General features: G+C 29.7%; 124 protein-coding genes, 1 tRNA gene and 1 other annotated feature (2 of these 126 running past the window's edge). Of the genes, 8 read left to right on the forward strand and 117 right to left on the reverse strand.

Features of this window, described 5'->3' with window-relative positions; all coding sequences use genetic code 11:
* The 16 genes from nuoE to OW763_RS03475 form a co-directional block, all read right to left on the reverse strand.
* On the reverse strand, nt 1–352 hold the 5' portion of the coding sequence (nuoE, locus tag OW763_RS03400) for an NADH-quinone oxidoreductase subunit NuoE (RefSeq protein WP_268039650.1). 143 nt of this gene lie to the left of the window's left edge; the window shows 352 of its 495 coding nt (coding positions 1–352); it begins with the start codon at nt 350–352; the stop codon falls past the left edge of the window.
* A gap of 304 nt (nt 353–656) precedes the next feature.
* Nucleotides 657–905 carry a CPF_0552 family protein gene (locus OW763_RS03405; RefSeq protein ID WP_268039651.1) on the reverse strand — a complete coding sequence of 83 codons (249 nt, stop codon included), beginning with the start codon at nt 903–905 and terminating at the stop codon, nt 657–659.
* Nucleotides 906–1,130: 225 nt separating this feature from the next.
* Nucleotides 1,131–2,441 (reverse strand): Na+/H+ antiporter NhaC family protein, encoded by a 1,311-nt coding sequence (locus OW763_RS03410; protein WP_268039652.1) that lies wholly within the window; start codon nt 2,439–2,441, stop codon nt 1,131–1,133.
* A gap of 483 nt (nt 2,442–2,924) precedes the next feature.
* Nucleotides 2,925–4,175, reverse strand: coding sequence for an S-methyl-5-thioribose kinase (mtnK, locus tag OW763_RS03415; RefSeq protein ID WP_268039653.1), 1,251 nt, complete (start codon nt 4,173–4,175; stop codon nt 2,925–2,927).
* A gap of 172 nt (nt 4,176–4,347) precedes the next feature.
* On the reverse strand, nt 4,348–5,379 hold the full coding sequence (locus OW763_RS03420) for an S-methyl-5-thioribose-1-phosphate isomerase (protein ID WP_268039654.1): 1,032 nt from the start codon (nt 5,377–5,379) through the stop codon (nt 4,348–4,350).
* Nucleotides 5,380–5,427: 48 nt separating this feature from the next.
* On the reverse strand, nt 5,428–6,051 hold the full coding sequence (locus OW763_RS03425) for a class II aldolase/adducin family protein (RefSeq protein ID WP_268039655.1): 624 nt from the start codon (nt 6,049–6,051) through the stop codon (nt 5,428–5,430).
* A gap of 47 nt (nt 6,052–6,098) precedes the next feature.
* A complete protein-coding gene (locus tag OW763_RS03430; RefSeq protein ID WP_268039656.1) occupies nt 6,099–7,262 on the reverse strand; it encodes an iron-containing alcohol dehydrogenase in 1,164 nt (387 codons plus the stop codon).
* 20 nt (nt 7,263–7,282) lie between these two features.
* On the reverse strand, nt 7,283–8,050 hold the full coding sequence (locus tag OW763_RS03435) for a DeoR/GlpR family DNA-binding transcription regulator (RefSeq protein ID WP_268039657.1): 768 nt from the start codon (nt 8,048–8,050) through the stop codon (nt 7,283–7,285).
* A 253-nt stretch (nt 8,051–8,303) separates the two neighbouring features.
* Entirely contained in the window at nt 8,304–9,491 is a 1,188-nt protein-coding gene (locus OW763_RS03440) for a trans-sulfuration enzyme family protein (RefSeq protein ID WP_268039658.1), read from the reverse strand.
* 19 nt (nt 9,492–9,510) lie between these two features.
* Nucleotides 9,511–10,542 carry a 2-hydroxyacid dehydrogenase gene (locus tag OW763_RS03445; RefSeq protein WP_268039659.1) on the reverse strand — a complete coding sequence of 344 codons (1,032 nt, stop codon included), beginning with the start codon at nt 10,540–10,542 and terminating at the stop codon, nt 9,511–9,513.
* A 58-nt stretch (nt 10,543–10,600) separates the two neighbouring features.
* Complete coding sequence (locus tag OW763_RS03450) at nt 10,601–11,245, reverse strand: class II aldolase/adducin family protein (RefSeq protein WP_268039660.1); 645 nt, start codon at nt 11,243–11,245, stop codon at nt 10,601–10,603.
* Nucleotides 11,246–11,270: 25 nt separating this feature from the next.
* Nucleotides 11,271–12,815, reverse strand: coding sequence for an FGGY-family carbohydrate kinase (locus OW763_RS03455; protein WP_268039661.1), 1,545 nt, complete (start codon nt 12,813–12,815; stop codon nt 11,271–11,273).
* A 446-nt stretch (nt 12,816–13,261) separates the two neighbouring features.
* The gene (locus OW763_RS03460; protein ID WP_268039662.1) at nt 13,262–13,447 is read right to left on the reverse strand and encodes a DUF4177 domain-containing protein; all 186 of its coding nucleotides are present in this window, start codon (nt 13,445–13,447) and stop codon (nt 13,262–13,264) included.
* Between the two features lie 402 nt (nt 13,448–13,849).
* Nucleotides 13,850–15,853, reverse strand: coding sequence for a glycoside hydrolase family 36 protein (locus OW763_RS03465; RefSeq protein WP_268039663.1), 2,004 nt, complete (start codon nt 15,851–15,853; stop codon nt 13,850–13,852).
* Nucleotides 15,854–16,059: 206 nt separating this feature from the next.
* Nucleotides 16,060–16,953: a DMT family transporter gene (locus OW763_RS03470; RefSeq protein ID WP_268039664.1), complete on the reverse strand. Its 894-nt coding sequence runs from the start codon at nt 16,951–16,953 to the stop codon at nt 16,060–16,062.
* Nucleotides 16,954–17,045: 92 nt separating this feature from the next.
* On the reverse strand, nt 17,046–18,140 hold the full coding sequence (locus OW763_RS03475) for an iron-containing alcohol dehydrogenase family protein (protein WP_268039665.1): 1,095 nt from the start codon (nt 18,138–18,140) through the stop codon (nt 17,046–17,048).
* Between the two features lie 143 nt (nt 18,141–18,283).
* Here OW763_RS03475 and OW763_RS03480 point away from each other — a divergent pair, with 143 nt between their 5' ends.
* Nucleotides 18,284–19,012, forward strand: a complete 729-nt coding sequence (locus OW763_RS03480) for a glycerophosphodiester phosphodiesterase (RefSeq protein ID WP_268039666.1) — start codon at nt 18,284–18,286, stop codon at nt 19,010–19,012.
* A gap of 46 nt (nt 19,013–19,058) precedes the next feature.
* Here OW763_RS03480 and OW763_RS03485 read toward each other — a convergent pair whose 3' ends face one another.
* Nucleotides 19,059–19,658 carry a DUF502 domain-containing protein gene (locus OW763_RS03485; RefSeq protein ID WP_268039667.1) on the reverse strand — a complete coding sequence of 200 codons (600 nt, stop codon included), beginning with the start codon at nt 19,656–19,658 and terminating at the stop codon, nt 19,059–19,061.
* Between the two features lie 175 nt (nt 19,659–19,833).
* Here OW763_RS03485 and OW763_RS03490 point away from each other — a divergent pair, with 175 nt between their 5' ends.
* A complete protein-coding gene (locus OW763_RS03490) occupies nt 19,834–20,706 on the forward strand; it encodes a YitT family protein (RefSeq protein ID WP_268039668.1) in 873 nt (290 codons plus the stop codon).
* Nucleotides 20,707–20,763: 57 nt separating this feature from the next.
* Here the strand turns inward: OW763_RS03490 and OW763_RS03495 are convergent, their stop codons facing one another.
* Nucleotides 20,764–21,642, reverse strand: coding sequence for a DUF6414 family protein (locus OW763_RS03495; protein ID WP_268039669.1), 879 nt, complete (start codon nt 21,640–21,642; stop codon nt 20,764–20,766).
* Nucleotides 21,643–21,844: 202 nt separating this feature from the next.
* Between OW763_RS03495 and OW763_RS03500 the strand changes: the two genes are divergently transcribed.
* Nucleotides 21,845–22,093 (forward strand): hypothetical protein, encoded by a 249-nt coding sequence (locus OW763_RS03500; RefSeq protein WP_268039670.1) that lies wholly within the window; start codon nt 21,845–21,847, stop codon nt 22,091–22,093.
* A gap of 119 nt (nt 22,094–22,212) precedes the next feature.
* On the opposite strand, the gene OW763_RS03505 is transcribed toward OW763_RS03500, so the two are convergent.
* The 23 genes from OW763_RS03505 to cdaA form a co-directional block, all read right to left on the reverse strand.
* The gene (locus OW763_RS03505; RefSeq protein ID WP_336296878.1) at nt 22,213–22,476 is read right to left on the reverse strand and encodes an HPr family phosphocarrier protein; all 264 of its coding nucleotides are present in this window, start codon (nt 22,474–22,476) and stop codon (nt 22,213–22,215) included.
* A gap of 321 nt (nt 22,477–22,797) precedes the next feature.
* Nucleotides 22,798–24,102, reverse strand: a complete 1,305-nt coding sequence (locus OW763_RS03510) for a pyrimidine-nucleoside phosphorylase (protein WP_268039671.1) — start codon at nt 24,100–24,102, stop codon at nt 22,798–22,800.
* 56 nt (nt 24,103–24,158) lie between these two features.
* Complete coding sequence (gene deoC / locus OW763_RS03515) at nt 24,159–24,818, reverse strand: deoxyribose-phosphate aldolase (RefSeq protein WP_268039672.1); 660 nt, start codon at nt 24,816–24,818, stop codon at nt 24,159–24,161.
* Nucleotides 24,819–24,940: 122 nt separating this feature from the next.
* The gene (locus OW763_RS03520; RefSeq protein ID WP_268039673.1) at nt 24,941–26,161 is read right to left on the reverse strand and encodes a NupC/NupG family nucleoside CNT transporter; all 1,221 of its coding nucleotides are present in this window, start codon (nt 26,159–26,161) and stop codon (nt 24,941–24,943) included.
* A gap of 292 nt (nt 26,162–26,453) precedes the next feature.
* Nucleotides 26,454–27,824, reverse strand: coding sequence for an MATE family efflux transporter (locus OW763_RS03525; protein WP_268039674.1), 1,371 nt, complete (start codon nt 27,822–27,824; stop codon nt 26,454–26,456).
* 245 nt (nt 27,825–28,069) lie between these two features.
* Nucleotides 28,070–28,579: an NUDIX hydrolase gene (locus OW763_RS03530; protein ID WP_268039675.1), complete on the reverse strand. Its 510-nt coding sequence runs from the start codon at nt 28,577–28,579 to the stop codon at nt 28,070–28,072.
* Nucleotides 28,580–28,677: 98 nt separating this feature from the next.
* Complete coding sequence (locus tag OW763_RS03535; protein WP_268039676.1) at nt 28,678–29,874, reverse strand: hypothetical protein; 1,197 nt, start codon at nt 29,872–29,874, stop codon at nt 28,678–28,680.
* A gap of 88 nt (nt 29,875–29,962) precedes the next feature.
* Nucleotides 29,963–30,493 carry a permease gene (locus tag OW763_RS03540; RefSeq protein WP_268039677.1) on the reverse strand — a complete coding sequence of 177 codons (531 nt, stop codon included), beginning with the start codon at nt 30,491–30,493 and terminating at the stop codon, nt 29,963–29,965.
* Nucleotides 30,490–30,975 (reverse strand): permease, encoded by a 486-nt coding sequence (locus OW763_RS03545; protein WP_268039679.1) that lies wholly within the window; start codon nt 30,973–30,975, stop codon nt 30,490–30,492. Before OW763_RS03545 ends, OW763_RS03540 begins: the two co-directional genes overlap by 4 nt.
* Nucleotides 30,976–31,047: 72 nt before the next feature.
* Nucleotides 31,048–31,668, reverse strand: a complete 621-nt coding sequence (locus tag OW763_RS03550) for a response regulator transcription factor (RefSeq protein ID WP_268039680.1) — start codon at nt 31,666–31,668, stop codon at nt 31,048–31,050.
* Entirely contained in the window at nt 31,649–32,743 is a 1,095-nt protein-coding gene (locus tag OW763_RS03555) for a sensor histidine kinase (RefSeq protein ID WP_268039681.1), read from the reverse strand. The genes OW763_RS03550 and OW763_RS03555 overlap by 20 nt, the downstream gene beginning before the upstream one ends.
* 126 nt (nt 32,744–32,869) lie before the next feature.
* On the reverse strand, nt 32,870–33,973 hold the full coding sequence (locus tag OW763_RS03560; RefSeq protein WP_268039682.1) for an ABC transporter permease: 1,104 nt from the start codon (nt 33,971–33,973) through the stop codon (nt 32,870–32,872).
* Nucleotides 33,970–35,109, reverse strand: a complete 1,140-nt coding sequence (locus tag OW763_RS03565) for an ABC transporter permease (protein ID WP_268039683.1) — start codon at nt 35,107–35,109, stop codon at nt 33,970–33,972. Before OW763_RS03565 ends, OW763_RS03560 begins: the two co-directional genes overlap by 4 nt.
* Before the next feature lie 11 nt (nt 35,110–35,120).
* Nucleotides 35,121–36,053, reverse strand: a complete 933-nt coding sequence (locus OW763_RS03570; RefSeq protein ID WP_268039684.1) for an ABC transporter ATP-binding protein — start codon at nt 36,051–36,053, stop codon at nt 35,121–35,123.
* A gap of 244 nt (nt 36,054–36,297) precedes the next feature.
* Nucleotides 36,298–37,362: a methyltransferase domain-containing protein gene (locus OW763_RS03575; RefSeq protein WP_268039685.1), complete on the reverse strand. Its 1,065-nt coding sequence runs from the start codon at nt 37,360–37,362 to the stop codon at nt 36,298–36,300.
* A gap of 221 nt (nt 37,363–37,583) precedes the next feature.
* The gene (glmS, locus tag OW763_RS03580; protein WP_268039686.1) at nt 37,584–39,410 is read right to left on the reverse strand and encodes a glutamine--fructose-6-phosphate transaminase (isomerizing); all 1,827 of its coding nucleotides are present in this window, start codon (nt 39,408–39,410) and stop codon (nt 37,584–37,586) included.
* A 655-nt stretch (nt 39,411–40,065) separates the two neighbouring features.
* Nucleotides 40,066–41,223: a M20 family metallopeptidase gene (locus OW763_RS03585; protein WP_268039687.1), complete on the reverse strand. Its 1,158-nt coding sequence runs from the start codon at nt 41,221–41,223 to the stop codon at nt 40,066–40,068.
* A gap of 44 nt (nt 41,224–41,267) precedes the next feature.
* Nucleotides 41,268–42,452, reverse strand: coding sequence for a hypothetical protein (locus OW763_RS03590; RefSeq protein ID WP_268039688.1), 1,185 nt, complete (start codon nt 42,450–42,452; stop codon nt 41,268–41,270).
* Between the two features lie 429 nt (nt 42,453–42,881).
* Nucleotides 42,882–44,231: a phosphoglucosamine mutase gene (glmM, locus tag OW763_RS03595; RefSeq protein ID WP_268039689.1), complete on the reverse strand. Its 1,350-nt coding sequence runs from the start codon at nt 44,229–44,231 to the stop codon at nt 42,882–42,884.
* A gap of 157 nt (nt 44,232–44,388) precedes the next feature.
* Entirely contained in the window at nt 44,389–45,564 is a 1,176-nt protein-coding gene (locus OW763_RS03600) for a dicarboxylate/amino acid:cation symporter (RefSeq protein WP_268039690.1), read from the reverse strand.
* Between the two features lie 363 nt (nt 45,565–45,927).
* On the reverse strand, nt 45,928–47,526 hold the full coding sequence (locus OW763_RS03605; RefSeq protein WP_268039691.1) for an NAD(P)/FAD-dependent oxidoreductase: 1,599 nt from the start codon (nt 47,524–47,526) through the stop codon (nt 45,928–45,930).
* Nucleotides 47,527–47,578: 52 nt separating this feature from the next.
* Nucleotides 47,579–48,883, reverse strand: a complete 1,305-nt coding sequence (locus tag OW763_RS03610) for a CdaR family protein (RefSeq protein WP_268039692.1) — start codon at nt 48,881–48,883, stop codon at nt 47,579–47,581.
* A complete protein-coding gene (gene cdaA / locus OW763_RS03615; protein ID WP_268039693.1) occupies nt 48,856–49,701 on the reverse strand; it encodes a diadenylate cyclase CdaA in 846 nt (281 codons plus the stop codon). The genes OW763_RS03610 and cdaA overlap by 28 nt, the downstream gene beginning before the upstream one ends.
* 195 nt (nt 49,702–49,896) lie before the next feature.
* On the opposite strand from cdaA, the gene OW763_RS03620 reads away from it, so the two are divergent.
* On the forward strand, nt 49,897–50,901 hold the full coding sequence (locus tag OW763_RS03620) for a hypothetical protein (protein ID WP_268039694.1): 1,005 nt from the start codon (nt 49,897–49,899) through the stop codon (nt 50,899–50,901).
* Nucleotides 50,902–50,988: 87 nt separating this feature from the next.
* The gene (locus tag OW763_RS03625) at nt 50,989–51,519 is read left to right on the forward strand and encodes a cell wall hydrolase (RefSeq protein WP_268039695.1); all 531 of its coding nucleotides are present in this window, start codon (nt 50,989–50,991) and stop codon (nt 51,517–51,519) included.
* Nucleotides 51,520–51,686: 167 nt separating this feature from the next.
* Here the strand turns inward: OW763_RS03625 and OW763_RS03630 are convergent, their stop codons facing one another.
* The 7 genes from OW763_RS03630 to ptsP all read right to left on the reverse strand — a co-directional run bounded on the left by OW763_RS03630 (nt 51,687) and on the right by ptsP (nt 58,897).
* Nucleotides 51,687–52,544, reverse strand: coding sequence for an NAD(P)/FAD-dependent oxidoreductase (locus OW763_RS03630; RefSeq protein ID WP_268039696.1), 858 nt, complete (start codon nt 52,542–52,544; stop codon nt 51,687–51,689).
* Nucleotides 52,545–52,628: 84 nt separating this feature from the next.
* Nucleotides 52,629–52,946: a thioredoxin gene (gene trxA / locus OW763_RS03635; RefSeq protein WP_268039697.1), complete on the reverse strand. Its 318-nt coding sequence runs from the start codon at nt 52,944–52,946 to the stop codon at nt 52,629–52,631.
* Nucleotides 52,947–53,142: 196 nt separating this feature from the next.
* Nucleotides 53,143–54,465, reverse strand: coding sequence for a tetratricopeptide repeat protein (locus OW763_RS03640; RefSeq protein WP_268039698.1), 1,323 nt, complete (start codon nt 54,463–54,465; stop codon nt 53,143–53,145).
* A gap of 16 nt (nt 54,466–54,481) precedes the next feature.
* Entirely contained in the window at nt 54,482–55,204 is a 723-nt protein-coding gene (locus OW763_RS03645; protein ID WP_268039699.1) for a DUF4652 domain-containing protein, read from the reverse strand.
* Between the two features lie 26 nt (nt 55,205–55,230).
* On the reverse strand, nt 55,231–56,496 hold the full coding sequence (locus OW763_RS03650) for a DUF4652 domain-containing protein (RefSeq protein ID WP_268039700.1): 1,266 nt from the start codon (nt 56,494–56,496) through the stop codon (nt 55,231–55,233).
* On the reverse strand, nt 56,486–57,055 hold the full coding sequence (locus tag OW763_RS03655; protein WP_268039701.1) for an RNA polymerase sigma factor: 570 nt from the start codon (nt 57,053–57,055) through the stop codon (nt 56,486–56,488). The genes OW763_RS03650 and OW763_RS03655 overlap by 11 nt, the downstream gene beginning before the upstream one ends.
* A gap of 222 nt (nt 57,056–57,277) precedes the next feature.
* A complete protein-coding gene (gene ptsP / locus OW763_RS03660) occupies nt 57,278–58,897 on the reverse strand; it encodes a phosphoenolpyruvate--protein phosphotransferase (protein WP_268039702.1) in 1,620 nt (539 codons plus the stop codon).
* A 331-nt stretch (nt 58,898–59,228) separates the two neighbouring features.
* On the opposite strand from ptsP, the gene OW763_RS03665 reads away from it, so the two are divergent.
* A complete protein-coding gene (locus OW763_RS03665) occupies nt 59,229–61,226 on the forward strand; it encodes a sigma 54-interacting transcriptional regulator (RefSeq protein ID WP_268039703.1) in 1,998 nt (665 codons plus the stop codon).
* Between the two features lie 64 nt (nt 61,227–61,290).
* On the opposite strand, the gene citX is transcribed toward OW763_RS03665, so the two are convergent.
* From citX to OW763_RS03680, 3 genes are all read right to left on the reverse strand, one after another.
* A complete protein-coding gene (gene citX, locus OW763_RS03670) occupies nt 61,291–61,803 on the reverse strand; it encodes a citrate lyase holo-[acyl-carrier protein] synthase (RefSeq protein ID WP_268039704.1) in 513 nt (170 codons plus the stop codon).
* A 180-nt stretch (nt 61,804–61,983) separates the two neighbouring features.
* Nucleotides 61,984–62,541 carry a Fe-S-containing hydro-lyase gene (locus OW763_RS03675; protein ID WP_268039705.1) on the reverse strand — a complete coding sequence of 186 codons (558 nt, stop codon included), beginning with the start codon at nt 62,539–62,541 and terminating at the stop codon, nt 61,984–61,986.
* A 50-nt stretch (nt 62,542–62,591) separates the two neighbouring features.
* Nucleotides 62,592–63,434 (reverse strand): fumarate hydratase, encoded by an 843-nt coding sequence (locus OW763_RS03680; RefSeq protein WP_268039706.1) that lies wholly within the window; start codon nt 63,432–63,434, stop codon nt 62,592–62,594.
* Between the two features lie 349 nt (nt 63,435–63,783).
* Here OW763_RS03680 and OW763_RS03685 point away from each other — a divergent pair, with 349 nt between their 5' ends.
* Complete coding sequence (locus OW763_RS03685; protein WP_268039707.1) at nt 63,784–63,993, forward strand: hypothetical protein; 210 nt, start codon at nt 63,784–63,786, stop codon at nt 63,991–63,993.
* Nucleotides 63,994–64,039: 46 nt separating this feature from the next.
* Here the strand turns inward: OW763_RS03685 and cwlD are convergent, their stop codons facing one another.
* From cwlD to OW763_RS04010, 65 genes are all read right to left on the reverse strand, one after another.
* The gene (cwlD, locus tag OW763_RS03690) at nt 64,040–64,816 is read right to left on the reverse strand and encodes an N-acetylmuramoyl-L-alanine amidase CwlD (protein ID WP_418921782.1); all 777 of its coding nucleotides are present in this window, start codon (nt 64,814–64,816) and stop codon (nt 64,040–64,042) included.
* 136 nt (nt 64,817–64,952) lie between these two features.
* Entirely contained in the window at nt 64,953–66,566 is a 1,614-nt protein-coding gene (locus OW763_RS03695; protein ID WP_268039708.1) for a Na/Pi cotransporter family protein, read from the reverse strand.
* 320 nt (nt 66,567–66,886) lie between these two features.
* A complete protein-coding gene (gene rpsI / locus OW763_RS03700) occupies nt 66,887–67,279 on the reverse strand; it encodes a 30S ribosomal protein S9 (RefSeq protein WP_268039709.1) in 393 nt (130 codons plus the stop codon).
* Between the two features lie 27 nt (nt 67,280–67,306).
* On the reverse strand, nt 67,307–67,741 hold the full coding sequence (rplM, locus tag OW763_RS03705) for a 50S ribosomal protein L13 (RefSeq protein ID WP_268039710.1): 435 nt from the start codon (nt 67,739–67,741) through the stop codon (nt 67,307–67,309).
* Between the two features lie 160 nt (nt 67,742–67,901).
* Nucleotides 67,902–68,636, reverse strand: coding sequence for a tRNA pseudouridine(38-40) synthase TruA (gene truA / locus OW763_RS03710; RefSeq protein ID WP_268039711.1), 735 nt, complete (start codon nt 68,634–68,636; stop codon nt 67,902–67,904).
* A gap of 51 nt (nt 68,637–68,687) precedes the next feature.
* Nucleotides 68,688–69,491, reverse strand: coding sequence for an energy-coupling factor transporter transmembrane component T family protein (locus OW763_RS03715; RefSeq protein WP_268039712.1), 804 nt, complete (start codon nt 69,489–69,491; stop codon nt 68,688–68,690).
* The gene (locus tag OW763_RS03720; protein WP_268039713.1) at nt 69,484–70,350 is read right to left on the reverse strand and encodes an energy-coupling factor transporter ATPase; all 867 of its coding nucleotides are present in this window, start codon (nt 70,348–70,350) and stop codon (nt 69,484–69,486) included. Before OW763_RS03720 ends, OW763_RS03715 begins: the two co-directional genes overlap by 8 nt.
* Nucleotides 70,335–71,177: an energy-coupling factor transporter ATPase gene (locus OW763_RS03725; protein ID WP_268039714.1), complete on the reverse strand. Its 843-nt coding sequence runs from the start codon at nt 71,175–71,177 to the stop codon at nt 70,335–70,337. Before OW763_RS03725 ends, OW763_RS03720 begins: the two co-directional genes overlap by 16 nt.
* A 101-nt stretch (nt 71,178–71,278) precedes the next feature.
* On the reverse strand, nt 71,279–71,620 hold the full coding sequence (rplQ, locus tag OW763_RS03730) for a 50S ribosomal protein L17 (RefSeq protein WP_268039715.1): 342 nt from the start codon (nt 71,618–71,620) through the stop codon (nt 71,279–71,281).
* 13 nt (nt 71,621–71,633) lie between these two features.
* The gene (locus tag OW763_RS03735; RefSeq protein WP_268039716.1) at nt 71,634–72,581 is read right to left on the reverse strand and encodes a DNA-directed RNA polymerase subunit alpha; all 948 of its coding nucleotides are present in this window, start codon (nt 72,579–72,581) and stop codon (nt 71,634–71,636) included.
* 64 nt (nt 72,582–72,645) lie between these two features.
* Nucleotides 72,646–73,266, reverse strand: coding sequence for a 30S ribosomal protein S4 (rpsD, locus tag OW763_RS03740; protein WP_268039717.1), 621 nt, complete (start codon nt 73,264–73,266; stop codon nt 72,646–72,648).
* 27 nt (nt 73,267–73,293) lie between these two features.
* Nucleotides 73,294–73,689: a 30S ribosomal protein S11 gene (rpsK, locus tag OW763_RS03745; RefSeq protein ID WP_268039718.1), complete on the reverse strand. Its 396-nt coding sequence runs from the start codon at nt 73,687–73,689 to the stop codon at nt 73,294–73,296.
* A gap of 16 nt (nt 73,690–73,705) precedes the next feature.
* Complete coding sequence (gene rpsM, locus OW763_RS03750; protein ID WP_268039719.1) at nt 73,706–74,071, reverse strand: 30S ribosomal protein S13; 366 nt, start codon at nt 74,069–74,071, stop codon at nt 73,706–73,708.
* Between the two features lie 144 nt (nt 74,072–74,215).
* The gene (gene rpmJ, locus OW763_RS03755) at nt 74,216–74,329 is read right to left on the reverse strand and encodes a 50S ribosomal protein L36 (protein WP_017753001.1); all 114 of its coding nucleotides are present in this window, start codon (nt 74,327–74,329) and stop codon (nt 74,216–74,218) included.
* 15 nt (nt 74,330–74,344) lie between these two features.
* Nucleotides 74,345–74,563: a translation initiation factor IF-1 gene (infA, locus tag OW763_RS03760; RefSeq protein ID WP_268039720.1), complete on the reverse strand. Its 219-nt coding sequence runs from the start codon at nt 74,561–74,563 to the stop codon at nt 74,345–74,347.
* Nucleotides 74,564–74,570: 7 nt separating this feature from the next.
* Complete coding sequence (locus tag OW763_RS03765; protein WP_268039721.1) at nt 74,571–74,855, reverse strand: KOW domain-containing RNA-binding protein; 285 nt, start codon at nt 74,853–74,855, stop codon at nt 74,571–74,573.
* Nucleotides 74,856–74,869: 14 nt separating this feature from the next.
* On the reverse strand, nt 74,870–75,616 hold the full coding sequence (map, locus tag OW763_RS03770) for a type I methionyl aminopeptidase (RefSeq protein ID WP_268039722.1): 747 nt from the start codon (nt 75,614–75,616) through the stop codon (nt 74,870–74,872).
* Nucleotides 75,616–76,266: an adenylate kinase gene (locus tag OW763_RS03775; protein ID WP_268039723.1), complete on the reverse strand. Its 651-nt coding sequence runs from the start codon at nt 76,264–76,266 to the stop codon at nt 75,616–75,618. The genes map and OW763_RS03775 overlap by 1 nt, the downstream gene beginning before the upstream one ends.
* A 29-nt stretch (nt 76,267–76,295) precedes the next feature.
* A complete protein-coding gene (gene secY / locus OW763_RS03780; protein ID WP_268039724.1) occupies nt 76,296–77,573 on the reverse strand; it encodes a preprotein translocase subunit SecY in 1,278 nt (425 codons plus the stop codon).
* 1 nt (nt 77,574) lies between these two features.
* Nucleotides 77,575–78,015, reverse strand: coding sequence for a 50S ribosomal protein L15 (gene rplO / locus OW763_RS03785; protein WP_268039725.1), 441 nt, complete (start codon nt 78,013–78,015; stop codon nt 77,575–77,577).
* Nucleotides 78,016–78,033: 18 nt separating this feature from the next.
* Complete coding sequence (rpmD, locus tag OW763_RS03790) at nt 78,034–78,213, reverse strand: 50S ribosomal protein L30 (RefSeq protein ID WP_268039726.1); 180 nt, start codon at nt 78,211–78,213, stop codon at nt 78,034–78,036.
* Between the two features lie 13 nt (nt 78,214–78,226).
* Nucleotides 78,227–78,724, reverse strand: coding sequence for a 30S ribosomal protein S5 (gene rpsE / locus OW763_RS03795; protein ID WP_268039727.1), 498 nt, complete (start codon nt 78,722–78,724; stop codon nt 78,227–78,229).
* A 17-nt stretch (nt 78,725–78,741) separates the two neighbouring features.
* Entirely contained in the window at nt 78,742–79,104 is a 363-nt protein-coding gene (gene rplR / locus OW763_RS03800) for a 50S ribosomal protein L18 (RefSeq protein ID WP_268039728.1), read from the reverse strand.
* Between the two features lie 28 nt (nt 79,105–79,132).
* Nucleotides 79,133–79,672 (reverse strand): 50S ribosomal protein L6, encoded by a 540-nt coding sequence (gene rplF, locus OW763_RS03805; RefSeq protein ID WP_268039729.1) that lies wholly within the window; start codon nt 79,670–79,672, stop codon nt 79,133–79,135.
* A gap of 25 nt (nt 79,673–79,697) precedes the next feature.
* Nucleotides 79,698–80,093, reverse strand: coding sequence for a 30S ribosomal protein S8 (gene rpsH, locus OW763_RS03810; RefSeq protein WP_268039730.1), 396 nt, complete (start codon nt 80,091–80,093; stop codon nt 79,698–79,700).
* 32 nt (nt 80,094–80,125) lie between these two features.
* Entirely contained in the window at nt 80,126–80,311 is a 186-nt protein-coding gene (locus OW763_RS03815) for a type Z 30S ribosomal protein S14 (protein WP_268039731.1), read from the reverse strand.
* A 14-nt stretch (nt 80,312–80,325) separates the two neighbouring features.
* Complete coding sequence (rplE, locus tag OW763_RS03820; protein ID WP_268039732.1) at nt 80,326–80,865, reverse strand: 50S ribosomal protein L5; 540 nt, start codon at nt 80,863–80,865, stop codon at nt 80,326–80,328.
* Between the two features lie 22 nt (nt 80,866–80,887).
* Nucleotides 80,888–81,205, reverse strand: a complete 318-nt coding sequence (gene rplX / locus OW763_RS03825) for a 50S ribosomal protein L24 (RefSeq protein WP_268039733.1) — start codon at nt 81,203–81,205, stop codon at nt 80,888–80,890.
* Between the two features lie 16 nt (nt 81,206–81,221).
* Nucleotides 81,222–81,596: a 50S ribosomal protein L14 gene (gene rplN / locus OW763_RS03830; protein ID WP_268039734.1), complete on the reverse strand. Its 375-nt coding sequence runs from the start codon at nt 81,594–81,596 to the stop codon at nt 81,222–81,224.
* A gap of 26 nt (nt 81,597–81,622) precedes the next feature.
* On the reverse strand, nt 81,623–81,877 hold the full coding sequence (gene rpsQ, locus OW763_RS03835; protein WP_268039735.1) for a 30S ribosomal protein S17: 255 nt from the start codon (nt 81,875–81,877) through the stop codon (nt 81,623–81,625).
* 23 nt (nt 81,878–81,900) lie between these two features.
* Nucleotides 81,901–82,113: a 50S ribosomal protein L29 gene (gene rpmC / locus OW763_RS03840; RefSeq protein WP_268039736.1), complete on the reverse strand. Its 213-nt coding sequence runs from the start codon at nt 82,111–82,113 to the stop codon at nt 81,901–81,903.
* Complete coding sequence (rplP, locus tag OW763_RS03845) at nt 82,103–82,546, reverse strand: 50S ribosomal protein L16 (protein ID WP_268039737.1); 444 nt, start codon at nt 82,544–82,546, stop codon at nt 82,103–82,105. Before rplP ends, rpmC begins: the two co-directional genes overlap by 11 nt.
* Before the next feature lie 18 nt (nt 82,547–82,564).
* Nucleotides 82,565–83,239 carry a 30S ribosomal protein S3 gene (gene rpsC / locus OW763_RS03850; protein ID WP_268039738.1) on the reverse strand — a complete coding sequence of 225 codons (675 nt, stop codon included), beginning with the start codon at nt 83,237–83,239 and terminating at the stop codon, nt 82,565–82,567.
* Between the two features lie 15 nt (nt 83,240–83,254).
* Nucleotides 83,255–83,590, reverse strand: a complete 336-nt coding sequence (rplV, locus tag OW763_RS03855) for a 50S ribosomal protein L22 (RefSeq protein ID WP_268039739.1) — start codon at nt 83,588–83,590, stop codon at nt 83,255–83,257.
* Between the two features lie 21 nt (nt 83,591–83,611).
* A complete protein-coding gene (gene rpsS, locus OW763_RS03860; RefSeq protein ID WP_268039740.1) occupies nt 83,612–83,896 on the reverse strand; it encodes a 30S ribosomal protein S19 in 285 nt (94 codons plus the stop codon).
* Between the two features lie 73 nt (nt 83,897–83,969).
* Nucleotides 83,970–84,803 (reverse strand): 50S ribosomal protein L2, encoded by an 834-nt coding sequence (gene rplB / locus OW763_RS03865; RefSeq protein ID WP_268039741.1) that lies wholly within the window; start codon nt 84,801–84,803, stop codon nt 83,970–83,972.
* Between the two features lie 71 nt (nt 84,804–84,874).
* Complete coding sequence (gene rplW, locus OW763_RS03870; protein WP_268039742.1) at nt 84,875–85,168, reverse strand: 50S ribosomal protein L23; 294 nt, start codon at nt 85,166–85,168, stop codon at nt 84,875–84,877.
* Nucleotides 85,168–85,788 carry a 50S ribosomal protein L4 gene (rplD, locus tag OW763_RS03875; RefSeq protein WP_268039743.1) on the reverse strand — a complete coding sequence of 207 codons (621 nt, stop codon included), beginning with the start codon at nt 85,786–85,788 and terminating at the stop codon, nt 85,168–85,170. Before rplD ends, rplW begins: the two co-directional genes overlap by 1 nt.
* A gap of 26 nt (nt 85,789–85,814) precedes the next feature.
* The gene (gene rplC / locus OW763_RS03880) at nt 85,815–86,444 is read right to left on the reverse strand and encodes a 50S ribosomal protein L3 (protein ID WP_268039744.1); all 630 of its coding nucleotides are present in this window, start codon (nt 86,442–86,444) and stop codon (nt 85,815–85,817) included.
* Between the two features lie 72 nt (nt 86,445–86,516).
* Nucleotides 86,517–86,825, reverse strand: coding sequence for a 30S ribosomal protein S10 (rpsJ, locus tag OW763_RS03885; RefSeq protein WP_268039745.1), 309 nt, complete (start codon nt 86,823–86,825; stop codon nt 86,517–86,519).
* Nucleotides 86,826–87,223: 398 nt separating this feature from the next.
* A complete protein-coding gene (tuf, locus tag OW763_RS03890) occupies nt 87,224–88,405 on the reverse strand; it encodes an elongation factor Tu (RefSeq protein WP_268039746.1) in 1,182 nt (393 codons plus the stop codon).
* An 81-nt stretch (nt 88,406–88,486) separates the two neighbouring features.
* A complete protein-coding gene (fusA, locus tag OW763_RS03895) occupies nt 88,487–90,547 on the reverse strand; it encodes an elongation factor G (RefSeq protein ID WP_268039747.1) in 2,061 nt (686 codons plus the stop codon).
* Between the two features lie 134 nt (nt 90,548–90,681).
* Nucleotides 90,682–91,152 (reverse strand): 30S ribosomal protein S7, encoded by a 471-nt coding sequence (rpsG, locus tag OW763_RS03900; RefSeq protein WP_268039748.1) that lies wholly within the window; start codon nt 91,150–91,152, stop codon nt 90,682–90,684.
* Between the two features lie 142 nt (nt 91,153–91,294).
* Nucleotides 91,295–91,672 (reverse strand): 30S ribosomal protein S12, encoded by a 378-nt coding sequence (rpsL, locus tag OW763_RS03905; protein WP_268039749.1) that lies wholly within the window; start codon nt 91,670–91,672, stop codon nt 91,295–91,297.
* A gap of 59 nt (nt 91,673–91,731) precedes the next feature.
* Nucleotides 91,732–91,971, reverse strand: coding sequence for a ribosomal L7Ae/L30e/S12e/Gadd45 family protein (locus tag OW763_RS03910; protein WP_268039750.1), 240 nt, complete (start codon nt 91,969–91,971; stop codon nt 91,732–91,734).
* A 119-nt stretch (nt 91,972–92,090) separates the two neighbouring features.
* On the reverse strand, nt 92,091–95,627 hold the full coding sequence (gene rpoC, locus OW763_RS03915) for a DNA-directed RNA polymerase subunit beta' (protein WP_268039751.1): 3,537 nt from the start codon (nt 95,625–95,627) through the stop codon (nt 92,091–92,093).
* A gap of 20 nt (nt 95,628–95,647) precedes the next feature.
* Entirely contained in the window at nt 95,648–99,364 is a 3,717-nt protein-coding gene (gene rpoB / locus OW763_RS03920) for a DNA-directed RNA polymerase subunit beta (protein ID WP_268039752.1), read from the reverse strand.
* Nucleotides 99,365–99,627: 263 nt separating this feature from the next.
* On the reverse strand, nt 99,628–99,993 hold the full coding sequence (rplL, locus tag OW763_RS03925; protein ID WP_268039753.1) for a 50S ribosomal protein L7/L12: 366 nt from the start codon (nt 99,991–99,993) through the stop codon (nt 99,628–99,630).
* 53 nt (nt 99,994–100,046) lie between these two features.
* Nucleotides 100,047–100,556, reverse strand: a complete 510-nt coding sequence (rplJ, locus tag OW763_RS03930) for a 50S ribosomal protein L10 (protein WP_268039754.1) — start codon at nt 100,554–100,556, stop codon at nt 100,047–100,049.
* 13 nt (nt 100,557–100,569) lie between these two features.
* Nucleotides 100,570–100,712, reverse strand: a sequence feature (ribosomal protein L10 leader region).
* 55 nt (nt 100,713–100,767) lie between these two features.
* Nucleotides 100,768–101,466 carry a 50S ribosomal protein L1 gene (rplA, locus tag OW763_RS03935; RefSeq protein ID WP_268039755.1) on the reverse strand — a complete coding sequence of 233 codons (699 nt, stop codon included), beginning with the start codon at nt 101,464–101,466 and terminating at the stop codon, nt 100,768–100,770.
* Nucleotides 101,467–101,522: 56 nt separating this feature from the next.
* Nucleotides 101,523–101,948 (reverse strand): 50S ribosomal protein L11, encoded by a 426-nt coding sequence (gene rplK, locus OW763_RS03940; RefSeq protein WP_268039756.1) that lies wholly within the window; start codon nt 101,946–101,948, stop codon nt 101,523–101,525.
* Between the two features lie 74 nt (nt 101,949–102,022).
* Nucleotides 102,023–102,544, reverse strand: coding sequence for a transcription termination/antitermination protein NusG (gene nusG, locus OW763_RS03945; protein ID WP_268039757.1), 522 nt, complete (start codon nt 102,542–102,544; stop codon nt 102,023–102,025).
* Nucleotides 102,545–102,592: 48 nt separating this feature from the next.
* Entirely contained in the window at nt 102,593–102,811 is a 219-nt protein-coding gene (gene secE / locus OW763_RS03950) for a preprotein translocase subunit SecE (RefSeq protein ID WP_268039823.1), read from the reverse strand.
* 46 nt (nt 102,812–102,857) lie between these two features.
* The gene (gene rpmG / locus OW763_RS03955; protein ID WP_268039758.1) at nt 102,858–103,007 is read right to left on the reverse strand and encodes a 50S ribosomal protein L33; all 150 of its coding nucleotides are present in this window, start codon (nt 103,005–103,007) and stop codon (nt 102,858–102,860) included.
* Between the two features lie 236 nt (nt 103,008–103,243).
* Nucleotides 103,244–104,425 carry an elongation factor Tu gene (gene tuf, locus OW763_RS03960; RefSeq protein ID WP_268039746.1) on the reverse strand — a complete coding sequence of 394 codons (1,182 nt, stop codon included), beginning with the start codon at nt 104,423–104,425 and terminating at the stop codon, nt 103,244–103,246.
* A 90-nt stretch (nt 104,426–104,515) separates the two neighbouring features.
* Nucleotides 104,516–104,591, reverse strand: a tRNA-Thr gene (locus OW763_RS03965).
* Between the two features lie 163 nt (nt 104,592–104,754).
* Nucleotides 104,755–105,396 carry an RNA polymerase sporulation sigma factor SigH gene (sigH, locus tag OW763_RS03970; RefSeq protein ID WP_268039759.1) on the reverse strand — a complete coding sequence of 214 codons (642 nt, stop codon included), beginning with the start codon at nt 105,394–105,396 and terminating at the stop codon, nt 104,755–104,757.
* Between the two features lie 89 nt (nt 105,397–105,485).
* Nucleotides 105,486–105,995: an NYN domain-containing protein gene (locus OW763_RS03975; RefSeq protein WP_268039760.1), complete on the reverse strand. Its 510-nt coding sequence runs from the start codon at nt 105,993–105,995 to the stop codon at nt 105,486–105,488.
* 8 nt (nt 105,996–106,003) lie between these two features.
* Nucleotides 106,004–106,786 (reverse strand): 23S rRNA (guanosine(2251)-2'-O)-methyltransferase RlmB, encoded by a 783-nt coding sequence (rlmB, locus tag OW763_RS03980; RefSeq protein ID WP_268039761.1) that lies wholly within the window; start codon nt 106,784–106,786, stop codon nt 106,004–106,006.
* Nucleotides 106,787–106,806: 20 nt separating this feature from the next.
* On the reverse strand, nt 106,807–107,547 hold the full coding sequence (thyX, locus tag OW763_RS03985) for an FAD-dependent thymidylate synthase (RefSeq protein ID WP_268039762.1): 741 nt from the start codon (nt 107,545–107,547) through the stop codon (nt 106,807–106,809).
* 21 nt (nt 107,548–107,568) lie between these two features.
* Nucleotides 107,569–107,985, reverse strand: coding sequence for a Mini-ribonuclease 3 (locus OW763_RS03990; protein WP_268039763.1), 417 nt, complete (start codon nt 107,983–107,985; stop codon nt 107,569–107,571).
* A gap of 211 nt (nt 107,986–108,196) precedes the next feature.
* Entirely contained in the window at nt 108,197–109,597 is a 1,401-nt protein-coding gene (gene cysS, locus OW763_RS03995) for a cysteine--tRNA ligase (RefSeq protein ID WP_268039764.1), read from the reverse strand.
* A gap of 108 nt (nt 109,598–109,705) precedes the next feature.
* Entirely contained in the window at nt 109,706–111,409 is a 1,704-nt protein-coding gene (locus OW763_RS04000; protein ID WP_268039765.1) for a proline--tRNA ligase, read from the reverse strand.
* A 457-nt stretch (nt 111,410–111,866) separates the two neighbouring features.
* Nucleotides 111,867–112,568, reverse strand: a complete 702-nt coding sequence (gene ispD / locus OW763_RS04005) for a 2-C-methyl-D-erythritol 4-phosphate cytidylyltransferase (protein ID WP_268039766.1) — start codon at nt 112,566–112,568, stop codon at nt 111,867–111,869.
* A 45-nt stretch (nt 112,569–112,613) separates the two neighbouring features.
* The gene (locus OW763_RS04010) at nt 112,614–113,693 is read right to left on the reverse strand and encodes a PIN/TRAM domain-containing protein (RefSeq protein ID WP_268039824.1); all 1,080 of its coding nucleotides are present in this window, start codon (nt 113,691–113,693) and stop codon (nt 112,614–112,616) included.
* A 341-nt stretch (nt 113,694–114,034) separates the two neighbouring features.
* Here OW763_RS04010 and OW763_RS04015 point away from each other — a divergent pair, with 341 nt between their 5' ends.
* Nucleotides 114,035–114,436 (forward strand): nucleoside triphosphate pyrophosphohydrolase family protein, encoded by a 402-nt coding sequence (locus OW763_RS04015; protein ID WP_268039767.1) that lies wholly within the window; start codon nt 114,035–114,037, stop codon nt 114,434–114,436.
* Nucleotides 114,437–114,474: 38 nt separating this feature from the next.
* On the opposite strand, the gene disA is transcribed toward OW763_RS04015, so the two are convergent.
* Nucleotides 114,475–115,343 carry the 3' portion of a DNA integrity scanning diadenylate cyclase DisA gene (gene disA / locus OW763_RS04020; RefSeq protein WP_268039768.1) on the reverse strand. 196 nt of this gene lie beyond the right edge of the window, so the window shows 869 of its 1,065 coding nt (coding positions 197–1,065); its start codon lies beyond the right edge, outside the window — the gene reads right to left on this strand; its stop codon occupies nt 114,475–114,477.

The raw sequence follows: 115,343 nt of genomic DNA on the forward strand, positions 1-115,343 counted from the left end.
TTTTTCCTACTTTTACATCAAGTACTGAAGATAATTTTTCAATAATAGCTTGAGCTCCTTTAACATAGCAAGCTGTTCCCATACAGACTTTTATTGTGTGCTTTCCTTTAGGCTCTAGTGCAAATTCTGAATAAAATGTTACAACTCCATATATTTCTGACATAGGAATTTTTAATCCCATGCACACTATTTTAAGTGCTTCTTCCGGAAGATATCCATATATCTTTTGAATGTCGTGTAATATAGGTATCAATGCTCCTTTTATATTTTTATGTTTTTCAATAATTTCTCTTGTCTTTTCTAATCTGTCATCATTTTTGCCGCATCCGCAACAGCATTTGTTTTCCTTCAAACTACTCACTCCCTATGCTATTATTTATTAATAACCCTTTCATAATTCAAAATTAAGATTAATTTATTATAATAAAATTGAAGCTACGTTAAGTTTTTTATTCATTTGTTAAAAAATTCTCACATTTTATGAATTTATTTTAGCATATTCACATATGATATTCTAATTGAAATTAGTGGTTTTTTATAAATACTATTCCTTTAATTTTAAATCTTTGTAAATATTCTAAGCTTTAAAATGAATATTAGGATAATAAAACTTCTAAATATAATATTTTAGAGATTTCATTATCCTAATATTTAAATTAAATAACCATTGTATTAACTTTAACACCATCAACCGCTGATAAATCTTCTTTTAACTCTTCCGATTCATCTTCTTTTTCACAAATATGTAGAAGTATTAATCCACGTTGTGAACATGTATTATCTGATATGTCATGAAGTCCTACTCTTGTTTTTATTATGCATCCATGCTTTGTTAAAATCTGCTGTACTTCTGGTGCATTTGCATTTCTAGGTTCAATAGTTATAGCCATTATAGTTTCCTTCATAGTAACCCTCTCCTTTTAACAAAATTTATTACATATTTCTTATGATATCCATCTTCAAAAAAAATAGACCTCCTATTTATCTTACTAAAATAAGCACCTCAGATTACTTTTTTCAAATTAATCTGAGGTGCTTTATTTAACTTTTAATAATTTTAATTATACACATTAATAAATAAAACTATTTATAATTTTTATTTTTTATTAACCTTCTAATAAATCTATTTTTTATTTACTACCTGGTCTTTTTAATCTTGGTATTCCAAATACTATTGCTAATATTCCGAATACAATCATTAACATAGAATATATGCTGTAAGGCACTAATTCAACTGGAGATAATTTAGCTAATCCTGCTGCAACAAGTATTTGACCACCATAAGGAACTATTCCTTGGAATGCAGATGAGAAAATATCAAGCAAACTTGCTGTTCTTCTTGGGTCAATATCATATTGTTTTGTTATATCTTTTGCTAAAGGACCAGCACTAACTATAGCAATAGTGTTATTTGCTGTTGCTATATCTATTAAACTAGCAAGTACTGCAATTCCTAATTCTGCACCTTTTTTAGTTTTAACATTAGAAGTTACTTTTTCAAGTAAAAATCCTATTCCACCATAATACTTCATTAACTCTACTATACCACCAATAACAATAGCTATTAAGCAAAGGTCTTCCATCCATCCAAAACCACGTTGAATAAATCCTAATAATTCAACAAAATTAAATGCACCAATACCTAATCCTATAACTGCACCAGTTGATATACCTACTGCTAACACTGCCATTACATTTAGTCCAGATAAAGCACATATAATTATTGATAAGTATGGCAATATTTTTACTACAGAATATGGTCCAACTTCAAGAGTAGCACTGCCTATTGGGATAAAAGCTAATATTATTAAAGTAACTATAACTGCTGGTAACACTATTAAAATATTCATCTTAAATTTATCTCTAAGTTCTATACCTTGTGTTCTTGTAGCTGCTATTGTAGTATCAGATACAAATGAAAGGTTATCTCCAAACATTGCTCCCCCTACTACTGTTGCAACAATTAAAGGTAATGAAATACCTGTTTGTTGAGACATTCCAACTGCTATTGGTGTAAGGGCAGTAACTGTTCCCATTGAAGTACCCATAGCAAAAGATATTACACATCCAATCATAAATACACCAGGCAAAATTGCTTTAGTTGGTAAAATACTCAAACCTAAATTTACTGTAGATTCAACTGCTCCCATAGCATTTGCTACAGAGTAAAAAGCACCAGCTAATATAAATATTATTACCATAAGTATTATGGTTGGTTCTCCACCACCGCGAGAAAAAATATCTACTTTTTCATCTATAGACAGTTTTTCACCTTTTCTGTTAAGAGTTAAAGAATATGCTAATACAACTATAAATGCTACAAGTACAGGCATATTAGTAAAACTTTTAGTAATTATTCCTGTCGACATAAATATAGCTAAAAATAAAATTAACGGAGTTAAACCTAAAAAACTATTATTTTTGTTATCTTGATTTTTCATTAATAATTCCTCCTAAAATTAAAATAATTTTCATAAAATAAAGACATTTTAGTATAAATTTATTAATCCACTTGCATACTACAAAATATGTTTACGTTTACATTATTTTGTTAATTACATTACTATAATCTTAATTAATCCCAAAACTACATGTTTTATCACACAATAATTGCTTAATACATCTATAGCTATTTTTATTGGCTTAAGATGCTAAATCTGCTGTCTTTACCTTAGTGTTGATATCAAGCATAATTTTTATACCTGCTTGAGAACAAATAAACATTACCTTTAATTCTCTTGTTACAATATTTTTTGTAAGATCACCTCCTTATAATTTATTTGAATAGTTTATGTTAAATAAATATTTGAATAACTAACGCGTAAGTTTTCTTTTGTTCTTCTCTTGATTCATCAGTATCAATTTCGTCTATAGCTTTTAATTTGTAATAATTAAGAAAATTGCATAATTAAAAATTCCTTTAATTAGATACATTTGCTATATTTTTTAAGTGTTTCTACAAATTGCTCTCCTGTTGTGTATTTGCTTCTATTTAATATAAAATCTTTACCTGCTAAAATTAATATTTTCTGAACTTTAGCTCTTTTCTCTTCATCTTTAATACTAGTAATATCTTCAACCGGAGCAACTCCAACAATACGTCTTATCATTTCTAGTCCTACACTTCCAGCTGTATCTTCTAATACACCCTTAAGGTACCAGCTATCAAAGCCTTCACTTTTAGCCATTAAATCAGTAGCTTCCTGTCTAAATTTTTTGATAAATTTATTTTTAAACATATCCACAATATCAACAATACATTTTTCTATATTTAAAATATAACTTGATCTTTCCTGTTCATTTTCAATAGTTGAAAATCCATGTGCCCATGCTAAAAACAAGTTAGCTATTATGTTTCCAACATCATATCCTATTGGACCGAAAAATGCGAATTCAGGATCTATTACCTTTAACCCATCTTCCTTAATAAATATTGATCCAGTGTGAAGATCTCCATGCAATAGAGCTTGTGCATTATTCATAAAGTTAAACTTTAATTTTGCACCTTCAACTCTAAGTGAATTATCATTGTAAAGATTCTGTTCAACAAAATCTTTCATTGAATCAAGAACAATATTTTCGTTAGAAAAGTTACCAAATGGGTCTGTAAAAACTAATTGTTCACTTATTTCACATAAAATTGGATTTATATGTTCTTCTACTAATTGCTTTTTCTCTTTATGATTTAAAATAACATCAGTTGTTGGTAACAAAGTGTCAACCATAAATGTTGTGATATTATCAGCGAAATGAGGAAATGTTTTATTCTGTACTAAAGCAGTACGCATAATTGTATAATCAGAAAGATCTTCCATTGCATAACAATTCATAACCTCATCGTACATATATATTTCTGGAACAAGCTCAGGACAATATTTATTATGAAGCTGTAATACCTTACACTCATCTCCATTTCTATCAACATTTAATTTTCTTCCTGATTTTGCTCTAGTATCTTCACCAGAATGTTTTAAAATCAATGATTTATTAGAATTCTTATCCACAATTTTAAACACATAGTTTAAATTTCCATCACCTATTTCCTTACATTCTAGGTTAGTTGTATCTTCAAAAAAATCTAATTTTTCTTTTGCATATTCAACAGCATCGTTTTCATCCATTAAAAAATATTGATCAAAACGGCTTGATTCTACGTTAACATCTGTTTTACTCATAATTACTCCTCCATCATTTAAATTGATATAAAATTGTTTATTATTTAAAACTTGAGATTTCTTTATATATTCTGTCAATAGTTTTTATAAAAACACATCAAACCAAGTACTACTTCTCTTCTGTTAAAGGAGTACTCTTGAAGGAGTGAGTTTTCCTACTCCTTCAGGTTTTTTATTCATAGTATTTATTCAAATTATAAGGGGAATATATTCCTTTGTCTGTAACAATTCCTGAAATCAATTTAGGTGGAGTTATATCAAATGAAGGATAGAATCCTTTAACTCCCTCCATAGTAGTTTTCACTCCCATAGCTTGTGTCACAAATTCAGGATCTCTTTCTTCAATCTTAACTGAACTAATATCTGGGTGTTTGTGATTAGGTATACCTGTAGTAAAATAAGGTATTCCCCAGTAATGAGCTGCTAAAGCCATCTGGAATGTACCAATTTTATTTACAACATGTCCATCCATTGTTATAGCATCTGCAGCAGAAGTAAATAAATCTACATTTTTTAGTTTCATTACATAACCTGGCATATTATCAGTTATTACAGTAACATCAATTCCCATATCTCTCACTACACTAGCTGTTAAACGAGCTCCTTGAAAATACGGTCTAGTTTCAGTACAAATAACTTTAATATTATTATTATTTTCATTACAAAGCCTCATTAACATTCCAATAACTGTTTCCCCAAAACATTGTGTCATTATTGTTCCATCTTGAGGAATTTTTTCATATAAATACTTAGCTACTTTTTCATATCTTTGATATTTTTTATTCGCTTCGTCAATTGCTGCTTCAAATACAATTTGAACTGCATTTTCACGATTATTAACAACTTCAAGCGCAGTCTTATGACATCTATCCACTGCTTTCAACATATTTGCAACTGTAGTTGGTCTAGCATGACATAAAGTATGAGCTGCATTATTAATGAATTCAATATACTCATCATTTGGTAAAGCTTTTGCCTCATGAACAGCTAAAACCATACCCATATTTACTGCAATATAAGGTCCACCACTTTGAGTTACCATATCTGTTAACGCTTTAGAAACCTCAACATGATCCTTACATTCTACAAATTTTGTTTCTAGAGGATAAATTCTTCTATCTAAAATACGAACCTTTCCATCCTCATACCATGCCACATTTTCATATTGTAATATAAATGCTAATCCTTTATCTGCTCTAAACATTTTTACACCTTCTTTTATATATTCGTAATAAAACCATAATGTTTTAACTTAAGAGTTTTTCATCGCATTTATTTCTTTTTCTGAAAGAATTTTTACATTACCAGCATTTTTAGCAATGTGATATATTTTAGCAGCATCTTCAAGATATATTGAAGTTGTTAACGCTTTATCAATTGTTTCTCCAATTGCTAAAGTTCCATGATTACTTAATAAACAAGCTTTTCTATCATCTAAAACCTTTAAAGCTTCAATTCCAACACTGTCTGTTCCTGGCATTCCAAATTTTGCAACTGGAACATCTCCACCAATAAATGGTACCATTTCAATTAAAATTACTGGTATTCGTTCTTGGCATACAGCAAATCCTGTAGCATATGGTGAATGTGTGTGTAAAACACACTTAATATCTTTTCGTTCAATATAAATTTGTGCGTGCATTCTCCACTCTGAAGAAGGTTGGTTATATCCTTCAAGAATTGTACCATCAAGTTTTAATACAACTAAATCTTCTAAAGTCATTGTATCATAAGGTACACTTGATGCAGTTATAATCATAGAATCTGTTTCCTTATCATAAACACTTACATTTCCGCTTGTTCCAGCTACAAGCCCTAAATTGTAAGAAGATTTTGCAGTTTTTAATAATTCATGTTTTAATTCATTTAAATTCATGTCTAAACTCTCCTAATTTTTTATTAATAAATTCATTTTTATCTGAACTAAATTGCTAATTTTAAAATTTCAACTATATCTTCTTTTTTTAGCTGTTTAAATCTACCTACACACTCCGAATCGCCTACTGCTTTCATTGCCATTTCTTCAAATCTATCCACAGGAACTCCTGCTTCAGTTAAAGTAGTCTTTAGACCTAATGACTTAAAGAATTTTTCTAAGCAAATTATTCCTTTTTCAACTACAACATCTTTATCTTCTTCATCTGCAACTCCAAATACTCTTGTAGCTAACTGTGCAAATAGTTCCATATTTTGATGTTTAACATATTTCATCCACGCTGGGAAAATTATAGCCATACCAGCACCATGAGTTATATCATAAAGTGCACTTATTTCATGCTCAATTCTATGAGAACCCCAGTCTGAAATTCTACCAGCATCTAACATACCGTTATGCGAAACTGTTGCTAACCACATAATTTCTGAACAATTATCATAGTTTTTGGGTTCCTTCTTCATACGAGGTCCAACTTCTAAAACTGCCTTCATTGCACCTTCTAATAGGTGATCACTAAGTATTGCACTTTTTGTAGGAGTAAAATACCTTTCAAATAAATGAGATAAAATATCAGCTATTCCACAAGACATCAAGTATGGTGGTATTGTATAACACATCTCAGGATTTAAAATAGAAAACTCAGGAACAATTAATTCACAATCTATACCACATTTTAAGTTTTTTTCTTCATTAGTAATAATACTGCTTTCTGACATTTCTGAACCAGAACCTGGAATCGTTAGAACTGTTCCAACCTTTAAAGCTGATTTAGGCTCTGTTTTACCAGAATAGAAATCCCAAACATCACCATCATACTTTGTTCCTACTGCAATAGCTTTAGAAGAATCAATAGCACTTCCGCCACCAATTGCTAATACAAAATCAATGTTTTCTTCTTTACAAATCTTAATACCTTTACGTACTAAAGATAATCTTGGATTTGGAACAACACCATCTAAAACAACATATTCTATACCATTTTCTTCAAGAGATTTAGTAATTCTATCAAGAATTCCAAACTCTTTTAGATAATCCCCACCATAATGAACCAATACCTTACGGCTATGTTTTACAACATATTCACCTACAGTTTTTTCAGCACCTTTTCCAAAAATGATTCTAGTACCACTTTTAAACATAAAATTTTCCATACTTAATTTCCCCTCCTATCTTAACCTACAATAACTATTTCTATTTCATTTTTCATTAAAATATCCTTATATTTTTTCGGAATTTTTCTATCTGTTATAATCATGTCTAAATCATTCAGTTTGCAAATTTGATTAACTGACGGTGAATCAAATTTTGTATAATCCACAACCAAACATTTTTTCATTGAATTCGTTAACATGCACTTTCTTACAGTTGCTTCTAACTCATGATTATCTGTTACACCAAAGTCTGCACTTATAGAAGAACAACTTATAAAAGATTTGTCAGCAGATAATCTTTGTAAACTATCAGTTGTGATATATCCAACAAAAGAACTAGTACTTTTTCGAAGAGTTCCACCTAAACAAATTACCTTAACATTTTTGCTGTTCTCAAATTCAGATGCAATCTTTAGAGAGTTTGTAATAACAGTACATTTTTTCTTACTTGTATTTAAATTTTTAGCAATATATAGTGCAGTTGTGCTGCTGTCAAGCATCACACAATCTCCCTCGTCAATCAATTCAATACATTTTTCTCCAATTAATTGCTTTTCTTCTAAAAATATTTTTTCTCTTATCCTAATTGGCACTTCATTGTCTGATGTTTCAGATAAATAAGCACCACCTCGAACACGTTTTAATTTATTTTTTTTTCCAAGCTTCTCTAAATCTCTTCGAATTGTTTCTTCGGAAACATTTAACAACTCGCTTAAATTACTAATTATCACACTACCATTTTCAATTAATAATTCTTCTATTTTTTTCAACCTATCAACTGCTAACATTACTTTTTATCACCTTAACATTCTTTATTTGTTAACAATATCTTATCATAACTTACAACTTTATTCAACATTTAAAAACATATTATCACATTTCGACACATTTATTCACATTTTTTGAGATTCAGCTTAATCCTAGAAATCCTTATCCATGGTTGTAGCGCCACTTAATTTAATTCTTCAAAATCACTATTATAGTAAAATACCTCCGCAATAAGTAACGGAGGTTTTCTTGTGAAATTTTATAAATTGATTTCTACATTTTATCAAACGCCTGGTCTAAATCTGTTATAATGTCTTCAATATTTTCTATACCTATTGAAAGTCTTACTAATCCATCAGTTATTCCACTAGCTCTTCTTTCTTCTACCGGTAAAGATTTATGGGTCATGGAAGCTGGATGTTCTATAAGTGTTCCTACATCGCCAAGACTTACTGCAAGTTCTATCATTTCTAAGTTATCACAAAGCTGTCTAGCTTTATCTAATCCGCCCTTAACTTCAAATGATATTAGTGCTCCAAATCCCTTCATTTGTTTCTTAGCTAACTCATGTTGAGGGAAAGATTTAAGTCCTGGATAAAGAACCTTTTCTACTTTTGGATGAGCTTCTAAATATTCAGCAACCTTCATTGCATTGTTTATATGCTGTTCCATTCTTAAAGGAAGAGTCTGAATTCCACGTTTTACCAAGAAACATGTAAATGGTGAAACTAATGCTCCAATTTTAGTTACGCCTTCATGTAAACCTTTTTCAATAAATTCTTTAGAACCAACAACAACCCCTGCTATACAATCTCCATGACCATTTAAGTATTTTGTTGCACTATGCACAACTATATCTGCACCCAATTCAAGAGGTTTTTGAAGATATGGTGTCATAAATGTATTATCAACTACTAAACTCAAATTATGTGCTTTACAAAATTTTGATACTTCCTTTATATCCGTTATTCTTAGTGTAGGATTTGCTGGAGTTTCTATATGAACTACCTTTGTATTAGGTTTTAAAGCTTTTTCAAGTTCTTCAATCTTTGAAGTATCTACATAAGTTACATCAACTCCAAAAGGTCTTAGCATTTTATCAAATAATCCATATGTTCCTCCATAAACAACATCTCCACAGATTACATGATCTCCCGCCTTAAGTAGAGCCATATGTGCATTTGCTATTGCAGCCATTCCTGATCCAAATACTTTACAAGCTTCTCCGCCTTCAAGCGCTGCTATTTTTTCTTCGAGCTGTATTTCTGTAGGACTATGGTCTCTTCCATAAAGATATCCAAATTTTTCACCTGTAAATATTTTTCCTGCTTCTTCTGTGCTTTCATATGCATAAGTAGATGTTTGATATATAGGGGATACCAAGGCTCCTGTAGCTGGACAAGGTTTACTTCCTACATGTACTGCCTTTGTATTTTCTCCCCATTTTTCTATATTAGTCATTTTGTATTCCTCCTCAGTTCTATTTATATTCGTACAACATTCCTTCACCATTTAAAAATCTCTTAACATCTTCCACAATCATCTTAGTATGATTGTCTATAGCATCATAAGTAGCTCCTGCTAAATGAGGTGTAATAACAATGTTATCAAGTTCTTTTACAAAAGGGTGTTTCTTATATATTGGTTCTGATTCGAATACATCCAATGCTGCCCCTGCTATTTTTCTTTCTCTTAAAGCTTCTATTAAAGCTTCTTCATCAACAATTGCCCCTCTTGATGTATTTATGAAATAAGCTGTTTCTTTCATCTTATTAAATTCTTCTTTCCCCATAAGTCCTCTTGTACTTTCATCAACTTTACAATGACAAGTTATAAAATCTGATTCTCTAAGAAGTTTATCAAATGATACTTTTTCTTGAACAACGTCATTTATCTCTATTTCAGATAAAAATGGATCATAAATATATATTTTCATACCAAAAGCTCTTGCAATATTCCCTACTCTTTTTCCTATACTTCCATATCCAACCAAACCTAAAATATGCCCTTTAAGCTGCATTCCCTTAAATAATACATAAGGAGTTCCTTCACCTAAAGCCCAAGTTACATCTTCTTTTAATCCTGCCTGAACAACATTTTTAACTTTTTCATCTGCTACATGCATTCCATCCTTAAGGCTTTTATAAGCCATAGGAATTTTTCTTCCTATGCTCATCATTAAAGCTATTGTAAACTCTGCAGTACAATCCGAATTTCTCCCTGGTGTATATATAATTGGTATATTTCTATCATTAGCTGCTTTAATGTCAATATTAACTGGATTAGCTCTAGTGCAAGCTATTAATTTTAAATCACTACATTCATCAATAACTTTTTTTGTTATTGGATCATAACTAGTTATTAATATATCTTTCCCTTGCAGAAGTTCAATCATCTCATCTTCTTCAAGTTTTCTAAGTTCCTTACACCAACCAGCAATTTTAATTTCGCAATATTTTTCTAATTCTTTTAACATTTCTTCATTTATTTCAGCAGTTACTAATACCTTCACAACATCACCTACTCTCATTTTTTCTGTATTCAATGCATTACTTTAAATTACACTATAATTATTTACCGTACTTATTTAAGAAAAAATCTCTCATAAAATCAACATCTTTATCATCTAAAGCTACTGGATTTCCCATAGCCTTTGCTAAGCAATAAGATTTAAGTGACACTTCTACTACATTTGTAATTTTAAATGCATCTTGTAAATCTTTTCCTACACAAACGCCACCATGATTTGCAAGTAAAACTGCCATTCTATCGTCTAACGCTTCTACACAGTTACGTGCAAGTTCTGGCGAACCTGGCAATCCATATTTAGCTGTTTTTATTCCTCCACCAACTATTTGAGCCATTTCATCTAATACTGGAGGTACATCTTCCCTTGTAGCTGCTACCGTACAAGTATAAATAGAATGTGTATGAATTACAGCATTTACATCTTCTCTATTTTTATAAATCCCCAAATGAAGGCCTGCTTCTATAGAAGGTTTTTTACCTGATACTAAATTTTCATCCATATCTACTAAAGACATCATTTCTGGAGTAATTTTTTCATAATCCACACCACTTGGTGTTATAACCATGTATTTTTTATCCTTAGTTCTCACACTAAGATTTCCCCATGTTCCTACAGTTAAACCACTGTTTAACATTTTCTTTCCAGCTTCAATTACCATTTTCTTTTCTTCAATATAATTACACATTAACAATCACCTCTACCAAAAATTTTTAATATTCTGAATGAAAAATTTCTTTTCTTACATTCCATAAATTATTTTCAACTTCTCTAAGTTCCTTATAAAGTTTATATATTTTTTCATATTTTTTATTGTTTTTTTCTTCTGGTATAAAACATTTCTTAACCTTTAAAGTATTTAATGATGCATTAACAATATCTTTATAAATACCTATCTCTACTCCAGCAGCAAGTGCAGCTCCTCTTGCTGCAAATTCATTTCCCTTCGAAATTATTACTTCTTTTCCAGTACAATCAGAAATTATCTGTGCCCAATAAAAGCTTTTAGCACCACCGCCGCCTAAATATATTTTCCCTGAATTATTCATTCCTTGTAAACAATCTTTGATTGAGAGGGCTATACCTTCATAAACAGCTTTTAACAAGTGGTACTTTTCTGAATTAGCTGATATACCAAAGAATTGAGCTCTAGCATTTGGATTAGAAAATGGAGCTCTTTCTCCTCCCGTACTTATATATGGATGATAAATAACACCACCAGCGCCAACAGGTATATCCTTGATTTTTTCTTCTAAAATTCTATATAAATTCTTATTTTTTTCCTCTGCTAATTTTTTTTCTTCTATAAAAAAATTATTTATAATCCAATCTAAATTAGGAGTTCCTGCCATAGATGCAATAACGTTTAAATATAGATTGTCTACTGCATGACATTCAAAACCAAAAGCATTATCTGTATTGTTTTTATAAGATGATTTTACAACTTCATTACAGCACGTTGTTCCAAGTATAGTACAAGAATCGCCTTCTTTTACAGCTCCCATTCCTACAGCAGATGCTACTACATCCATCATGCCAGCAGCTACAGGAGTTCCTTCACTTAATCCTGTAAGCTTTGCAATATCTTTGCTTATAGTTCCTGATAATTCATAAGGTTTAATTATATCTGCAAATAAATATTCATATTCCTTTATATCTAAAATTTTCATAAGTTCAGAAGAATTTTTTTTGCTCTCCAAATCCAATATAGAAGTTGAAGCATCTGTAATTTCTAAACTTATATTTCCAGTAAGCTTATATTTAAGCCAATCTTTACAAAAGAAACAGTACGCTGCTTTTCTTAAATCATCAGGCTCATTTTCTTTTAACCATTTTAAAATTATTGATGTTGCTCCTTGAAATGGATAAGAACCTGTAATTTCTTTTATCTTATCTGATTGTTTTTTATCTTTTTTAATCTCTTCAGCAATATTAGAAGCTCTTCCATCAGACCATAAAATAGCATTTCTTACCGGATTACCTTGAGCATCTATAAGCCAGCATCCTTCACCTTGTCCAGTAATACCTATGCCTAATATTGAATCTGAATCTATATTGTTGTTCTCTATAATTTCTTTAATAGCATCACAAAGATCAGCCCACAATAAATTCATATCCTGTTCTGTCCATGTTCTATGTTTTCTTATAATTTTGTTTTTTCTAGATGAAATGAATTTTTCTTCGCCATCAATGCCAAATAATACAGCTTTTACATTTGAAGTCCCTGCGTCAATTCCCAATAAGTATTTTTCTTCCAATCTTATCACCTCCTCTAGCTGTTTTAGGTAACTATGTCACCATTATCATTAGTATTTTTCGAAATATTATTTTAATTTTATTACATTTGCTCAATACCGTTACTTTTGTCATTAAGTATATTATAAAGAATTTTTTTAAAGAATTCAATACTATTTTCTGAAATAATAAAATTTTCTGACGTTAACAGTTGCTAGAATAGTATATATAAATAGAATTTGAGAATTGAGTTTTGCTTAATTCTTTTCTTTACGAGGAAAACACGTCAACTAAGAAAAGTGCGTAGCACTTTTCTTATATGGTAAAAAATTAATTTCTGCTTATATAATAAAATAAGTTTTATTTATATAATTAAAGAAACTCAGTTTATCTATAGAATAAATGGATTAATGTCAAATTAAAAAAGATATGTCTACTGAAATGATAAAAGTCTAAAATAAATTTATTTTTATTCTTCTATTTTTTTTTGAAATATTATTTCATATTCTGTAGGTTGACCGTATGAATCATAATGCATAGGAAGAGCTTGTATCACTTTCCATCCTTCTTTAACATGTTTATCAATTATTTCCTTATGGTCTGCCTCTGAAAAGCCCCCTTCTAAATTCACAGGCACATATTTGTATTTATACATATAAAATTCACCTTTCTTTTTCTTTAATTTCCTTACTTAAATGTGGAAATTGGATAATTCCAAAATTATATAGCATACAAATTTCATTGCTTACTATTTCCAAAATTTCTCGTCTATAATTATACCATATTATAACTTTAATACCATTAAATATTAGATTTAAGGTGTAATAATATTATATCTAAACTATAGGTGAAAATATAACAAAATTACTTTAAAAATTGTTAAAGATTGTGGATATATTATAGCATTCTCCACAACCAGAAGATGATCTGATAAGTCTGATGGAATTTTATACTTAAATAGAGTTTATATAAGTGATTTTTTGATAAAACAGTTAACGCTCATATGCTTAAAATGGCATATGAGCGTCAATTATAATAATATTGCTCCACGATATTATTATAATGTAATTACTAAATATTCTTCTTTTCTTTCATATTCATGTTTTTTTCCATTAACAAATATCTCTACATATTTATCTTTAACCTTAAGATAAATATTATCTCTATTAATAAATTTATCATTAAGTTGTATATATATTCGTCCTTCTTGTTCTTCTAAAATATCAATTTCATATCCTGGCAGCAAGTGTCCTGTAGACCCTAAAAAACATGTGGTTTTACTATCGTTTATTTTATGTAAACATTTTGACTCATAAGGTTTTAATTTAATATTGATACTGCCATTGACAATTAAATCTTTATTATTAGAATCAAAATATTTTCCCTTAGGAAGTTTTACTTTTACTTCTGAACCTTTAAGATTAGATAACACTATATATTTTTTCCCTTTAGCTTCAAACAAGATTTCATAAACATCTTTCTTGCCATTTATATAATTTACATCCCCTTTTATTTTAGGAAACATAGATTTAAAAAGATACATTTCTTCATCATCATATTCATTTATATTGTCTGATAAAAATACTAATCCTCCTAATAAATTATTTAATAGCAGTAAAGAATATTTTTGTTCTTTGTTAAGCTTATTGCTTTGTTTTCTAAGTAAACATCCACTAGAAACATTATAGAAAACATTACCATTTAATCTAAATCTTGCTATAGTATTATTTAATGCTGATATCGTTGATGCTCTTTCTCTACATCTTAAAATCTTTAATTTTTTATCTTCCCAATAAGCAGCTGTATCTGCACCTATTCTGCAAAAATCCACTTTACCAAATGCAGCTGACAAAGGTACCCCTGATGCCAATATAACTGCTCTCTCTCCTATTATATCATTTAAAAATTCTATAACATCTTTCATTATACCAGCTCTAGTTTTACCTTTTCTAGGAATAAGTGCTGCTGCATATAAAAAATCAAGCTTGACCACTTTGTAGCCCCATATGTTAATCATAACATAAAATATATTAGCTAAATTTTCTCTAAACTTTAAATTGTAAAAATCCAAAGCATAGAATTTGCCTCCCCATTTTGAATTATACCCCACTGCAACTGGCTTACCACTTTTATCCTTTAGAAGCCATTCTTTATGATTTTTAAATATTTTAGAATTTTTTTCACATATAAATGGAGCAACCCAAATACCTGGTTGATATCCTGCAGATTTAATTTTATATGAAATAAAATTCATACCTAAAGGAAATTTTTCATTTATAGAAAGCCAATCTCCTACTGCTGTTTGATATCCATCATCAATCTCAATTATATCCATAGGTATATTTTTATTCTTAATATTTTCAATGTTTTCTAATACTATATCCTGAGTTACATCTCCATAGTAATTATATAAGCTAGTCCACCCTATGCCCATATCTGCAGATTCTTTCTTATTCTTAAAAAACGAGAAGTAATTTTTAAAGCTATTCTTATCACTTCCATAGCCCATATAAAGTTTTAGGAAACAAATTTCGCCCGTAGTTTTAAGTCCACTACAATCCTTTGTAATCTTTAATTTATTACTTTTCAAATCTGCTTCAAATATAGTATAACCATATTCTTCATCTACTGAACCTAAAAACAATGTTTTATCATTATTTCCTTTAAAGTAAGTAAAAGTATATGAATGTAATACTCCCTTTTTCCCCTTATAATCATAGAAATAATAATCCCCACACGTCTCCATCTTTGATTTCATAACAGAACTTAAATTTTTAAGTTCATCATTTTTGCTCATTTCGCCACTTTCTGTCCATGATTGATACCCATTAACAAACATATTCTTGTTTTTTAATTCCAAAGAATATTCCATAAAAAACTTTTCTAGTACAATTTCTTTTTTAGTAAGTATTATAACCTCAAGCATACTCTCATCACATTGATGGATATTTTTAAACTCAAGCCTTATGTCATCGTTTTCTATAGCTTCAAACAAATTTAAAGTTATTTCTTTTAATTTATCTTTCTTATAATAAGAAATATATATTTTTTCTATATTCATATACTCCTCCTAGAAATTAATCTTTATAGATAATTTATCCAGTAATATAAATATACTTTCCTTTACATCTAATTAAAACTAAATAGTCTATATTTATATAATATAATAACCATTCTACAAATTAAAGCAAAATTTTGTTACTATATTTTAAATTGTTAATAAAAAAATCACCATTTTAAATGGTAATTTTTAAATAATTACTATATTCATATACTTAATTTAATCTTTTCTTTACTTTTTTCTGTAATAGTAAGAACAAAAACAGAAAAAATTATAAGCATAATTCCAATTATAATAGAAAGGCTCATTTTTTCTTTTAAAATCAATATACCTAACAAAACACTAACAATCGGTTCCAAAGTGCTTAATATTGAAGCACTAGAAGATCCAATTATTTTAATTCCTTTAGCAAAAGTTACCAGAGCCAATATACTCGATATAACAGCTACACCTATAATATCTATAACTGTATGATATGTAAATACTACTTTAATACCAACTGTAAATTTTGCGAAAATAAACATAAATACCGCTGAAACTAAGGTTACATAAAAAGTAAGTATTAAGCTATCCATTTCTCTACCTTCACCTTTATCAATTCCTATAATATATAAAGAATAAAAAACTCCCGAAATAATTGCTAAAACTACTCCTTTAATATTAAGTTGTATATTGCTAGTACATATTAAACAATAAACACCTGCTGCTGATAATATAATGGAAAAAATTTTACCAAAATATATTTTTTCCTTATAAATTAAAACCATTAAAATAGTAACAGCAGCTGGATATATAAAATGAAGAGTTGTCGCTAACCCTGTAGAAATATAGCTGTAAGATAAAAAAAGACAAATTCCTGTACATCCATATCCTATTGTTCCCAAAAACAACATATGAACTAATTGTTTTTTATTTATTTTAAAATTTATTCTTTTTATTAAAAAATACATCAATAATATAGCTGCCGCTACTAATCCTCTAAAAAACAGTATAGTTATAGAATTAGTTCCTCTATTATACGCATCCTTAGTCCAAATTGGTGTAAGTCCAAATGCTGCTGAAGACATCATCGCATAAAAAACCCCATGTATTTTTTTCATATTACTACCCCTCTTATATCAATAATAGTAAATAAATCCCAAACACCATTATAATACATCGTTTGGAATTTGTGTTGAAACTTTTATATTTATTATAAACTTTTTTTATAAATATTAAAAATGTCTTCTTTAGTTACTTTATCAGGATGATTTTTAAGCTTAGCTTTATTGTTTATTATAACTTCAGCATATTCATTCATCTCTTCTTTATTTATTGACTCTTTTCTACCCAAAATCTCCTGTAGAAAACAACCAAACTCATTAAGACTATTTAAATTGATTAATGTTAATATATTATTAACCTTCTTCTTATCATGACATAATTCTAAATATGCTTTTAATAAAAGTCCATTAGCCCTCCCATGTGGAATACCCTTAAAATATGTCAATGAATAGCCCATACCATGTGGAAGAGAAGTTCCTGTTTGAGTAATAACCATCCCACCTAATGTTGACATTAATAGAAGTTTTTCTCGTATTTCATAAGTGAAATCCCTATTCTTCATAGCTTCTATACATTCTCCAAATATCTTAATCCCCTTTTCTGCCACAGCATCACTTAAAAAATTTGCTTTTGTTGTTAAATATCCTTCAATTAAATGTGATAGTGCATCTATAGCTGTATTTATAGTAACGCTCTCTGGTGCTGTCATTAAATATTTGGCATCTAAAAATGCTACTTTAGGAAATACTTTTTGATAAAAATTTCTTTTAGTTTTAACTCTATGATCTGTAAAAATTGCATAAGGTGTTACTTCTGTTCCTGTTCCAGCTGTAGTAGGTATAGCAATTATAGGAATAGACTCTAATTTTGGTTCTGTAAATAAATTTTCAATCTCAGCTTCTTTATTTTTCAACATTATTCCTACAGCTTTTGATGTATCAATAGGAGACCCTCCTCCAATTCCTATTATATAGTCTACGTCTTTCTCTCTTCCAATTTGAGCTGCTTTTTCTACTGTTTCTAACGAAGGATTTTCTTCTACTTCATCAAATATATAGTAATCAACATTTTTTTCTTTTAAAACATTTATTACATCCTCTAATGAGCCATTCTTTTTAGAAGAACTTTTCCCTGTTATAACAAAAGCCCTTTTCCCAAAACTTTCAATCAACTCAGCCTTATTTTTCACAATATTTTTTCCATAAAAAATTTCAGTGGGCATAAAATATCTAAAATCTTTCATTTTCAACTCACTCCTTTGATTTTAATTATCTATAACTATTATATCTTTCAGTTACTAATACTACAATTTTATAGAGTTTTAAAATTTTATAATATATAACTGCATATAATTTATATAATATTAAATTTTAGGGAGATGTATTTATGCTAATAAATTATGCCCACAGGGGTGCTAGTGCATATTATCCAGAGAATACTATGATTGCTTTTGAAAAGTCTATAGAATTGGGTGCAACTGGGATTGAAACAGATGTTCAAATGACAAAAGATGGCGTTTTAATTTTAATACATGATGAAACAATAAATAGAACAACAAATGATAAAGGGTTTGTTAAAGATTTTACTTATGAGGAATTAAGAAATTTAGATGCTGGTTCATGGTTCTCAGATGAGTTTAAAGGAATTAAAATTCCTCCACTTAAAGAACTTATGGATTTTTTACAGGATAAAAAAAATATCAAATTAAATATTGAATTAAAAAATAATATTATTATCTACGACAAAATTGAGGAAAAAGTTATTAAAATGATATATGAATATGGAATGCAGGATAGAATTATACTTTCAAGTTTTAATCATTATACTTTAAGGCAATGTAAAAAAATATCAAAAAAAATAAAGATAGGACTTTTATATACAGCTGGATTATATCAACCTGAAAAATATGCAAGACGCTTAGGTGCTGAAGCACTTCATCCTTATTTCTATGCTGTAAATTCTCATCATATAATTAAAAGAATAAAAAAATCTGGAATAATGTTAAACCCTTATACAATTGATGAAGAAAAAGATATGAAAAGATTTATAGATTTAAATGTGGATGGAATAATAACAAATTATCCTGATAAATTAAAAAATATTTTGCTGAATTAAATCCTTTCTTGTTGTTAAATCAACTTAAAGTGTAAAATAAAAGGAGCTAAATTCTCCTTTTATTTTTTAGTATATCAGGTGTAATAGCCCCCATAGAAATAATCGACTTTATTGCTTCATCTATTGTTATATCAAGCACTTCTACACTATCCTTGTCCACATAAATTAAAAATCCATTTGTTGGATTAGGTGTAGTAGGTACAAAAACAGCAACCCTATCAGAATTTGATATTTGAATATTATCATTAGTTATAAATCCTATACTTTTTATATCTTTATTAGGAAAATCAATAATAACAACTTTATTAAATTTTTTATTATTAACACCTAAATTTGGAATCATTTTGCTTACTTCTTTAACCGATGAATAAATACTTTGAGCTATAGGTATTTTTGAAATAGCTTTTTCAATTATTTCTATTAACTTTTCACCTAAATAATACTTTGTTATAAATCCAACTAAAATTATAAAACCTATAGTAGTTAAAAATCCAATTCCTACTATTCTTTCACCAACAATTTTATTTATAAACCCAGCTGAAAAAGAATCGACTATCATAAATAGTTTATATAATATAAATATTGTTATCCCTATAGGTAAAATAGCCGTTATCCCAGCTAAAAATAAATTTAATAATCTTTTCATTTCACTGTCCCCTTATAATATTTATAGCTTTATTAAGCATCCACTATGTTAATAATGCTTAACATTTTTCGGTATTATATTCATATCAATATAGAATTAATATTTGTTTGTATATATAATAAATCTCATATATAATAATTACAATATTAATTATCTATAAAAATGGAGGACTAAAATGATTTCATGTTTAGAAATGACAAAAACAGACTTTATAAAAAAGATTATATTAATAGTACTAGGCAGCTTTATTTATGCTATAGGATTTAATCTTTTTATAATTCCAAGCAAATTATTAAGTGGTGGATTATCTGGAGTAATTCTTATTTTTCACTATTTATTTAATATTTCTGTAGGTTTATTGTTCATTGTATTTAATATACCTCTTTTTATTCTCAGTATTTTAAAAATAAATAAAAAATTCACAATACTCACGGGAATAGGTACAGCTGTTTTATCTATTGCTCTTATTGTAACTACTCCTTTAACTAATGTTTTAGCACCTGTATCTGAGGCTCATAAACTTCTATATTGCTTATACGGAGGAGCGCTTACAGGATTAGGACTTGGAATAGTATTTTCAACAGAAGGCTCAACTGGTGGATTAGATATTATAATTATTCTAGTAAAGAAAAAATACAATATGGATATAGGCATGGCTAATTTTGTAGTAAACCTTATAGTTATTGCTGCCGGCTCAATACTTTTTGGTTTCAAAACTGCTTTATACACTTTAATTGTTATGTATGCTTGCTCTTTATTTATGGACAAGCTTATGAAAGGGTTTAGTAAACAAAAAATGTTGCTAATCGTAACAGAAAAAGAAAAAGAGATAAGTTATGCTGTAATGAATAAAATAAAAAGAGGCTTAACAATTCTATATGGTGAAGGAGCATATACAAAGTCTAAAAGAGAAATTATGTATTGTGTAGTTTCTCCAAGGCAACTTCCAGAAGTAAAAAATCTAATTAAAGAAATTGATAGAGATGCCTTTATTTCAGTAATAGATACGTCAGAAGTACAAGGAAAAGGTTTTATAAATTTATTATAGAACAAAAGCATATGCTGGTAAAAATATATTTTACACAGCATATGCTTTTGTTTAAATCTAAATATATACTATAATAGGAACTATTTCTATAACAGGATCATTTCCATCAGCAATTTCCATATTGCGAAGCCCTTTAATCAAAGAAGTATCCTTTAAAAATCTCTTTTTAAACTCATTTAAATGTTGCTGATTTAGATATTCAAAACATGTACTTCTCATTATATCCATATTTTTTTTATTTGTACTTTTCTCATCTGTAATTTTTACAACTTTTCCTATTACAGAAACTTTACTATTAGCTATATAATCGATATTATCTTTTAAACAATTTACCTCTAGCGGAACTATAATTTTAGTTTTAGTATTACATATACCATCTGCAATAAAATTTAAACACCTTTCTTGCTTGTGCTGACTCATTTTTCTTTTAAGAAGTGCTATAATCTCTTTTTTCATTTTATCATCATTAATATCATCATTTTCTTTGTTATAAGGTTCAAAAGCAAGTTGCATCTCCATTACATTAACAATATTTTCCATATATTCAATTAAGGGATCTTTCTTTAGTTCACAGCTAAATTGAACAAAGTTCTTCTCTTGTATTTTACTAATATCCTGTTTAGTATTTAAATTTTTCAACAAATTTTCTTTAACCAATATATCTATCATACCTAAAAAAACCCTTATCTCTTTTGAAATAATCTCCTCTGCCTCTGTTTTTGAAAATTCATCAAAAAAATCTATATTGAACGTTCCCTGTACATACTTTCCACATGTAACATTGCTTAGTGGAGTAGTAATCTTAATAGCCTTAGTACTTCTATTATTTATGCTTCTATGTTCAGCAAATTCTTGTACAACTATAGTAAATAAATTATTTACCATATCATTGTTTAAATATAAAGGTATTATAGCACTATTAGTAAAACTGTACATAATAAGATTTTCTCTCCTTAAAATCATGTTGATACTTAATTTTATAATTTCATAATTTTTTTTAGAACAAAATTATAATAAATTCTATTAATATAAGTCACAATAAACACTTTTAAAACATATATTAATTATGGGACAAGCTAAACAAAGCGGCTCCCATCGCATCTAAGAATCACAAGATTGAAAAGGGGGTTACAAATCGATGAAATGTGGTTGTACAAAAAATGTAGATGTCGTTATTATTGCTTGTAAAGTAAATTGTTGTGGATTCTGCAACGAAGGCAATATAGTAGTTTGTGCTTCTAGTACACCTAGAATTCCAGTAGGAACTGATTGTGCAGATGCTATAGCTGGACTTCTTTCTAGAGGATTTGAATTAATAAATACTGAAACAATTCCATGTGGTAAGGAAATTGTTCATACCTTTGCAAGATTTAGAAGAACTGAATAAGTATAAAAAACCATCAATTCAGAACTTTGATTCCGAATTGATGGTTCTTCTTATCTGAAGAAGTTACATAATCATACAATTACATAGCTACATACAAGTTTCATTGTTCACTACTTGATTTATACATCAAAATTATTTTCAATAATATTTTTCATTTCTTGAATTGCTTGTAGCTCATCCCAACCTTCTGCAACTATTAACACTTCATCTCCACAATTTAACCCCATGTTTAAAACATCATTAGTATTGTCAGCATTACAATAACTATTTTCTTTAAACATATTTATTGTTGAATCATACTTTTTAGATTCTTTTGATATCATAGAAGCTAATATTTCTTCAGCACCATCTTTACTGTTTACCTTAATATAGTTCTGTATAATTTAAATCGCCTCCTCTATATGTTTATAAGATTACATATCTACATGCAAGTTTAATTGTTCAATTATATTTTTATTTATACTAAATAATATTGTCTTACTTTATAAATTATGTTTGAAATGCCTTGTTTGATAATATTATTATTTAAAAACTGCTAAAGAATTTAATGTTTAATATTTTAACAAATACAGATTGTCCACTGCAAGAAATTTAAGAATAATAACTAAAAAACACCTGTGTATATTTAATTATATACACAGGTGTTTTTAATTTGTAATCATACAGCTACTTTAGACATGAATAAGAAAACAATCATATTTTAATTATCTTACTACATCATACACCAAAGGGATATTTTCTGTATATTCTTTTTCAATTTTATAATTTTGTAATATTCCTTTAGTAGCTTTTTCTATATTTGATTCGTTATTAGAATGAATATACGCAATTATATCTCCTTTTGCTACTTTTTCTCCTCTTTTTTTATTTAATATAATTCCAACAGCTAAATCTATGATACTTTCTTTTGTTGCTCTACCAGCTCCAAGTTCCATAGCAACTAATCCTATGTTTTGAGCATTTATTTTAGTTACATATCCTTCTCTATCACTTTTTACTGGTACAATATACTTAGCTTTAGGTAATTTATCTGTATCCTCTAGTTGAGATATATCTCCACCTTGAGCTTCAATAAATTCTTTAAATTTAGCTATAGCTGAACCATCTTCAATAGTTTTTAAAAGCATTTTTCTAGCTTCATCTACAGTATTAGCTTTTTTAGCAAAAACAACCATATTGCTTCCTAAAGTTAAGCAAAGTTCTAATAAATCTTTTGGCCCTTTTCCTGTTAGTGTATTTATTGCTTCTTTTACTTCTAAAGCATTACCTATTGCCAATCCCAAAGGTTGATCCATATCAGAAATTACAGCTACAGTATTTCTTCCAATATTTTTACCTATATTAACCATAGCACTACCAAGTTCTTTTGCATCTTCATAAGTCTTCATAAACGCACCATCGCCAACTTTAACATCAAGTACAATTGCATCAGCACCAGCAGCTATTTTTTTACTCATTATACTAGAAGAAATAAGTGAAATATTATCAACCGTTCCTGTAACATCTCTTAATGCATATATTTTTTTGTCTGCTGGAGCCAAATCAGCTGTTTGACCTATTATCGCTATATTTTTATTGTTTACATTATTTATAAATTGTTCTTCTGTTATTTCAACAGAAAATCCATTAAAGGACTCAAGTTTATCTATAGTTCCACCTGTATGTCCAAGTCCTCTTCCAGACATTTTTGCAACAGGTATTCCCAATGCTGCAACCATAGGAGTAAGTACTAGTGAAGTAGTATCTCCTACTCCTCCTGTGCTATGTTTGTCTACTTTTATTCCTTTTATTTTTGATAAATCTAAGATATCTCCTGATTCAACTATAGCCATAGTTAAGTCTGCTGTCTCTCTCATATTCATTTTTTGAAAATAAATAGCCATTAAAAAAGCTGATGCTTGGTAATCTGGAATATTTCCTTTAGTGTAGTTTTGTACAAAATAGTTAATTTCTTTTTTAGTAAGTTCTAACCCATTTCTTTTTTTTATTATTAAATCATACATCCTCATAAAAATATTCTCCCTTTTCACCATAATATTTATAATCTTAATATACTAAAATTAATTTATTTATTTTTTTTAGCACCCTCTATAATTTTTATACCTGCACTTGCACCTATTCTAGTTGCACCAGCTTCTATCATGTCCATAGTTTCTTCATAAGAATGAATTCCACCTGAAGCTTTAACACCTATATTTTTTCCTACTGTTTTTCTCATTAAATCAATATCTTCTTTTTTCGCTCCAGCAGTTGAAAATCCAGTAGATGTTTTTACAAAATCTGCTCCTGCTTCTTTAGATAGTTCACAAGCTTTAATTTTTTCTTCATCAGTTAAAAGACAAGTTTCTATTATAACTTTTAAAAGAGCTTTACCTTTCGCAACATTTACTACAGATTCTATGTCTTCTTTTACTACATCATATTTTTTATCTTTTAATGCTCCAATATTTATTACCATGTCAACTTCTTGTGCACCATTTTCAATAGCTTGTTTTGCTTCAAAAGCTTTTACTTCTTTTGTATTAGCACCTAATGGGAAACCTATTACTACACAAGTTTTTACATCATATCCTTTTAATTCACTACTAACAAATGATGCATAGTATGGATTAATACAAACGGAAGCGAAATTATATTCTTTAGCTTCTTCACATATTTTTTTTATTTGTTCCTCTGTAGATTGTGGTTTTAATAATGTGTGATCTATAAACTTTTCAATTTTCATAATTTTACTCTATCCTTTCCTTAATAAATTGAATTAAAATTTATTTTAATTTAAATTTTATTCTACTGAATTTAATTTATTATAGTATCATATATGGGAGCGCTCTCATATTTCTTAAATTTTTATACTAGTATTCCAGCTACTGTTGCAGTAATACAAGTTGTAAGTAGCCCTCCTAGTAAAGCTTTAAATCCATATTGCGCTATATTAGAACGTTTATTTGGAGCTATTCCGCCAAGTCCCCCTATTTGAATTGCTATAGAACTAAAACTAGCAAAACTACATAAAGCATAAGTAAGAATTACTATGGTTTTTTGAGTTATAATCCCTGATTTTATAAGCTTTCCTAAACTAGCATATGCTACGAACTCATTAACTACTATTTTTTCACCAAGTAAATTTCCTGCATTTAATATATCTGGTGTTGGAACTCCCATTATATATGCAACTGGAGCAAACAATCTTCCAAAAACCCAATTTAAACTTAAATAACCCATGCCAAAGAATCCGCCTACCCATCCTAGTAAAGCATTTACAAGTGCTATAAGTGCTATAAATGCTAGTAGCATTCCTCCAACATTTAATGCTAATTTCAAACCTTCACTTGCACCTCTTGCAGCAGCGTCTATTAGATTACAATCTGTTTTTTCTACATCCATAGAAACCTTTCCTTTTGTTTCGGATACTTCTGTTTCTGGAATTAATATCTTAGAAATTATAAGACTTATAGGCGATGCCATTATACTTCCTGCAAGAAGATGTCCAGCACTAACTCCCATAGCAACATATCCTGCCATTATTCCTCCAGATACAGTTGCCATTCCTCCAACCATTATAGTAAACAATTCAGATTTGGTCGTTTTTCCAAGGTATGGTTTTATAACAAGTGGTGCTTCAGTTTGTCCTATAAAAATATTAGCAACCGCCGATAAAGTTTCTGCACCACTAGTTCCTAACAATTTAAGCATTCCCTTTGCCATCCAAGAAACTACAAACTGCATAATTCCCAAATAATACAAAACAGCCATTAAAGATGAGAAAAATATAACTGTAGGTAAAATTTGCAATGCAAATATACATCCAAATTTATTTGAATTTACTAAATCTCCAAATAGGAAACCGGTACCACTTTTAGTGAAATTTAATAACTTAGTAATAACATAACTTACTCCTTCAAAAAACTTTCTTCCAGGTGGAAATTTCAATACTAAAAAGGCAAATAGTAATTGTAACATCATCCCTTTAATTACTAATATCCAATTTATCTTCTTCTTATTATTAGAGCACATATAAGCAATAAAAATAAATACCGTAACACCTACTATCCCTATTAATCTACCCATAACTCTCTCCTTTCAATTAAATAAATTTTAGTATGTTTTTTGTTTATGGTAACGCTTTCATAAATAACCTACAAATTCACTATATACTTACCATAGTTTTACGTCAATGTATTTAATTTGTAAATTAATGAATTTAAGTAAGTTATCTTAATTAATTATATTATTTACTTTATTTACCTTAACAATGCTATCAATTATAAAAATTTTATTATAGATAATTTTTATTTTTCAAAATAAAAAACTTCAAAGATTATTATTCAAAAATAACCTTTGAAGTATGAGTTTTTCTACTTTACGCCCTCATATTTTTCCATTTACCCTTTTTATATGCTGTAAACATTACAAGTATTTCCCCTACTTCTGCTGTTATATATGTTACCCAAACCCAAATTATAGGTAAATGCATTACATAAGTAACTACTACAAGCAGTGGAACCTGTATTGCCCACCTAGATACTAAGCTAGATACTAAAAATGGAATATTATAACCTGAACCTGAAAATACGCATCCTAATCCCATAGATGCTGCTGCAATAGTAAGTGCTGGAAGAACTATTCTTATCATCAAAATTCCTATATGTATAACGGCATTATCATCTGTAAATACATCCATTATTTTTTCTGGAAACGCAATTCCAATTAATGCTAATACTGACATAAATACTATTCCTATCACTGCAGCCTTTGCAGCTGTATCCTTCGCTCTATCAATTTTTTCAGAACCAATACACTGTCCTACAATAGCACTCCCACCCATAGAAAGTCCAACAAGAGGCATAAATGCAAAACTAAAAAGTTTATTTCCTATGCCCATACATGCAATTGCTGCTGTTCCATAGATAGTTACAAATTTTAATGTTAATATTCCTGATAGGTTTCTAGATAACATTTCAAACCCACTTGGAAGACCTACAGTTATAAGTTTTTTATCCATTTCTGCATTTAATTTAAATAATCTCTTTATTTTAATCTTAACCTTTGTTTTACCAGATAAAAATATATAAAATCCTATTCCAAAAGCAATTACTGTGGATATTACAGTAGCAAGTGCTGCTCCAAATATTCCTAGGTTTAAACCAGGTATGTTGACATATGGTACTGTTTTAAAAATAAAAATCGGATCTAATATTATATTAAATATTGCTGCAATAATCATTATAATCATTGGTTTTTTAGCATCGCCAATACATCTAAAAGCCGTATTTACAGTAAAAGAAGAAAACATTATAGGTAGGAAAAATATCCTTATATATCCATAATCTAAAGCATTTTTAATAACTACTGCATCTTTAGTAAAAAATCCAATGAGTGGTTTTAAAATCATAAGCATAATTACACCAGCAATCACGGCTACTAATGCTTTAAATGTAAGTGTCTGTTCTATTGCTCTACTTGTTTTTTCCATATCTCCACTTCCATAACTTTGAGATATAAGAGATATTGAACTTGTACCTATTATTTGATTTAATATATCTACCATCCAAAATATCGTTACAAATATAGTCACCCCGGCTATTGCTGATGAAGAAATCTTTCCAATCCATATCATATCAACTAAATCATAAGCAGACTGAAACAAAAATCCCAGCATAGTTGGTAGTGACATCTTCAACAAGTTAGATGTTACACTTCCTTGTAATAAATCTTTATTATTATGTTCCATGTAATCGTTCCCCTAGTTATTACTAACCCCTTCCTTTATTATCATATATTCTAACATTAGAATATAATTTAAAAATGCGTTTGTAAATAATTTTATTTATTTTTAACTTCTAATATCCGTATATTTTTTAAATTTACCATAAAACTAATAAGCCGCCCGTAGATATGAAAACACCCCTAAAAAGTCCACAGCCTCTCTCGCATTATTATTAGATGCTGTGGATAAAATTTTTAAAATTAATTTTTCTACTTTGCCTTTTTAATTAATTTTAACTTTAAATATTTTTTCAATGCCATAATATGCATTGGATAAAAATCTTCTTCATTATTATCCAGCATATCTTTCAATTCATTTAATGATACCCATCTAATATTTTTAGTTTCATTTGTTTCATCTAATATTTTCCCCTGTGCTTTACATATAAATGTTTGAACCATAATAGGATAATTCCCATCTATATTTTGAGCACATGCAAAAGGCATATAATTTATAGCTTTATATCCATTTGCTTCAATAATAACCGTATCATTTTCTCCTTCAATTTCCGTAACTGTAAGTCCTGTTTCTTCCCATATTTCCCTTCTTAAACAATCAAATATATTTTCAAATTCTCTTATTTTGCCTGCAGGTATCTCTATTAATCCATTTTCCGCCCCACCATCTTCCTTACATCTTTCCTGAATTAATATATACTCTATTTCATCTATTGTTTTTATTATAATTCCACCTACTCCTGGTTTTGCAAACACTTCCATTGGTAAATCTCCTTTCACTATATTTATTACATTATCCACAAAAATCATGCATTTTCAGGTATCTTTCATCTGAAAATACATGACTTTTCAACTCATTGTTATTTGTACATAATAACTAAATCATCAACAACACAGCACATACCTTGATACAACTTTTCTTCACTACTCATTAGATTTTTTATAACCATATAATCATAATAGTTATCTTGATCATCCTCTTCCCAATAATAAGTAATTAAATATTTATTATCAATAATATCATAAAATTCTCCAATTGATTTTTCAAAACTAATTTCTGTATCACTGTTATAAATTCCATATATATGTATTTTATTTTCATCATAATGCTTATTATATATTTTTTGTTTTTTAATATCGTATCTTATGTTATTGTCCTTTAACTTATCAAAATGTATTTCCCCTAATTTTTCTTGTTTTAAATTGTTTTTATTCACGCAGCAAATACTTTCAACATTAGTCTTAAAATTCTTTGTTCTATAGTATATATTAGTTTCATCCATTCCAAAATACCTTGTCCATCCTTGTACTTCTGTTTTATGCACTTGATGAAATGAAATCATTATATTTCTATTTTCAATTCCTTCAACAAATTCATTTAAACTAATAATATTTATACTTTCTCTATATGACTCTCTATAATAATCAGTTTTATCTAAGTTTTCATGATAGAGCTCCTGTTGTTCCCAATCCTCCATATACGCTTCCTCAAATATTAAGAACCCTTGTCCATTATATGTATAATACTCCAAATAGTCTCTAACCCCTAATATAACTCTTTTATCAAGAATTTCATATTTTTGACCATTATAAATATCATATAAATACGCACTTTCATACCCACCTTGTACATCTTTTGCCCTATTAAACTTTTCATCATCTACATCAGATTTATCTATATATAAAATGAGATAGGTATCTCCCAAAAAAGATATGCCATTATAATATTTTTTATCTACTTTAAATTCACTTACTTTATCAACTTTGTTAGTATTCATATCTAACTTAAAAATTTGTATATCATCTTTATTGATTATAGAAAACATAATGTACTTATCATATGTATATATTTTTTTACCATAAAATTCGGATGTGTATATACTGGTATTAGTTATTTTATTCTCTATCTTATTTTCAATATCATAGTAATAAAAATCTACAAGATACTCATTTTCATTTTGTAAGTTATCCGCTTTACAATAATAAATCCTATTATTATGAACTGTAATAAGTTCAAATTCTTCTTTGCAATATTTCCTAATGTCTATTATCTTCATGTTTTCCTCCAAAAATATATTTATCAAACAATACTTATTTTTTTATAATTAACAACTATATAATATCTTAAATATCCTTTTATAACAATCACATTAATTCAGCATTTTCATATATCCTTTTTACTTCTGCTTTATCAGTTAAAAAACATAAAATATATGCAATAAAAATAATTCCTGGAATATCTACAAGTAATCTTGTAACAGCAAATCTTGTTCCTAAAGCAGAAGTTTCAAATAAAAACATAGGGATTTTTGTAGTAGACCATGCTCCAATAAAAATTAATACATTACTAAATTTAACTCCTTTTTTCATAAATACAGCTGCAATAGGAAATGCTCCATACAATGGTCCTGCCGCTGCTGACCCTAATAAAATGGATAAAACTATTCCTTTTATTCCTGATTTTTCTCCCATATATTTCATCATCGTTTGTTTTGGAATCCATACATCTAATAATCCTAAGAGGATAAAAATTGGTGGTATTACTAAAATCATTTCTTTTAAACTATACCCTGTAACATGAATTGCTTTTGTTCCCATTTCTCTATTAATAAAAAATAAAACAATCATAGTTAGAGACGTAATTAGAAAAAATCTATATTTCTTTAATAAATTCATATTCCACTAACCACCTTTCCAATTATATATGCAACAATAAAACAAAATAAAAAAGATAATACATTTCTTATAATAGTTAGTCGTTTACCAAAATATTTTATTTCAACAGGTGCTGTTACAATACCTACCATCATCAATGCAGACACAAATGCACCTATTTGCATATATCCCGCTCCACTGTTTAACAGCATGGCTGCCGTAGGAAATGCTACAAATCCAGGAATCAATGTAACTGCACCAACAATCGTAGAAAAAACCACTCCTATCCACCCTGATTCACTACCTATTATTTTTGATATTACTTGAGCATTAAATACAGAAAGTAATATGCCTACAAGCATTATTACTCCTAAAAACTGTGGTAAAATATTTTGAAAAGATTTCCAAGCCTTTTTAAGAGCCATTTTCGTCTTTTTCTTATCCTTAAAATAAGAAATAATTAAAAGCACTATAACTACTATATACATAATATAACTATTCATCATTCTATTCTCCTTAAAAATATTTTTATACGGTATATTCATTACAAAAACTTATCTATTTTTAAATTCTGTTTAATAGTTTTTTAAATAATATATAGCTAGTTGAGTCCTATCTCTTAATTGTAATTTTTCAAGTAAATTTGTTACATAGTTTCTAACAGTTCCTTCACTCAAATAAAGTTTTTGTGAAATTTCTTTATTTGAAAGTCCTTCACCAATTAATGTAAGTATCCCAAATTCTCTTTCACTTAATTTAATTTTATTTAGATTTTTTTTATCATTTTTAATCATAGACATTATTGAACTTAAAACTTCACTTTGAAATACACCATTTCCATTATAAACTGTTCTAATACTTTCTATAATACTATCTGAAGATTGATTTTTTAGTATATAACCCTCCGCTCCATTTTTAATAGCTGCAGAGATATATTCATCATCTTTAAAGGTAGTCAAAATAATTATTTTAATATTTTGTTGTTCACTTTTAATTTCTCTTGTTGCTAATACCCCATCTAAAACAGGCATTCTCACATCCATCAAAACTATATCTGGACAATATTTTTTGCAAAGCTTTACTGCCTCCTCACCATTTGCAGCAATTCCTACCACTTCAAAATCTTCTTCAAATTCTAAAATTAAATTGAGACTATCTGTTATCAATCTATCATCATCAGCTATTATAATTTTCAAAAATATTCACCTCCAAATTTTCCATAGGAATAATACAAACTATTAGAAATCCATTTTTAGAATCTATAGCTATATTTCCACCTATATTTTTTATTCTCTCTTTCATACCACTTATACCTAACCCTTCATTTATACTTTCACACCCTATACCATTATCTTTTATATAAAGCCTTATGTATTTTTCATTTACTTCTAAATTTATATCAATAATATCTGCCATAGAATACATTGAAGCATTAGTTAAAGCTTCCTTTATATTTGTACTTATAATTTGCATTATACTAGAAGATATATTATTAAAATCACCTATATATTTAAAATTAACTTTGCAATAATTAAACTCTTCTATTATTTTTATAATATAATTTATTCCTATAGATTGCATAGGTTTTATATTATGCACAGTTTCTCTTAATAATGATAAAGATTTTGAAAGTTCATTAATAGATTTATCTACTAATATGTATGATTTTTCTGTGTCTTTATTTCTTATTTTAGCTGCTGCCTGAAGCTGCATATATATCCCTGCAATATTATGCCCTACTGTATCATGTATTTCTCTTGCTATTCTGTTTCTTTCTTTAATTTCAGCCAAATGCTCCACTTCTACAGCAGATTGTATAAGCCTATTTTTAGTTTCCTCTAACTCATATCTTGTTCTTCTTTCATTATCATATAAAGTCTTGTACTTCTTTTGTTCTTTCATATATCTAGTATAAATATATCCATAAATATTAACTATAAAAAAAATCAACAACTGTATAGGTATTTGCTCTATCTTTAAAAATCCAATTATAGGTACAATAAAAAATACACCAAAATAATTTTCCCTTTTTATCAACTCATAGGAACAAGCTCCTAAAAATATAATAAAAACAGGTTTATAAAAACTGATAATTATTATAATTATAGCTTGTATAAATACCATTATTTTAGATTGTATATACCTTTCTATCAATATATCAATAATCATAATTATTAAAATAGAAACAATGCAAAAATAACATATATCTTTTTCTATTATGGTCATAGCAATTATAAAGCTATAAAAACATAGCCTAAATATATATTCCATTTTATATTCACCTCTAAATATGGATATTATTTTTAGTATAACATATACAAAATCATATATTACTAGAAAAACCTTTATTTACTTGGAAAACACAAATATAAAAAATCCACTATCAAAGTGGATTTTTTAATTAATTATATCTTTTTTCCTCCATGAAACTAAAAGCATAAATATAATAGTAAAAAGAAATAATACTAGTATTTCTTGTAACACAGAATATAAAGATTCATTATACATAAGTTTGTTTGCAGCTGATAACATCCATGTTACTGGTATAAACTTAGATATATTCTGCAAAGTTTGTGGCATAATACCTCTTGGCCAAAAACATCCCCCTAGCATAGCCATTGGAGTAACTGTGAGTGTTGAAATAATAGAAGCTCTTCTCATATCTTTAGAATTATCACATATAAATAAAGCAAAAGCAGCAACAAATATTGAAAAAATTACAAATAACAAAAACATATTTATTACAGATGGAAATTTCATATTAAATACTTTTATCATAAAACCAAATATTATTGCAATTTGTATTATTAATACCACTAAAAAACTTAAAAGATTTTGCAAAGTATAACTTCTTGCTTTAATTGGACCTGTAAATATTCTATAATATACTTTTGTCTTTTTATCTTTTAATATTATTGGAATTATATTAACCCCTAACATCATCATGTTAAACACCAAAAATCCTAATGCCAATAAAGTGTTCTTTTTACTTACTTTACTGTTATCCATATTTTCATATTTCACCTCAAATACTCCTTCTTTATATTTATCCATAGCTTTATAGAAAAGAGTTTCATTTTTTCCACAGGACTTTCCTATAGTTTTTGCTGCTCCAACAAAACTCTCTATACTAAACTTTGGTGCCATATACGCATTTGTTTCATTTATAGCATATGCTTTTATATTAACATCTTTTCCTTCTATTAAATCTTTAGTAAATCCTTTAGGAATTTGTATAACATAATCATTTTTTAAATTAATTAAAGATTTTTTTATTTGAGATTCTTTTAAATCATTTACTTCGTTTCCCTTTTCTAATTGTTTTACAAGAAGTTTTGTAAGCTTAGTATTATCATTATCTACAACACCAATAGAAAACTTACTTTCACCACTATTAGCTCCAATAAAAAAGATTATAAGAACTATAGGGAAAATAACCATAAAGATAATATTTGATTTTGATTTAAATATTCTTTTTAAATTATTAGTAAATATAGTCATTTTAGCACTCTCCTCCTAGCTGCTGCTATAGATATAATCATACATAAAACTATTCCTATCCACATAGATGCAATATTAGAATTAACTGCATCCATATTTGAACCGTATATGGAATTAAACATTGCATTATGAGCCATAGTATTTGGTACAAAATGTATTATTTTATTATAAACTCCATTATTATTTATGAGTTTTACATATCCACCAGATATAAAAGTACAAACTATAACAAGTATATTTATAACACCAGAAGTCTTATCAGCCTTTCCACCTAATACAATTACTACCATACCTATAAAATTTGATAGTATAGACATAGTGAATATAATAAATACTATTAATCCTATATTATTTCCGTAATTAGCTTTAAAAGCATATTTTGCAATTAACATTAATATTATTCCTTCAATAAAAACAGTGAGTATAGATGATGCAATATATCCAAGTAAGATTTGTGTTTTTTGTGTTGGAGTAATCTGAACCCTTCTCCCCTCTTCTTCTTCATATATCTGTGATATTGCATCACTTCCATAAAAAGCTCCATACATAAGAATCATAACTAGCATAGTTACAGCATAATAATCTATAGCTTTTGGAATCTTTCCACTAATATCAATAGATGCATCAATTATGATGTTATTTTCTCCTACATAACCACCCTTTCCACCTATGGTATAAGACGCATAAACTGCATTAGCACCATTAACAAATCCATTTAAAATATTTTTTACAATTTCTGTTTGTATGGTATTTCTTTCGTTATATACAGATATATAAGCTTTTCCACCTTTTTTTATATTCTTTGTAAAATTATTATCCAAATATACAAACGTTCTTCTCTCATTAGTTTTTATGGAATTAAGACCTTCTTTTTTGCTATTTACTTTTTTTAATTCTATTAAATCCTTAACTTTATCAGATGTTATATATTTTTCAAATTGTTTAGAAATCTCGCCTTTGTCTTCATTATAATAATATACCTGTGCTCTGCTTATGTTTCCTGGAATGTATTCATTATTTAGTGCTGTACCAAGTATTAATATAAGAACTATAGGAAGAAGTAACATATTAATCAAAGTCTTTTTATCTCTAAAATTTCTTTTTAAATTGTAAAATATTATATATAAAATCTTCATAGTTCTCCCTCCTAGTCTCGTAATTTTCTACCTGTAAGTGTTAAAAACACACCTTCTAAAGTTGGTTTATCTACGTTTATTTTATTTATATCCGAACCACTATTTACAATACCATCTATTATCTTTCCCAAATTCTTACTATCCTTTTTTGAAACTATTTCTATACAATTTTCATTTATAACACATTCTTTTACCCCTTGTATCTTTTTTATAGTATCTACTATAGTGTAGTTAATACTGGAAAGTTCCATGGTTACTTTATCTTCTGTGGAAATAAGTGCTTTTAACTCATCCTTTGTACCCCTTGCAATTACTTTTCCTTTATCCATTATTACTATAATATTACATATTTTTTCTATTTCCTCCATATAATGTGATGTATATATTACTGTAGAACCAAGTTCATTTAGTTTCTTTACAGTGTTTAATATATGATTCCTTGATTGCGGATCTATTCCAACTGTAGGTTCATCCATAATTATTAATTTAGGTTTATGCACTATGGCACAAGCAATGTTAAGCCTTCTCTTCATTCCTCCAGAATATTGTTTTGGATAATCTTTTCTTCTATCCCACAGTCCTGTAAACTCCAAAGCTTCTTTTACACTATTCTTTAATTTTTCACCTTTAAGATCATACAACCTACCAAAAAAAGTAATATTTTCATAGGCACTTAAATCTTCAAACAAAGCAACATCTTGTGGAACAACTCCTATTTGAGACTTTATTTCCATTTCATTTGCCCATAAATCTTTACCAAAAACTTTTATTTCACCTGAATCTATTTTTGAAAGTCCTATTATAGTATTTATAGTTGTAGTTTTCCCTGCTCCATTAGGACCTAACAGTCCAAATATTTGACCTTGTTTTATAGATAAACTTACATTATCCACCGCTAAAAACTCTTTATATCTTTTTATTAAATTTTTCACTTCAAGTATCATTACACATTGCCTTCCTTCTATAATTTAATCCTTTGATAATATAATACTAAAATTACCATTTTCTCGGTAGTGATAAAAATCACAAATATAATATGACAAATATCATATTATACCTAGTAAAAAATAAGGGAATGGTTTGTAACGTTTTAATTAATCAAAACGTTACAAACCATTCCTCTTATACAAAACAAAATACAAATGAACAATTTTTAGCCTAAAAATACATAAGGTTTAGTATACTTTATTATTTTTTATTATCAATACTTATTACAAAATTTAGTTTATCAATTTTATTTTTAACTAACCTCTTGTTATACTTATTAAACTCTGTTTCTAATTTCTCTATATCCGAGTAGTATTCATCTCTTATCTCTTCAATTTGTTCATTTGTAAATTCATTTATTAAATTTTCTTTTTTTACATCATTTTCAAACATCAAGTCTCCAATAACAATCCTCCCATCATCTTTTAACACTCTTACCATTTCTTTAATAGCAAGATTTTTCTCCATATCATTTAAATGATGAAAAGCATATGTAGAAACAATAACATCGAATTGATTATTATTAAAAGGTATTTTTAAAAATTCTCCTAATCTTACTTTTAAATTAGGGAATTTTTGTTTTGCCACATTCAGCATTTCTCTTGATTGATCTATACCTATAATATTGTATCCCTTATTTAAATATTTCTCCGAAAGATTCCCTGTTCCTACCCCTATATCAAGAACCTTAATTCTATTTATATCTTTATCGATATTTTTAACTGATTTTTCATATACTGTTTGTAATATTTTATCGTAATTTTTATATATTTTTAGACTTCCTATATTTTTTCTAATTGATATATCATAAGTTTTAGCCCAATCATTAAAATTCCATCTATCTTTCCAGTTATCTTTAATACATCTTACTTGATGAATTTTTTTTACAGATTCTATTATTTTATCTATATATTCTTTATCATCAGATTCATACATTTCATCCATTAATTCTTCAATAGAATCTTTCAATAGTCTTACTCTATCCATTTCATTATTCAGTATTTCCCATTGCTTATAAAAATGTTCTAATACATTATCCTTATAGTTTTTATTTAAAATATGTTCTATATCTTCTATTGAAAAACCTAATACCCTATACATAAGTATAGTTTGTATTCTAACTAAATGCTCCTTGGTATAATATCGATAGTTATTTGTGTTATCTCTATAAGCCTTTACTAACCCTTTCTTCTCATAAAATCTTAATTTATTTGTAGTTATATTAAAAACCTGAGCTACTTCATTAATTGAATATTTTTTATTCATATATAATTTCCTCCCTAAAGTATTATCTGTTTTAAGTATAAACTTTAGTCTAAGGCTAAGGTCAATATATTATTTTAAATAAAAAAGAAGCTGCAGATTTATATCCACAACTCCTCTTATATATATTGTTCTATCACAACAAATTTAATTTAACTGGAACTTTGTATTAACAAGGTTCCACTCATCATTACAGCTAATTGTTAACTTTTAGCTGTATTTCCTTATTCAACCGTTACAGATTTTGCCAAATTTCTTGGCTTGTCTACGTCACAGCCTTTTTTAATTGATACATAATAAGATAGTAATTGTAATGGTATTACTGAAAGTACTGGTGCTAAAATTGGCATAACTCTTGGAATATATATAACTTCATCTACTGTTTTTTCTATATAATCATGTTCTTCCATTGCTATACCAAAAACATATGCACCTCTTGTTTTAACTTCCTTAACATTACTTACCATCTTTTCAAACAAATCTTCTTGAGTAGCTAATGCAATTACTACTGTACCATCCTCTATTAAAGCAATTGGTCCATGTTTAAGTTCTCCACCTGCATAAGATTCTGAGTGGATATAAGATATTTCCTTAAGCTTTAACGACCCTTCCATTGCTACTGCATAATCAAGACCTCTTCCAAGGAAGAACATATCTTTTTCTTCATAAATTTTATCTGCAAGCTTTTTAATTATTTCTTTATTATTTAATACTTCTGCTGCTCTTTCTGAAAGATTTAATAATCCATCCTTAATCTTCTTTATTTCACTTTCTCTTACTGACTGTTTCATTTCAGCTAAGTATAAAGCAATTATATACATTGCTATAAGCTGAGTTACATAAGCTTTTGTTGAAGCAACAGCTATTTCTGGACCAGCCCAAGTATATAATACATCATCAGCTTCTCTTGATACTGAGCTTCCAACAACATTTGTTACGGCTATAACTCTTGCATTTTCTTTCTTAGCAAGTCTTAATGCAGCAAGAGTATCTGCTGTTTCTCCTGATTGACTTATAACAATCATTAAAGTTTTTTCAGTAATTAATGGATCTCTATATCTAAATTCTGATGCAATATCAACTTCAACAGGTACTTTAGCAAGTTTTTCTATAACAGACTTTCCTATTACTCCCGCATGATACGCTGTTCCACATGCAACTATATAAATTCTATCTACATCTTGTAATTGTTCTTTAGTAAGTGTTATGCTATCTAATTTTATCTTTTCACCTTTAACAATCCTTGAAGTTAAAGTATCTTTTATTGCTTTTGGTTGCTCATGAATCTCTTTAAGCATAAAGTGATCATATCCACCTTTTTCAGCAGCATCTGCATCCCATGTTACATGGAATATTTCTTTATCTATAACATTTTTATTTTCATCTACTAAAGTTACACCCTCACCACTCATGACTACATATTCATTATCATCAAGTAAATATACATCCCTTGTATAATTTAAAACTGCTGGAATATCTGACGCTATAAAGCTTTCATTTTCTCCAACTCCTACTATAAGAGGGCTGTCCTTTCTAACTGCAACAATTTTATCTGGTTCATTCTTTAAAAGAACACCTATAGCATAACTACCTTCCATTTTCTTAGTAGCCTTTATTACTGCATCTAATAAATCACCTTTATAGTAGTAATCTACAAGATGAGGTATAACTTCTGTATCTGTATCAGAAACAAATTTATATCCTTCTGATGTTAACCAATCTCTTAAAACAATATAATTTTCAATTATACCATTATGAACAACAGCTATTGTTCCACTCTCATTTGTATGAGGATGTGAATTTTTATTTGATGGTTCACCGTGAGTTGCCCATCTTGTGTGACCTATACCTATTGAACCAGTAAATTCATTTTTCTTAAGCTTTTCTTGCAAATTAGCAAGTCTTCCTTTGCATTTTTCAACTTTTATTTTTCCATCCTCTATTACAGCTATTCCTGCTGAATCATATCCTCTATATTCTAACTTCGATAATCCTTCTAACAAAACTGGTGATGCCTTTCTTGGTCCTAAATATCCAACTATTCCACACATATTCTTTTCTCCCTCTTAATTTTATTTTTGATATAACGTAAATTTAAGGGAAGCTTGTATCTTTATTTAGTGCCTGATTGAACTTGTACTGAAAATCACTTCTCAGTTTTATCAATCGCTAACGGTAGCACAATCCCGTGAGGCATCCGCCGAATCTTCGATAAACCCCATCCTCGTCAACTTAAGCAGATATCCAAAATCTTTGATTTTGTGATAGTCGCTTACTCAAGCGTTAGCTTGAGTTTCCTTTATCCTTCTCAAATCTTTGATTTGGCTAGTGGAACTTACTCAGTCCCTAGACTGAGTTTACTTTATTTATTCACTTAAGTTCTGGCGCTTAATTCAATTTAACCTTATACAATTAACTTAATTGTATTAATAAAATATTGATTTTCTTCTCCTCCTTTTCTTTAACTTATCCTTATCTGTCCCGCTCGATTGTCATTCATTTTCTATACAAGCTTCTTATACATTATATTTTACATTATATTATACGTCAATAAGTTACAAACCGTTTCAATTTTTACCCAATAAATTTTAAATTACAAATACAAATATAACAACTATGAAAAAACACTTATAAAAAAAACAAGGAAATAGAATTACACCTTACATAAATGCAATCCTATTTCCTTAATTAATTTTATCTAAAAAATTATTTATTTAAAAAATCCTGTGCATACTGTACATAAAGTGATGAACCAATTTCAAGTGCTTCTTCATCAACAGTGTAATGAGGGTGATGCTGTGGATAGCACGCATTTTTATTTTGATTTTTTACCCCAACTAATGCTAGTACACCAGGTACTTCATTTAGGTATTCTGCGAAATCTTCTCCACCCATAATTTTTTCAATAACTACAGATTTTGCACCAATTTTCTCCAAAGAACCTTCTGCTAATTTTGAATATTCCTGATTATTAATCACTACAGGAGTTGCAAAAAAATATTCAAGTTCAGCTTCTGCTCTAAAACTAGAAGCCGTATCTTTAGCTAATCTTTCTATCATTTCAGGAAACGCATCTCTTATTTCAGGATTAAAAGATCTTGTAGTACCAGTTAAAACGCCTTCACTAGCAATAACATTAAATCTTGTACCTGAATTAATAGATCCAACACTCACAACAGCGGGTTGTAATGGATTCAATTCCCTACTAACAATAGTTTGCAAATTCATAACTATAGCTGAAGAAGCCACAGCTGTATCTATTCCTTGATGAGGCGCTGAACCATGACCGCCTTTACCTTTTATCTTAATAGTAAATAAATCCGCTGAAGCCATTAATGGTCCTGGTTGGACACATACAGAGCCACATTCTATATCGCTCCATACATGCATACCAAATATCCCATCCACGCCTTCAAGAGCCCCAGCTTCTATCATCATTTTAGCCCCTTTGGCAACCTCTTCTGCTGGCTGAAATAATAATCTTACTGTACCATTAAGTTCCTTTTTAATATCATTTAAAACCATAGCTGCCCCTAAAAGCATAGATATATGACAGTCATGTCCGCAAGCATGCATAAATCCTTCATTTTTTGATTTGAATTCACAATCATTTAATTCAGTAACGGATAATGCATCTATATCAGCTCTTAAAGCTACAGTTTTCCCAGGATTTCCACCTTTAATTTCAGCAATAATTCCTGTACCAGCAATACTTTTATATTCTATGCCCAGTTTATCTAATTCTTCTTTAATCATTTTAATTGTATTATACTCATTCAAACTGGCTTCAGGATACTGATGAAATTTTCTTCTTAAATCTATAATACTTTGTTTGTAATTTTTAGTCATTTCTCTTATTGTCATATATATCGCCCCCTAAATATTTTAAAAATTAAATTATATATAAATTATAATAATTTTACAAAGAAACCAGCTATAACTACTGATGCTATTGTAACAGAGGTAAAACCTGCTACTAGCATTTTTGGAAGCATATCTTCAACTACATATTCTTTTTCTTCTTTTGTCTTACATACAGAGTTGATTGCTTCATGAGTTAAAATATAATCTGCTGGAAATCCATATAGTGCAGTAAGTGTACAAGCAAATGCCATTTCCTTTGAAAAACCTAATGCTTTTCCTAGTATTAAAGACACAATATACATACCAATTACACCTAGAATAATTATTCCAAATAATGGAATAGATATTTCCTTTAACATAGCTGGTGTAGCTTTGGAAAGATTAGTAAATATAAATGCCATAAGTATAGTTATAAGAAACCCAAAAGCATTAGCTTTATTTAATGCTTGTTCTTCTAAGAATCCTAGTTCACAAGCAATAACACCAAAAATTAAACAAACTACAAAAGCATTAATATGGATAACAGGCGCAAATCTTGAAGCAAGCCAAGCTATAATACCTAATTTTAATAATATAACATATGGAGTTTGAAATTCTTTTGGTAATGGTGGAATAAGTTTTTTGCGAGGTGCAGATGCTTCACATACAACCTCAGCTTTAGGTAAATTTATTTTTTCTCCACCGCCTCTATAAATATCACGTACACGTTTAGCTTCTTTTTTAAGACAAAAAGCTGAAATTGGATATCCAACAAATCCTTGCATTATATACATACAAGTAGCAAGTACAGCAATAGAGGGTAATCCTTTATCTGATGCAGCCTTAGCCATTAATATTGATGCTACAACACCACCAGTAAGTGGAGGAGTACCAGCTACTACAGTTGACCAGCCAAATAATGCTTTACCAACAGTTAACGTCATAACACATATACCTATAATACCAGTAAGTGACATTAGTACTGTTCTCCATTGAGCTAATAATTCTTTTAAACTCATTAATGTTCCTAGATGTACTAACAATAAATATATAGAAACATATACGATTGGTTTTGCAAATGAACCTTGTTCAACTATATTTTTGGGTAGAAAAGTCCAAAATCCTATTAAAAATAATACTGCAGATACAAAAACAGAAGGAATAAAAGCCTTTGTTTTCATGGAAACAATTTCTCCAGCAGTAAGAATAATTAAGATGATAGTGAATGCCCCGATTACACTATAAGTCATGATAAGTTGCCCCCTTTATTTGATTTTTTCTAATTTTTATAAATTGTACTAGCTTAAATGCATTGTGTCAACAGGGTGTGAATGTACATAAATTTCCTTAAATATAACAATATATATATTTTACCAAAATACATGAAATATCTTATTCTAAAGAATTTTAATTTGAATATTAAAATTCTTTAGAATGAATATTCAAAACTAAGATAACATTTACATAAAACAATTTGAAAAAATATTATATTTTATGGACATATTAAATGAAAAAATTATGTTCAAAAAAAATATATTCTTTAACTATATATAGATTTTGGTCAAAAAATAAAAGAAAAGAATAAAAAATTTCAAAAAAAAATATTACTAATCATGTATTATATATAAAAAATAGGTAGCAATATATAATTGCTACCTATTTTTTTCTCAATTTTTAATTTATTTGTTTGCCTTTTCTTCAATTAATTTAGCAAGAGAATGTGCTAATTCATCAAGTTCTTTTTGGTTTTCCCCTTCAAGCATAACTCTTACTAAAGGTTCTGTTCCTGATGGTCTTATTAATACTCTTCCAGAACCATCTAATTTTTCTTCAATTTTCTTTATTTCTTCTACTATTTGGCTATCTTTTATATATATATCCTTCATATTATTAGGAATCTTTGCATTTGCTAAAACCTGTGGAAGCTTGGTCATCATTGAAGCAAGTTCTGATAATTTTTTTCCACTTTGTTTTACTATTGATGCAATTTGAAGACCAGTTACAAGCCCATCTCCAGTTGTATTATAATCTAAGAATATTATGTGTCCTGACTGTTCTCCACCTAATTTATAACCATCTTTAACCATTTCTTCAAGAACATATCTATCTCCAACTTTAGTCTTTATTGTAGATATTCCTTCTTTCTTTAAAGCAATGTTAAGTCCTAAGTTACTCATTACAGTTAAAACAATCATATTATCTTTTAATTTTCCTTGCTCTTTTAAATGTTTTCCGCAAATACCCATTATAAAATCACCATCTATAAGATTTCCTTTCTCATCTACGGCAAGACATCTATCTGCATCTCCATCAAAAGCAAGTCCAAAATCACAGTTCTTTTTTATAACATAATCCATTAATTCTTCTGGATGAGTTGAACCACAATTTTTATTTATGTTTAATCCGTCTGGATCATTGTTTATTACAACAACTTCAGCACCTAATTCTCTAAAAGTTTCTAAACCAACTTTATATGATGCTCCATTTGCACAATCAAGTGCTACCTTTATACCTTTTAAGTCTCCATCTATAGTAGCTTTTGCAAACTCAATATAATCTTCTAAAGCACATTTTTCTTGTATTTTTCTCCCTAAATTAGTGCCTGTTGGGGCTGGTACTCCTTCTAAATTATTTTCTATTACACTTTGTATCTTATCTTCAAATTCATCTCTTAATTTATAACCATTTTTATTAAAAAACTTTATTCCATTATATTCTACTGGATTATGAGAAGCTGATATTACAACTCCTGCATCTGCTTTATATTTTCTTGTAAGATATGCTACAGCTGGTGTTGGGATGACCCCTACACAAATTGCTTCTGCTCCAACTGATAATATACCTGAAACAAGTGCTGCTTCAAGCATATCCCCTGATATTCTTGTATCCATTCCAACTAATATTTTAGGTTTGTGTGTTCCCTGAGTTAATACAAAAGCTCCTGCTCGTCCTAATTTATATGCAAGTTCAGCCGTTAATTCCGTATTAGCGATTCCTCTAACTCCATCTGTTCCAAATAATCTACCCATATTGTTACCTCTCTTTATAAATTTCTACACACCTTTTTTAATTATATTACATATTCTCTATTATAACAATATGAGTATTATTTCCACTTTGTGAAAATTAGAACCTCAATATAGCTATTGTATATTGAGGTTCTATTATCATTATAAAATTTTTTATTTATTTAGGATTTCCATTCTGGTCATAGAACATTCCTCTAAGCATTAAAGCTAAAGCTCCATCACCTGTAACATTACATGCTGTTCCAAAACTGTCTTGAAGTGCGAATATTGCAATCAATAATCCTACTCCTGATGCATCAAATCCTAAAACTCCTGTAACAATTGCTAAAGATGCCATAACTGTTCCCCCTGGAACACCTGGTGCTCCTATAGCAAATATACCAAATAAAAGTATAAATAATATAACTGTACCTACTGAAGGTAATGTACCATAAAGCATTTTTGATATTGTAAAACAGAAAAATGTTTCTGTTAAAACAGATCCACAAAGATGAGTAGTTGCTCCAAGTGGAATAGCAAAATCAACAACCTCTGGTATTAATACCTTTGATTTATGAGCACATTTTAATGCAACAGGTAATGTTGCAGCACTTGACATTGTTCCTACTGCTGTCAAATATGCTGGCAAATAATGTTTTGCTACTTCTAAAGGATTCTTCTTTGAAACTACCCCCGCAATTGTATATAATAATGTAAGCCATATAAAATGTCCTATAAGTACTATAATTATAACTTTTAAGAATACAGGTAGCTGTTTTGTTAAGCTCCCAGTATAAGCTAATTCACTAAATGTAGCTGCTATAAAAACAGGTAAAATAGGGACTATTATTCTAGTAACTATAGCAAGTACCATCTTTTGTATTTCATTTAAAAGCTTATCTACCATTTCTGCCTTCGTCCATATTACTGATACTCCTGTAAATATAGCTAAAACCAATGCAGTCATAACAGGCATAATTGGATCGATTTTTAATTGAAAAACTACTTCTGGCAACTTTTGAAGTTCTGCTGCCTGACTAGCAATATTAAAATGAGGTATTATAATATAACCAGCAATAGCTGACATAGTTGCTGCACCTACTGCTGATAAATAGCACATAAGTGCCATAGTTCCAAGCATCTTACTTGCATTGTTTTTGAGACTTGTTATTGCTGGTGTTATAAATCCAAATATTACTAATGGAACAGAAAAGAATACTAAAGAACCTAAAATCTCTTTGATTGTTAGTATAACCATCATAGCTTTTTCACTAACAACAAGACCTAATATTACACCTATCGTTATACCGATAATCATTTTAGTTATTAATCCTATATCATGTTTCTTTTTCATTTTTACACTTCCTTTTAATATTTATGATTATTTTAAATATTAATTAGTACAAATCTTATGTTCATATAACTTTTAATAATTTCGAAAATTGAAGTAACCGTTTTCTTCATTTGTTCAGATTAAAATTAAAACATTTGCTACATGCAATTTAAACCTATGCTATAATATTCACCTCCTTTTTTTATTTACTTTAATCATTATATAAATATTAAGTGTCCCCTATAATATTCTCGAACATATGGTAAAAAAAATCAAGTAATAATTTCCCATATGAAATTTAAAAATTAAAAAGCACCTATAAACTAGATACTTTTTTTTATGTATCCAATCTATAGGTACCATTTCATATCTCGCTACTGTTTTTTATTTTGGTGCATATTTTTTCATTATGTTTTCAGCAGATTTCAAACCATCTACTGCTGCTGACATAATTCCACCTGCAAAACCGGCTCCTTCTCCTGATGGGTATAATCCTTTAACAGAAATACTTTGCAACTCATCATTTCTCTCTATTCTAACTGGTGCAGAAGTCCTGGTTTCTATACCTGTCATTACAGCATCATTAGAAGCAAAACCTTTTATTTTTTTATCAAACACTACTAATCCTTCTTTTAAAGTATCGATAACTGAATGTGGAAGGCATTTTCTTAAATCTTTAAACTCATAACCTGGTCTATACGTAGATTTAATACTTCCAAGATTAGTTGAAACTTTATCCTTTAAAAAATCACCAACAAGCTGAATAGGTGCACTATAATTTCCACCTCCTAATTCATAAGCAAGACTTTCGTAGTATCTCTGAAATTCCATACCTTTAAGTGGTGTATCTCCTGCAAAATCTTTTTCTCCAACAGTTACTACAAGTGCAGCATTAGCATTTTCTTTATCTCTGTTGTAATAGCTCATTCCATTTGTAACAAGTCTACCTTCTTCTGATGCAGCTGCAACAACTTCTCCTCCTGGACACATGCAAAAACTATATATTCCCCTATTAGTTTTTTTACTTGTATATGTAAGTTTATAATCTGCTGCTTTAAGCCTTGGATGTTCTGCAAACTTACCATATTGGTTTTCATTTATCATTATTTGTGAATGTTCTATTCTAACTCCAATAGCAAAAGGCTTAGGAGTCATAAATATACCTCTATTGTACAGCATTTCATAGGTATCTCTTGAACTATGTCCAAGTGCTAATATTAGAGCTTCACATGGAATCTCTTCATCGTTTACAACAATACCTACAAGTTTATTATCTTTTATCTTAATATCTTGAAGTTTACTGTTAAATCTTACTTCACCGCCAAGTTCTATAATATTTTCTCTAATATTTTTAACAACTTTTTTTAAAACATCTGTTCCTATATGTGGTTTCCCTTGATACAAAATTTCCTCATGTGCTCCACCTTTGACAAATTCCTCAAGTACGAAATCACACCTTGAATCCTTAATTCTTGTGGTAAGCTTTCCATCTGAAAAAGTCCCTGCTCCTCCTTCTCCAAATTGAACATTAGATTCTAAATTTAGCTTTCCTGTTTTCCAAAACTCTTCTACAGTTTTTGTTCTTTCTTCAACTTTTTCTCCTCTTTCAATCACTATTGGTCTATATCCTTTTTGCGCTAGCACAAGTCCTGCAAACATACCAGCTGGACCCATTCCTACAACCACAGGTCTATGTTGCATTTTTTTATTTCCAAATTGAAACTCAGAATTATATTTAACTTCTTCAATTTTTACATCTTTACTATTAGCCTTTGTAACAATTCTTGATTCGTTATCACATTTTATTTCAACACTATACATAAATCGTATATTATTCTTTCTTCTTGCATCTATAGATTCTCTAATGATATTAAACTTTTTAATGTTATTTTCACTAATTCTTAATTTTTTTGATGCTTTCTTTTTTAAACTATTTATGTCTTCATCAATACCTAATGATAAATTGTTTATTCTAATCGCCATTATTTGCCTCCACAGTCTTACGTATTATAATTAAATAATTTTGTCATATATTTTAATTATTAACAGGTTTACTATTTACATCTTGTTCTTGTTTTAACTCGGTATTAGGTTGTTTTTCTTTTTCTTTATCTTTTTTGCTTATCTGCTTCTTAGTTATTTTTACCTTAACAAAATTAATGTTTTGAGATATTTTAGTAACTCCTGACGGCAATACAACACTTATAGGGATAGTATATTCCCCCTCATCTAAAGAATCTAACTCCACAAAACATTTTATATCATCACTAATTAAACTATCTATTAAAGTTTTACCACCTGAAACCACTAATGACAGACTTTCTTTATTAAACTCAACATCAAATATTTCATTCAAATTTTGATATTCAATATCCAATGATATGTTTTTTTGTATTACTTTATCCAAAATAATTTGAGTATCTATAGTACCTTCACCAGATATAATCTTTATACCTTCTGGAATAATTACCTTCAATTTTATATTTGTTTTTTCTGATTTTATACTACTTAAATCTATAAACGCTGTATCTAACTTATCAATTTTCACCAAACCCTTTGGATCTCCTGTTATAACTACCTTATTTTTTACTGGATTTATAGATTTTAAAATAAATTCCTTTGTTAATTCTCCCTCAGTTCTAATATTTATTCCCACTTCTTTTGTCTTTTGAACAGGCACAACAACATTTACAATTTTAGGTTCAATTTTTATTTCATTTACTTCTCTTCTAGCTTTATCTATAGCTTTTACTGGAACTGAAAGTTCCAAATTCTTATCTGAATTATTCATATCAACTTCTGCTAAAACTTTATCTATAGAATTAATACTTTGTTCAGCTCCACTAATAATCACTGTTGTTGGATTTACAATTGGAGTAGCTTTATAAAATCCATCTTTAGAACTACCTTTAACTTCTACATCTACGGAAACCACTTTCTGAACAAAGTTATCTACTTTAACAGATATCCACATTGTATCATCATTTATTATATTTATATTTTTATTAGGCCTTTTCATTATACTTATAGGAATTTTATTTTCTCCTTTTTTTAATGCATATACACTCATATCTGCTACTATCTTAAACTGTTCAGAACTTACAGCATAGACATCAGTAGCTTTACCAGTTATTTTTAAACTAGTAGCAAATTTTTGTCCTGGAGAAAGTACAAATCCTGATTGTATCAATAAATCTTCATTTACAAATTCAACAGGAATATTTGATATTCTACGAGTTTTATTCATATTTATATCATTGGAAGTGTATAGCCACATAATAAAAGCAGCAATAACACAGCCTATTTTGATCATTAATTGTTGTCTGCTTTTTTGAACCATGACTTCACCTTCTCTTTATACGTAGTATTTCTGTTCTTTCTATATTTAATAATACGCATTAAAATATCCTTTAATTTATCTTTAGTGTAATACCTTGTTAAATTTCCATTTACAGCCAAAGAAATAACACCTGTTTCCTCAGATACTATTATGGTCAGTGCATCTGATATTTCTGAAATTCCTATTGCTGCTCTATGTCTTGTTCCTAACTGCTTATTAATTGTTGTATTACTAGTAAGCGGTAAAAAACATCCTGCTGCTGCAATTCTATCATCTCTTATAACTACTGCACCATCATGTAAAGGCGTATTAACAACAAAAATATTTTCCAATAAAGCTGTAGAAACAATTGCATCTAATTTATTCCCAGTTCCTATTATGTCTCCAACTCCTGTGCTTTGCTCTATTATAATAAGTGCTCCGGTTCTAGTCTCAGATAAATTTTCCACAGCATTTGCAATTTCTGTTATTATTTCATTCATTTTTTCTTCGTCTTCTAAAAAGTGTTTATCTTTAAAAGCACTTCTGCCTATATGCTCAAGTGCCTTACGCACTTCAGGTTGAAAAATGATTATAATAGAAAGCACTCCTATAGTAATAGTCTTATTTATTATCCAATTTAATGTATCTAAATGTAATAGACTACTTATAGGAATAATCAAAATTATCAAAAGTATGCCTTTTAATAACTGTTCTGCTCTTGTTTCATTTATTAACATATAAACTTTATAAAAAATATATGAAACTACTATAATATCTAATATAGCATATATATTGATATTCTTAATAGTATCTAATACTATATTTATTGCCTCCACCAATTTCACCTCTCATTATTATTATCTACCTATAATTATACACTATTGTTACTATATTAATAATATAAAATAGCTTAATTAACAAAATTTTTAATACAATTAAAAAATATTATTTTTTATGATATACTAGAATAATATTCTTACCCTGATAATATAAGAATATAGATATAACTATCTCATAAAGGAGTGAGTTGTTTGAAAAAATTAAATACTAAAGCTTTAACCAAACTATCACTTATTGTTGCCGTTACTCTTATTGGAATAGGTGTTTTTTACGGTACTTACTATTTTTTCATAAGTAAATCATACACTTCATATGAAAAGACAATAAAAGCTGAAATAACTAACATAAATAAAATAAATGGAAGTGCCTATTTGTTTACTAAAGGTCAGACTATTGATGATAAAAAAATAATATCTGATACTTCATCACTTACATCATCATTAAATACTTCAAAAGAAAAACTTGAAAAATTAACTGTTCCAGATAAATATAATGATGATAATAAAAATTTATTACTTGGTTTAAAAAATAACATATCTATGTATAAGCAAATAGCCATTATTTGCAAAAATGTTGAGAGTTTAAAATTAGACGAATCTTTAATAGACTTACAGAAATATAGAGATGATTGTATGAATTACTACTCCCTCGTTTCTATTAGAGATATAAAAATGACTTTACCTAACGAATGTCTTGATTTTATAAATAACACTACATACTTTACTCAAAAACAAATTAGAACAAATATAAATACAGAAATAAGTGCCAGTCAAAATAGAGATTTTTTAAATTCTTTTGATAATCTGTTAGATAAATTTAATTCTATAAATAAAAATTTTTTATTGGATATAAAAAATGCTAGAAAAAATATTGATGGTTTAGATGCTGTACTAAATTCACTTGATACTTATGAGGATAATTTAGATAACATAAAGAACACTCTTTCAAGCTTAACTATACCAAATGACGCTACTCCCTTATATAAAGCTTTTACTGTAGTACTAAATGATTATGATGAATACATACAAACTTTAAAATATTCAGTGAAAACTGAAAAATTAACCTCTATTAATGGAGTAACCGATGAAAAATCATTAGAAAAATTATATGAAACACCAAACGAAAAATTTAAAACTTTAAATAGCGATTATAAAAATTTAATGAAAATATATAGCGAATTTGAAAATAATGTTTAATTTTTTTGAATTATATTCTTTTAATAGGGTACAATATCAATAGCCCACATTAAAGCTCCTAAATTTTTAAAGGAGAGGATATAAAAAATGAAGAAAATCTTTGTTAGCATAATCACTCTATTTGCATTAGTATTTTCATATTTTTATCATGCTGATGCTAGAATCATATGTGATGCTGAAACAAAGAATTTATACAAAGAAGAAACTCAAATTGTAAGTGTTTTTAACACTAAAGGTCAGAATGTATACCTAACAGATTCAGATATACATTTAATGGCTCAAATTGTATATGCTGAAAGCCGTGCCGAACCTTACGAAGGAAAAGTAGCTGTAGCTTCTGTCATATTAAACAGATTACGTAATCAAAAATTTCCTAATAATATTGAAGATGTTATTAAACAAAAATCAGCTTTTTCCTGTGTGAAAAATGGTGAAATTAATGTAATACCTGATAAAGTTTCGTACCACGCTGTAACAGATGCTTTAAAAGGTAATGATCCAACATTAAATGCAATTTTCTTTTATAATCCCAAAATCGCCACATGTAAATGGATGAAAAACATAACTAAATCAAATATTAAACGAATTGGAAACCACGTATTTTTCTCGGTAAAATAACATATTATAATATAAGATTTTAATCTGCACAAGATATTAATTTTAATATCTTGTGCAATATCAAAAATGTCACGTGCTAGCAAACTCACGTGACATTTTTTGATTAATAATTTATATATTTTTAACTTTCTTATTTAAAATTCACCGTACTGAGTAAACTAAAAATCTTATATTTCACTTAAGTATTCAACAGCACTTAATGCAGCTACTTGCCCTTCTCCTGCTGCTTTCATATATTGATATGGCTTTCCTGTGCAATCTCCAGCTGCAAAACATCCTTTTATATTAGTTACCATATTTTTATTAACTTTTATATGTTCATCTTCCATTTCTAACCCTGGTACTAACTGTCCAGGCGGTATACTGTCTTTTAATATGAAAACTCCATCAGTGTCTATAGAATCATTTTCCATTATTACTTTTTTAACTTTTTCATCACCTTTTATCTCAATTGGTTTATCATTTATAACCTGTATTTTATCATTTAAGTCATATTCACCTTTATACATTGGAATATAATGTAGTTCGGCTGCTAATTCACTGACGTAATTAGCTTCCTCTTCAGCTTCCTTATTGTATCCAATTATAGTTACACTCTTTCCTTTATATAGTGGCGCATCACAAGTTGCACAATATCCTACACCTCGACCTAAAAATCCCTCTTCTCCTTTTAGCTGTTTGCCATATTCCATACCTACAGCTAAAATTATAGTTTTAGCTTCATATTGTTTTTGATTTGCCATTAAAGCAAAATATTCTCCCATGGCGTATATAGAATCTATTCTCTCTTCCGTTATTTGAATACCCATATTTTTTATATGTTCTTCAAAATGGTTTTTTAATTCTGTACCTTTTATATCATAAAACCCTAAATAATTATTTATTTTAGGAGCTTTTATCAGCTTTCCACTAAAATCCTTATTACCAAAGATAATTATGTTTTTATTTCTGATTTTAGCATTTATAGCAGCTTCAAGCGCCGCTGGTCCACTTCCAACGATTGCTATATCATATCTCTGTGTCATATTTTTCCCTCCTATAATTTTAAAAAACATATAATTCTATAATAATAAGACCGACAATACAGCTAGGTACTATCGGTCTTATTATTATAGATGTTTTGAAATTATATTTTGCATATCCTGTTTTGGCCTAAATCCTACCATAGTATCTACTATTTGGCCACCTTTGAATACAATAACACATGGTATACTTGATATTCTATATTTTTGCGCAATATCATTATTTTCATCTACATTAATTTTAAAAAAGTTAGCTTTATCTCCTATTTCTTGTGATAATTCATCTATTACAGGTCCTAACATTCTACATGGTCCACACCATGGAGCCCAAAAATCAACAACAGTTGTAGTATCAGCATCTATTACTTCTTGCTTAAAATTTAAACCAACTAATTCTTTTACCATAATACCCCTCCCAAAACCAACTTTCGTTATACCCTTATGGGGTATACCTTGTATCATTAATATACACCTTCATTAAATATAAGTCAAGTATAAAATTAATAATATTTTGTATTTTCACTTTTCCGTTATTATTATGTCCAAAATAAATATAAGCATACGACCAGCAAAACTTATCTTGCATACCGTATACTTATGTCTATTCATTTATTATTGATTTAATAACAGAATTACTATATTGAGAATATGGATAATTATCTAAAAGTTTTTTTGAATATTTTTTTGCCTCATTTATATTTATATCCTTATTTATCATAGCAATTCTATAAAGCACTTCATCTTCATAGTTACCAGCAGGAAATTTATTATCATATTGAATAAAATATTCTAGAGAACTCTTAACATCATTTTTAGCTTGATAGCAAACACCTAGCATATAAGTAATATGTTGATATAAATAACTTTCATCTGCAAACTGATACGCTTTTAATAAATCATGTATGGATTTGTCATAATCTTTGTTATTTAATAAATATTCGCTACCTCTAGTATAAAAGTGTTTAACTCCCTCTGTATTTAATAAATTCACTCCTTGTTCAATAATAGACCTTTCATTTATTCCTACTTCTTTATCTTTCCATTTAGAAACATATTGGTAAAGCTTCTCATAATCTTTTTGATCTAAGCTCTTCTTTATAGCATCAAGCGGAAATTTTTCTTTATTTTTATTATTTGCTTTAACATCTATTTTATTATTTGCTTCATCATAAACTATATCTTTATTTTGCATATTTTTATTTTTTATGTTTTTATCTTGGGATTCTTTATTTTCATTTTCACCTTTATGATTATTTACTAAAACATTTTTTTGCACAATATTTTCTTTATTTAATTTTATTTTTTCAACTCCAAATTTACTTACTGAAAAACATATTAATAAAACACATACTACACTTATTACCTTTTGTGTAGTTGCAAAAGAATTACTTTCAAAATTTTTTCTATCTGTTCCATATTTAATTAGTTCTCTCTTGTTTTCAATTGCTATTTCATTTTTTGAATCTAGTTTTAGAACATTATTTATATATTTTATTGCATTATCATATTGTCCAAGTTTTATATAGCAAGCTGCTATAGCATTATCTACATTTATACAGTTATAATCACTTTCTTTACATTCCTTAAGAATACCTAATGCATTTTTTATATCCATATCCTTAATTAATACTATAGCTGACATATATGAAGATAATCTTTTCTCATCATCTTTCAATCCTTGCAGATATTCATTAGAAACTTGATCTCCATTAACTTGATAATTTAATTTCCACAAAGCTTTAGCTGATTCTAAATCCCCTTTTAAATAATATAATAACCCCTTAAGATTTATAGACGCTTTATTATTTATATTTAGAGATATACTTTCTTCACATAAATTTATAGCTTTATCAATGTATCCATTTTGGTATTTACTAAGAGCTTTTAAATATAACTTTCCTGATCTATCCATTTTTTCACTCACATGTCTCCTCAAAATATTATTTTAAATTGATAACCTTATTTTCTGTATGAGTACTTATATATTCTTCATCATCATAAACTAAAACTTCAAGTTCCAATTTATCTTTGTCTTTTTTAGCTGATATTACTTCTTTTTTGGAACTTTTAGTATCATATAAACATAAAGCTTCTCCAGTTTTAACATTTATCTTATATAAATCTCCTCCTAAAGAAACCGTTCCATATCCTAAACCCACTATAGATACAATATTTTCATCATCAAGCCATATTAAAGATTTAGGAGTATTTTGTTGAGCTTCATCCATAACTTGAATAGACCACTTTTCTCCATTTTTTATATTTTTTACATATATCTTTCCTATACCTTCTTCTACAGCATCTGGTCCTTTTCCTTCTATACAAGCACTTAATTTTTTATTTAATGAATCCTGCCACTCAGTTGCAAACTCTGGTTTACTTGTTTTATCAAGCTGATGTTTTACAAACTTAATATTCGTTTGTTGTTCTTGTTTTTTACCTAAATCTTCTTTTACTTCATTATCTCCTTTATTATTTTCTTCATCTTTTTTACTTTGATTTTCCTTATTATTATCATCAGTATTAGATTCATTTTTATTGGTAGCTACTTTATTGTTTTCTTTAACAATCTTTTTATCTGAACATCCAATAAAACTAGTAGTTACTGCAATCAATAAAATACTTAGCATATAGCACCATATTTTTTTATAATTAGATTTCATACCATTCCTCCCGTATTTATTTATTTTTATTTCTCAGACACATCATCATTTATATTATATATTATATCATTTTCTATGGTAGTTTCATTAGAATTATCATCATGTATCTCTATTTTAATTTCTAAATCATTTTTATTAATGTTGTTAAGCTCTATAATGCGGCTCTTATCATTTTCTAATTTATAAAGTTTCTCAGCTTTTCCTGTATTAGCATTTAATATATAAAGTTCTTCTCCACTTTCTTTATCTTCATATTGATTTACAATCACAAATAGTTTCTCATCATCATTCCATTTTATATATTTAGGAATAAACTTTTTATTATCAGTTTTTAATTCTAAAACCCATTTGCTGCTGTCTTCTAAATTTTTAACGTAAACTTGATTAAACTTATCTTCAACATTTTTATTTATATCCTGCTTAATAATGTATGCACTTAATTTTTTATTAGGAGAATTTTTTTCATTATCTAAATAACTTGTTTGATCCGAATAAACCATACTTCTGCTATCTGCTTTTTCATCTAATAATCTCTTATTAAATTGAACTTCAACATCTACACTTTGACATGCTGCTAACATTGGAGGTTTAGCGTCATTATTATTTGATTTTTCATAATTATCCCTATTATCAGCATCTCCATTACCACTACTTATAGTGTTTTCTCTATGAATTTCTTGTTGCTTTGGATTACTAACTTCCTGTTGTTCTGGATTATCAATTTTTTTTGGTGTATCCGTTATATTATTAGCAATTTGTTCTTTACAAGCTACTTTTGGAATTGGTGACTTTTTTAATTCACTCTTTGGTATACTGTTTTGAATTTGATTTTCCTCGGCATTACGCATCTGTATTTGAATGTTTCTACTTTGATTTTTAATATCTTCCATCTTTTTCTCTTTAATAGCTTTATCTTGGCTTTTCATCGTAATTAAGTTTTCACTTTTATTCCTTATTACAGGATTAATAATCATAATAAAGGCTATAGCAGCAGCTATCGGTGCACCAATTTTCAAATACCCTGCAAAATGTTTTTTCTTAGTTATTGGTGTGTTTTTTTTATATTTTTTAGTATCAATCTTCTGAATAATTTTATCTTTTTGACTTTCAAATACAACATCATCAGTATTTAATACTTCTTCTATAGATTGCTCTATAAATATCTCCTCATTATACAGTTCTCTACATTGTCTACATGACATCATATGTTCCTTCATTGCATTTTTTAAATCCACTGATACATCATCCAATATATAATTTTGTAAATTCTCTGTGAATACCTTACAATCCATATCCACACCCCTTTTCTTCAATACCCATATATTTTTTCAATCCTTCTTTTACTTTGTAATATCGTCTTTTAACAGAAGATTCGCTAATTTCTAATATTTTAGCTATATCTTTAAATGTTACTTTTTGCATATACCTTAACATAATTATCTGTTTATCTATATCCTTTAGTCCATTTATGTACTTTTCTATTACTTTTTTTGTTTCTTTAAATTCAAGCTTTTGCTCTGGCAAAGGTTCTTTTGACGTAATTACTACTACATCTTCTATATTAGATTCCTTTATTTTTTTATATTTACGTATGTAATCTATGGTTTTGTTTTTTGCAATTCTTAAAATCCAATTTGAAAATTTGTATTTACTATCAAAAGTATCAAGCTTATTATATACAGTTATAAATACTTCTTGAGATATATCCTCTGATATTTGCTTGTCCTTTATCATATTATAAATAAATTTCATAATAAGTATCTCATACTTGTTTACTAGTTCTTCAAAGCTTTCAATATTTCCCTGAAGAACTTCTTCTACCAATTTTAAGTCTTCTTTGTTTGTTAACAAGTGACTCACTCCTTACACCTGTCTATTATTACATACGATAATTATATCCTAAAAGTCACAAAAAACAAAAAGAAGAAAAAGCATATATTGATAAAACTTATTTTAATACGTTTTATCTAATATATACTTTTTCTATATCTTTAGCTAAAAGGATGTAATTTATAATTATTTAACATAATTACCATAATTATTTTAGATATAAAATCTAAAGTTTAAATATTTTTAGTTATTCATTATTACTTGCTTAGCTTTTAATATTGATGTAGCACTCATTGAGAATTCATCTAAACCATACTCAACAAGTGTTGGTATCATTGATTCATCTCCAGCTACTTCTCCACACATTCCACACCATTTGCCTTCCTTATGTGCAGCATCTATTGTCATCTTTATAAGTCTTAATACTGCTGGGTGGTTTGGTTTATATAGATATGAAATCTTTTCATTCATTCTATCTGCTGCAAGTGTATATTGAATTAAATCATTAGTTCCTATACTAAAGAAGTCAACATATTTTGCAAGTTCATCAGCACAAATTGCTGCTGCAGGTATTTCAACCATCATTCCAACTTCTAAATCTGCATTAAATGCTTTTCCTTCTCCTCTTAATTCATCCATACATTCATTAAGTATTTCCTTAGACGCTAAGAACTCTTCAAGTGAAGAAATCATTGGGAACATTATTTTAATGTTTCCATAAGCTGATGCTCTTAATAATGCTCTTAATTGAATTTTAAATATATCTTTTCTATCAAGACATAATCTTATTGCTCTATATCCTAAAAATGGATTCATTTCTTCAGGTAATGGAAGATATGGAAGTTTCTTATCTCCTCCTATATCAAGTGTTCTTATAACTATAGGTTTTCCTTCTGATTTTTCTCCAACATACTTATATGCTTCAAATTGTTCTTCTTCTGTTGGCATATCATCTCTATCCATGTATAAGAACTCAGTTCTAAATAATCCTACACCATCCCCACCATTTTCAAGTACTTGGTGTATGTCTTTTGCTTTTCCTATGTTTCCAGCAACTTCTACACGTTTTCCTGCTTTTGTCACTGTTTTAACATTTATAAGCTTCTTTAATTCTTCTTTTTCTTTTTCATAAGCAACTTTCTTTTCTTCATATTGTGCTATTGTAGCTTCATCTGGGTTTACTATTGCTAATCCTTCTTCTCCATCTAAAACAATGTTGTCTCCATCTTTAACACATTTAGTAATATCGTTTAATCCAACAACCGCTGGAATTTCTAAAGTTCTTGCCATAATAGCACTATGGGAAGTTCTTCCACCTATATTTGTTAAGAAACCAATAACTTTGCTTTTATCAAGTTGTGCTGTATCTGATGGTGTTAAATCATGTGCTACAACTATAGTATTTTTATCTAGATCTTCAAATCCAAGCCCAGCTTTTCCTGCAAGATTAGCAAGAATTCTATTACCAACGTCCTTAACATCTGCAGCTCTTTCTTTCATATATTCGTCTTCCATAGCTGCAAATATACCCATATACATATCTATAATATCACTTAATGCTTTTTCAGCATTTACCATGTTTGATTCTATATTCATTTCAACTGCTCCAGTAAATTCTGGATCATCTAAAAGCATCATATGACTTTCAAACACAGCTGCTTTTGCTGCTCCAAGTTCTACTTCTGCTTTTTCTTTTATCTTAGTTAATTGTTCTCTTGAAATTTCTAATGCTTTTTTTAATCTAGCTTTTTCTGATTCTAAATCAGTTATTTTAGTTTCAACTATTATAATTTCTGCATCCTCTTTAATAACAACACGTCCAATAGCATATCCTTTTGATGCAGCAATACCTCTTTTTTTCATTTTATTCCTCCTCTGTATGATTCCATATAACTCAATCATATATCTGTATCACAATAATATTATTAGCAATATTATTAGCAATAATCGTACCATTTTTTCATATAATCTAAAATCATTGAATTTACCTCATTTACAACACTTAAATCATATACGTATATTTACATTACTTGATATTTTTTATCAACTTTTAATTACTATATTTATATGTTTATTATTTAAAAACCTATAAAATACATGTAGACCGTAGATTATTTATAAGATATGATATATATGATACTTTTTATCAATATTTTTATGTGAATTGATATTTTTTATCAAGAAGGAGCTTATTATGTATAAAAAAGAGGTAATTGTAAACTTAAAAAATGGAATTCATACAAGAGTAGCTGCAACAATAGTTCATAAAGCGTCTCAGCTTAAAACTAAATATAATGTAGAATTATTTATAAGAAAATTTAATACTCCCGAATCATTAGCTGTAAGTATGCTTGCTCTTCTTTCTCTTAAAATACAAGAAAATGAAAAAATAGAAGTTTCATGTATCTCAGATGACGCCAATAGTCAAGCTGCTGTACTAGAATTATGTAATTTTATAACTTATGAGTTAAGCAATAGTTCTTCTACTATGACAAAAATAGATGCAATTTTAGAAGAAAACACTATCGCCAACAAACAGATAATCGAAAATATTCCAGTAGGAATACTTGTAATTGATAAAAACTCAAAAATTACTACTATAAATAATTACGGTGTCAAATTGATAAATAAGAATTGCAAAAATGTAATCGGTAAATTTATAAAAGATATAATTCCAACCTCTGATTTGCCTTATATACTTGATCACAACGTAAGCCAATTTGGGCAAATCCAATATATTAATAATCACATAGTTATTGTAAATCGTTCCCCTATAATATCAAAAAATAAAGTTATAGGTGCTATTGGAATATTTCAAGACATCTCAGAACTTGTTGGAATAAAAGAATTAAATGAAAAGTTTAAGAAAATTTTAGAAACATCTCATGAATTAATATGTTTTGTAAATGAAAAAAGAAAAATTAGTTATATTAATCCAGCATACGAAAAATATTTTAATTTAAAAGATAGTGATGTTTTAGGTAAAGATTTGATTGACATATCATCAGATGGTCTAAGAATGAAAGTTTTTAATACTAAAGAAAAAGTTGAAAATATAATTCATCAAAAAACAGATATAGATATAATTTCTAGTATTCATCCAATCTTTATAGATAATTCATTTAAAGGTGTTATTTCCATTTCAAAACCTGTAAATGAAATAAGAGATCTTATGAAAAAACTAGAAAATTTTAAAGAAGAATTAAACTACTATAAAGATGAGTTAAAAAGGCATACTCAACTAAGTGGATCGTTCGATGATATAATTGGTAATAGTAGCAGTCTTAAAGATTGTTTAATCATAGCAGATAAAGCTTCAAAATCTACTTCAACCGTACTTATAAGAGGTGAAAGTGGAACTGGTAAAGAACTTGTTGCTAAAGCTATACATAATAATAGTAATAGAAAAAATAAGTCTTTTGTTAGAGTAAACTGTGCAGCTATACCTGAAAATCTTCTTGAAAGTGAGCTTTTTGGATACGAAAAAGGATCCTTTACAGGTGCAATAAAAAGTAAACCTGGTAAATTTTCTATAGCAAATGGTGGAACCATTTTTCTAGATGAGATTGGAGATATGACACCTGCTATGCAAGTAAAAATACTTAGAGTTCTTCAGGAAAAAGAATTTGACATCATAGGTGGAATTACCCCTAAAAAAGTAGATGTAAGAATAATTGCTGCAACAAACAAAAATCTTGAGGAAATGATAAAAACCGGAGAATTTAGAGAGGATTTATATTATAGATTAAATGTTATAAGTATATCTCTTCCACCTCTAAGAGATCGAAAAGAAGACATAAATTTATTAGTAGAATATTTTATTAAAAAAATAAGTAAAAACCTAAATAAAAAAGTTTCTAATATAGATTCTACTTTATTATTTCACCTTCAAAATTATAATTGGCCTGGAAATATACGTGAACTTGAAAACATTATAGAACGAGGTATTAATATGTGTGACTATGATACTATAACCTCTAATGATTTACCTTTCTATATAAATAATGCTTCATGTGAAAACACTAATCTAATAAATTTAAGAAATGATGAACTTCTTCCTATTAAAGAATATGAAAAAGAAATTATATCTTTAGCTATGAAGAAATATAAAAGTTATAACAAAGCTGGTAAAATTTTAGGATTAACTCATAGAACCGTTTCGTTAAAATGCAAGAAGTATGGAATAAAATAAAAAAAGCATAGTTCTATTTTCATTTTATTCCATAAAACTTTTATATTGATTTTTTACAAATCTTTTATTCATAAAAACTCTCTTTATACTCTCTGTATTTTCTAATAATATATCGCCTTATTTCAGCATCACTATGCTTTTTCTCTTGAATACATTTTGCTGCAATATCATTACATAAAAAACATCGTCTTTCTTCAATTCCAAAATCTGTTCTACTAATTTTCTTCATGTTGCTATCATATACATCAATATCAATGCATGCTCCTAAAATATGCTTATCTTCTATTTCTATGGTAATCTTTTTTACTTCCTTAGGTTCCCTATTAATAACGAAATTCATAATAGGTCCTTCTGCTGTTATTCTTAACATTTTAAAATGAATATGAGCACTAAATATATCTGAAATAACTTCATCCATGTTTCCAACAATATTATTCATTATGTCATTGTATTTATTTTCTCCTGGACAAACAATTCTTAAGGTTATAACTGGCATATTAAATTTTTTAATCAATATATTTTGCAACTTTATTCTTTTCTTTTTATTGATTAAAATATTTTCTTCACTATATTCCATATCGAAATAAGAAAGCTTTTAATCCTTCCTTACTTCTCCCCCCTTCTATATCGGTTTAAAAATATATATTTAAACATTTAGTATATCATTATATAATTTATTACCTTTATAATTAAACTACAAACTTATTAAGTGAGAAAATTGTATACTTCCAAAATCACACAACTCCCTGCAAGTCACTCAAGTAATAGAATTTAAATAATTCTTCTGACCAGTTTCATAAAGGTTATTCCCCTCACTGTCTATCACTACAATAACTGGTAATTCTTTAACTTCTAATCTTCTAATAGCTTCTGATCCCAAATCTTCATATGCTATGATTTCTGATTTTATAATTGATTTACCTATAAGCGCAGCCGCCCCACCAATTGCTCCAAAATAAACTGCTTTATTTTTTTTAATAGATTCTATAACTTCCTTTGAACGAAGTCCTTTACCAATCATTCCTTTTAATCCTTTTCCTAATAACCTAGGTGCATATGGATCCATTCTATAACTTGTAGTAGGTCCAGCTGATCCTATCACTTTTCCTGGTTTTGCTGGTGATGGTCCTACATAATAAATTATCTGATCTTTTATATTCATAGGCAATTTTTCATTTTTGTCCAACAATTCAATTAATCTTTTATGAGCAGCATCTCTAGCAGTATAAATTACGCCTGAAATAAGCACTCTCTCTCCAGCCTTTAGTTCTTTGATTTTTTGCTCCGTTAATGGTGTAGTTATTTTTTTCTCCATTTTATTTCCTCCTAACTTATGTTAAATCTATAAACATAAGTACATAAGCTTTAAATTGTTCTTGAAGCATGTCTTGTAACATGACAATTTATATTAACCGCTACAGGTAATCCTGCAATATGCGTTGCATACGTTTCAATATTAACTCCTAAAGCAGTTATCTTTCCTCCAAAACCTTGAGGTCCTATTCCAAGCTTATTTATTTCTTCCAAAAGCTCTTTTTCAAGCTTTTCATAAAATGAATTGGTATTTAAAATATCTATAGGTCTTACTAATGCCTTTTTTGCTAAATATGCTGCTTTATCAAATGTTCCCCCTATTCCTACTCCAACCACTATAGGTGGACATGGATTAGGTCCAGCTTCTCTTACAGTATCCAATATAAATTTTTTAACTCCATCAATTCCATCTGCTGGTTTTAACATTTTTATTTTACTCATATTTTCTGAACCAAACCCTTTAGGCGCAACTGTTATTTTCAACTTATCACCTGGTACTATATCATAATATATAACTGCTGGAGTATTATCTTTCGTATTAATTCTATCTAATGGATCTTTTACTACAGATTTTCTTAAGTACCCTTCCTTATATCCCTGTCTAACACCTTCATTTATAGCTTGCTCTAAGTTTCCACCTACAACATGTGCTTCCTGACCCATTTCAATAAATATACACGCCATTCCCGTATCCTGACATATAGGCATTTGTTCCTTTTCTGCAATATCTACATTTTCAAGAATTTTTTCTAATATATCTTTACCTATATCACATTTTTCTTCTTTATATGCACTTTTCAAAGCATCCTTTACATCACAACAAAGGTAATAGTTTGCTTCAACACACATTTCCTTTACTGCCTTTATTATTGAACTAACATTTACTTCTCTCATATATGATTTTACTGATTTAATATAAGTTTAAATCAGCTTATTCTCCCTTCAATGTTTATTTATATTTCTTTTTACTTTTATATTGTACCATAAAAGCATATTATAAAATACATATTCATCCTCAGTATAATATTTGTTTATATTTAAAATATAGGTAAAATCATAAAAAGTTAAAGTTAACATATAAATTATAAACTTTATACCTTACATGTTAACTTTAATTATAAGATTTATAATTTTATATAGCATAAAATAATCCTATACCTAATGCATAAAACAACTATATATGATAAAATTAAAATCGTGAAATATGTTGTATTTTAACAAAATAAATGTCGAGGTGATAAATATGATAAGAACACAATATCCTTTTTTCTATAAAAGATATGCATACGATCTTGCAACTGGTATGTTACATGATTTAACAAACGAAAAATCAGACTGTAAAATTGATGAACTTGATGAAGAAAATATTGAAATGTATAGTTCATTAAATGAAACTTCTTTAATGTTAGACCATCCCACTTACAAAAAATGTCCTCATTGCATGAGTGAATAATTAATTTTTACGACATATTTCCTTGGAAATATGTCGTTTTTATTTATTAATAATCTTCTTTTTTACTTTCTATACTTTCAATATTATTATCTTCATTTATCTCTTCTTGATATTTATACTCAAAATATTGATTTATTGATTTAGATAATGAATCAACAATTTTCTGCTGATATGAGTCAGTTTTTAATTTTTCTTCTTCATAGGTATTTGATAAAAATCCACATTCAACTAAAATAGATGGTATATGATTGTAACATCTTAATATTTTATATGCTCCCTTTGCACATTTTTCTTTTCTAGTATTATTATTTTCTATATCTTTTATAAAATTTTGCTGTACTAGATGCGCTAACTTTGCACTTTCATCTGTATCAGCATACCATACTTGAGCTCCATAATATTTGCTTTGGTTAAACATATTTAAATGTATACTTATAAAAACATCACAATTCGATTCTTGTTTTATTCTACATCTGTTATTCAAATCTTCTCGTTTCTTATCTCTTATCTTCCCTTTATCTGAGTAAAGCCCTTTATCCTCTTCTCTAGTCATGATAACTTTAAATCCTTGCTTCTCTAAGCTATTTTTTAGTTTAATTGAAATAGGTAAAGTTATATCTTTTTCAACCGTACCACGTTTAGAAACAGCTCCTCCATCTATCCCTCCATGTCCTGGATCTATTAAAATTATCTTTTCATTATTCCTATTATAATTGTACTTATTTGCAGCATAAGCTATATACATTGAATTAGTAAATAGCATACCTATTATACTCAAAACTAATATATAAATAATATTTATTTTTACTTTATCATGACGCAATTTTATCCCTCCTATATAAACATCTATTTTATATTTTGCACTATAATTAGTGTTTTTACTTAATAAAATTTTTAACAAAAAAAATAGCAAATAAATTTTTTGAAATTTATTTGCTATTTTATATTTAAATTCTAATTTATTTATTTATAACATATTCAGCAATATTAGTAGAATGGTCTCCTATTCTTTCAAAATTACTGATAATATCTAAGAATACAGTTCCCGAATAGGCGCTACACTCTCCATCACTAAGTCTTTTTATATGTCTTGTTCTATATTTTTCTTCTAATATATCTATATTCTCTTCAATTTTTAAAGTAGCTTCTGCTTTTTTAATATCATTTTCTTTAAAGCTAGCAACACTCGTTCTTACAGCATCAATAGTATAGTTGTACATATATTTTAACTCTTTCATAGCTTGATCTGAAACAACAAGTTTTCTATTAATCCTCTCAGTTGCTAACTCAGATATGTTTTTAGCATGATCTCCTATACGTTCTATATCATTAACTGCATGGAACATTGATATTATTGTGTTTTGTTGTTCTTGTGCTAAATCAGTATTAGATAATTTAACTAAAAATGCAGTTATCTCATTTTCTAATAAATTTATAAGCTTTTCATTTTCATAAACCTTTTTAACTAATGCTTCATCACTATTTTCAAAAGCTTCCATTGCTATATTTAAATTTTCTTTAGCCTTCTTTGCCATTCTAACTATTTCCTTCATAGATTGTCCAACTGCTATAACTGGAGTTTCTAGTAATCTTTCATCAATATACTTAGTACCAAACTTTTCAGTATCATCTTCTCCAGGTATTAATTTATTTACTAACAAGACTAAACATTTTGTAAATGGAATCATTATAAGAGTATTTCCTATATTAAATATAGTATGTGCATTAGCAATCTGTCTTGTAATATCACCTGGGTTCATTTTTATTACAGTAGCCGTTAAGAATGGTATTATAGGAATAAAAATCCCCGTTCCAATCACATTAAAAAACAAGTGAATTAGCGCAGCTTTTTTAGCTGTTTTTTGTGTTCCAACACTAGATATTAATGCAGTAACACACGTTCCTATATTACTACCAAATAAGATAGGAATAGCTACTCCAATTGGAAGAGCTCCAGTTCCAGATAAAGCTACTAATATTCCGGTAGAAGCTGATGAACTTTGAATAACTGCAGTCATAATCATCCCTACTAAAATACCTAACATTTTACTTCCTTCAAGTGAAATTATTAAATTTTTGAATAAATCAGATTTAGCTAATGGACTCATAGTTTCCTTCATTAAATCCATCCCAAAGAAAAGTATACCAAATCCTAATATGATATATCCTATTTCTTTAATTTTTTCTTTTTTAGAGAATAAAACCATAGCTGCTCCTATAGCAACAAAAATAGGTATAATTCCATCTAAACTAAAAGATATTATTTGTGTAGTAATAGTTGTACCTATATTAGCACCCATTATTACTCCTGCAGCCTGATAAAGGTTCATTAATCCCGCATTAACAAAGCCTACTACCATAACTGTAGTTGCACTACTACTTTGTATTATCGCAGTAACAATTGCTCCTGTAATAATTCCTTTTGCTGGATTAGATGTAATCTTCTCAAAGAAAACTTTCATTTTATCTCCCGCTACATTCTCTAATCCATCTCCCATGAGTTTCATTCCATATAGAAATAACCCAAGTCCACCCATAAGTCCTATTATTATGCTTAGTAATCCAAAATCCATAAAATCCCTCCAACTTATTGTCCCACATCAAATAATACAACAATACCTGTCTTTTGTTAAGTGTTTTTGACAAGAATTTTGTCGTTTTTTAATATATTTAACATACATTTAACATAATATATAGACTATTTTATTGATATATGTAAAAACATATTACTAGAAGCACACTAAACTTGGCATTTTAAAATTGAAGAAATATGCAATTTAATATAGTATATTTTTATAATTGAAATTATCTACAGATTAAAATTTTTATAATTTCACAAAAAAATAAAAAAGCGAGAAGAATAATTTTCTTCTTGCTTTTAAATTCTTGATTACTATCTCTTTGAGAATTGTGGTGCTCTTCTTGCTTTTTTAAGACCGTATTTCTTTCTTTCTTTCATTCTTGGGTCTCTAGTTACAAATCCAGCTTTTTTAAGTTCTGGTCTTAATGTTTCATCAACTTTAATAAGTGCTCTTGTTATACCATGTCTTATAGCACCTGCTTGCCCTGTGAAACCTCCACCATGAACATTTACTAGTACATCAAATTTATCTTTAGTTCCAGTTAAAACTAAAGGTTGATTAACAATAACTCTTAAAGTTTCTAAACCAAAGAATTGTTCTATATCTCTTTTATTTATTATAACTTTACCTTCTCCTGGTACAAGTCTTACTCTAGCTACTGATTTTTTTCTTCTTCCTGTTCCATAATATTGAACTTTAGCCATCTATGTATCCTCCCTTCAGTACCGTTATTAGTATCTTAACTCTAAAACTTCTGGATTTTGAGCATCATGATTATGTTCTGAACCTCTGTATACTTTTAATTTTTTAAGCATTTGTCTTCCTAATGGTCCTTTTGGAAGCATTCTTCTTACAGCTTCATGGAAAACAAATTCTGGTTTACTTTGTAAAGCTTTTTTATAAGAAATTTCTTTTAATCCACCTGGATATAGTGAATGATGTCTTAACATTTTTTGATCTAATTTTTTTCCTGTTAATACTACTTTATCAGCATTTAATATTACAACAAAATCTCCAGTATCAACATGTGGTGTATATGTTGGTTTGTGTTTTCCTCTTAATATTGAAGCAATTTGGCTAGCAGCTCTTCCTAGTGTTTTTCCTTCAACATCTACAATATACCATTTTCTTTCTACTTCATTTGGCTTTGCAATATATGATTTCATCTTTTTCCCTCCTTGAACTTTTTCAACTCGTTCTTCTATATCAAGACCGGAGCCTATGGTCTTATATACTCCTTCAAACAAAGAATATTATAATACAATTAGCCGGGCGTGTCAATACATCTTTAACTTTAAATTAAGGAAATTTAAAGTTTTTTTAATATTAGTAAAACACATCCACTAAACATAATCCAATAGCTGGAACTGGCTTACCAGATTTAGTTCTATCCTTGGCTAATATTATTTTTTGAATATCTTCAGGATTTCTTTTGCCTATGCCTACTTCTAATAGTGTTCCTACCATTATTCTAACCATATTATATAAAAAACCATTTCCAGATATAATAAATTTAATATATTCTTGATCCTTAATAATGTCTAATTTATAGATAGTTCTTTTTGTCGTTTTTACTGAACTACCTTTTTTCCTAAAAGAATCAAATTCATGGGTTCCTAAAAAATATTTACTTGCCTGTTTCATTAAATCTATGTTTAATTGTCTATAGAAATGATATACATACCTTCTATTAAGCACAGGTCTTTCTTTTTTATTTAAAACAGTATAAACATACTCTTTACCTACGCTGTTATATCGAGAATGAAATTCATGAGAAACTTCTTGTGAATCCAATATAACTATATCTTCAGGTAACTTTGCATTTAGAGCATCTTTAAACTTTACTGAAGGTATGCTACTTTCAGTAAAAAAATTACCCACAAATCCTTTGGCATGCACACCAGAATCTGTTCTACTACATCCAGTAACAGTTATATTTTCTCCAGTAATTTTTTTTATACATTCTTCAACTTTTTCTTGAATTGTAACAGCATTTTTTTGAATCTGCCATCCTGCATAATTTGTTCCGTCGTATTCTATGACAATCTTTATATTCTTCATTAATTGTTACACCTCAGTATAATAAATAATTAATAAATATTAATATCCTACCTAAAAAGTTCTAGTCCAAATAGATAAAACAACTAGACACATTGTAATAACTACTGCCATAAAATCTCTATTTTCCATTTTCAATATATTCATTCTTGTTCTTCCATCTCCACCTCTATAACACCTTGCTTCCATAGCCATAGCTAATTCATCAGCGCGCCTAAATGAACTTATAAATAATGGCACTAATAACGGTATCAAATTTCTAGCTCTACTAAAAATGTTACCTGATTCAAAATCAGCACCTCTTGCCATTTGAGCTTTCATTATTTTATCTGTTTCATCCATAAGTGTTGGAATAAATCTAAGTGCTATAGTCATCATCATCGCAAGTTCATGAGATGGTAATCCGATTTTCCTAAATGGGTTCAAAAGTTTTTCAAGGCCATCAGTTAACTGAATTGGAGAAGTGGTTAGTGTAAGCAGTGATGTTCCAACTATTAAAAAAACTAATCTGATGATCATAAAACCAGCTAAAATTAATCCTTCCTTATATACCTTTAAAAACTTCCATTGAAATATTGGATCTCCTTCTCCACCTGTCATAAAAACATTTAGCAATGCAGTTATAATAAGTAATATGAATATTGGTTTTAATCCTTTATATATATATTTAAAAGGTACTTTTGAAATAATTATAGCTACTATTGTAAATATTGTAACAAAAACATATCCTTTAAAATTATTGACTAAAAATAAATTTATTATATATATTATTGACATTAATATCTTAACTCTAGGATCTAATTTATGAATAAAGGAATCTCCTGGAATATATTGACCTATAGTAATATCCTTAATCATTTTTTTTAGCTCTCCTTAAAAATTTTAATATTTCTTTTTTGGCTTGATCGATAGTAAATATATCCTCTGATATATCAAAATTATTTTTCTTTAACTCTCTAACCAAATAAGTAACTTGAGGCACTGCAAGTCCAACCCTTTCTAAAGTCTCAATTTCTCTGAAAATTTTAGCAGGTATGTCATTTAAAATACATTTTCCTTTATCCATAACCAAAACACGTGTTGCACTTTTTGCAACGTCCTCCATACTATGTGAAACTAATATTATTGTCATATTGTATTCTTCTTTAAACTCTTTAATTCTATCTAAAATATCATCTCTACCTTTAGGATCTAATCCTGCTGTTGGTTCATCTAAAATTAAAATTTTAGGCTCCATTGCAACAACTCCAGCTATTGCAACTCTTCGTTTTTGACCTCCGCTTAAATCAAATGGAGATTTGTCTTTATATGTATTGTAATCTAATCCTACTATATTCATAGCTTTTTTTACTCTTTTAGATATTTCTTCATCATTTAACCCTAAATTTTTAGGTCCAAATGAAATATCTTTTTCGATAGTTTCCTCAAATAATTGGTACTCAGGATATTGAAATACAAGTCCTACTTTCTTTCTTATGTCACTTAATTTAACATTTTGAGAAGTTATATCTACTCCTTCAATAAATATTTTGCCACTAGATGGTTTTAATAAACCATTGATATGTTGAATTAATGTAGATTTTCCTGAACCTGTATGTCCAATTAATGCAACAAATTCACCATCATTTATATTAATATTGACATCCGCCAGTGCCTTTTTTTCAAAAGGTGAGCCCGGCATATATATATATGTTAAGTTTTCTATCTTAATTGACATAACGCATTCACCATCTCATTTATTGTTAGTATATCCGAATGGATATCTATTCCTTCTTTTTGTAATTCATAAGCTAGCTCTGTCATCTGTGGAACATCAAGACCTATTTCTTTCATTAATAAAACATTACTAAAAATTTTTCTTGGAGAACCTTCTTTAATAATTTCACCCTTATCCATAATAACAATTCTATCCGCTTCAACTGCTTCCTCCATATAATGTGTTATTAATACAATAGTAATTCCGAATTTAGAATTTAAATCTTTAATTGTATTAATAACTTCCTTTCTTCCTGAAGGATCTAACATGGCTGTAGGTTCATCAAAAATAATACAATTAGGTCTCATAGCTAATATCCCTGCAATTGCAATTCTTTGTTTTTGCCCACCTGATAATAAGTGAGGTGCATGCCTTCTATATTCATACATGTTTACTTTTTTTAATGCCTCATCTACTCTTGTTCTAATTTCTTTTGATTCAATCCCTAAATTTTCAGGACCAAAAGCTACGTCTTCTTCTACAATTGTTGCTACTAATTGATTATCTGGGTTTTGAAACACCATACCAGCATTGTTTCTAATCTTCCAAATATATTTTTCATTCGCAGTATCCATTCCATCAACATATACTTTCCCATCATTTGGAAGTAAAAGTGCATTCATATGTTTGGCTAAAGTAGATTTTCCTGATCCATTATGTCCAAGTACAACTAAAAATTCACCTTTTTTCACTTGAAGATCTACACCATTAATAGCTACTTTAGCTTCTTCATCATTCTTCTTATATGTATATACTACATTTTTACATTCTATCATATTTACACTCATATAAATAGATACTCCTTTTATAATTTATACATTTTAAATTATAATAAAACAGGGACTAAGCTAGAAAATACTTAATCCCTTACTTATACTTATACTTATACTTATACTAATTCAAGTACAGCTACTTCTGCTCCGTCGCCTCTTCTTGGTCCCATTTTATATATTCTAGTGTATCCACCATTTCTCTCTGCATACTTTGGAGCTACATTTTCAAATAAATCTTCAACGACCTTTTTTTCAGTAACATATGCTAATACTTGTCTTCTAGCATGAAGATCTCCTCTTTTAGCAAGAGTTATCATTTTTTCAGCCATGTTTCTAGTTTCTTTTGCTCTTGTTATAGTAGTTTCTATTCTACCATGTTTTAAAAAACTAGTTACTAAGTTTCTTAGCATAGCTCTTCTTTGATCAGTTGGAAGACCCAGCTTACGTTGTTGTGCCATGTTTCATCCTCCTTTACTCATCGGATTTCTTTAAGCCTAAGCTTAAAGCTGAAAGTTTTTCTTGCACTTCTTCAAGTGATTTTTTTCCTAAATTTCTAACTTTCATCATATCATCCATAGATCTTTCGGCTAATTCTTGTACAGTATTAATTCCAGCTCTCTTCAAACAATTATAACTTCTAACTGAAAGATCTAATTCTTCTATAGTCATTTCAAGAACTTTTTCTTTCTTATCTTCTTCTTTTTCAACCATTATTTCAACATCATCAGCATGTTTAGTAAGTGTCATAAATAACTTAAAGTGTTCGATAAGAATTTTAGCAGAAAGACTAATAGCTTCTTCTGGTTGTACAGTTCCATCAGTCCATACTTCAATAGTCAATTTATCATAATCTGTAATTTGACCAACTCTAGTATTTTCTACTGAAAAATTAACTCTTTTAACTGGAGTATATATTGAATCAACAGGTATAGTTCCTATAGGCATGTCGTCTCTCTTATTTTTACCTTGAGCGACATATCCTCTTCCTCTATCAACGTTAATCTCCATATATAACTTTCCATTTTCTTCTAATGTAGCTATGTGCAAATCTTTATTTACAACTTCAACACTTCCATCAGAAGTAATATCATCTCCTGTTACTTCACAAGGACCTTTTGCATCTATATAAATAGTTTTAGGACCTTCATTTTCCATTTTTAGAGCTAATCCTTTGATGTTAAGAATTAAATCAGTAACATCTTCTTTAACTCCAGTTATACTTGAAAATTCATGAAGAACTCCTTCAACATTAATAGAACTTGGTGCAACTCCCGGTAATGATGATAAAAGAATTCTTCTTAATGAATTCCCAAGAGTTATACCATATCCTCTTTCTAACGGTTCTATAACGAACTTACCATAAGTTCCATCTTCTGATGCTTCAATACATTCTATTTTGGGCTTTTCTATTTCTAACATACGAACCCTCCTTTAATGAATTATACCATACTGAGGGTAGCTAATTCCATTCTAATTAATATTATTATTTACTATATAACTCAACAATTAATGTTTCATTTACTGAAACATCAATATCTTCTCTACTTGGTTCGGCAACTACTTTTCCTTCAAAGTTTTCTACACTACCACCTAACCAATTAGGTAATGTTTTTGGATTTTCAGCAAACATCTTGAACTTTTCTGTTCCTCTGCTCTTTTCACGAACGCCTATAACATCATTAACACTAACTTTATATGATGCTATATCAACTTTTTTGCCATTCACTAAGAAATGTCCATGATTAACCAATTGTCTTGCTTCATTTCTTGAAGTACCAAATCCTAATCTATATATTACGTTATCTAATCTCATTTCAAGAAGTTTTAACAAGTTTTCACCTGTTATTCCTCTCATTTTATCAGCTTTTTCATAATATCTTCTGAATTGTCCTTCAAGAACTCCATATATTCTTCTAGTTTTTTGTTTTTCTCTTAATTGAAGTCCATAGTTAGAAAGTTTCTTTCTACTTTTTCCATGTTGTCCTGGTGCATAACCTCTTCTTGCAAATGCACACTTATCTGTATAACATCTATCTCCCTTTAGAAATAGTTTCATACCTTCTCTTCTACATTGTCTACATGTAGCTCCAGTATATCTAGCCATTCAAGTAACACCTCCTGTTTCTACGTATTATACTCTTCTTCTCTTTGGTGGTCTACAACCATTATGTGGTACTGGTGTAACGTCTTTTATTAATGTGATTTCAAGTCCTGCTGCTTGTAGTGATCTTATAGCTGCTTCTCTACCAGCTCCAGGTCCCTTTACATACACTTCAATACTGTTTAATCCATGTTCCATTGCTGATTTTGCTGCTGTTTCAGCTGCCATTTGTGCAGCAAATGGTGTGCTTTTTCTTGAACCTCTGAATCCTAATGCACCTGCACTAGACCAAGATAGAGCATTTCCTGCAGCATCAGTTAAAGTAACAATTGAATTATTAAAAGTTGATTTAATATGTGCACAACCGTGTTCTACATTTTTTCTTTCTTTTTTTCTTCTAGTTCTTCTAGCTTTTGCCTTAGCCACTTGTTATCCCTCCTTTTTACTTTTTCTTTCTAGCAACTGACTTCTTAGGTCCTTTTCTAGTTCTTGCATTTGTTTTAGTTTTTTGTCCTCTTAATGGAAGTCCTTTTCTATGTCTTATTCCTCTATAACATCCAATTTCAACTAATCTCTTTATGTCAAGAGCTATTTTTCTTCTTAAGTCACCCTCAACAATATAGTTTTTAACGCACTCTCTTATTGCATTTACTTCTTCTTCAGTTAAATCCTTAACTCTTGTTTCTGGACTTACTCCTGTTTCACCAAGTATTTTACGAGAGTTCGACATTCCTATCCCATAGATGTATGTTAAACCAATTTCAACTCTTTTATCCTTTGGTAGGTCAATACCACCTATTCTAGCCATTGAATTCTACACCTCCTACATTTAACTATTAATCTATATCTCTTAGCAGCCGCATTTGCAATTTTATTCTAAATATCATACCTATACATAATATTGCAAATCCTTAAATTTATCAATGGTTTTAATAAAATTTTTAATATTTTATTAACCTTGCTTTTGTTTATGTTTAGGATTTTCACAAATAACCATTACTTTACCTTTTCTTTTTATAACCTTACATTTTTCACACATAGGTTTCACTGATGGTCTCACCTTCATTGTTACCCCTCCTTGTTATTTAGATCTCCAAGTTATTCTTCCCTTACTCAAGTCATATGGAGAAAGCTCAACGGTAACTTTATCACCTGGTAAAATTCTTATGAAATTCATTCTTAATTTTCCAGAGACATGTGCCAATATCTTTTGACCACTTTCTAATTCAACTTGAAACGTAGCATTAGGTAAAGATTCTAAAACTGTACCTTGCATTTCTATTACATCTTCTTTTGACATAATGCATTTACCCCTCCTTAAGAATAGCTTCCCTATTTTCTAAATACTTTCTTATTTTTGAATTACTAATGTTATTTCCAGACATTATTAATTCCTTTATCTGATCACTTACATAATCAGTAATCTGTAAGTGTTTTATCTTCTTCCTTTTAGGTTTTTCTATTTTTCTCAAATTTCCATCTACAATATAGACGTAATCTTTATCAATTACTTCTAATATTACAAATGATTTTTTTGAGTCTCTTCCTGCTTTAGAGTATACTACTCTTCCAATAAGACTATTATAATCCAATATAGTCACCTCGATTAACACAAAGTTAACAATTCAGGTCCATCATTCAAAATTGCAACAGTATTTTCATAATGTGCTGATAATGTACCGTCCTCAGTAACTACTGTCCAATTATTTTGTTGTACTCTAACATTATATTTTCCTATATTGACCATAGGTTCAATTGCTAAAACCATTCCTTCAACCAACTTAGGACCTCTACCTGAAACCCCAAAGTTAGGAATTTCTGGATCTTCATGCATCTGCGTACCAATCCCATGACCTACATAGTCTCTAACGATAGAATAGCCATGACTCTCAGCATATTTCTGAATTTCAGAAGATATATCACTTAGTCTATTACCTATTATAGCTTTTTCAATCCCTTTGAAAAAACTTTTCTTAGTAATTTTAATTAAATCTTCAGCTTCTTTTGAAATTTTACCTACAGCAAAAGTTCTAGCCGCATCCCCATGGTAACCATTTAAAATTGCACCACAGTCAATACTTATAATATCGCCTTCCTGCAGTACTTTTTTTCCTGGTATTCCATGAACAACTTCATTATTAACAGAAGCACATATTGAAGCAGGGAAACCATAATATCCTTTAAAAGAAGGAATAGCATTTTGACTTCTTATATATTCTTCTGCTATTCTATCCAATTCACCAGTCGTTATTCCTGGTTTTACATATTCTTGTAATTTAGCAAGAGTTTTTCCAACAACCCTTCCAGAATGTCTCATATATTCTATTTCTTTACTTTTTTTTATGATAATCATTATTTTCTGCTTCCTATATGTTCAGAAATAGTTTTAAAGACATCACCAATTGATTGAGTGCCATCAACCACAAACAATTGATCTTTAGCTTTATAATAATCTGCTAACGGTTGAGTTTGTTTTTCATATACATCTATTCTATCTTTTACTGTTTCTTCAGTATCATCTTTTCTCTGTATTACATCATTACCACAATCATCACATTTTCCTTCAATCTTAGGAGGGTTGAATTTCATATGATAACTTGCGCCACATGATGGACAAACTCTTCTTCCTGTCATTCTTTCAAGAATAAATTCACTAGGTACATCTATAAGCAATGCAGTATCAACTGTCTGATTATCATTTCTTAGAAAATCTTCTAAGGCCTCTGCTTGCTTTACTGTTCTAGGGAATCCATCTAATAAGAATCCGCTAATACAGTCATCTTTTGCTAATCTATCTTTAACTATATCAATTGTTAATTCATCAGGAACCAATAATCCTTTATCAATGTATCCTTTAGCTTTTACACCTAGTGGAGTCTTTTCAGAAATATTTTTTCTAAATATATCTCCAGTAGATATATGAGGAATAGAATATTTTTCACTTACTAATTTTGCTTGTGTGCCTTTTCCAGCTCCTGGAGGCCCTAACAAAATTATTCTCATAAACATCATCTCCACATTCTTTACATTTCTTATCTGAGGAATCCTTTATAATGTCTCATTATTAATTGAGATTCTAATTGTCTCATAAAATCAAGTGCAACTCCAACTTCAATTAATAAGGCAGTACCACCTAGTTGTAATCCCTGAAAATTAGTAAATCCCTCAATACCCATAGGTATTATAGCTATTACAGCAGCGAATAAACCACCAAGTATTGAAACTCTAACTAATATTCTTTCGATAAATTTAGCTGTAGGTTCACCTGGTCTTATTCCTGGTATAAATCCTGCAGATTTATGTATGTTTTCTGCCATTTCATCTGGTTTGAATGTAACCTCAGTATAAAACCACGTAAAGAAAACTACTAATATAATCATTGCTACTGCATAAGGCCATGTATTATATCTAAATACACTATATCTACTTGTAGTTATAAACTTGCTCAAAGCAGAATCTGGCCAAAAATTTGCTATCGTTGCTGGAAATTGCATAACTGACATAGCAAATATTATAGCTATAATTCCTGATGCATTCATATTTATAGGTATATGCGTTGATTGTCCTTTAACCATTTTACCACCAAAAGCCTTGCCTGCATACTGTATTGGTATTCTTCTTTCAGATAGTGTAGCTATAACCACACCAGTAAATAAAAGAATTACAAATGCACCAAGCAACGAAACTTGTATAATACTTACCGCACCTGTTGATTGTAAACTTCCAATTTGCATTAACTTTTGTGGTAACCTTGAAATTATATTTACAAATATTATTAATGAAACACCATTACCTATTCCCTTAACAGTAATTTGATCACCCAACCACATTAAAAATGTGGATGCAGTAGTTAAGGTTAATACTATTAATAACACATCAAATTTGGATACATTAGTAATTGCCCCTGTACTTCTAATTAAAGCATAGGTTCCAAATGATTGAAGTGCACCTAAAATAATGGCACCATATCTTGTATATTGCTGAATTTTTTTTCTACCCTCTTCACCTTCTTTAGATAACTGTTCTAATGAAGGAACTGCAATTGTCAACAATTGAAATATAATTGACGAGTTAATATATGGTATAACACCCATAGCAAAAATACTAAAACTACTTAAGGCTCCACCTGACATTAAGTCATAAAAACTAAATAAGGTTCCTGTTTTAGCTAAACTTGCCAGTGATTTGGTATCAATTCCAGGGACAGGAATATGATTTCCCATCCTGATAATTGCTACCATTAATATTGTAAATATAATTCTTTTTCTTAACTCGGGAACTTTCCAAGCATTACGTAAGGTTGATAACATTTTATATCACCTCAACTTTTCCTCCCGCAGTTTCTATTTTCTCAACTGCACCTTTTGTAAACTTAGTTGCTTTAACAACTAGTTTCTTTTCTAATTCACCATTACCTAATATTTTAACTCCATCTTTTACCTTACTAATTACTCCATTTTCTTTTAGTAATTCAGGTGTAATTTCTGTTCCATCTTCGAATATGTTTAATCTATTTACATTAACTTCAACATATTCTTTTGCAAATATATTAGTAAAACCTCTTTTAGGTAGTCTTCTGTATAAAGGCATTTGACCACCTTCAAATCCTGGTCTTACACCTCCGCCAGATCTAGACTTTTGTCCTTTTTGTCCTTTGCCTGATGTTTTTCCTAAACCTGAACCACTACCTCTTCCAACTCTTTTTGAAGCTTTTTTAGCTCCTACAGCTGGTTTTAATTCGTGAAGTTTCATATCTACACCTCCTCTTTTCTATGCTTCTTCAACCTTTAAAAGATAACTTACTTTATTAACCATACCTCTTATTTGAGGAGTATCTTCATGAATAACACTTTTTCCTATTTTTCTTAATCCAAGAGTATTTACAGTAGTTATGTGATCTTTTTTTCTACCAATTAAACTCTTTTCTAGTGTAACTTTAAGCTTAGCCAAGGTTAATTCCCTCCTAACCTAAAATCTCTTCTGCAGTCTTGCCTCTTAACTTAGCAATCTGTTCAGCAGTTCTTAATCTTGATAATCCATCAATTGTTGCACCAACCATATTTCTTGGATTATTAGAACCTAATGACTTAGCTCTAACATCCTTTAGTCCTGCTAATTCAAGTACCGCTCTTACAGGACCACCAGCTATAACTCCTGTACCTTCAAAGGCAGGCATTATAAGAATATTTCCACTTCCAAATTCACCATTTATTCTATGTGGAACAGTTGTTCCAACTATAGATACTTCTACTAAATGTTTTTTTGCATCTTCAATTCCTTTTCTTATAGCTTCAGGTATTTCTACAGCTTTACCCATTCCTACACCAACATGCCCATTTTCGTCTCCAACTACTACAAGAGCACTAAATCTAAAGTTTCTACCACCCTTAACAACCTTAGCGACTCTGTTTATGAATACGACTTTTTCTTTTAGATTTAGTGTATTAGGATCTACCTTCATTGCGTTCCCTCCTTTTTCTAGAATTTCAAACCAGCTTCTCTTGCACTTTCAGCAAGTTCTTTTATTCTACCATGATATATATATCCGCCTCTATCGAAAACAACTTCTGTTATTCCTTCTTCGACAGCTCTCTTACCTATTAATTCTCCAACTATTTTAGCTGCTTCTTTATTACTTCCAGATTTTCCTGAAAATTCTTTATCTACACTTGAAGCAGCAACTAAAGTTGTTCCAGCTATATCATCTATTATTTGAGCATATATATTTTTTTCACTTCTATATATTGCTAATCTAGGTCTTTCTGTTGTGCCAGATACTTTGTTACGTATTCTAAGATGACGTTTAATTCTAGCTTTTTTTCTATCGGTTTTCTTGAACATTATATTCACTCCTTTCTGCTGCTAATTACTACTTACCTGATTTACCTTCTTTACGTCTTATAACTTCTCCAGCATATTTGATTCCTTTTCCTTTATAAGGTTCTGGTTTTCTCCATACTCTTATATTAGCTGCAACAGATCCAACTAATTCTTTATCAATTCCACTAACAATTACTTTTGTTGTTTCTGGAACTGAATATTGTATACCTTCAACAGCTTTTATTTCAACTGGATGTGAATATCCAAGATTTAATACTAAACCTTTTCCTTTTAATTGAGCTTTATATCCAACACCATTTAACTCTAAAGTTTTTTGATATCCTTGAGAAACTCCGATAACCATGTTGTTGACTAATGCTCTTGTTAGACCGTGAAGAGCTCTGTGTTGGGAAACATCACTTGGTCTTGTAACAACAACTTTATTTTCTTCAACTTTTATATTTATATCTTTGTGCATTGTTTTTGCTAATTCACCTTTTGGACCTTTTACTGTAACAACGTTATCTGTCGTTACAGTAACTGTAACTCCATTAGGTATTTCTACTGGAAGTTTTCCTACTCTTGACATGATTGCACCTCCTATTCACGTTAAATTACCAAATGTAACAAATAACTTCTCCACCTAGTCCTAATTTTGTAGCTTCTTTATCTGTAACTATTCCTTTAGAAGTTGAAATCATTGCAACTCCTAATCCGTTTAACACTTTAGGAACACTATCTTTTTTACAATATACTCTTAAACCTGGTTTAGATATTCTCTTAAGACCAGTTATAACTCTTTCTTTTCCTTGATACTTTAATGACATTCTTAACATTGGAACTGCTCCATCTGCATACTCCTCAACATCTTTAACGTATCCTTCTTTAAGTAATATATTAGCTAAAGCTTTTTTAACATTTGATGACGGGAATTCAACAACTTCATGTCTAACTATATTTGCATTTCTTATACGAGTTAGCATGTCTGCAATAGGGTCTGTCATAACCATCTATTATGCCTCCTTTCTAATACTATATCTTTTTACCAACTAGCTTTTCTACATCCTGGAATTTGTCCTTTATATGCTAATTCTCTAAAGCAAATACGACATATTCCATATTTTTTCAAAACAGAATGTGGTCTTCCACATATTCTGCATCTAGTATACGCTCTACTTGAATATTTAGGCTCTTTTTTCCATTTTATAATCATCGCTTTACGTGCCATGTTATCCCTCCTTATTACTGAGCAAATGGCATTCCAAGATATCTTAAAAGCTCTCTTGCTTCTTCATCAGTTTTAGCAGTAGTAACAAATATGATATCCATACCTCTTACTTTATCGATTTTATCATATTCGATTTCTGGGAATATGATCTGTTCTTTCATGCCTAATGCATAATTTCCTCTGCCATCAAATGATTTAGCTGAAACACCTCTAAAATCTCTTACTCTTGGTAACGCTACATTCATTAATCTATCTGCAAACTCATACATCTTTGATTTTCTTAATGTAACTTTACATCCTATTGGCATCTTTTCTCTTATCTTAAAGTTAGCTACTGATTTCTTCGCTCTAGTAACTATAGGTTTTTGTCCTGATATCATTTCTAAATCAGCCATAGCTATTTCTATTACCTTAGAATTATCTTTAGCTTCTCCTATACCCATGTTAATAACTATTTTTTCAAGTTTTGGAGCTTCCATTATATTTTTATATCCAAACTTCTCCATTAGGGCCGGTACTACTTCATTATTATATTTTTGTTGTAGTCTATCCATTAAGTAAACCTCCTTTCAACGCCTAAAGTATTTCTCCGCACTTTTTGCAAATTCTAACTTTAGTTCCATCGTCTAAAAGTTTCTTACTAATTCTTGTAGCAGAATTACATTTAGTACAATGTAACATAACTTTTGAACTATTTATTGGTGCTTCTTTTTTAACAATTCCACCTTGCATATTTTCTCTATTAGGTTTTACATGTTTAGTAACAATATTAACATCTTTAACCAAAACTTTTCCAGTTTTTGGATAAACTTTTAAAACCTCGCTTATTTTACCTTTGTCTTTACCTGAAACAACAACTACTTTATCTGTTCTTCTTACATGCACTTTTGCCATCGTAGCCACCTCCTTTTTATAGAACTTCAGGTGCTAATGATAAAATTTTATTGAATTCTTTATCTTTTTCTCTTAATTCTCTTGCAATTGTTCCAAATATACGTGTTCCTTTTGGCTGTTTATCATCTTTAATAATAACAGCAGCATTTTCATCAAATTTTATGTAAGAACCATCAAGTCTTCTTGTTCCTTTTTTAGTTCTAACAATAACAGCTTTAACTACTTCTCCCTTTTTAACAACACCGCCTGGTGTTGCACTCTTAACGCTAGCAACTATTATATCTCCAACATTACCATATTTTCTTTTTGAACCGCCCAAAACTCTGATACACATAATTTCTTTTGCTCCAGTGTTATCTGCTACTTTTAAGCGTGTTTGTGGCTGTATCATGCATATGCCTCCTTTCAATCATTGAATTATTTTGCTTTTTCAACGATTTGTACTAATCTCCATCTTTTATCTCTTGATAATGGTCTTGTTTCCATTATTAAAACTTTATCATTAACTCTAGCTTCATTATTTTCATCATGAGCTTTAAACTTTTTAGTTCTATTCATTGTCTTACCATATAATGGGTGACGGACTTTATTTTCAACTGCAACTACAATAGTTTTTTCCATTTTATCTGAAACAACTCTACCTATTCTAGTTTTTCGGTTTCCTCTTTCCACTTGGTAATCCTCCTTTCGGTATACTATTGGTCAAGTGCTTGTAATTCTTTTTCTCTAAGTATTGTTTTAACTTGAGCTATTGACTTCTTAACCTGTTTTATTCTTACTGGGTTTTCAAGTTGGCCAGTTGCTAATTGAAATCTTAAATTAAATAACTCGGCCTTTAAGTCATTTACTTTTACAATTAAATCTTGAGAAGAATTTTGTTTTAATTCTTTTAAATCATTAGCCCTCATTTACTTCACCACCCATTTGTTCAAAATCTCTTCTTGTAACGAACTTAGTCTTCATTGGTAACTTATGTGAAGCAAGTCTCATCGCTTCTCTAGCTACATCTTCTGGAACTCCAGAAAGTTCAAATAATACTCTGCCTGGTTTAACTACAGCAGCCCAATATTCTACTGAACCTTTACCTTTACCCATACGAGTTTCAGCTGGAGTTGCAGTTACTGGCTTATCTGGGAAAACCTTAATCCAAAGTTTTCCTCCTCTTTTAATGTATCTATTTATTGCTACTCTGGCAGCTTCAATTTGGTTACTTGTCATCCAAGAACATGCAGTCGCTTGAATACCATAATCACCATATGCAAGGAAATTTCCTCTTGTTGCTTTTCCTCTCATTTTGCCACGATGTTGTTTACGATGTTTTACTCTTTTTGGCATCAACATAACTTATTCCTCCTTCCTTTATTTGTTAACTTCCTGCACTTTTTCCTCTTTAACTTTTTTTGTTGGAAGAATTTCCCCTCTATATACCCAAACTTTAACACCTATTTTTCCGTATGTTGTATCTGCTTCAGCAAATCCATAATCTATATCAGCTCTTAATGTTTGAAGAGGAATTGTACCTTCATGATATTGCTCAGTTCTAGCTATTTCAGCTCCTCCAAGTCTACCTGCGCAAGCAGTTTTAACACCTTTAACTCCGCTTCTCATAGCTCTTTGAATTGTTTGCTTCATAGCTCTTCTAAATGAAATTCTTCTTTCAAGTTGTTGAGCAACATTTTCAGCCATTAATTGTGCATTACCTTCTGGTCTCTTAACTTCAACAATATTGATTATAACATTTTTCTCTGTTACCATCTTAAGAAGTTCTTTTTTTAATGCTTCTATACCTTTTCCACCTTTTCCTATTAACATTCCAGGTTTAGCAGTATATATATTAAGCTTAACTCTTTTTGGAGTTCTTTCAATTTCTATTTTAGAAACACCAGCTGTATAAGCTCTTTTCTTTACATATTTTCTTATTTCATTATCTTCTATTAAATTATCTGCAAAATTCTTGCTGTTTGCATACCATTTAGCATCCCAGTCTTTTATTACGCCGACTCTGAGCCCATGTGGATGTACTTTTTGTCCCACTCTATATCCCTCCTTCTATATTCTTTCTTTTACTACTAATGTAATATGAGAAGTTCTTTTCATTATTGAATATGCTCTACCTTGTGCACGTGGCTTAAATCTCTTAAGTGTTGGTCCTTGATTAGCATAAGCCTCTGCAACATATAATTTATTAACATCTAAGTTAAAGTTATTTTCTGCATTAGCTACAGCTGATTTTAACACTTTGTTAATTTCAACTGCTGCATCTTTGGGAGTATATTTTAATATAGCAAAAGCTTCTCTAATATTTTTGCCTCTTACTAAATCAAGAACTATTCTTACTTTTCTTGGAGACATTCTTACATATTTTGCTATAGCTCTAGCTTCCATTTTTGTTCCTCCTTCCTACGACTATCTTACACGTGATGATTTTTCACTTTTATCTATGTGCCCTTTAAATGTTCTTGTTAAAACAAATTCACCCAATTTATGTCCTACCATATCTTCACTTATATAAACAGGAACATGTTTTCTACCATCATGGACAGCTATAGTGTGACCTATCATTTGAGGAAATATTGTTGATGATCTTGACCAAGTCTTTATAACTTTCTTTTCACCTTTTTCATTCATTTCCTCAATTTTTTCTAATAAAGATTCTTTTACGTAAGGTCCCTTTTTTAATGATCTACTCAATTTAGCGTCCTCCTTTCATGAGTTTTAAGAATACAGGAAGAGAACTTTCATTCTCTCCTTTTCTATTTAATTATTATTTTTGTCCTCTTTTTTTAACGATCATTCTATCTGAATATTTTTTGTTCTTTCTAGTCTTGTATCCAAGAGTAGGTTTACCCCATGGAGTAACAGGACCTGGACGTCCAACTGGAGATTTACCTTCTCCACCACCATGTGGGTGATCGTTAGGGTTCATTACAGATCCTCTGACAGTTGGTCTGAATCCCATATGTCTTTTTCTTCCTGCTTTACCTATGTGTATAATATCATTTGTTACATTAGAAACTGTTCCTATAGTAGCTCTGCACTCAATTCTTACATATCTCATTTCGCCACTTGGAAGTCTTAATGTCGCATGGTTACCTTCTTTAGCCATAAGTTGCGCTGATGTTCCAGCCGCTCTAACCATTTGACCGCCTTTACCAACTTGTAATTCTATGTTATGAACTACTGTACCTAATGGCATATTCTTTAATGGTAGTGCATTACCAGGTTTGATATCAGCATCAACACCAGATGCAACTGCATCCCCAACTTTTAATCCTACTGGTGCAATTATATATCTTTTTTCTCCATCAGCATAATTTAAAAGTGCTATGTATGCTGTTCTGTTTGGATCATATTCTATACTAGCAACCTTTGCTGGTATTCCATCTTTATTTCTTTTAAAATCAATTATTCTGTATTTTTTCTTTTCTCCACCACCACGATGACGAACAGTTATTCTACCCATATTGTTTCTACCAGCATTCTTCTTTATTGTAACAAGAAGTGATTTTTCTGGTTTACTAGTAGTTATTTCTTCGAAAGTAGGAACTGTCATATGTCTTCTTGAAGGTGTAGTTGGCCTAAACTTTTTAACTGCCATCTATATTCCCTCCTTCTTGCCGCTTATCTGGCACTCCGCCAATAACTGCTTTTTAAGTTGTTTCTTTGAATTTACATTCCTTCAAAGAATTCTATTGTTTTACTCTCTGGAGTTAAGGTAATCATCGCTTTTTTATAATCAGCTCTTTTTCCTACATGTACTCCAACTCTTTTAATTTTTCCCATAACTTTTACAGTGTTTACTTTTTCAATTTTCACATCAAATATTTCTTCAGCTGCTCTTTTGATTTGAGATTTATTAGCATGTATATCTACAATGAAGGTGTATTTTCTATCTGCCATATCAGACATGCTTTTTTCAGTTATTACTGGTCTTCTTATAATATCATAACTGTTTTTCATCATTATGCATACACCTCCTCAATCTTAGCAATTGCTTCTTTTGTAACGATAAATTTATCGTATTTTAATATGTCATATACATTTAAATTATTAACTGGCACTACTATTGAACCTTCAATATTTCTTACTGATTTGTAAATATTTTCATTGCTTTCTGGTACAACGATTAAAGCCTTTTTAGTTTGGAAAGCATTAATCATTTTAACCATTTCTTTAGTTTTAGGTGTATCTAATTCCAAGTTTTCTAAAACTACTATTTCACCTTCAGCAACTTTGCTACTTAAAGCTGATTTCATAGCTACTCTTCTCATTGATTTTGGAATTGACATTCTATATTCTCTTGGTTTTGGTGCAAATACAACTCCACCATGAATCCATTGTGCTGCTCTTATTGAACCCTGTCTTGCTCTACCAGTTCCTTTTTGTCTCCAAGGTTTTCTTCCACCTCCAGAAACTTCAGATCTAGTTTTAGTTGATTGAGTTCCTTGTCTTTTATTTGCAAGTTGTGCAACAACAACTTGATGTAAAGCATTTTCATTCACTTCAAATGCAAATATGCTGTCAGATAATTGAATATCTCCAACCTTTTGTCCTTCTCTGTTAAATAAATCTACTGTTGGCATCCTATATCCTCCTTTCCTCAAAAACTTTAAGCTTTCACTGTATCTCTAATTACAATGTAGCCTTTATTTGATCCTGGTACTCCACCTTTTATCAAGATGATATTTTTTTCTGGCATAATTTTAACAACTTCAAGATTTAAAACAGTTGTTTTCTTATTTCCCATATGTCCTGGCATTTTCATGTTTTTAAATGTTCTTGATGGGTCTGAAGCTGCACCCATTGAGCCCGGTGCTCTATGGAATTTTGATCCATGACTCATAGGTCCTCTTGAAAAATTCCATCTTTTTATAACGCCTTGGAATCCCTTACCTTTAGAAGTTCCTGTTACGTCTACCTTATCTCCTACTTCAAAAACATCAGTTTTAATTTCACTTCCAACTTCATATCCATCGATGTTTTCAACTTTAAATTCCTTAACTATTCTCTTTGCAGATACTCCCGCCTTAGCAAAATGTCCTTTTCTTGGCTTGTTTGCTAATTTTTCTCTTATATCTTCAAATCCTACTTGTATAGCATCATATCCATCATTTTCTACAGTTTTCTTTTGAAGAACTGCACATGGACCTGCTTCTATAACTGTAACTGGAATCACTTTACCATTTTCATCAAAGATTTGAGTCATTCCAAGTTTTCTACCAATTATTGCTTTTTTCATTTCAGCACCTCCTAAAATATTAGTGGATCACAATGTCTGCAATCATAACATCTCATGATTTTTTTGTGGTAACTATAGTTTTATTTCAATATCTACACCTGCTGGTAAATCTAATCTCATTAAAGCATCAACAGTTTTTGGTGATGGGCTTAATATATCTATTAGTCTCTTATGAGTTCTAATTTCAAATTGTTCTCTTGAATCTTTATATTTATGAGTAGCTCTTAATATTGTAACCACATCTTTTTCAGTAGGTAGTGGCACTGGTCCTGCTACTTTAGCTCCTGTATTCTTTGCAGTTTCAACAATTTTTTCAGCTGATTGATCTAAAATACTATGATCAAAAGCTTTTAATCTAATTCTTATTTTTTGACTTGCCATTTTTTATTCCCTCCTTTTCATAACTCTTTAAATTCGTAAACATAACTCCAGTGTTGTGTAAACTGTTCCAGGTGTTGCATCATTTTTATCAACACCATAACATAACACTGCCGCCTGATTCAAGATCAAGCATGCTCAGCTAAGAATACCCTGGATTATCCAGCAACCTCTTGCTTCATCGCTGTTTCATGTCACAACTCTTATATTGTATAATATTTTTTTTCATTTGACAAGTATTTTTTATCTTTTATCATAAATTCCTTAATTATTATTAATTATCCTTTATAAAACAATTATTTTCAGATTTTTTAAACAAAAAGAGAAGGGTTTCCCCCTCTCCCTTTTATAATAAAGGCCTTTATTAATTAAAATCTTTTTTAATTAAACTTTATCAAAAATTATTCTATTATTGTAGTAACAACTCCTGAACCTACTGTTCTTCCACCTTCTCTGATAGCGAATCTTAGGTTTTCTTCCATTGCTACTTGTGTAATTAATTCAACTGTCATATCTATATGATCTCCTGGCATTACCATTTCTGCTCCATCTGGTAAATCTATTGATCCTGTAACGTCTGTTGTTCTGAAATAAAATTGTGGTCTGTATCCATTAAAGAATGGAGTATGTCTTCCACCTTCTTCTTTCTTTAATACATATACTTGACCTACAAATTTCTTGTGTGGTGTTACTGTTCCTGGTTGTGCTAATACTTGACCTCTTTCGATTTCAGCTCTTTGAACACCTCTTAATAATGCTCCTATGTTATCTCCTGCCATCGCTTCGTCAAGCATCTTTCTGAACATTTCTACTCCTGTTATAGTTGTGCTTCCAACTTCTTCTTTCATTCCAACGATTTCTACTACATCGCCTACGTGAAGTATTCCTCTTTCAACTCTTCCAGTTGCAACTGTTCCTCTTCCTGTGATTGTGAATACATCTTCTACTGGCATTAAGAATGGTTTGTCAGTTTCTCTTTCTGGTGTTGGTATGTATTCATCTACTGCTGCCATTAATTCTAAAATACATTCGTCTTTTCCTTGTTCTATTGCTTCTAATGCTGATCCTGTTACTACTGGACAGTCATCTCCATCAAATCCATATTCGCTTAATAATTCTCTTACTTCCATTTCTACTAATTCTAATAATTCTGGATCATCTACTTGGTCTGATTTGTTTAAGAATACTACTATATGTTTAACACCTACTCTTGATGCTAATAGTATATGTTCTCTTGTTTGTGGCATTGGACCATCTGCTGCTGATACTACTAAGATAGCTCCATCCATTTGTGCTGCTCCTGTTATCATGTTCTTTACATAGTCAGCATGTCCTGGACAGTCAACGTGTGCATAATGTCTGTTTTCTGTTTCATATTCAACATGTGCTGTGTTGATTGTAATTCCTCTTTCTTTTTCTTCTGGAGCTTTATCTATGTCTTCATAGTTTTGTACTTCTGCTCCACCTGCTTTTGCTAATGTCATTGTGATTGCTGCTGTTGTTGTTGTTTTACCATGATCTACGTGTCCTATTGTACCAATGTTAACATGTGGTTTAGTTCTTTCAAACTTTGCTCTTGCCATTCTTTATTCCTCCTAATCAATAATTTATTTTAATTTATATTTTATTGTTTTTTATTACTAAAATATGTTTTAATTCAAAAACTATTTTTTCCCAAGAATTTTTTCTGCAATACTCTTTGGAGTTTCTTCATAATGATCAAATTCCATAGTATAAGTTCCTCTTCCTTGAGTTCTTGATCTTAATACAGTTGCATAACCAAACATTTCTGATAATGGTACAAATGCATTTATAACTTGAGCACCTGATCTTGGATTCATTCCCTCTATTCTACCTCTTCTAGAGTTAATATCACCCATTACGTCTCCCATATATTCTTCTGGAACAACTACTTCAACTTTCATAGTTGGTTCAAGTAATACTGGATTTGCTTTAGCCATACCATGTTTAAACGCCATAGAACCGGCAACTTTGTATGCCATTTCTGATGAATCGACATCATGGTATGAACCATCATAACATTTAACTTTAAAGTTGATAACTGGGAAGCCTCCTAAAATACCACTTTGAGCAGCTTCTTGGATTCCATTATCTACAGCCGGAACATATTCTCTTGGAATAACTCCTCCAACTATAGCATTTTCGAATTCATATTCTCCCTCATTTGGTATCAATTCAATCCAGCAATGTCCGTATTGTCCACGACCTCCAGATTGTCTTACAAATTTACCTTCAGCTTTAACAGCTTCCTTAATAGTTTCTTTGTAAGCAACTTGTGGAGCACCAACATTACACTCAACTTTAAATTCTCTTTGAAGTCTATCAACTATGATTTCAAGGTGCAATTCACCCATACCAGCGATAATTACTTCACCTGTTTCTTGATTTGTATAAGTCTTAAATGTAGGATCTTCTTCTGCAAGTTTAGCAAGTGCTATCCCCATCTTTTGTTGACCAGCTTTTGTCTTTGGTTCTATAGCTACATGTATAACTGGTTCTGGGAATTCCATACTTTCAAGTATTACTGAATCTTTTTCGTCACATAAAGTATCTCCAGTAGTTGTGTTTTTAAGACCTATTATAGCACCTAATTCTCCAGCATATAATTCTTCAACTTCTTCTCTATGATTAGCGTGCATTTTAACAAGTCTTCCTACTCTTTCTTTCTTGCCTTTTGTACTATTGAAGACATAACTTCCACTTTTTATAACGCCCGAATAAACTCTAGCAAATGCTAATTTACCAACAAATGGGTCCGTAGCAATTTTAAATGCTAAAACAGCTAGTGGTTCATTATCATCTGCTTTTCTTTCAATTTCATTTCCATCTTCATCTACACCTTTAATAGCTTCGATTTCTAATGGAGATGGCATATATCGTATAACTGCGTCAAGTAATTGTTGAACACCTTTATTTTTATATGCAGTACCACAAAATACTGGTATAATGTGATTATCTATAGTTGCTTTTCTTAATGCAGTATGAAGTTCTTCTTCAGTAATTTCTTCACCTTCTAGATACTTCATCATTAATTCTTCGTCTGTTTCAACAATAGCTTCTATCATTGAACTTCTATATTCTTGCGCTTTTTCTTTTAAATCTTCTGGAATTTCAACTTCTTCAAAGTTAACTCCTAATTCATGATCAAAAATTATAGCTTTATTCGTTACAAGATCTACATGCCCTTGATAATTATCTTCTTTTCCTATTGGAATTTGTATTGGTACTGCATTAGCATGTAATCTTTCTCTCATAGAATTTACTGACATATAAAAGTCAGCACCTAATATATCCATCTTATTTATAAACGCCATTCTTGGAACATGGTATTTGTCCGCCTGTCTCCAAACCGTTTCAGTTTGCGGTTCAACTCCACCTTTTGCATCTAAGATAGTAACTGCACCATCTAATACTCTAAGTGATCTTTCAACCTCTACAGTGAAATCTACGTGTCCTGGTGTATCTATAATGTTTATTTGATGTTCCTTCCAAAAACATGTAGTTGCAGCTGAAGTAATAGTTATACCTCTTTCTTGTTCTTGAACCATCCAGTCCATAGTAGCTGCGCCTTCATGTGTTTCACCAATTTTATGTGTTTTTCCTGTATAGAATAGTATACGTTCCGTTGCAGTAGTTTTACCAGCATCTATATGAGCCATTATACCTATGTTACGGAACTTATTTAAAGGATATTGTCTAGCCACTTTTTTTCCTCCTCTCAACAAGTAAATTGCCTAGTTAATCATCGTAACGTAAATTTAGAATTGGACAAAACTGCTTTGGTAAATTCCAAAACAGTTTTATCCTTAATTTAATAAATTTCATTTTAAAACTTCTATTAATATCTATAGTGAGCAAATGCTTTATTTGCTTCTGCCATTTTATGAGTATCTTCTCTCTTTTTAACAGCTGAACCCGTATTATTAGCAGCATCCATTAATTCTCCTGCTAATCTTTCTCTTGTGTACTTTTCTCCTCTTTTTCTAGTAGCTGTAACTAACCATCTTAGTCCTAAAGTTTCTCTTCTTTCTGGTCTAACTTCTATAGGAACTTGATAAGTAGCTCCACCAATCCTTCTAGCCTTTACTTCAAGTAACGGCATAACATTGTTCATAGCTGCTTCGAAAACTTCCATAGCATCTTTTCCTGTCTTTTCTTGAATTATGTTAAATGCACCGTAGCATATTTTTTGAGCTGCTCCTTTTTTACCATCTAACATTATAGAATTGACAAGCTTTGAAACTACTGTACTGTTGTACATTGGATCTGGTAATACATCTCTTTTAGGTGTAAATCCTTTTCTTGGCACTTTTCTTCCCTCCTTAACATATTATTTAATTCACAGGTACTCGGTATTTCTACCGTAAAGTGCTCTCTTCTGCAAAACCTATAAGTATATAATCTATATATAATCTATATAAATGCTGAAGACATAGCACTATTTTAATCAACTATTTTTGTTTTGGTCTTTTTGCACCATACTTTGATCTTCCTTGCATTCTGTTAGCCACACCTGCTGCATCTAATGCACCTCTAACAATGTGGTATCTAACACCTGGAAGGTCTTTTACTCTTCCACCTCTTATTAAAACAACACTATGCTCTTGTAAATTGTGACCTATACCTGGAATGTAGGCACTAACCTCATATCCATTTGTAAGTCTTACCCTTGCAACTTTTCTTAAAGCTGAGTTAGGTTTCTTAGGAGTTGTAGTCTTAACAACTGTACATACTCCCCTCTTTTGTGGGCATTGTTTTAATGCTGGTGATGTTGACTTAGTCTCTAATGTCTTTCTTCCTTTTCTTACTAACTGGTTTATTGTTGGCATCTTTACACCTCCTTAAAGCTTAATTAACAATATATAAATTTTTGTTGTTAGCTAAATTATTATTCTAAAATCAAAGCAACTGCAGCTCCTACATCTATTCCACATAGTTTACCCAGTTCTTTCATTGTATCTATATAGATAACTTCTAGAGCTTTTACATTGGCTGATTTTATTATGGGATTCATTAGTTTACTATCAGCATCCTTTGCAACATAAAGAATTTTTCCTTCTCCATTTTTGATGCATTTGGTTGTTTGCTTTAGACCAATAACACTTTTGCCTTCAAGCCTATTAACCATTATAAACCTCCCTTTTAAACATTACGTTAGAGACAAAAATCAATTTTGTCTCTAAGCATGCATAATACACACAAAATGTATTTTATCATTTTAGTTTCATTGTGTCAATAAAATCAATATTAAGCTTCATTAATATTTATTACTTCTTCGTTATGAACCTCTTCACTTGTGTTTAGCTTTACTGCTCTATACTTCATCATTCCCGTTCCAGCAGGAATCAGTTTACCAATTATTACATTTTCTTTCAATCCTAATAATGGGTCAACTTTACCTTTTATAGCTGCATCAGTAAGCACTCTAGTAGTTTCTTGGAATGAGGCAGCTGATAAGAATGAATCGGTAGCAAGAGCAGCTTTAGTTATCCCTAGTAATGCTATATCACCAGTTGCTGTTTCTCCACCTTGTTCTGTTATTTGCTTATTTGCTCCCTCAAAATCAAATATATCTACTAAAGTTCCTGGAAGCAACTCAGTATCTCCTGAATCTTTCACTTTAACTTTTCTAGTCATTTGTCTTACAACAACTTCTAAATGCTTGTCGTTTATATCAACCCCTTGAAGTCTATATACTTTTTGCACTTCAGATAGTAAATAGTTTTTAACTTCTAACGGCCCTTTAATTGCTAATATATCATGTGGATTTACTGAACCTTCAGTGATTTCATCACCTGCTTCAATTTTATTTCCACTCATAACTTTTATTCTTGAACCAAAAGGTATATCGTAACTCTTACTTTCAGCATTATCATCTATTACGTGTACGATTCTCTTTTTCTTAGTCTCTTCAATTTTTATAGTACCTGCAACTTCACTTATTATTGCAAGTCCTTTTGGTTTTCTAGCTTCAAATACTTCTTCAACTCTAGGAAGACCTTGCGTAATATCTGCTCCAGCAACTCCACCTGTATGGAATGTTCTCATTGTAAGCTGTGTTCCTGGTTCACCAATTGATTGAGCAGCAATTATACCTACAGCTTCTCCAATATTTATCTTTCTAGCTGTAGCCATATTCATGCCATAACATTTAGCACAAACTCCGTGTTTTGCTCTACATGTAAATACAGATCTTATTTTAACCTTTTTAACACCTGTTTCTTCTATTCTTCCAGCTATATATTCATCCATATAAATGTCTTTTTTAACTATAATTTCCCCTGTTGATGGATCTTTTATATCTTCTGCAGAATACCTTCCTGTAAGTCTTTCAGCTAATGTTTCAATTACTTCATTTCCTTCTTTAATTTCTGAAACATAATATCCTTCTTTGGTTCCACAATCTTCTTCTCTAACTATAACATCTTGACTTACATCAACAAGTCTTCTAGTCAAATATCCTGAATCGGCAGTTTTTAAAGCTGTATCAGCATTACCTTTTCTAGCTCCATGAGTTGAAATAAAGTATTCTAATACATCAAGTCCTTCTCTAAATGATGCTCTAATAGGCAATTCGATAATTTTACCTGATGGATTAGCCATAAGTCCTCTCATACCAGCAAGCTGTTTGATCTGACTCTTTGAACCTCTGGCTCCTGAATCCGCCATCATAAATATCGGATTAAACTTATCAAGGCTATTCATTAATGAATTCGCAACATTTTCTGTAGTTTGAGTCCATTTTTCAATAACTCTTTCATATCTTTCATCTTCTGAGATAAATCCTCTTCTGTACATTTTTTCAATTTTATCTACAGCAGCATCAGTATCTGCAAGCAATTTACCTTTATTCTCAGGAACTGTCATATCAGATACTGATATTGTTATAGCTCCTATAGTAGAATAATGATATCCTTTTGCCTTAATCCTATCTAACATTACTGATGTCATAGTTGCACCATATTTATTATAACATTTGTCTATTATCTTTCCTAGATTCTTCTTACTAACTAAGAAATCAACTTCTAGTTTAAATTCATTTTCTGATTTACTTCTATCAATAAACCCTAAATCTTGAGGTATTGATTCATTAAATATCAATTTTCCTGGTGTAGTATCAATTATTCCGCTAACAAGTTTACTATCTTTAACTTTAGACAACTTAACTTTTATTTTTGCATGAATATCAATTACACCAACTTGATAAGCCATCAACACTTCTTCTTTACTTGAGAAAATCTTGCCTTCTCCCTTAACTCCATCTTTATCTAATGTTAAGTAATATGAACCTAAGACCATATCTTGAGTAGGTACACATACAGGTTTACCATCAGATGGTTTTAATATATTATTAGCTGCAAGCATTAAAAATCTTGCTTCTGATTGAGCTTCTACAGAAAGCGGTACATGCACCGCCATTTGATCACCATCAAAATCAGCATTATATGCAGTACATACTAACGGATGAAGCTTTATTGCTTTACCTTCAACAAGAATTGGTTGGAAAGCTTGAATACCCAGTCTATGCAGCGTAGGAGCACGATTCAAAAGCACTGGATGTTCTGAAATTACTTCTTCGAGTACATCCCAAACTTGAGGCATTATTCTCTCAACCATTTTTTTAGAACTTTTTATATTATGAGCAGTTCCTCTTTCTACTAGCTTTTTCATAACAAATGGTTTAAATAATTCAAGTGCCATTTCTTTAGGAAGACCACATTGATACATTTTAAGTTCTGGACCTACAACTATAACCGAACGTCCTGAATAGTCAACACGTTTACCAAGTAGGTTTTGTCTAAATCTTCCTTGTTTACCTTTTAGCATATCTGATAATGATTTTAAAGGTCTGTTTCCTGGACCAGTAACAGGTCTACCACGTCTTCCATTATCTATAAGTGCATCCACTGCTTCTTGAAGCATTCTTTTTTCATTTCTCACTATAATATCTGGAGCACCTAAATCTAAAAGTTTTTTCAATCTATTATTTCTATTTATTACTCTTCTATATAAATCATTTAAATCAGATGTAGCAAATCTTCCTCCATCTAATTGAACCATAGGTCTTAAATCTGGAGGTATTACTGGTATTACATCAATAATCATCCAATCTGGTCTATTTTTAGATTTTCTAAAAGATTCTACAACCTCTAGTCTTCTTATAGTTCTTACTTTTTTCTGCCCTGTACTAGTTTTTAGATTTTCTTTTAGTTCTTTAGATAGCTGAACTAAATCAATTTCATATAATAATCTTTTTACAGCTTCAGCACCCATTCCAGCATCAAAGCTATTTTCTCCATATTTATCAATACTTTCTCTATACTCTTTTTCATTTAACAATTGTTTCTTTAATAATGGAGTTTCTTTAGGATCTAAAACTATATACGATGCAAAGTATAGTACTTTTTCTAAAGATCTCGGAGACATATCAAGAATAAGTCCCATACGAGACGGTATACCTTTAAAATACCATATATGAGACACAGGAGCTGCAAGCTCTATATGGCCCATTCTTTCACGTCTTACTTTAGATTTTGTAACTTCTACTCCACATCTATCACATACTATTCCTTTGTATCTTACTCTTTTATATTTACCACAATGACATTCCCAATCTTTTATAGGTCCAAATATCCTTTCACAAAACAACCCATCTTTTTCTGGCTTTAATGTTCTATAGTTGATAGTTTCAGGTTTTTTAACTTCTCCTCTTGACCACTCTCTAATTTGCTCTGGTGAAGATAAACCTATTTGTAAGGCCTCAAAATTATTTAATTCTATCAAGGGTAAGTCCTCCCTCCACATTAATGTTCATCATTAAAATCTTCTAATTCTAATCCATTTGTAATTTCATCTAATGGTAATTCTTCATAATCTAGATTTATATCTTCTTCATATTCATCTTTATTGTTAACATTTTCTACGGAATCATTACTAGGTTTAGAAGTAACTGTATCTTCTGCACCTTCAATGTTTATTCCTAAGTCTTCCATTTCTTCTTCTTCTGCTTCTGCTTCTTTAATTTTTATTTCTTCATTTTCATCACTTAATACTTTTACATTTAAGCATAAAGCTTGTAGTTCTTTAATAAGAACTTTAAAAGATTCTGGAACACCTGGTTCTGGTATATTTTCTCCTTTTACAATAGATTCATATGTTTTAACTCTACCAACAACATCATCAGATTTAACTGTTAAAACTTCTTGAAGTGTGTGTGCTGCGCCATATGCTTCTAATGCCCAAACTTCCATTTCTCCAAATCTTTGACCACCAAATTGAGCTTTTCCTCCTAATGGTTGTTGTGTAACTAATGAATATGGTCCTGTAGATCTAGCATGTATCTTATCATCAACTAAATGATGAAGCTTTAAAATATACATATATCCTACAGTAACTTTACTATCAAAAGGTTCTCCTGTTCTTCCATCAGATAAAACAGTCTTACCATCAGCCGTATAGCCTGCTTCTTTAAGCAATTCAACAATTTCCTCTTCTTCTGCACCATCAAATACAGGCGTTGCAATATGCCATCCTAATTCTGCTGCTGCCCAGCCTAAATGTACTTCAAGCACCTGACCAATATTCATACGTGAAGGTACACCTAACGGATTTAAACATATTTGAAGAGGCCTTCCATCTGGTAAAAACGGCATATCTTCTTCTGGTAATATTCTGGAAATAACACCCTTATTACCATGTCTTCCTGCCATTTTATCTCCAACAGATATCTTTCTCTTTTGAGCAATATAACATCTAACTAATTCATTAACACCCGGAGGTAGCTCATCACCATTTTCTCTTGTAAATACTTTGACATCTACAATTATTCCTGCTTCTCCGTGAGGAACTCTTAAGGAAGTATCTCTAACTTCTCTTGCTTTTTCTCCGAAAATAGCTCTTAAAAGTCTTTCTTCAGCAGTAAGTTCTGTTTCTCCTTTTGGAGTAACTTTCCCTACTAATATGTCTCCAGATCTAACTTCTGCACCTGTTCTGATTATTCCACGTTCGTCTATATTTTTAAGTGCATCTTCACCAACATTTGGTATATCTCTTGTTATTTCTTCTGGACCTAGTTTTGTATCTCTAGCTTCTGCTTCATATTCTTCTATATGAATTGATGTAAATACATCATCACGTACAAGTTGTTCTGATATAAGCATTGCATCTTCGTAATTATATCCTTCCCAAGTTATGAATCCCATACGTATATTTTGACCTAAAGCTATTTCTCCAAAATCTGTTGATGGTCCATCTGCTAAAACATCCCCAGCTTTTATTATTTCACCTTTTTCTACTATAGGTCTTTGATTTATACAAGTTCCTTGGTTAGATCTCTTATACTTAATAAGCTTATATCTATCAATTCCACCATCTGAATCTCTCTTTACTTTTACTTCATCAGCGCTTACATAAATAACTGTTCCATCATGTTTTGCTTTTGGAAGAACTCCTGAATCTATAGCTGCTTTATATTCTATTCCTGTACCAACTATTGGTGCTGCTGGTTTTAATAAAGGTACCGCCTGACGCTGCATGTTTGATCCCATTAACGCACGACTGGCATCATCATTTTCAAGAAATGGAATCATTGCAGTAGCTACAGAAACTATTTGTCTAGCTGAAACATCCATTAAATCTACTTGCTCTTTAGGAACAATTAGAACATCTTCTTCTTTTCTAACTGTTACTTTATCGTCAATAAAATGTCCTTCTTTGTCCATAGGTTCTTTAGCCTGAGCTACAAGATATTGATCTTCTTCATCTGCTGTTAAATAAATTATTTTGTCTGTAACTCTTCCTATTTTCTTTTCTACAAGTCTATATGGAGTTTCTATAAATCCATACTCATTTACTTTAGCATAACATGCAAGTGAGTTTATAAGCCCTATATTAGGTCCTTCAGGCGTTTCTATAGGACACATTCTACCATAATGAGAATGGTGAACATCTCTAACTTCGAAACCAGCTCTTTCTCTTGAAAGACCTCCTGGTCCTAAAGCTGATAATCTTCTTTTATGTGTTAATTCTGATAGTGGATTTGTTTGATCCATAAACTGTGAAAGCTGCGAACTTCCAAAGAACTCTTTAATTGCTGCTGCAACTGGTCTTATATTTATTAAAGCTTGAGGTGTTATAACTTCTTGGTCTTGAATAGTCATTCTCTCTTTGACTACTCTCTCCATTCTTGATAATCCAATTCTAAATTGGTTTTGTAATAGTTCTCCAACCGATCTTAAACGTCTGTTTCCTAAATGATCAATATCATCGATGTTCCCTATACCATAAGGTAATCCTAATTCATAACTTACAGTAGCATATATATCATCTGTAACTACATGTTTAGGTACTAACTCATGGATATTTTTCTTTATCTCTTCTTTTATAGATTTCTCATCACTACAGTTATCAAGTATTTTCTTCAATGTAGGATAGTGTACATGTTCTTTAATTTTCAAATCAGAAATATCGAAATCTATGAATTTATGTATGTCAACGAAGTTGTTACCTATAACTTTAACAACTTTATCCTCAACTTGTATGTTTACGCAATTTATACCACATTTTTGTATTTCAAGAGCTTTTTCTCTATCTATAATTTCATCTTTTTGGACTAATATTTCTCCAGTAGCAGAATTAACTATATCTTCTGCTGCTACTTGATTAAGTATTCTGATATAACTTGCTAGCTTCTTATTAAATTTATATCTTCCAACTCTAGACAAATCGTATCTTTTCGCATCAAAAAATAGCGAATTTATAAGTGAAACTGCACTATCTACTGTTGGTGGTTCTCCTGGTCTTAATCTTTTATATATTTCAAGTAACGCTTCTTCTCTAGTTTTAGTATTATCTTTTTCTATTGTAGCTTTTAATCTCTCGTCTTCACCAAAATAATCTATGATTTCCGCATCACTTCCAAGTCCTAAAGCTCTTACAAGGATACTGATTGGAAGCTTTCTTGTTTTGTCAATTCTAACGTATATAATATCATTTGAATCCGTTTCGTACTCTAACCAAGCTCCTCTATTAGGTATTACTGTTGCAGAAAAAAGTTTTTTTCCCGTTTTATCAACATTATAGCCATAATAAGCTCCTGGTGATCTTACTAGCTGACTTACTATAACTCTTTCAGCACCATTAATAACAAACGTACCCTGTTGTGTCATCAATGGGAAATCTCCCATGAATACTTCTTGTTCTTTAACTTCACCAGTTTCCTTGTTTAATAATCTTACCTTTACTTTTAAAGGTGCAGCATAAGTTGTATCCCGTTCTTTACATTCCTCTACGGAATACTTAATACTTTCCTTATCTAGTTTATGGTCAACAAATTCTAGAACAAGGTTTCCTGTATAATCTTGTATAGGATTGATATCATCAAATACCTCTTTCAATCCTTCATCCCAAAACCATTTGTAAGAATTTAACTGAATTTCTATCAAATTAGGCATAGGACATATTTCATTAACTTTTGAGAAGCTCATTCTCATTCTTTTACCAATTTGAATAGGATGTACCATTAAAATTTCACCCCTCGCATAAGAAATAACAACAATATAATATATTAATAGGTATTTTATACCTTAAATTAAACTTGCTCATTTTATTAGTATAACCCAAAAAAATAGATTAATTCAACATTATAAATTATTATTTATGATTTAAATTTTCATGCATTAAATTATAATATCATAATAGATTTTGAGTGTCAACCACATATATGCATATTTAAAAAAGGCACTTATTTATAAGTGCCTTTTTATAAATTTAACAAGTGAAATTTTTATTTTAATTCTACTGTAGCACCAACTTCTTCAAGTTTTGCTTTCATTTCTTCAGCTTGGTCTTTAGCAATAGCTTCTTTTAATGTCTTTGGAGCTCCATCAACTATACCTTTAGCTTCTTTTAATCCTAATCCTGTTACTTCTCTAACAATTTTTATAACTTTAATTTTTTGTGATCCAGCACTAGCTAAAACTACATCAAATTCTGTTTTTTCTTCAGCAGCTCCAGCTCCTGCAGCAGCTCCAGCAGCTGCAGCTGGTGCAGCAGCACTTACTCCAAATTCTTCTTCACATGCTTTTACTAATTCGTTTAATTCTAACACTGACATTTCTTTTATAGCTTGAATCATTTCTTCTCTTGTCATTATTATCGCACCTCCAAATTTTTTTTTAAACTTATGAAATTATATTTTCAATTTTATTCAGCACTTTCAGCTGATTCGTTTTTCTCTTTTATTGCATTTAATAAATAAACTAAGTTGGACATTGGAGCTTTTAAGCTGCCAAGTAATTTTGCAATAAGTATTTCTTTTGATGGTATTGATGCAAGCTCTTTAATTTTAGCTTCATCATACACTTCGCCTTGAACTACTCCAGCTTTCAATTCTAAATTTTTATGTTCTTTTGCAAAATCATTAAGGATTCTAGCTGGTGCTGTTACATCCTCATATGAAATCGCCATTGAAACTGGTCCTTTTAAGTATTCTAATATACCTTCCATACCCAACTCTTTAGCAGCTAAAGTAACTAATGTGTTCTTGTAAACTTTGTATTCTACTCCAGCTTCTCTTAAATCTTTTCTAAGTTTAGTATCTTCTTCAACGTTCAATCCTTGGTAGTTAGCAAGTACAACTGCTTCTGACTTTTCTAACTTTTCTCTTATTTCTTGAACTTTTGCTTCTTTTAGTTTTCTATTATTGCTTAGCATTGCGTCCACCTCCTTATTAAAAACTAAAGCCTCTTCGCAGACACGAAGAGGCTTATATTCAATCATTTCAACCAACCGAATATCAAACTCCTCGGTAGGTTGGAATTTCCGTTATGCTTTCGCACCCACTGTCTATGGAATATTATATACTATATAATTTTAGATTGTTTAACATTAAGTATTTTATCAAAACACTGTTATTATGTCAAGCCTATCCTAAAACTTTTCCTGTATTTATTTTCACTCCTGGTCCCATAGTACTTGATAATGTTACTGACTTAACGTACTGTCCTTTAGCCGCTGCTGGTTTAGCTTTAACTATTGCTTCCATTAAAACATTATAGTTATCTGCAAGTTTTTCATTTCCAAAAGATTTTTTTCCAATAGGAACATGAATTATAGAAGTTTTATCTACTCTATATTCAACTTTACCAGCTTTGATTTCAGAAATTGCTTTTGCAACATCAAATGTTACAGTTCCTGATTTAGGGTTTGGCATTAATCCTTTAGGTCCTAATACTCTACCTAATCTACCTACTGTTCCCATCATATCTGGAGTAGCAACAACTACATCAAAATCGAACCAATTTTCTTTTTGGATTTTTTCCATATATTCTTCTGCACCTACATAATCTGCTCCTGCTTCTTGCGCTTCTTTTATTTTATCGCCTTTTGCAAAAACTAAAACTCTAACTTTTTTTCCTGTTCCATGTGGAAGAACTATCGCACCTCTCACTTGTTGGTCTGCGTGTCTTGGATCAACACCAAGTCTTACAGAAAGTTCTATAGTTTCATCAAACTTAGCTTTAGCTGTTTTTAAAGCAAGATCTATAGCTTCTGAAGGTGTGTATACTTCATTTTTATCAATAAGCTTAACGCTTTCTTGGTAATTCTTACCTCTTTTTGCCATCTTCTTCCCTCCTTGTGGTTTTAGCGGTTTTTACCTCCCACTAACTTATATTAAAACTATTCTTCGACTGTTATGCCCATACTTCTAGCTGTTCCAGCTATCATGCTCATAGCTGATTCTATTGATGAAGCATTTAAATCTGGCATCTTTGTCTCAGCTATTTCTTTTAATTGAGCTTTAGTAACTTTTCCAACTTTTTTCACATTTGGTTCTCCAGAACCGCTTTTTAATCCAATTGCTTTTTTAATTAAAACTGCTGCTGGTGGAGTTTTTAATATAAAACTAAATGATCTATCCTGATATACTGTAATTATAACCGGAATTGTCATTCCTGCTTGGTTTGCAGTTTTAGCATTGTATTCCTTACAGAATCCCATTATATTTACTCCGTGTTGTCCAAGTGCTGGTCCAACTGGTGGTGCTGGTGTTGCCTTTCCTGCTGGAAGTTGAAGTTTTATCATTCCTACTACTTTCTTTGCCATACATTACACCTCCTCATATGTGGTAATACGAGCTTTAAGCTCTCCCACTTTATAAGACTTCGTCTTATAGTAGGTTAATTTAATTTTTCTATTTGATTAAAATTAAGCTCAACAGGAGTTTCCCTGCCAAACATATTAACCAGTCCTTTAATTTTTTGCTTTTCAACATTAATTTCTTGTATTAATGCAACAAAATTTTCTAATGGCCCTGATATGACTTTAACACTTTCACCCACTGAAATATCTATATCAATGGCTTTTTCAGCTATTCCCATAGCTGCTACTTCTTCATCAGTAAGTGGAACTGGTTTTGATCCTGGACCTACAAACCCCGTAACACCTCTTGTATTTCTAACAACATACCAAGAGTCATCTGTCATTATCATTTGCACAAGTACATATCCTGGGAATACTTTTTTTTGAACAATTTTTTTCTTCCCATCTTTTACCTCTACTACTTCTTCCATTGGGACTTGTATATCTTGAATCAAATCTTGTAACTCTCTATTTTCGATTGTTTTTTCTAAGTTTACTTTTACTTTATTTTCATAACCGGAATAAGTATGTACAACATACCAGCGAGCTTTGTCTGACATAATTTTAAGGATGAGGTTTTTTCCTCATTCCTACCTCCCTACTTTAAATTATTTAGTGAAAATAAATTTAAATAGGCCGTTAAAGCCATAATCCATTAATCCTATTATAACAGCACTAATAGCACAAAAAAACAAAACTATTAGAGTAGATTTTTTAACTTCATTTTTAGGTGGCCAAGTAATTCTTTTAGTTTCTGCCTTCATTTCCTTCAAAAAATTCCCTTGACTCTTTTTGGATAAATTTTCTCTACTTTGTTTATTTTCCATAGCCAAGCTATTCACATCCTTAAAAAATTTTTAGAAGAATAGCAAGTTATTTTGTTTCTTTGTGAAGTGTGTGCTTGTGGCAGAACTTGCAATACTTCTGCATTTCCAATCTTTCTGGATTATTTTTCTTATTTTTCATTGTGCTGTAATTTCTTTGTTTGCACTCTGTACATGCTAAAGTTACTTTTACTCTCATAACCTACACCTCCTGATTCTGCATACACCCACAGATATTACTATATTTAATATCAATTATTATGTTTTTCTATTTGATTAATCACTTATCAAACTTATCATAACTTCCTTGACATGTCAACTGATTTTTAAACATAGTAAAATTTACTTGCATTGCTATACAGAAATAATTAAAACTTCTTCTTTTCAAGAGGACTAAGTTTTTTAACGCAGTCCTCTTTATGTAACATTAGAAAATTATTCTATTATTGTAGTAACAACTCCTGAACCTACTGTTCTTCCACCTTCTCTGATAGCGAATCTTAGGTTTTCTTCCATTGCTACTTGTGTAATTAATTCAACTGTCATATCTATATGATCTCCTGGCATTACCATTTCTGCTCCATCTGGTAAATCTATTGATCCTGTAACGTCTGTTGTTCTGAAATAAAATTGTGGTCTGTATCCATTAAAGAATGGAGTATGTCTTCCACCTTCTTCTTTCTTTAATACATATACTTGACCTACAAATTTCTTGTGTGGTGTTACTGTTCCTGGTTGTGCTAATACTTGACCTCTTTCGATTTCAGCTCTTTGAACACCTCTTAATAATGCTCCTATGTTATCTCCTGCCATCGCTTCGTCAAGCATCTTTCTGAACATTTCTACTCCTGTTATAGTTGTGCTTCCAACTTCTTCTTTCATTCCAACGATTTCTACTACATCGCCTACGTGAAGTATTCCTCTTTCAACTCTTCCAGTTGCAACTGTTCCTCTTCCTGTGATTGTGAATACATCTTCTACTGGCATTAAGAATGGTTTGTCAGTTTCTCTTTCTGGTGTTGGTATGTATTCATCTACTGCTGCCATTAATTCTAAAATACATTCGTCTTTTCCTTGTTCTATTGCTTCTAATGCTGATCCTGTTACTACTGGACAGTCATCTCCATCAAATCCATATTCGCTTAATAATTCTCTTACTTCCATTTCTACTAATTCTAATAATTCTGGATCATCTACTTGGTCTGATTTGTTTAAGAATACTACTATATGTTTAACACCTACTCTTGATGCTAATAGTATATGTTCTCTTGTTTGTGGCATTGGACCATCTGCTGCTGATACTACTAAGATAGCTCCATCCATTTGTGCTGCTCCTGTTATCATGTTCTTTACATAGTCAGCATGTCCTGGACAGTCAACGTGTGCATAATGTCTGTTTTCTGTTTCATATTCAACATGTGCTGTGTTGATTGTGATTCCTCTTTCTTTTTCTTCTGGAGCTTTATCTATGTCTTCATAGTTTTGTACTTCTGCTCCACCTGCTTTTGCTAATGTCATTGTGATTGCTGCTGTTGTTGTTGTTTTACCATGATCTACGTGTCCTATTGTACCAATGTTAACATGTGGTTTAGTTCTTTCAAACTTTGCTCTTGCCATTTTTTATTCCTCCTATCATACTTAATTTAATTTAGCTTAACTTGTTTTCGTAAACTCATCCTGGTGTGTTGTTAATTTTTTCGGGATTTTTGGAGCCCACGACCGGGCTTGAACCGGCGACCTCCACCTTACCAAGGTGACGCTCTGCCTGCTGAGCTACATGGGCATTTTATATTTTAAATAAGATATAAAATACCAATGAACAGTATTTAATATCAAAAACTATTGCATTTCAAAATTTCACAAACAGTCCCATTCGCTCATATACCAAAATACCTACACCATTTATTAATTTTACTATTTTCATTTTTTATTGTCAATACACTTTTTTATCTTTTATTCAAACATTTTTCTAGCTTTCTTTTTACCCTTTGAAGAGCGTTGTCAATAGATTTAGAATGTCTATCCAAGTCACAAGCTATCTCTTGATATGACTTCCCTTGAAGATAAGAATTCAGCACTTCTAATTCTAACTCTGATAATGCATCTTCTATCTTATTTTCTATTTTTACCACTTCTTCTCTACTTATAACTAATTCTTCTGGGTCAGATATTTTAACCGTAGATAGAATATCTAATAAGGTTCTATCAGATTCTTCATCATAAACAGGTTTGTTTAAAGATATATATGTATTAAGGGGTATATGTTTTTGTCTAGTGGCAGTTTTAATAGCTGTTATAATTTGTCTAGTAACACACAATTCAGCAAAAGCCTTAAAGGAAGATAATTTATCAGGATTAAAATCTCTAATAGCTTTATAAAAACCTATCATCCCTTCTTGATAAATATCTTCTTTATCTGCCCCTATAAGAAAATAAGATTTTGCCTTGGCTTTTACAAAATTTTTATATTTATTTATTAAATATTCTTGAGCTTCTACTTCTCCGCACTTAGCTTTTGCGGCTATTTCTTCATCTAATTTTCTATCAAACACTAATTTTTTATCACCAACACTTATCTTGTTTTCCAAAATATCCCCTCCACATAAATATCTAACTAAAAAGCCATTACATCATATAATTGATTATACATTAATAGGAAATTTTACGTCAAGCAATTTTAGTGACTTTTTCTAATTTTTTCTAATTTATCCAATATATTATCTTCTAGTATATCTTCTAAAAATGTTCTGTTACTAGAAATTTTTTTATCCATTTTAGCCTTTATACTTTGCTGCATTTTGTGCACTTCATTATAAAATTCTAGAGTAGACATTCTGGTAGCACCTCTTTGAAATATAACTTGTTGTTCTAAAGAATCAGAGGTAACTACACACACTTCAGATTTTCTACCTATTTTGTTAACATATTTTTCTATGAAACTATCCGCAGTTTCACCTTCTTTTGTAAATACTACAATTATATTGTTATCTTTTTCCTTTTTTTCTATACTTCCCTTTACCATATGTGCATCAAAAACTACAAAAACCTTGTACCCTTTATATGCTGCATAATTTTGTAAAACCTCAATAAGTTTTTTACGAGCAGCTTCAAAACTATATTCTTTAATTTTATTCAGTTCCGGCCAACTATTTATTACGTTATATCCGTCGACAAATATATTTCTCACTTCTCTACTTATACCATTCTTTGTTTTAATACCTCATACATCATAACGCCGGCCGCAACAGATGCATTTAATGAATTTATACTTCCTACCATAGGTATCTTCACTAATATATCGCATTTTTCTTTTGTAAGTTTAGAAACACCATGACCTTCACTTCCTATTACCAACGCCACTGCTCCTGAAAAATCTGTTTGATAACAATAACTTTCACCCGTCATATCCGCTCCATATACCCATATGTCATTTTCTTTTAATTTATCAATAGCATTATTTATATTTGAAACTTTAGCAATTCTCATATATTCTACAGCACCTGCTGATGTTTTGTATACAGTAGGCGTTATACCTACATTTCTTCTTTTGGGTATTATAATCCCATGTATTCCACAAGTTTCTGCTGTTCTTATTATAGACCCTAAATTATGTGGATCTTCTATCCCATCTAGTATTAATATAAAAGGCTTTTCTTCTCTTTCTCTTGCATAATCTAAAATTTCTTCAACATCATAATAACTATAGGGAGTCACTATTGCCATTACACCTTGATGTGCTCCTGTTACAGACATTCCATCTAATTTTTTTCTATCAACCTCTTTCACAACAACTCTCTGTTCTTTTGCTATTGCATTAATTTTATTAATAGAACCTGTAGCACTCCCTTTAGCTACTAAAATATATTCTATAGTTCTATTACCTTTTAATGCTTCTATTACAGCATTTCTTCCTTCTATCAAATCTTCTCTAATATAATCTTCTTTATTTTTGTTATCTTTTTCCTTAAATCGTCTCATTTTTATACCTCTTATTGTTTTTATATTTTTGAATATTTTTCTCTAACCCTAGTACATTCTCCACAAGTCATTGAGCCTTCTGGACAGTTTTCTTTTATACATTTAGGTCCTGCATTTTTAAATAATATAGGCGCAACCATCCTAACCTGGCTTAACATATTATCTGCTAAAGCATGGATTTCCCATTGAGCTCTATTGCAACATCTATGTTCAAAAAAATTCACTAAACTTCTAGCATTCATTGTAAGTACTATCTTTGTTTCACATGCATTAGGAAAAACATATCTCGCATCTTCAATAGCTTTTTTTTCTGCTACTTGCTTTTTCATACCGCTCTTTATATATTTTTCTTTAAGTATTTCTGCAATTTCATCATATGCACTTTGACTTTCACGCATAGATTTCACAAATATTTTTTTAGCCTTCTCATTATCTTCTATTTCTGGAGGTATTACATATTCAAATTGATTAAGCTTAACATATCTTTGACTTTGTTGAGAATATGATGCAATTCTATGTCTGACTAGTTGATGAGTCAGTGATCTTGAAACTCCTTCAACTGCAAAAGTAAAAGATACATGTTCTATTGGTGATGCATGCCCATAAGACATTAATCTATTTAAAAAAGTTTCTGTTTTATCTTCATCCAATCCATCCAATATTTCATCTATTCCTACAGCACTGTAACAAAGTTTTGCTGCTGAAGCAATAACCTTCTCAGGATTTGGAGTATATTCTATTAATTTAACCTTTAAACCCATTATATTCTCCCCTTATTTAAATTAATTTATGTCTATTTTAATAACCTTGTTTAACAACTCATTTAATCTGTCTACTTGCTCAGTAATATATAAGAATCCTAATGTTGCTTCAAATCCAGTAGCTATTCTATATTCTTGTACATCCGCATTCTTAGGTACAGATCCTGATTTAGTATTTCTTCCTCTTTTAAAAATACCATATTCTTCCTCGTTTAGCTCTGCTTGAATTTTTTTCATAAATTCACTTTGAGAATGAGCTTTAACATATGATATTGCCTTAACATGAAGCTTATGAACTGACATATTCCTATTATTATTAACTAAATATGTCCTTATAAACACTTCATATATAGAATCTCCTACAAACGCAAGTACTAAGGGATTTAATTGTTTAGCTTCAGTTATAGTAAACTTATTTTTTAATATATCAAATTCCATTTAAATTTATCTCCTTAAATTTCTATATGTTATAATAATCTTTATTTTAAGTATAATTTTAATATCAAAGATAACAATATTATAATTTAGATAAATTTAAAAGTACAGTCAATATTGTTAAGTAATATTAATTGTACTAAAAAATTTCACCTATCAATCCTAAAAAAATAAATAGGCAGCTTCTAGCTGCCTATTTATTAAATTATATACATTAATTAACTTTCTTCCATCTTACACCCTGTGGAGTATCTTCAAGAACTATTCCCCTCGCCTTTAAATCATCTCTTATTTTATCTGCAAGTGACCAGTCTTTATCTTTTCTAGCCTTTTGTCTTTCTTCGATAAGCGTTTCTATTTCTTCTTCCAAATCATAAACTGTAGATTTTTGAAGTATTCCAAGTGGAGTACCTAAATCTCTAATTAAATCCAACACATATTCCACTAATTTTTTTGAAGAATTTACACTTATATTAGTATTTATGTCTTTTACTAAATCAAAAATCACTGAAATAGCATCTGCTGTATTAAAATCATCATCCATCTTTTCAATAAATTTTTCTTTATAAGAATCAAGATTCTTTATATAGTCTCTTTCAGATTCCATTAAACTTTCAACTTTCACTTCTTCAAGAAGTCTTTCTAAATTACTTACTGCATTATACAATCTTTCATTTGAAGCTTTTGCACTTTCTAATAGTTCAGCACTAAAATTTAATGGAGTTCTATAATGTGCTGAAAGCATAAATAACCTTACAACATCAGCATCATATCTTTGTAATATTTCTCTTGCTGTAAAGAAATTATTAAGTGATTTAGACATCTTTTTATTATTTATATTTAAATAAGCAGAGTGCATCCAATATTTAGAAAACACTTTGCCATTTCTAGCTTCACTTTGAGCTATTTCATTCTCGTGATGTGGGAATACTAAGTCAATTCCGCCACCATGAATATCTATAGTTTCTCCAAGTATTTTGTTCGCCATGCAAGAACATTCAATATGCCAACCTGGTCTTCCCATCCCCCATGGACTTTTCCATGCAGGTTCACCTGGTTTTTTGCTTTTCCAAACCGCAAAGTCCATAGGATCTTTTTTTCTTTCATCTATAGAAATTCTAGCACCTGCTTGTAAATCTTCTATACTTTGTCCTGATAACTTTCCATATTCTTTAAATTCTTTAGTACTAAAATACACATCTCCATCTACTTCATAAGCATAACCTTCATCTACAAGATCTTTAACAAAATTTATAATCTCATCCATGAATTCAGTAGCTCTTGGATTAACAGTAGCTCTTTTTACATTTAGGTTATCTGCATCCTTATAATATTCTTGTATAAATCTATCTCCTAGTTCTTTTACACTTATTTCTTCTCTATTAGCTCTGTTTATCATCTTATCATCAATATCAGTGAAGTTTTGAATAAATTTAACTTCATACCCTCTATATTCAAGATATCTTCTAATAGTATCAAAAACTAGGAAAGTTCTAGCATTACCAATATGAAAGTAATCATATACAGTAGGACCACAAACATACATGTTAACCTTACCTTGGTTTATAGTAACAAATTCTTCTTTTTGCCTAGTCATTGTGTTAAACACTTTCATCTTCTTTCCTCCTAACCAATTTTCAAATTCTTGTTTTTCTTTTCTTTATCTTAAACCATTTATTGATTATATTAATAATTATATACACTTTATGTTTATTTTATAGTTTTATACTGTTTCTTCAAATTTTTCTTTTACTCTATTAATTATACAAGATATTTCTATTTCTTCAACTTCACTACTATTTCTTAATTTAAATTCAACTTTTCCTTCACTAATCATTTTACCTACTGTAATTCTCATAGGAATTCCTATTAAATCTGCATCTTTAAATTTAACTCCTGCTCTTTCTTTTCTATCATCCAATAAAACTTCAATTCCAAGATCTTGTAATTCCTTGTAAATCTTTTCTGCAGCTTCCATTTGTTCTTCTTTCTTAATAACAGCTGGAATTACTACTACTTGATATGGTGCTACTGCTAATGGCCATATAATTCCATTTTGATCATTATGCTGTTCTATTATTGAAGCCATCGTTCTATTTACGCCTATTCCATAACATCCCATTATTAATGGTTTTACTTTTCCATTTTCATCATTAAATGTGGCTCCCATGACTTCTGAGTATTTAGTTCCAAGTTTAAATATATGTCCAACTTCTATTCCTCTTGCAATTACAATTTTGTTTCCACATTTCGGACATTTATCTTCACTTGTTATATTTCTAAAATCTCCTACTGTTCCTTCAAAATCTTTGCCATAATTAGCATTTACATAATGATATCCTGTTTCATTGGCACCAATTATAAAATTGTACATATTAGCAACTTCTTCATCAACCAAAAGATAATCAGAATTTATACCTATAGGTCCTGCAAATCCTATTTCTGCTGTAGTAGCAGTTTTAACAGTTTTTTCATCTGCTAATTCAAATTCTACTGCTCCACCTATTTTATTTACCACTTTAACTTCATTTACTTCTCTATCTCCCCTTACCATTACAGCAACAACTTTATCATCAGCCTTATATATAAGAGTTTTTACAAATTTCTTAGCAGTAGTACCAAAAAAGTTTATTAGAGCTTCTATAGTCTTAACTTCTGGAGTTTCTACTTTTTCTAGCACTTTAGCTTCTTCTTTTTCTGCTTTTTCTGCTGTTGACGGAGCCTTTTCCATATTAGCAGCATAACCACATTTATCACAAAATACAACTTCATCTTCTCCATATTCTGATTTAACCATAAATTCAGCTGAACCAGAACCACCCATTGCACCTGAATCTGCTTCAACAGCACTGCAATCCACACCACATCTTTTGAAAATGTTTGTATACGCTTCATACATCTTGTTATAAGCTTCATCTAATCCTTTTTCATCTTTATCAAAACTATAAGCATCTTTCATTACAAATTCCCTTGATCTCATAACACCAAATCTTGGTCTTCTTTCATCTCTATATTTCGTTTGTATTTGATATAGATTTAATGGAAGTTGTTTATATGATTTTATTACACTTCTTGCTATACTCGTAAAAACTTCTTCATGCGTTGGTCCCAAACAAAACTCTCTTTCATTTCTATCTCTCAATTTAAACATTTCAGGACCAAATACTTCCCATCGACCTGACTCTTTCCATAATTCTGATGGAATTAATGCAGATGCTAAAAACTCTTGAGCTCCTACCTTATTCATTTCTTCTCTTACGATATTTTCTATTTTTTTTAAACTTCTAAGTCCTATTGGCATATAATTATAAATTCCTGACGCCATTTTCCTCATCATACCTGCTCTTAGCATTAATTGATGACTTGGTAATTCAGCTTCTGCTGGAACCTCTCTTAATGTAGTTATTAACATATTTGACATTCTCATATGTATATCCTCCCTCTATAATCTATTTATTTTTTATTTACACAATTTAAGAAAAGTGCGATGCACTTTTTAGTTGAAAATCACTAATTAAAAGTTAATAGTTACCCATGTTTTGCTAATTCAAAGTTACCTACGTATATTGTAGTTGACTATAATTACAGATTTAAAATTAAATTCTGCTTAATTTTATCTTAACTATTCACTATTAATTTTTAACTACAAAAAAACAAACTCCCCCTAAATATTATTAGGGCGAGTTTTATCGCGGTACCACCTAACTTTGTGCTTATTATTATAACGGTTTTTCACCGGTAGTTTTTAACTACAGCTCAAAAGCAGGTTCAAAACAGTTGAAAATCTTTCAGCCAAGGATTCTCTCTCTGCAATTGTTTTTACTACTCTTCTTCATAGCTAATTATTAACTTATTCTGTCAGAATTATACCCAATCATATTGCATTATGTCAATACTTCTTCTGAATTATCTAATATTTTTTCACCTATAATTAAATCCTCTGGAGTAGTTATCTTTATATTACTATAGCTTCCATTATATAAAAATACCTTATGATTATATTTTTCAACAATCATAGTATCATCGGTTGCTTCAAATTTTTCCTTATAAGCTTTTTTATGAGATTCTAAGATAATTTCATATTTAAAGCATTGAGGAGTTTGAACACAAAATAAAGTATTTCTCTTAGGTGTTTCCATAGAAAAACCACTTTTTTCTTTAATCTTTATTGTATCCTTAGGCACAACTCCACAAGCACATGCCCCATAAAGATTAGCATACTTTATTCCTTCATTGATTATATCATCATTTATAAAAGGTCTTGCTCCATCATGTATTAAAACCACATTACACTCTCCTACTGCATTAAGACCATTAATTACAGATTGTTGTCGTGTGCTCCCACCTTCAACAATCTTTTTTATTTTTTTAACTTTATATTTATCTATTATATAAGATTTACAATATTCTATTTCATCTTTAGCTAAAACAAGAATTATTTCATCTACATAATTACTTTTTTCAAAAACTTTTAATGTCCAATAAAGAATTGGTTTATCTTTCAAATTTAAAAATTGCTTGTTAATATTTGCTTTCATTCTAGCACCTTTCCCTGCTGCTACAATAATCACACAGTTTCTATTCATAGGATTCCTCCTTATCTTTAATTAAAAAGATAGCCTTAAATTAGGCTATCTTTTTTGTTTAGCAAATATCATTCTTCCTGCAGCAGTTTGCAGTACAGTTGTAACTATTACATTTACCATTTCTCCAATATGTCGTCTTCCGCCTTCTACAACAATCATGGTACCATCATCTAAATAAGCTATACCCTGTTCCTGTTCCTTACCATCTTTAACTATTTGTATTGACATTTCTTCTCCTGGAAGAACTATAGGTTTTACTGAATTAGCAAGTTCATTTATATTTAGAACTGGCACGCCTTGAACCCCAGCAACTTTATTTAAATTATAATCATTAGTAATAACTTTTCCTTTTGAAACCTGTGCAAGCTTTAAAAGCTTACTATCTACTTCTTCTATTTCAGGAAAATCTTTGTCTGTTATTTGAACTTCTATACTTAATTCTTTTTGCATTTTATTAAGTATATCAAGCCCTCTTCTTCCTCTATTTCTTTTCAAACTATCTGAGGAATCTGCTATATGTCTTAACTCATCTAAAACAAAGTGAGGCACTATCAATGCACCTTCTATAAAACCACTTTGACATATATCAAATATTCTTCCATCTATTATTACAGATGTGTCTAACACCTTAGGTATTCCTTTTGATACTACTTTAGTCTTTTTTTCTTTAGGTGCATTAGACTTTTTCAAATTAGAAAATACGCCTATTATTTCTCCTTTTTTCTTTACAGCAATATCAGTACCAAGAACAGCTAAAATTAAAGCTATTATTACTGATATTACCGTTCCTATAAATGTTTTAGGAATTAATGAAACAAATAAAGCTGATATAACTAATCCTAATATTGCTCCAAATGTTCCTAATAAAATTTCTACAGTCGGAACTTTTTGTATGTTTTCTTCAAAATAATCCATAAGCTTTTTTATTAATGCATTAAGCCAAGGAGATATTAAAAATAATATAAATCCAAAAAGTAAAGAAGAAAAAATTAAAGATACCATTTTTAAAATAGCGCTACTGTTGAAATAAGCCAATCTATCTACTTTTAATAATGATTGTCCTATCACATATCCTATTATTAATCCTGTTAATGTAAAAAGCCATCTTAAAACTTTCTTAAATATGTTCAATATTTATTCACCTCCCTAATAAAATTATTATTCTTATTCTTTGTAGTTTTTTATACCATTAATAATAATATATATTAATATATAGGTTATTTCAACTAAACAAAGAATTATTTATAATTTGTTCACTAAAATAAACTTTATACTTTTTATCTATTTATATTTTCGTCCAAAAATTAACTTTTTAATCCCCCTATTAATAAAAACAATACTATTTTATTATATATATAAAGAAATACAGCATTAATCTTGTGTATCACTGTTGACAAAATTATCTGAAAATAATTATAATTATAGTATCAGTCATTTGTTTAAAATTACTATAAGGAGCTGAAACCATGAAAGATGTTATTTTTGACGATTTCCAAAATGCAGTAGACGACTGCCTTATACGCCATAGAAGTTTATTAGATATAATGACAAAACTTCAAGAATCAGAGGGACGCATTAATAGAGCTCTAGCAAAATCTGTGACAAACTGTGGTTGTATAAAAATTGAAGCTGAAAAACAATCAATGCTAAACAATGATAGCATAGATATAGACGATTTAAAAAACTATTTAAATACACATTTAAAAGGAAACCTATGTGATAACTGTAGAGAGGTTTTAGAAAGAGAACTAGGCAATAATTTATTTTATCTAACTTCTCTGTGTAATTTATTAGACTTAAATTTGTATGATATCCTTTTAAAAGAGTACAACAAAATAAATACCTTAGGTAAATATACATTTAGATAAACCAATAGCACAAAATAAGTCTTATACTTATTTTGTGCTTATATTTGTTTATCTATCATGAATTGCTCTCTTAATCTGCGAAGTCCATTTTTAATAGCTTTAGATCGTGCCTCTCCTATACCTTCAACATTATCTAATTCTTCATAAGAAGCTTCCATAACAGCTTTAAGTTCTTTAAAATTATTTATAACATTTTCAATTACATTTACAGGTATTCTAGGAATTTTGCTTAACATTCTATATCCTCTTGGAGAAATCAATGTATCTACAAGCGGAACCCCAGTATACCCTAATATTTTAGATATTGCATCCAAATCTAAAATTTCATCTGAAGACATATTTTGAATTTGCTCATATATTTTTTCATGATTCAACTTGCTTTGACAATAATCTCTAATTAAAAGTATACCATCTTCTTCAACACTTTTTACAAGTTCACTTAGCTGCATTGATATAAGTCTTCCTTCATTTCCCAACTCGCATATATACCGTTCTACTTCATCAACAATTCTCATAACCATTTCTGTTCTCTGTATAGCAGTTATAACATCAAACAGAGTCACCAAATCTTGAAATTCTAATACATTCAAATTGAGCATAACTCTTTCTAATACAGACACATATTTTTCAAGTGTTTGAAGTGCTTGATTTGCTCTTGCAAGTATTATACTACTGTCTCTCAAAACATATTTTATATCATTTTGATATACTGTTATAATATTTCTTCTTTGAGAAATAGCAATTACAATTCCTTGTGTTTGTTTTGTAACTCTATACGCTGTTCTATGTCTTGTTCCAGTTTCAAATGTTGGAATAGATGAATCTGGCAGTAATTGAGTATTTGCATAAAGTATTTTCTTTAAATCACTACTCAATACAATAGCACCATCCATTTTAGCAAGCTCAT

Origin of the sequence: Clostridium aestuarii (genome assembly GCF_026735135.1) — a bacterium.
Lineage (GTDB): Bacteria > Bacillota > Clostridia > Clostridiales > Clostridiaceae > Clostridium_H > Clostridium_H aestuarii.

Bases quoted from the DNA above. Each gene is read 5' to 3' on its own strand.
- OW763_RS03420 (WP_268039654.1), bottom strand. From the start codon at position 5,379: ATGTTTAGAGCAGATAAAGGATTAGCATTTATATTACAATATGAAAAT.
- rpsI (WP_268039709.1), bottom strand. From the start codon at position 67,279: ATGGCTAAAGTTCAATATTATGGAACAGGAAGAAGAAAAAAATCAGTA.
- rpsE (WP_268039727.1), bottom strand. From the start codon at position 78,724: ATGAAGGTAGATCCTAATACACTAAATCTAAAAGAAAAAGTCGTATTC.
- OW763_RS03490 (WP_268039668.1), top strand. From the start codon at position 19,834: ATGATTTCATGTTTAGAAATGACAAAAACAGACTTTATAAAAAAGATT.
- rpsJ (WP_268039745.1), bottom strand. From the start codon at position 86,825: ATGGCAAGTCAAAAAATAAGAATTAGATTAAAAGCTTTTGATCATAGT.
- OW763_RS03570 (WP_268039684.1), bottom strand. From the start codon at position 36,053: ATGATACTTGAAGTGAAAAATTTAATAAAAAGATATAAAGAGTTTTTA.
- rplW (WP_268039742.1), bottom strand. From the start codon at position 85,168: ATGATGAAAAACAGTTATGATATTATAAGAAGACCAGTAATAACTGAA.
- secE (WP_268039823.1), bottom strand. From the start codon at position 102,811: ATGGAAAATAAACAAAGTAGAGAAAATTTATCCAAAAAGAGTCAAGGG.
- rplL (WP_268039753.1), bottom strand. From the start codon at position 99,993: ATGACAAGAGAAGAAATGATTCAAGCTATAAAAGAAATGTCAGTGTTA.
- truA (WP_268039711.1), bottom strand. From the start codon at position 68,636: ATGAAGAATATAAAGATTGTCATAGAATACGACGGAACAAATTATGCA.
- OW763_RS03425 (WP_268039655.1), bottom strand. From the start codon at position 6,051: ATGAATTTAAATGAATTAAAACATGAATTATTAAAAACTGCAAAATCT.
- OW763_RS03650 (WP_268039700.1), bottom strand. From the start codon at position 56,496: ATGGATTGTAAGGTATTCACAGAGAATTTACAAAATTATATATTGGAT.
- OW763_RS03530 (WP_268039675.1), bottom strand. From the start codon at position 28,579: ATGGAAGTGTTTGCAAAACCAGGAGTAGGTGGAATTATAATAAAAACA.
- OW763_RS03610 (WP_268039692.1), bottom strand. From the start codon at position 48,883: ATGGTTCAAAAAAGCAGACAACAATTAATGATCAAAATAGGCTGTGTT.
- rplN (WP_268039734.1), bottom strand. From the start codon at position 81,596: ATGATACAGCCACAAACACGCTTAAAAGTAGCAGATAACACTGGAGCA.
- OW763_RS03460 (WP_268039662.1), bottom strand. From the start codon at position 13,447: ATGTATAAATACAAATATGTGCCTGTGAATTTAGAAGGGGGCTTTTCA.
- OW763_RS04000 (WP_268039765.1), bottom strand. From the start codon at position 111,409: ATGAGAATGTCAAATATGTTAATAACTACATTAAGAGAGGTTCCAGCA.
- rplF (WP_268039729.1), bottom strand. From the start codon at position 79,672: ATGTCAAGAGTAGGAAAACTTCCAGTAGAAATACCTAATGGAGTTACA.
- rplC (WP_268039744.1), bottom strand. From the start codon at position 86,444: ATGAAAAAAGCAATAATTGGTAGAAAACTTGGAATGACTCAAATCTTT.
- rplB (WP_268039741.1), bottom strand. From the start codon at position 84,803: ATGGCAGTTAAAAAGTTTAGGCCAACTACACCTTCAAGAAGACATATG.
- rplK (WP_268039756.1), bottom strand. From the start codon at position 101,948: ATGGCAAAGAAAGTAGTAGGAATGATAAAACTTCAACTTCCAGCAGGA.
- rplO (WP_268039725.1), bottom strand. From the start codon at position 78,015: ATGAAACTTCACGAATTAAAACCAGCTGTAGGAGCTAAAAAAGCTTCA.
- rplV (WP_268039739.1), bottom strand. From the start codon at position 83,590: ATGGAAGCTAGAGCTATAGCAAAATATGTAAGAATGTCTCCAAGAAAA.
- rpoB (WP_268039752.1), bottom strand. From the start codon at position 99,364: ATGGTACATCCTATTCAAATTGGTAAAAGAATGAGAATGAGCTTCTCA.
- OW763_RS03510 (WP_268039671.1), bottom strand. From the start codon at position 24,102: ATGAGGATGTATGATTTAATAATAAAAAAAAGAAATGGGTTAGAACTT.
- OW763_RS03775 (WP_268039723.1), bottom strand. From the start codon at position 76,266: ATGAGAATAATTTTGTTAGGGCCTCCAGGAGCTGGAAAAGGCACACAA.
- OW763_RS03405 (WP_268039651.1), bottom strand. From the start codon at position 905: ATGAAGGAAACTATAATGGCTATAACTATTGAACCTAGAAATGCAAAT.
- rplQ (WP_268039715.1), bottom strand. From the start codon at position 71,620: ATGGCACAACAACGTAAGCTGGGTCTTCCAACTGATCAAAGAAGAGCT.
- OW763_RS03685 (WP_268039707.1), top strand. From the start codon at position 63,784: ATGATAAGAACACAATATCCTTTTTTCTATAAAAGATATGCATACGAT.
- rplR (WP_268039728.1), bottom strand. From the start codon at position 79,104: ATGTTCAAGAAAACCGATAGAAAAAAAGCTAGAATTAAACGTCATCTT.
- OW763_RS03575 (WP_268039685.1), bottom strand. From the start codon at position 37,362: ATGAATAAAAAATATTCAATTAATGAAGTAGCTCAGGTTTTTAATATA.
- rplP (WP_268039737.1), bottom strand. From the start codon at position 82,546: ATGTTGATGCCAAAAAGAGTAAAACATCGTAAACAACATCGTGGCAAA.
- cysS (WP_268039764.1), bottom strand. From the start codon at position 109,597: ATGAAAGTGTTTAACACAATGACTAGGCAAAAAGAAGAATTTGTTACT.
- OW763_RS03465 (WP_268039663.1), bottom strand. From the start codon at position 15,853: ATGAATATAGAAAAAATATATATTTCTTATTATAAGAAAGATAAATTA.
- OW763_RS03625 (WP_268039695.1), top strand. From the start codon at position 50,989: ATGAAGAAAATCTTTGTTAGCATAATCACTCTATTTGCATTAGTATTT.
- OW763_RS03440 (WP_268039658.1), bottom strand. From the start codon at position 9,491: ATGACTAATATAGAAAAATGGGGAGAAAATACAAAGGCAGTACATGTA.
- OW763_RS04015 (WP_268039767.1), top strand. From the start codon at position 114,035: ATGAAAGATGTTATTTTTGACGATTTCCAAAATGCAGTAGACGACTGC.
- mtnK (WP_268039653.1), bottom strand. From the start codon at position 4,175: ATGAGTAAAACAGATGTTAACGTAGAATCAAGCCGTTTTGATCAATAT.
- glmM (WP_268039689.1), bottom strand. From the start codon at position 44,231: ATGGGTAGATTATTTGGAACAGATGGAGTTAGAGGAATCGCTAATACG.
- OW763_RS03725 (WP_268039714.1), bottom strand. From the start codon at position 71,177: ATGAGTGTAAATATGATAGAATGTAAAAATGTAGTATATACATATAAG.
- rplE (WP_268039732.1), bottom strand. From the start codon at position 80,865: ATGGATAGACTACAACAAAAATATAATAATGAAGTAGTACCGGCCCTA.
- OW763_RS03450 (WP_268039660.1), bottom strand. From the start codon at position 11,245: ATGTGTAATTATATTGAAGAAAAGAAAATGGTAATTGAAGCTGGAAAG.
- deoC (WP_268039672.1), bottom strand. From the start codon at position 24,818: ATGAAAATTGAAAAGTTTATAGATCACACATTATTAAAACCACAATCT.
- OW763_RS03560 (WP_268039682.1), bottom strand. From the start codon at position 33,973: ATGACTATATTTACTAATAATTTAAAAAGAATATTTAAATCAAAATCA.
- secY (WP_268039724.1), bottom strand. From the start codon at position 77,573: ATGTTATCAACCTTACGTAATGCTTGGAAAGTTCCCGAGTTAAGAAAA.
- OW763_RS03495 (WP_268039669.1), bottom strand. From the start codon at position 21,642: ATGTACAGTTTTACTAATAGTGCTATAATACCTTTATATTTAAACAAT.
- rpsM (WP_268039719.1), bottom strand. From the start codon at position 74,071: ATGGCTAGAATAGGTGGTATTGACCTACCAAAGGATAAAAGAGTTGAA.
- tuf (WP_268039746.1), bottom strand. From the start codon at position 104,425: ATGGCAAGAGCAAAGTTTGAAAGAACTAAACCACATGTTAACATTGGT.
- OW763_RS03910 (WP_268039750.1), bottom strand. From the start codon at position 91,971: ATGGTTAATAGGCTTGAAGGCAAAAGTGTTATTGGTCTAAAGCAAACA.
- rpmG (WP_268039758.1), bottom strand. From the start codon at position 103,007: ATGAGAGTAAAAGTAACTTTAGCATGTACAGAGTGCAAACAAAGAAAT.
- OW763_RS03520 (WP_268039673.1), bottom strand. From the start codon at position 26,161: ATGGGTAGATTAATAGGGATAGTAGGTGTTACGGTATTTATTTTTATT.
- OW763_RS03630 (WP_268039696.1), bottom strand. From the start codon at position 52,544: ATGACACAGAGATATGATATAGCAATCGTTGGAAGTGGACCAGCGGCG.
- OW763_RS03545 (WP_268039679.1), bottom strand. From the start codon at position 30,975: ATGAATAGTTATATTATGTATATAGTAGTTATAGTGCTTTTAATTATT.
- OW763_RS03675 (WP_268039705.1), bottom strand. From the start codon at position 62,541: ATGGAGAAAAAAATAACTACACCATTAACGGAGCAAAAAATCAAAGAA.
- OW763_RS03590 (WP_268039688.1), bottom strand. From the start codon at position 42,452: ATGACTTATAGTGTAATCGGGGCATTCACTATCATCTTAATTATTCTT.
- OW763_RS03715 (WP_268039712.1), bottom strand. From the start codon at position 69,491: ATGATTAAGGATATTACTATAGGTCAATATATTCCAGGAGATTCCTTT.
- trxA (WP_268039697.1), bottom strand. From the start codon at position 52,946: ATGGTAAAAGAATTAGTTGGTTTAAATTTTAAGCAAGAAGTAATAGAT.
- rplD (WP_268039743.1), bottom strand. From the start codon at position 85,788: ATGCCAACAGTAGATTTATTTAACAGAGAAGGACAAAAGGTTGGAGAT.
- OW763_RS03990 (WP_268039763.1), bottom strand. From the start codon at position 107,985: ATGGAATTTGATATATTAAAAAATAAGTTTACTATAACTGAAGCTAAA.
- OW763_RS03665 (WP_268039703.1), top strand. From the start codon at position 59,229: ATGTATAAAAAAGAGGTAATTGTAAACTTAAAAAATGGAATTCATACA.
- rplM (WP_268039710.1), bottom strand. From the start codon at position 67,741: ATGAAATCATATATTGCAAAGCCAAATGAAGTAGAAAGAAAATGGTAT.
- OW763_RS03565 (WP_268039683.1), bottom strand. From the start codon at position 35,109: ATGAAGATTTTATATATAATATTTTACAATTTAAAAAGAAATTTTAGA.
- OW763_RS03735 (WP_268039716.1), bottom strand. From the start codon at position 72,581: ATGTTAGAAATAGAAAAGCCCAAAATAGAATGTATTGAAGCATCAGAA.
- glmS (WP_268039686.1), bottom strand. From the start codon at position 39,410: ATGTGTGGAATAGTTGGATATTTAGGACCAAGAAAGGCATCACCAGTT.
- thyX (WP_268039762.1), bottom strand. From the start codon at position 107,547: ATGGGTTTAAAGGTTAAATTAATAGAATATACTCCAAATCCTGAGAAG.
- OW763_RS03500 (WP_268039670.1), top strand. From the start codon at position 21,845: ATGAAATGTGGTTGTACAAAAAATGTAGATGTCGTTATTATTGCTTGT.
- OW763_RS03430 (WP_268039656.1), bottom strand. From the start codon at position 7,262: ATGGAAAATTTTATGTTTAAAAGTGGTACTAGAATCATTTTTGGAAAA.
- OW763_RS03435 (WP_268039657.1), bottom strand. From the start codon at position 8,050: ATGTTAGCAGTTGATAGGTTGAAAAAAATAGAAGAATTATTAATTGAA.
- OW763_RS03480 (WP_268039666.1), top strand. From the start codon at position 18,284: ATGCTAATAAATTATGCCCACAGGGGTGCTAGTGCATATTATCCAGAG.
- rplA (WP_268039755.1), bottom strand. From the start codon at position 101,466: ATGGCAAAAAGAGGTAAGAATTACCAAGAAAGCGTTAAGCTTATTGAT.
- map (WP_268039722.1), bottom strand. From the start codon at position 75,616: ATGATTATCATAAAAAAAAGTAAAGAAATAGAATATATGAGACATTCT.
- OW763_RS03485 (WP_268039667.1), bottom strand. From the start codon at position 19,658: ATGAAAAGATTATTAAATTTATTTTTAGCTGGGATAACGGCTATTTTA.
- OW763_RS03555 (WP_268039681.1), bottom strand. From the start codon at position 32,743: ATGGAATATATATTTAGGCTATGTTTTTATAGCTTTATAATTGCTATG.
- OW763_RS03585 (WP_268039687.1), bottom strand. From the start codon at position 41,223: ATGACAATAAGAGAAATGACTAAAAATTACAAACAAAGTATTATAGAT.
- rlmB (WP_268039761.1), bottom strand. From the start codon at position 106,786: ATGAGACGATTTAAGGAAAAAGATAACAAAAATAAAGAAGATTATATT.
- OW763_RS03815 (WP_268039731.1), bottom strand. From the start codon at position 80,311: ATGGCACGTAAAGCGATGATTATAAAATGGAAAAAAGAGCCTAAATAT.
- OW763_RS03605 (WP_268039691.1), bottom strand. From the start codon at position 47,526: ATGGCGATTAGAATAAACAATTTATCATTAGGTATTGATGAAGACATA.
- OW763_RS03645 (WP_268039699.1), bottom strand. From the start codon at position 55,204: ATGAAATCTAATTATAAAAAAATATGGTGCTATATGCTAAGTATTTTA.
- ispD (WP_268039766.1), bottom strand. From the start codon at position 112,568: ATGAATAGAAACTGTGTGATTATTGTAGCAGCAGGGAAAGGTGCTAGA.
- infA (WP_268039720.1), bottom strand. From the start codon at position 74,563: ATGTCAAAAGAAGATGTAATAGAAATGCAAGGTACAGTTTTAGAATCT.
- OW763_RS03410 (WP_268039652.1), bottom strand. From the start codon at position 2,441: ATGAAAAATCAAGATAACAAAAATAATAGTTTTTTAGGTTTAACTCCG.
- rplX (WP_268039733.1), bottom strand. From the start codon at position 81,205: ATGGCAAAAGTGCATGTAAGAAGAACAGATAAAGTAGTTGTTGTTTCA.
- OW763_RS03470 (WP_268039664.1), bottom strand. From the start codon at position 16,953: ATGAAAAAAATACATGGGGTTTTTTATGCGATGATGTCTTCAGCAGCA.
- rpmJ (WP_017753001.1), bottom strand. From the start codon at position 74,329: ATGAAGGTGAGACCATCAGTGAAACCTATGTGTGAAAAATGTAAGGTT.
- OW763_RS03475 (WP_268039665.1), bottom strand. From the start codon at position 18,140: ATGAAAGATTTTAGATATTTTATGCCCACTGAAATTTTTTATGGAAAA.
- OW763_RS03680 (WP_268039706.1), bottom strand. From the start codon at position 63,434: ATGAGAGAAGTAAATGTTAGTTCAATAATAAAGGCAGTAAAGGAAATG.
- rpsH (WP_268039730.1), bottom strand. From the start codon at position 80,093: ATGGTTATGACAGACCCTATTGCAGACATGCTAACTCGTATAAGAAAT.
- nusG (WP_268039757.1), bottom strand. From the start codon at position 102,544: ATGTCAGACAAAGCTCGCTGGTATGTTGTACATACTTATTCCGGTTAT.
- rpsL (WP_268039749.1), bottom strand. From the start codon at position 91,672: ATGCCAACAATAAACCAGTTAGTAAGAAAAGGAAGAAAGACATTAGAG.
- OW763_RS03525 (WP_268039674.1), bottom strand. From the start codon at position 27,824: ATGGAACATAATAATAAAGATTTATTACAAGGAAGTGTAACATCTAAC.
- OW763_RS03695 (WP_268039708.1), bottom strand. From the start codon at position 66,566: ATGGATTTTGGATTACTAAGCATAATAATAGGACTTATGGGTGGACTT.
- OW763_RS03720 (WP_268039713.1), bottom strand. From the start codon at position 70,350: ATGTCAATTAAGATAGAAAACTTAACATATATATATATGCCGGGCTCA.
- OW763_RS03540 (WP_268039677.1), bottom strand. From the start codon at position 30,493: ATGAATTTATTAAAGAAATATAGATTTTTTCTAATTACGTCTCTAACT.
- citX (WP_268039704.1), bottom strand. From the start codon at position 61,803: ATGGAATATAGTGAAGAAAATATTTTAATCAATAAAAAGAAAAGAATA.
- OW763_RS03535 (WP_268039676.1), bottom strand. From the start codon at position 29,874: ATGAAGATAATAGACATTAGGAAATATTGCAAAGAAGAATTTGAACTT.
- tuf (WP_268039746.1), bottom strand. From the start codon at position 88,405: ATGGCAAGAGCAAAGTTTGAAAGAACTAAACCACATGTTAACATTGGT.
- OW763_RS03600 (WP_268039690.1), bottom strand. From the start codon at position 45,564: ATGAAAAAGAAACATGATATAGGATTAATAACTAAAATGATTATCGGT.
- rplJ (WP_268039754.1), bottom strand. From the start codon at position 100,556: ATGCTAAGCAATAATAGAAAACTAAAAGAAGCAAAAGTTCAAGAAATA.
- rpmC (WP_268039736.1), bottom strand. From the start codon at position 82,113: ATGAGGGCTAATGATTTAAAAGAATTAAAACAAAATTCTTCTCAAGAT.
- rpsD (WP_268039717.1), bottom strand. From the start codon at position 73,266: ATGGCTAGATATACTGGAGCTACATGTAGACAATGTAGAAGAGAAGGT.
- ptsP (WP_268039702.1), bottom strand. From the start codon at position 58,897: ATGAAAAAAAGAGGTATTGCTGCATCAAAAGGATATGCTATTGGACGT.